We start from the raw sequence: 86,516 nt of genomic DNA, 5'->3' as shown, positions 1-86,516 counted from the left end.
GCCGCGCCCGCCGTCGCGTCGCCCGCCGCGCTGCGGGCCGCCGCGAGGTCGGCGGCAGGGGCGGCGGAGGTGACGGCCGCGGTGGAGGCGGCCGGGCTCCACTGCTCACCCCGACGCCCGGCGTCCATCGCCTCGTTCGCGAGCCGGTCCGCGTGCTTGTTGCGCTCGCGCGGGATCCACTCGTACCGCACCCGGCCGGCCGGGAAGACCCGGGCGGCCTCGGCGGCCAGCGGCTTCATGTCGGGGTGCTTGATCTTCCAGCGGCCGGACATCTGCTCGACGACCAGCTTGGAGTCCATGCGCACGTGGACCGTGGCGTCCGGGAACAGCTCGAAGGCCGCCCGCAGTCCGGCGATCAGCCCCTTGTACTCGGCGACGTTGTTCGTGGCCACGCCGATGTACTCGGCCCGCTCCGCGAGCGTCTCCCCCGTCGCCGGGTCGAGGACGACCGCGCCGTAACCGGCGGGTCCCGGATTGCCCCGGGAGCCGCCGTCCGCCTCGACCACGAGCTCGCGCATTACAGGCCGGACTCCGACGTGCGGACCAGGATCCGGCGGCAGTTCTCGCAGCGGAGCACCGCGTCGGCGGCGGCCGCGCGGACCTCGTTGAGCTCGGTGATGTTCAGCTCGATGTGGCAGCCCTCGCACTTGCGCTGGTACAGCCGCGCCGCGCCGACCCCGCCCTGCTGCTCGCGCAGCTTCTCGTACAGCTTCATCAGGTCCGCCGGCACGGAGCCCGCCACCAGCTCGCGCTCTTTGGCGACGGAGGCGGCGTCGGCGTCGAGCGCGGCCTCGGCGGCGTCACGGCGGGCGGTCGCGTCGTCGACCTTGGCCTGGACGGAGGAGACCCGCTCGGTCAGCTCGGCGACCCGCTCCTGCGCGGACTCGCGGCGCTCCATGACCTCGAGGACGATCTCCTCCAGGTCGCCCTGGCGCTTGGCGAGCGAGGCGATCTCGCGCTGGAGGTTCTCCAGGTCCTTCGGCGAGGAGACGGCGCCGGAGTCGAGGCGCTGCTGGTCGCGGGCGGAGCGCTGGCGCACCTGGTCCACGTCCTGCTCGGCCTTGGTCTGCTCGCGGGCGCAGTCGCTCTCCTCGGTCTGCGCGGCGACCAGCAGGTCGCGCAGCTGGGTGAGGTCCTTGGTCAGCGATTCGATCTCGTCGTGCTCGGGCAGCGACCGGCGCTTGTGCGCGATCTGCTGGAGGCGTACGTCCAGGGCCTGGACGTCGAGAAGTCGGATCTGGTCGGCGGGCGCGGCGTTCAGTTGGGGGCTCCAGAAGAGGTGTGGTGGGAGGACCAGGGGTCGGTGACCGTCTTCGAGACGTGGACGCGGAGGTCCCAGCCATGGCGGTCGGAGATCGTGTCGAGCTGGGCGGCGGCCTGCTCGCACCAGGGCCATTCGGTGGCCCAGTGCGCGGCGTCGACCAGGCCCAGCGGGCGGGACCGCGTGGCGTGCTGGGTGGCTTCGGAGACGGGGTGGTGGCGCAGGTCCGCGGTGAGGAAGGCGTCGACGCCCGCGGCGCGTACGGCGTCGAAGAGGCTGTCGCCGGAGCCGCCGCTGACGGCGACCCGGTGCAGCACCATGTCGGGGTCGCCGGCGACGCGGATGCCCTGCGCGGTGGCGGGCAGCCGCTTCGCGGCGCGCGCCGCGAACTCGGCGAGGGTCTCGGGCCGGTCCAGCTCGCAGATCCGGCCGAGGTTGTTCTCCTCGACGAGCGGTCCGGTCACGCGCAGGTCCAGGGCGCCGGCGAGGGCGTCGGAGACGCCGGGGTCGGCGGTGTCGGCGTTGGTGTGCGCCACGTGGAGGGCGATGTCGTGCTTGATCAGGGTGTGCACGACGCGGCCCTTGAAGTGGGAGGCGGCGACGGTCGTCGTCCCGCGCAGATAGAGCGGGTGGTGGGTGACGAGCAGGTCGGCGCCGAGGTCGATCGCCTCGTCGGCGATCTCCTGGACGGGGTCGACGGCGAAGAGCACGCGGCGGACCTCGGCGTCGGGGTCACCGCAGACGGTGCCGACGGCATCCCACTGCTCGGCCCGCTCGGGCGGCCAGAGGGCGTCGAGCTCGGCGATGACTTCAGACAGACGGGGCACGGAGGAAAGGCTACCTGTCCTCCGTGCCCCGCCGTCCTGACCTGTGGATAACCGGGTCCGCTGAGCTCCGGGTCCACTCAGCCCGGGTCCGGTGACCTGGGTCCGCTGAGCGCCGGTCCGCTGAGCCCAGGTCCGTCGAGCCCAGGTCCGTCGAGCTCGGACCGCTGAGCCCCGGCCCGGTGACCTCGGGCGGTCGGTCCTACTTCTTCACCAGGTCGGCGCGCAGGTCGTCGAGGACGCTGTTCGCCGCGGTGACGCCGAGGCCGAGGTACCAGGTCTCGTCCGGGACGTCCTTGGCCTGGCCGGCCTTGACCGCCTTGAGGTTCTTCCAGAGCGGGTTGGCCTGGGCGGTGTCCCGCTTGGTGGCCTTGGGGTCGCCGTAGACGCCGGTGAAGATCCAGTCGGCGTCCGCCTGGTCGATCTTCTCCGGGCTGATCTCGGCGGCCAGCTCGTTGATCTGCTGGTTCTTGGGTCGCGGCAGACCGGCGTCCTCGAGGATGGTGCCGATGAAGGAGGCCTTCGCGTAGAGGCGGATCTTGCCCGGCAGGTAGCGGACCATCGAGACGGTCGGCTTGTTGGGGCCGATGTCCGTGCCGAGCTGCTTGGCCTTGGTCTCGTACGCGGCGAGCTTCGACTTGGCGTCGGCGGTCTTGTCGAGGGCGGCGGCGTTGAGGAGGTAGTTCTCCTTCCAGGTGAAGCCCGGGCGGATGGAGAACACGGTGGGGGCGATCTTCGACAGCTCGTCGTACTTGTCGGCGGCGCGCAGCTGGCTGCCGAGGATGAGGTCGGGCTGGAGGTTGGCGATCGCCTCCAGGTTGAGGTTGTTGATGGTGCCGACGGACTTCGGGTTGCCGGCGTCCTTCTTCAGGTAGCCGGGGATGCCGTCGTCGCCCTCGGAGGGGGCGTAGCCGACGGGCTTGACGCCGAGGGAGACGACGTTGTCGAGCTCGCCGACGTCGAGGACGACGACCCGCTTGGGCGCGGCCGGGATCTCGGTCTTGCCGAGCGCGTGGGTGAGGGTGCGCGGGAACTGGCCGGGCTTGGCGTCCGTGCCCATGGCGGCGGTCTTGGCGGCGGCGTCCCCGAAGTCCTTGCCGCCGGTGGCGACGTCCTTCTTCTTTCCGCCGTCGTCCTTCTTCGGGGCGTCCGAGGAGCCGTCACCGCCTCCGCAGGCCGCGAGGGTGAGCGCGGCGGCGAGGCTGAGGGCGGCGGCAGCGGTGCCGCGGCGGCGGAGGGACATGCGGGTCTCCTGTACGCGTGCGTGGGGAGCGGGCGGATACGGCCGGACGGCACGGGCCGGCGGCACGGCGGGAGGCGCTGTGGGGCGCCACCGTTCGGGCCGGCGGATCGGCTGTTCGACGACCCGTCCGCGGACTCACAGCTTCCACTTAGGGTCGCCTTACCTTAGCCACCCCTGGTCACACGAGCACAACCCGCCCCCTCCGCTCAGCCGAATCGGCGCACCGCCACCCTTTGGGGTGAAGTGGGGTGGCTCGTGTTGTTCGGCTGGAAGTGCGAAAACTAGCTTCGTGGCCGGAGGTGACGAGTCGATGACAGCCTGTGCCATCGAGACCGCCGCTGAAGGTGGGGACGCGGTCTGGCCCACGGGGTTCACGATCACGGCGAACGGCGCCTACGCGGCGCGGCTCGCCGGATCGGGGGACGCGCTGTACGTGGAGCGGTGGACGCTGGACGGCCCCGAGCCGTACGCCGTACCGCTCCCCCTCGCGCAGCCCGAGGACCCCGGCGCGCTGCTGCTGCCGCTCGCGGACGGACGGGTGCTGATCGGCCGCCGGGTGGACGGACGCCGGTACACGTTCTCGCTGCTCTACCCGACCGGCCCGGAGACCGGCGAACTGGCCCTCGGCGCCGTCGAGGCGCCCCCCTCGGGCGAGCTGGTGCTCCTGCCCCCGTCGCCGGACGGCATCTGCGCGTACGCGATGGGTGTCGGCGAGGACACCACCACGCTGTGGCTGGTGGCCGGCGGGGCCTTCGGGCCCGAGCAGGTGGCCGAGGTGAAGGGCTGGTGCTCGGGCGGGGTCTGGCTGGACCGCACGGGGCGGATGCTGGCCCTGGACCGGCGCCTGGGCGACGGCCCGGTGAAGGCGGTGGCGATCGACCTGGAGCGCGGCGGGGAGGTCACGCCCCTGCTCCAGATCACGGAGCAGAGCCATGACCGGCTGCTGCTCGCGGACCCGGACAGCGGACTGCTGCTCATCCGCTCCGACGCGCCGTCCCCGGGCCATGACCGGCTCGGCTGGGGGGTGCTCGGGAGCCTGCTGCCGGTGCGGTTCCCGGAGTGTCTGCGGCTCGACGACGCGGCGGTGACGCCGTTCGCGGTGCAGCCGGGGCAGGTGCTCATGCCGGAGAGCTGCGGTGTGGCGCTGCGGATCGACGCGGCGGCGGGCAGCTGGGTGGGGATGTGGCGGCCGTCCTCGCGCCGCATGCACCAACTGGCCGCGCCGCTGGGCTGGCTGGCCGGATCCGGCCTGTGGACGGCCGACGGCGTGCTGAGGCTGCCGTACGCGACACCCGGGACGCCCTGCGGGCTCGCCACCCTGGAGGAGCCAGCCGAACTCCCCCTAACGGAGCCGGAACGGGACTCGGACCGGGCGCCGGGGCGGGTGCCGGACCGGGAGTCGGGGCCGGTAGCCGAGGGGCCCCGGGTGTGCCGCCCGGTGCCCTTGCAGCAGGCTCCTCTGACCGACCGCAAACCCGCTGGTTAGACTCCGGGCCGCACAGCAAGAGCGATTTCTACGGGGTGAGTTCCACCATGAGCAACACGGAGGCACAGGAGTCGAGCGGCTCCGGCAAGCACCGGGGCCCGGCCGCACGGGCGGAGGACTCCACGTCCTCGCCGCACGGCCGCCACCGTCGCGAGTCCGACTCCCAGTGAGCGGCGAACGGCCCCCGGGGAAACCCGGGGGCCGTTCGTTTCCCCGGGGCCGTTCGCTTCCCCACGGACCGTTCGTTCAGCCCTTCCTCAAGGCGAGGACTTCCGCCGCCGCGAAGGTCTCCCCCGCCGGGCGGGCCGCGTAGTACGGGGTGAGCAGACCGTCCAGTTCCCCGTACGTGAAGACGTCCTTGGCCGTGTCGAACGTGGCGGCCACCTTGGGGCGGTCCACGATCGCCACCATGCCGCCGTGGACGACGAGCAGCTGCCCGTTGACCCCGGCCGCCGCCGGGGAGGCGAGGTAGCCGACGAGCGGCGCCACGTGCTCGGGCGACAGCGGGTCGAGCTCGTCCGGTGACGTCGGCTCGGCGAAGCCGGCGAACACGTCCTCGGTCATCCGGGTCCGGGCGCGCGGACAGATGGCGTTGACGGTGACCCCGTACTTGGCGAGGGCGAGCGCCGTGGAGGTGGTGAGACCGACGATCCCGCCCTTGGCCGCCGCGTAGTTGGGCTGTCCCGCCGAACCCGCGAGGAAGGCCTCGGAGGAGGTGTTGACGATCCGGCCGTAGACACCGCTCTCCCCCGCCTTGGCCCGGCCGCGCCAGTGCGCGGCGGCGAAGCGGGTGGTGTTGAAGTGGCCCTTGAGGTGGACCCGGATCACCGAGTCCCACTCGTCCTCGCTCATGGAGAAGACCATCCGGTCGCGCAGGATGCCCGCGTTGTTGACCAGGACGTCCAGTTTGCCGAACTCGCTCACGGCCAGCTCGACGAGACCGCGCGCGGTCTCAAAGTCGGCGACGTCGCCGAGGTGGGCCACGGCCCGGCCGCCGGCCGCGCGGATCTCCGCCACGACCTCCTCGGCGGGGGCGGCGGAGGCCTCGCCGGAGCCGTCCCGGCCCGGCTGCCCGTAGTCGTTGACGACGACGGCGGCACCGAGCCGGGCCAGCTCGACCGCCTCGGCCCGGCCGAGTCCGCGCCCGGCACCGGTGACGATCGCGCTCAGCCCCTCAAGAGGGAGTGACATGGGTCGGTCCTCTCAGAGTTCGACGGGATATTGGATCCAGTCCGGGAGATCGGATCCTGGATATGGGATCCAGTCCGGGAGATCGGATCCTGGATATGGGATCCAGCCTCAGATCTCGATGCAGGTGCGCAGCGCCACACCCGTCCGCATCTGCTCCAGCGCCTCGTTGATGCCCGCGAGCGGGACCCGGTGGGTGATCAGGGACGCGAGGTCGATGCGGCCGGCCCGCCAGAGCGCGATGGCCCGTTCGTACGAGCGGAGCACGTCCCCGCCCCCGTACATCGACGGCAGGATCCGCTTCTCGTCGAAGAACAGCTCGAACATGTTGAGCTGGAGGAAGTCGTCGAGGGCGCCGGCGCCGACGACGCAGAGGGTGCCGCCGCGCCGGGTGGTCTCGTAGGCGGTCCGCGCGGTGGTGGACCTGCCGACGACCTCGAAGACGTAGTCGAAGCCCTCGCCGCCGGTGACGCGCTGCTTGGCGTCGGCGAGCGCGTCGGGGGCGACGGCCTCGGTGGCGCCGAAGCGGAGGGCGGCCTCGCGCCGGGACTCGACGGGGTCGACGGCGACGATCTGGGCGGCGCCCTGGAGCTTGGCTCCCTGGATCGCGGAGATGCCGACGCCGCCGCAGCCGATGACGGCGACGGACGAACCGGCCTCCACCTTCGCGGTGTTGATGGCCGCACCGAGACCGGTCGTCACGCCGCAGCCGATGAGCGCGGCGATGTCGAAGGATACGTCGTCGGGGATGGGGACCGCGCAGCCGGCGTCGACGACGACCTCCTCGGCGAAGGTGCCGGTGCCGGCGAAGCCGAAGACGTCGCCGCCGGGGCGCTTGAAGTTGGGGGTGCCGGCGTTCATGAAGCCGGCCAGGCAGAGCTGGGTCTGGCCGCGTTTGCAGGCGGGGCAGCCGCCGCACGCCGGCAGCCAGCACAGCAGCACCCGCTGTCCGGCGCTCAGTCCGGTGACGCCGTCGCCCACGTCGACGATCTCGCCGGCGCCCTCGTGCCCGGGGACGAAGGGCGCGGGCTGCGGGAGCACGCCGCTCATGGCGGAAAGGTCGGAGTGGCACAGGCCGGTGGCCCGGACCCGGATCCTGACCTTGCCGGGGCCGAAGCCCACCGCCTCGACGTCGTCGAGGACTTCGAGCTTGTCCTGGCCGATCTCGTGCAGTACGGCTGCGCGCATGCTGCGGCTCCCCTCGGGGGTTTTCCGGGGTTGTCAGAGGTTTTCCGGGGTTGTCAGAGGTTATCGGGGGCTTTCTGGGACTCTCAGGGGTGGTCAGGAGTGGTCAGGAGTGTTCGACGACGGTGTCGGCGAGGACGGGGGCGTCGTCCCGTTCGACGGCGGTGACCGTCACCTGCGTACGGCCCTCGGCAGCCCACATCCGCATCCGCAGGGTCTCGCCCGGGAAGACGATCCCGGCGAAGCGGGTGCGGTACGAGCGGACGCGGGTGACGTCGCCGTCGAGGAGGGTGTCGACGACCGCCTTGAGGGTCATGCCGTACGAGCAGAGGCCGTGCAGGATGGGCCGGTCGAAGCCCGCGAGCTTGGCGAACTCGGGGTCGGCGTGGAGCGGGTTCCAGTCGCCGGAGAGCCGGTAGAGCAGGGCCTGGTCCTCGCGGACGGGCCGCTCGACGGTGGCGTCGGGCTCGCGGGCGGGCGGTTCGAGGCGCTCCGAGGGCCCGCGGTCGCCGCCCCAGCCGCCCTCCCCGCGCACGAAGATCTGGGCGTCGCTGGTCCACAGCGGCCCGTCGGCGTCGGCGGCCTCGGAGCGGAGCACGAGGACGGCGGCCTTGCCCTTGTCGTAGACCGCGGCGACGCGGGAGGTCGAGACGGCCTTGCCGGCGACGGGCAGCGGGCGGTGCAGGGTGATCGACTGGCCACCGTGCAGGACGGCGGCGAGGTCGATGTCGATGCCGGGAGCGGAGAGTCCGCCGACGACGCCCATGCCCCCGCCCGCGACGGTGGCGAAGCTGGGCAGGACGCTGAGCCGGGATTCGAGGGTGTAGCGCAGCTCGTCGGGGTCGGTCGCGGGGATGCCGGCGCCGAGGCCGAGGTGGTAGAGCTGGACGTCCTTGTGGTCCCAGGCGATCTCGGCGCTGCGGGGTTCGGCGGCGACGGCCTTGGCGGCGTCAATGGGCATCGCGTTGCGGCTCCTTGTGGCAGGTGAAGACCTCGGCGCGGCCGTCCGCACCGTCGACCGCGCCGAGGCCGTGCGGGACCGAACGAACTTAGAACGCGTTCCAGTTCGGTGGTCCCATGTATAGCGGAGGGCCTGTGGGTTGGGAAGCATCCTGACGGCACGTCAGATCACTGATCGCGGGCCGTCCTTGACCTCAAGTCCGGTTGAGTTCCTACGGTCGTACGTATCGCAGCAACCGTTCCACGCACCGTTCCGCACACCGACGGAGGATCCGGCCATGCAGTACTCGCACGACGACGCCGAACTGATCAGGCAGCCGATCGGTTACTGGAGCTGGGCCGCCTACGACGCCGTCGTCTCGCGCACCCGCGCCGCCCTCGCCGGGATCGGCACGACGCAGCCCCAGTGGTGGGTCCTCGCCCAGGTCGCCCGCGCCGAGTCCCCCAGGACCCGCGAGGAGGTCACCCGCGTGCTGAGCGGCTACCTCCGCACGGGCGCGACCACCATGGAGGAGGAGATCGACACCACGGTCGCCCGGGGCTGGATCACCGAGGACGGCGCAGGCCGCCTGAGCCTCACGCCGGAGGGCCGGGCCTTCTTCGAGAAGGCGGCGGCCCTCCAGGACGAGCTGTGGGCCGAGCGGCACGCGGGCATCTCCGACGAGGAGTATCTGACCACGCTCAAGGTCCTGCAGCGCTTCATCCACAACACGGGCGGCCGGGCCTGGCACCACTAAGGCACGCGGACACCCGGCTCAGGCGGTCGGCGGGGCCGGGGACCAGACCCCGAACCACTGCTCGGCGCCGTACTCCTCGAATCGCTCCGCCTCGGTGAATCCCAGCTTCTCGGCGAGGCGCATCGCGCGGGCGTTGGCGGTCCGGGTGGAGAGGACCACCGGCTCGCCGGGGAAGGTGGCGGCGAACCAGTCGAGTGCCGCCGCGCACGCCTCGGCGGCGTAACCGCGTCCCCAGGCGTGCGGCAGGAGCAGGTAGCCGAGCTCGGCCTCCCCGCCCTCCGGGCGGACGTGGCCGGGGCGCTCCGGGGCGCGCGGGTCGAGCGTGATCATGCCGATCATCGCCCCCTCGGCCTCGATGACGAACAGGCCGGGCCGCCGGCCGGGCACCTCGGGCATCGCCCGGTCGAGCTCGTCGCGCGGCCGGGCGCCACCGATGTACGTGCCGACCTCCGGCGACGCGAACAGCTCGACGAAGGCGGCCCGGTCGCGGGCCTCCGACTCGCGCAGCACGAGCCGTTCGGTCGTGATCGGGGCGGGCGGCCAGGCGTCGGGTCCGAGTGCGGTCATGGCGGGCAACCTATCGCACGCCCGCGCGAGTGGCCGGACGCCCTGGACCGCCGTCCCGGCGCGCCCCAACGGCCCGCCGGATCTACGCTGTTCCTCGTGAACGAGATGCCGCGGGACCACCGTCCGCTCCGGCGCACCAGAGTCCTGCTCGCCGAGGATCCGGGCATGCGGCGCGGCGGGCTCGCGCTGCTGCTCCGGATGGAGCCGGACATGGAGGTCGTCGCGCAGGTGGGGCGCGGGGACGAGGTCGTGGACGCGGCGCTGACGGCGCGGCCGGAGGTGGCGCTCCTGGACGTCGAGCTGCCGGGGCGCTCGGGGTTCGAGGCGGCGGCGGACCTGCGGGACGAGGTCCCGGACTGCCGGGTCCTCGTCCTCGCGACCTTCGGCGGCCCGGACCGGCTGCGCCGGGCACTGGAGGCCGGGGCGGCGGGCTTCCTGGTCAAGGACGGGCCGGTCGAGGAGCTGGCCGAGGCGATCCGCCGGGCCCTGCGCGGCGAGACGGTCGTCGACCCGGCCCTCGCGACCGGCGCCGCCCGGAAGGCGGGCAACGGGACCGGAAGCAGCGCCCGTGACGGTATCGGCGGGAGCGGAGGTATCGGCGGCAACGCCGCACGTGCCCGCCCGCCGGTGCCCTAGGCGGCGGCGCTACGGCGCACGGCCGGCCACGGGCGGCATTGTCACCCCTTCGGCTTCGCCTCCGGCTTTGGCTTCGACTTCGGCTTCGGCAGCCACACCGCCATCACCACCGCCGTCCCCACGAGCACGCACGCCGCCAGCCGGAACGCCGCCGCGTAGCCCGAGGTCAGGGCCTCCGGGGTGGTGGCGCCCGCGGTCACCGAGGCGGCGACGGTGGAGAGGGTGGCGAGGCCGAGGGCGCCGCCCATGGTGCGGGAGGTGTTGATGAGGCCGGAGGCGAGGCCGGCCTCGGAGGTGGGGGCGCCGGTGGTGGCGAGGATGGCGAGGGGGGTGGAGGCGACGCCGATGCCGAACATCATGAGGATGCCGGGGCCCAGGATCGTGGTCAGGAAGCCGCCGTCGGCGGTCATCGTGGACTGCCAGGCGAAGCCGGTCGCCGCGACGAGGGCGCCGAGGACGGCGGAGGTGCGGGGGCCGATGAGCGGCATCAGGCGCGGGGCCAGTTTGGAGCCGGCGATGACGGCGGCCGAGCTCGGCACGAGCGCGAGGCCGGCCTGGAGCGGCGGGTAGCCGAGCACGTTCTGGGCGTAGAGCGTCATGAAGAACCACATGCCGAACGAGGACGAGCCGCACAGGAACATCGTCACGTTGGCGGCCGACACCGCCCGCGTACGGAAGATCCGCAGCGGCATCAGCGGTTCCGCCGCCCGCCGTTCGACGAGCACGAAGACGAGGAGCAGCAGCGCACCCGCCGCCAGGGGCAGCACGGTGGCGGCCGACGCCCAGCCCGACTGTTCCGTCTGCACGATGCCGTACGCGAGGGTCGCCAGGCCCGCCGTGACGAGGACGGCGCCCGGCAGGTCCAGGCGCCGCCCGCCGCCCGCGCGGCTCTCGCCGAGCCAGCAGAAGGCGCCGAGCAGGACGAGGGCGCCGACGGGCACGTTGATGAGCAGGACCCAGCGCCAGGAGAGCAGGTCGACGAGGACGCCGCCGACGAAACCGCCCGCCGCGCCGCCGGCCGCCCCGACGGCGGTCCAGGTGCCGACGGCCCGGGTGCGGGCCGGCCCGGCGGGGACGGCGGCGGTCACGAGGGTCAGCGTGGACGGCGAGAGGACGGCCGCGCCGAGGCCCTGCACGGCGCGGGCGGCGAGCAACTGCCAGCCCTCGGTGGCGAGCCCGCCCGCCACCGAAGCCAGCGTGAAGAGCGCGAGTCCCGCCATGAACATGCGCTTGCGGCCGAACAGGTCCGCCGCCCGCCCGCCGAGCAGCATGAAGCCGGCGAACGCGATCGAGTACACGCTCACCACCCACTGGAGGCCCGGCGCGGTGAGCCCGAGGGCCGTCCGCATCGACGGCAGCGCCACGTTGACGACGGACACGTCGAGGACGACGAGGAACTGGCCCGCGCAGGCGACGAGGACCACCAGCCAGAGGCGGGCGGGCGGGGATATGGAGGGGTCGGTGGCGGAGTCCTTCGCGGTGCGTGTCTGCGGCATGCGGGTCATGGTCGCAGAACGGGCCCGCCCCGTACATCGGCCGCACGCCCTACGACCGCGCCCGGGACAGGCCCGGGACCCGGACAGCCCCCGGGCCCGGGGGCCGGGCCCGGGGGGCCGGGCCCGGGGACCGACCGGCCCCCGCCCTCCGGCCCCAGCCCGGGACGCGATCCGCCCCTTGACCACCCCAGCCCGGGACGTCATCCGCCCCTTGACCACCCCAGGCCGGGACGCCGTCCGCCCCTTGACCACCCCCCGCCCGGCACCGCCGGCCCCTACACCCCGCCCCGCAGCATCGTCACCACCGCCGCGCCGCCGAGCCCGATGTTGTGCGCGAGGCCCACCCGCGCGCCCGCCACCTGGCGTCCGCCCGCCTCGCCCCGTAGCTGCCACACCAGTTCGGCGGCCTGCGCGAGACCCGTGGCGCCCAGCGGATGTCCCTTGGAGATGAGGCCGCCCGAGGGGTTCACGACCCACCGTCCGCCGTACGTCGTCGCGCCCGACTCGACGAGCTTGCCGGAGGCGCCCTCCTCGCACATGCCGAGGGCCTCGTAGGTCAGCAGCTCGTTGACGGAGAAGCAGTCGTGCAGCTCGACCACGTCCACGTCCTCGATGCCGAGCCCGGACGCCTCGTACACCTGCCGGGCCGCCGCCCGGGACATGGGGCGGCCGACGACGTCGATGCAGGAGCCGGACGCGAAGGACTCCTCGGTGTCCGTCGTCATCGCCTGCGCCACGATCTCCACCGCCCGGCCCGCGAGCCCGTGTTCGCTCACGAACCGCCCGGAGACGACGACCGCCGCCGCCGCGCCGTCCGAGGTCGGCGAGCACTGGAGTCTGGTCAGCGGCCGGTGGACGGTCCTGGCGGCGAGGATCTCCTCGGCCGTGTGGACGTCCTGGAACTGGGCGCGGGGGTTGCGGGACGAGTGCCGGTGGTTCTTGGCGGCGACGGCCGCGAGCTGCGCCTCGGTCGTCCCGTAGCGGTCCATGTGCTCGCGGGCCGCGTTGCCGAAGATCTGGGCGGTGGGCGGGGACGTCGCGAAGCCGTGCCCGGCGGCCATGATCCCGTAGTGCCGGGCGACCGGGGACGTGGCGAAGTCCCCGGCTCCGGCTCCACCGCCCAGCGCGCCCCGCGCCATCTTCTCGAAGCCGAGCGCGAGGACGCAGTCCGCGATCCCGCCCTCCACGAACTGACGCGCCATCATCAGCGCGGTCGACCCCGTCGCACAGTTGTTGTGGACGTTGTACACGGGTACGCCGGTCAGGCCGAGTTCGTACGCGGCGCGCTGCCCGGCCGTGGAGGGCTGGAAGCAGTAGCCGACGGGCACCTGCTCGACGCGCTCGTACGGGATGCCCGCGTCGGCCAGGGCGGCGGTGCCGGCCTCCTTCGCCATGTCCCAGTACTGCCAGTCGCGGGTCTCCGGCTTCTCGAACTTCGTCATGCCCACACCGACGATGTACGCCTTGCCCATCTCCTGGGCCCCCTCAGTCTCTCGGCAGGCCGAGCAGCCGCTCGGCGACGACATTGAGCTGTACCTGCGTGGTCCCGCCCGCGATGGTCAGGCAGCGCGACATCAGCAGCCCGTGCACGGCCCGCTCCCCCGCGCCCTCCGCCACCGCGCCCGCCGGGCCGAGGAGTTCGAGGGCGAGTTCGGCGACCTTCTGCTGGTGGACGGTCTGGACGAGCTTGCGGACGCTCGCGCCCGGGCCGGGTTCGAGGCCGGAGACCTGGCGCAGGGTGGTGCGCAGGCCGATGCAGGCCAGGGCGTGGGCCTCGGCGACGAGGGCGCCGACCCGGGCCCGTACGTGACCGTCGGCACCGCTCGCCGCCGTGATGAGCGCTTCGAGTCCGGTGTCGAAGGCGACCTGGTCGGCCATGTGGACGCGTTCGTTGCCGAGGGTGTGGCGGGCGACCCGCCAGCCGTCGTTCACCTCGCCGACGACGGCGTCGGCGGGGAGGACGGCGTCGTCGAACCACACCTCGTTGAAGAGCGACTCACCGGTGATCTCCTTCAGCGGGCGGATGTCGATGCCGGGGGTGCCGCGCATGTCGACGAGGAAGTAGGTGAGGCCGCGGTGCCGGGGCGCGTCCGGGTCGGTGCGGGCGAGGAGGATGCCGTGGTCGGCCTGCCGGGCGGCGCTCGTCCAGACCTTCTGCCCGTTGATCCGCCAGCCGGTGCCGTCCGCCGTCCGCTCGGCGCGCGTACGGAGGGAGGCGAGGTCGGATCCGGCCTCGGGCTCGGAGAAGAGCTGGCACCACCGCTGTTCCCCGCGCAGGGTGGGGCCGAGGTGGCGTTCCCGCTGCTCCGGCGTGCCGTAGGCGATGAGGGAGGGGATCACCCAGGTGGCGACGGACAGCGGGCTGAGGGTGATGCCGGCCGCCTCCATCTCCCTGTGCACGGCGAGCTGCTGTACGGGCCCGGCGCCGAGTCCGTACGGCTCCGGGAGGTGCGGGGCCGCGTAGCCGGTGTCGGCGAGGGCCCGGCGCGCGGCGCGCGGGTCGAGTCCGGCGGCGGGTGCGAGGGCGGCGCGGGCGGCCGTACGGAACTCCTCGGCCTCCTCGGGGAGTTCGACGCGCAGGGCGCGCCGGGTGCCGGCGGCGGCGTGGCGTAGGGCGGTGAGGCGGTGGGTGTCGCCGGGGCCGAGGAGCTGGCGGGCGACGAGGGCGCGGCGCAGGTGGAGGTGGGCGTCGTGCTCCCAGGTGAAGCCGATGCCGCCGAGGATCTGGACGCAGTCCTTGGCGACGGTGTACGCGGTGTCGAGCGCGGTGGCGGCGGCGAGGGCGGCGGTCAGGGACCGTACGGCGGGGTCGGTCTCGCGTGCGGCGCCGGCGGCGTCCCAGGTGAGCGCGCGGGCCTGTTCGAGGCGGACGAGCATGTCGGCGCAGAGGTGTTTGACGCCCTGGAACCGCCCGATGGGCCGGCCGAACTGGACGCGGGTGCGGGCGTGTTCGGTGGCGAGGTCGAGGGCGCGGGCGGCGGTGCCGCAGGCGTCGGCGGCGAAGAGGACGGCGGCGAGGTCACGGACGAGGGCGGAGTCGAGGGCGAGGACGCGGCTCGCGGGCACGTGGACGCGGTCGGCGGTCACCTCGGCGGTCGGCCGGATGGGGTCGGCGCCGGCGTGCGGGCGTACGGCGAGGGTGTCGGCGTCGACGGCAAGCCACACGATCCCGTCGGTGGTGGTGGCGGTGGCGCCGGTGGTGCCGTCGGTGCCGGTGGAGCCGGTGGAGCCGTCGGTGCTGGTGGCGCCGTCGGCGCCCGTGGCGCCGATAGTCCCGCCTGTGGTCCCGGTGGCGCCGGTGGCGCCGTCGGTGCCGGTGGTGCCGATAGTCCCGCCTGTGGTCCCGGTGGCGCCGTCGGCGACTGCGGTGCCGATAGTCCCGCCGGTGGTGCCGTCGGCGCCCGTGATCCCGTCAGTGCCGTCAGTACCATCGGTGGCGGCGAGGACGAGCAGGTCGGCGGCGGCCCCGCCGAGGATGGGCGGGGCGATGCCGTCGAGCACGTATCCGTCGCCCGTGCGCACGGCGGTCATCGCCCCCGCGCCCAGGGCCACGGCCCCGATCCGTGCCCCTCCCGCGAGCGCGGCGGCCTCCGGTCCGCGCCCGGCGCGGTGCAGCAGCTCGGCGGCGAGGACGGCGGGCAGATACGGCCCGGGCAGCAGGGCCCGTGCCGTCTCCTCCAGGACGACGGCGAGATCGACGAGGTCGCCGCCCCCGCCCCCGTACTCCTCGGGGAGGTGGATGCCGGTGAGCCCCTGCGCGACGGCGCCGTCCCAGTGGGCGGGCCGGACGGCGGCGAGGCCGGGGACGTCGAGGTGCTTGCGGACGTCCTCGCGCGGTACGGCGCGGGTGAGCCAGCCGCGGACGGATCGGGCGAGCTCCCGCTGTTCGTGCGTGATGGCGATGCCCATGACACGGCAGAGTAGAACACGTTTCAATCTGACGGAAGGTCAGATACGGTACGGTCCCGTTCGCCGATCCGCCCCACCCCGAGACGGGCGCGATCATGCTCGCGTCAGCACCGTCATAATCAGCGCCATGTTCCGTATCGCACGCACACTCGCCATGGCCTTCCTGGTGGCCGTCGCGGCCACCGCCGCGACCGTCCTGCCGGCCCAGGCCAACGCCCAGGAGCTGCCGGGCGGGAAGGCGAACTACGTCGTCTCCCTCGGTCACCTCAAGGACGCCGCCCGCAACAACTGGGTGCGCCTCGGCACGTACGAGTTCGACGCCGCGGCCGGCACGGTCGCGGCCCGCATGTACGTCTGGTCCCACACCGATCCCAAGGCCCGCGTCGGCACCGGCACCGTGCCCGACAGCAGTTGTTCGTCGAACGACCTGAAGAGCACCACCCACGTCCTCGCCTGCGAGATCAAGACCGCCGGCGGCTTCACCGGCGCCCCCACCGAGCTGCGCACCGGCGTCTACGAGCTGCGCACGGTGACGATCGACGGGGTGGCCACGCCCATCGTGTGGATCTCCTGGAACCACGCCACCGCGTGGACCGAGCAGTGGAAGATCGAGACCGGCACGAACCTGGCCCGCCTGTCCTTCCTCTACAACACCAAGGCCACCACCGGTTACGCCTACGGCTCCAACGCGGCCCTGACCACCCGCCGCGCGATGTCCTCCGTGCAGGCCCACCCGGCCGAGATCAAGCTCCAGGGCACGTCCTGGGCCAAGGACGTGACCCAGCCCATCGGCGGCACCTTCGGGCACACCCGGTTCCGCACCTGTGACACCACCACGTGGTGCCTGACGTACCTCCAGCCGAGCTCGTCGGCCGCCTGCCAGAAGGAGGGCGGCTGCCCCAACTACGGGGGTGGCACCACCGCGAACATCTCCTCCATCCAGTACTACATCCAGAAGCTCTCCAACACCGACCGCCGCGACACCATGTGGCACTGGTGCAGCTGCCTGGCCCTGGAGCGGGGCGAGACCTGCTACACCGGCAACTCGCACGTGAAGCCGATGTACCAGGTCATCGACGACACCGGCACCTTCCGCGGCTGGGTCGGCGTCGAGGCGTCCTACTGGCCCAACGGGGGCGAGGACCCGCGCAAGAACGACATGTTCGCGGTCTACCGCCTGACCGACGCGCTCTAGGGCAGCACGTGCCCCCCTCCACGGAGGGGGGCACTGTCAGTGGTGCCTGTCACGATGCGGGAGCAGGGCACCGCACGGAGCAGCAGAGAGAGCGAGCACGCCATGGGCACTTGGGACATCGGCCCCTTCGACAACGACACCGCCGCCGACTTCTCGTACACGGTCGACGAGGCCCCGGCGGCGGAGCGGGCGGACGTACTCCTGGCGGCGTTCCGCGAGGTGACCGACACCGGCGAGGACTACCTGGACGCGGACCTGGCGGTGGAGGCCGTCGCGGCGGCGGCCCTGGTGGCCGCGCAGTGCCCGGGCGGCGACCCGGTCACCACCGCGTACGGCCCGGAGGAGCCCATACCGCCGCTCCCGCCCGAGCTCCGCCCGGCGGCCGTCGCCGCCCTCGACCGCGTCCTCGGCAAGGACTCGGAGCTCCTTGAACTGTGGTCCGAGAGCGGCGAGGCGGGCCCGTGGCGGGCGGGCGTGGAGCGGCTGCGGACGGTGCTGGCGGGGGCGGCGGCCGGGGCCGGGGCGGCCCAGGCGGACTAGGCGTCAGCCGCCGTCCGCCGGGGAGGCCGAGGTGGTGGACCAGGCGTCAGCCGGGGAGGCCGAGGTGGTGGACCAGGCGTCAGCCGCCGTCCGCCGGACCGTCACCCTGCCCGTCGGGCTCCGGACCGTCGCCCTGCCCGTCGGGCTCCGCGCCGATGCCGTTCCACATGAAGCCGCCGCGCCAGTCGGCCTTGCCCGCGGCCCAGCCGAGCAGGGCGTCGCGCACCTTGTCCTGCGAGACGGTGAGCGTCCAATAGTGCTCCGCCGCGCTGCCGTCGCGGTGTTCCAGCTGGTAGACGTTGTCGTCGCGCAGGCGGACCTGGACGTACCAGTCGCCTTCGCGTTCGTCGTCCAGCCGCTGCAGGACCATGTGCTCGTTCCCCCGCCCCAGCGCGGCGAGCATGATGCCGATGCGGGGCCTGGAGGGTCGTTTGGTCATGTTCCCGCGTGAGTCGAACGCGACGAGCACGGACGGGTCCTCTCCTTGCCGCAGCCGCTGCTGCCTGATCCAGGTCCGCTCCTGAGCGGTCAGGAGCGGAGGGGGCGCGGGCGCTGCGTCGGGCCCGTAGAGGGCGATGGGGTCGTCCGGGTCGGACCACGAGCCCACGGCCGAGAGCCGGTACACGTGCTCACCGCCCCCGGGCACCTCGACCCGCAGGAGTTCGCGCGCGGGCGGGCCGGGGACGCAGCGTCCCACGTCGTCCGCGTACGGGCCGCCGTCGAACACGGCGTGCATCCAGCCGCTCGGCGGTCTCCCCGCCGTCTCGAACACGTCCTCCACCACGCTCCCTCGGGAGCATCGTAGGCCGGGCAAGGACCGCCCCCCTGACGCGGTACGGCGTTACGGCACCACGGGAAGCGCCACCGCCCGCTTCCACACGGACAGCTGCGCCGCGTCCACGGGCTTCATCGGCCCCTGGTACAGCTGCGCGTGACCGTCCTTCGCCGCGTCCGCCCAGGCATGGGTGGCGAACACGTACGTCGTACCGTCCGCCAGCCGGCCGGTGGCGCCCTCGTCACCGCCGTACGTGACCCGCACCGTGCCCCGCAGGTTCCCGCGCAGGACGGAGGTGACCTCGACCCGGTACACGTCCTGCGTCCAGCCCTCGATGTCGCGCTGCCCCTCGAACGCGGTGACGCGTCCGGTGAAGACGTTCTCGGTGTGGGGCGCCGTGCTCGCGGGGCTGCGCGCGTCGTAGCCGCGCAGGGCCTCTCCCGGTGCGACCTGCTGCTCCATGTGCCGGTAGCCGAGCCAACCGCCCACGGCCAGCGCTCCGGCGGCCACGGCACCCACTGCCAGGGCCAAGGACTTCCTGATCATGTTCATCCCCACAGTGCGTGATACGCCTTGACGTCGTTCGGGGTCGGCCCGTTGATCCTCTTCCCCTCGATGTGGCCGTACTCCGCCCACATCACCGAGGGGTACTGCCCCGTCCCGTAGTCCTTGTGGCAGAAGCCGAGCGCGTGCCCCAGCTCGTGAGCGGCGACCCGCCTGCGGTGCTCGTCCTTGCCCAGCGACTTCCCCGGGTTCAGGTAGGCCTTGTTCATCCAGAGGTAGTCGGTTCCGGTGTTCGGATCCCACCGCCCGTAGACGTTCTTCCACTGACCGGTGGAGCTGTCGGCGTCCCGCCACTCCAGATCGGCGTAGCTCGTCGCCCCGTCGGCCTTGATCGTCACCTGCTTGAGCGTGCCCGCCGTCCAGACCTTGACCGCGTGCTTGCGTGCGTCGTCGAACCGCGAACTGTCGTCCCACGCCAGCTCAGTGCCGTCCACGGAGGAGCGGCCTCGCGAGTCGGACTGGCCCTCTTCGCAATGGTGCGGCCTGGCGGCGGCCGGGATCGCCCGAGCCGGGGCGGGGGGCGGGGCCGTCAGCAGCACGACGGCCGCCGACGCGGCGGCCAGGGCCAGCGTGTTCGTCCTCATGGTCACCGGACGATAGCGTTCCGTCACCAGACGGGCAGGTCACGCCACCCGTGGCAGCCGCTCCACGCCCCTCTCGCCCCCTCCGCGCGCCCCCGCTCCCCCACCCCGGTCGCATGACCCCTGCACAGCTAGCCTGTTGGCTTGTCGCCGGTCGGACCAGGGGTGGGAATCGCATGACGGCAGAAACGAACGGCACGGACAGGACCGGCCAGGGAACCTGGTTCGTCAAAGGGTGCCTCGCGCCACTCGCGACCCTCGTCGGGATACTCCTCCTCCTCGGCGGCCTCATCGCCGCCGTCATCCTGCCCGACTCGGGCTATGCCCCCGGGTTCTCCATGGCCAAGGTCTGGGACGGCCCCCGTGACACCGGGCCGAGCGAGGACGGAGGGGAGGTCTCGCTCGCGGGCGACGCGGTGGTCCGTAGCCGCGCCGACGCCGTGACGGCCTTCGACGTCCGGTCGGGGAAGAAGCGCTGGGAATACCTCGTGCCCGACCGGGCGGAGATCTGCGCCACGAACCACCACGCCGCCGCCGGGGTCTCCCTGGTCGCCTACCGCCAGGCGAGGCCGGCGGAGAAGGACTGTGCCACCGTCGCCGCGGTCGACCTCGCCGACGGCCGGGAACTGTGGCGCACCGACGGTGTCGCGGCGGACTTCCTGGACAAGGTGGCCACCGCCGGCGGCGGCCTCGGCGTGCTCCGCGACGGGGACCGGCTGCGCGCCGTCGACCTGAAGACGGGTGCCCCGCGCTGGACGGCACCCCTGCCGAAGGGCTGCGACCCGCACGACCTCGCCCTCGCCCCGAAGCAGGTGGTCGCCGCCCTGATGTGCGGCACCGAGGCCACGCTCCTCGCGTACGACCCCGCGAACGGCAAGACGCGGTGGACCGTGCCCGTCGACGCCCGGCGCGGTGTGGACGAGGATGCCGAGCTGCGCGTGCTGTCCGCGGATCCGCCGGCGGTACGCGTCGACGAAGCCGACGGGAAGACCAGCGGCGTTCTCTCCTACGGGCCGGACGGCCGCACGCGGGCCAGGATCGCCGGGGCGGGCGACTACGGCAAGCTCATGAGCACGCGCGTGGAGGGCGGACGGCTCTTCGCGAGCGTCTGGGCCGGGGACGGGGAGAGCACGTACTTCAGCGGGATCGTCGCCTTCGACCTGGCGAGCGGTGACCAGCTGTGGCGGACGAAGGTCGCGGGGGACGACTTCGACGTGACGGACGGCCGGGTGACGGTGGCGCGCGCCCACCGGCACGGTGACCTGATGACCGTCCTCGACGCGGCCACGGGCGACGAGGAGGACGACCGGTCCTTCCGCGATTCCGAGGTGCGGTCCATCGCGGGCGTGTTCACCTACCAGGACCTGGTGATCCTGGTCCACGCGGACGACAGCATGCCGCCGTTCTCCGTGTACGAGCGCTGGTGACCGACGTCCCGGCGGACGCCCCCACCGGCGGCCGAGCCGTCAGGCTTCCGTCGGTGGGGTCTCCCGGCCGGTCCGGGCCTGCGTGAGGAGGCGGCGGAGCCAGCGCGTGCGGGCGGCACGGGCGTCCTGGGTGACGGCGGCGCGCGGTGCCAGGCCGTCGAAGTGGTGGCAGGCGCCGGACCAGACGTGCAGTTCGGCCTGGCCGCCCGCCTGCCAGATGCCGTTCGCGTAGGCCACGCCCTCGTCGCGGAACATCTCCGCCGACCCGACCTCCACATACGCCGGGGGCAGCCCGGACAGGTCCGTCGCGCGGGCCGGGGCCGCGTACGGCGGCAGGTCGGCCGAGCGCCGGAGCTCGCCGTGGTACGCCTGCCACGCGGTCTCGTGCGAGGTCAGGTCTCCCATGTCGACGCCCGACATCTGGCGTGCGGAGAAGGTCGTGAGGCTGTCGTCCAGCATCGGCGAGAGCAGGATCTGCCCGAGCGCGACCGGGCCCCCTCGGTCTCGGGCCAGCAGCGCGAGCGCCGCCGCGAGACCGCCGCCCGCGCTCTTGCCGCCGAGGACCAGCCGGTCGGCGTCCACGCCCAGTCGGGCCGCGTTTCCGGCCGCCCAGACCAGACCCGCGTAACAGTCCTCCAGCGGCTCCGGATAGCGCACCCCGGGCGCCAGCCGGTACTCCACCGACAGCACCGCGAGCCCCAGCGGCAGCGCCCACTCGCGCAGTACCGTCGGCAGCACGGACCAGGCGTTGCCCATCACCATCGCGCCGCCGTGCAGGTAGTAGAGCAGTGGCAGCGGTCCGTCGAGCCCGGCCGGCCGCGCGCTCACCAACGTCACATCCGGCGCGCCCGCCGGCCCCGGCACCCGCAGCTCCTCCACCGCGAACAGACCGCCCGCCCGCAGCTCCTCGACCGTCGGCCGTGGCCGGCTCGCCGCGTCCCGCGCCTGCCGCTCCGCCAGGTTCTCCGGCGTGACCGGCTCCCGCCACGCCGGATCCACGGCATCGACGGCGGCGGCCACTTCGGGATCGAGCGGCGTCGGCCCACTCATGAGGCCGCCGCCCGTCGTGCGCGGCGCGCAAGGCACCCGGTGACCACGAGCACGGTCGGGTTGCTCCACCCCGGGGCGGGCCCGTCGCCCCGCCGGTTCCGCAACCGCCCGGCGAGCGCGATCCCCACCCACGTCGGCAGCGCCACGGCGAGGATCAGCATCCCTAAGAGCGTCGCCACGACCGAGCCCCCGCCCTCAGCCGAGCCGCTCCTCGGCGGCGGCCGTCACGAACGCCGTGAAGGCCGCCGGGGAGGCGAGGAAGTGGGGGCCGGTGGGGTTCTTGGAGTCGCGTACGGCGACGTGGGCGGCGAGGTCGGCGACCTCGATGCACTGCCCGCCGGTGTCGCTGCTGTACGAGGACTTACGCCAGGCGGCGGCGCCGAGGGGCGCGCACTCGACGCACTGGCCGCCGGTGTCGCCACTGAACGAGGACTTACGCCAGCTCACTCCGGTCAGGTTCAGCTCGGTCCCCATACTGTTCCTCCATCACCCGGGCGATCAGTGCGGCCGAGTCCTCCACGGAAAGGGCAGCGGCCCGCAAGTGATCGTAACGGAGGAACCCTTCCCTGACGGCGGCTGCATCGGCAGTCATGTGCCCTTGGACGAAGTCCTCCGTATAGACGATGTCGGGGTCGTCCTCGAACCGCAGGAGGTTGAAGGACCCCAGCACCCCCACATGTGCTCCCGCCGAGAACGGCAGGATCTGGATCTTCACCCACTCCCGCTCCTGCATACGCAACAGGTGCGCGAGTTGGGCTCGCATCACCTCCCGGCCGCCGACCTCCTGGCGGAGTACCGCCTCACTCATGACCACCCAACACAACGGCGGGGTCTCGCGGTCCAGGATGCGCTGACGTTCCATGCGAGCGGCGACCTTGGCGTCGAGGTCGCCCTCCATCCGCACGCCAAGGATCTCGCGGGCGTACTCCGGGGTCTGGAGGAGGCCGTCCACCACTCCCATCTGGAAGGAGTAGATGTAGGTCGCCTTCGCCTCCATCTCCGCGTACGGCTGGAACCAGTTCGGCAACTGGCTCTTCAGCACAAGCCCGATCAGCCGCGAGAACAGCCCGCCCGTCATCAGCGCCGCGTCCAGCTGCTCCGAGAAGCGGCGCGTCGGGACCTTCTTCGCCGTCTCGATCTGGCCCACCAGGGAGCCGGTACAGAAGAGGATGCCACCCAGCTCGTCCTGTTTGAGCCCCGCCTCCTCCCTCAATCGGCGTAATTCGTAGCCGTAGTAGTCCAGCGGCGAGGCACTGGGATCGAGGTTCCTGATGTTGGCCACGGCGAGGTTCACCCCCAAGGTCACGCTTTCACGCGTTGGTTCCGCCTAGTAGCCGAGCGTAACGGGAGCGCTCCAATCTGGTGGCATGAATCACGCAACAGACCTCTACCCTGCGGAACTTGGCACGACCTACCGCATGGGCTTCACCGTGGGTGAGCACTCCGCCGGTCACATGCGCCGCATCCTGCGCATGTTCCTCACGCGTTGGCGGCTCGACCACCTGACCGATTCCTCCGCCCTGGCGCTGACCGAGCTCGTGGCGAACGTCGTCCGGCACGTCCCCGGCCGGCGGTGCACGGGCCTGATCCTGCGCGAGCCGTACGGGCTGCGGGTGGAGGTGGCGGACGGGGAGCGGGGGACGCTCGTCGCGAAGGCGCCGGAGCCGCTGGCCGAGGGCGGGCGCGGGCTGACGCTGGTGGAGGCCGTGACGGACCGGTGGGGGGTGGTGGAGGGGGCGGACGGGAAGACGGTGTGGTTCGAGTGCGACGCATAGGGCACGATGGGCGCCCAGAACCGCGTACCCGCCAGTAGGAGCCCCCATGGCCGCCGCCGACGTCCTCACCGAGCCCAGCCCCGAGATCCTCGCCGCCTTCGAGGCCGCGAAGGGCTTCATGCCGGTCAGGGAAGGGCTCGCGCTGTACGAGGCGGCCGCGGGGGCGGCGAAGCTGGGACTGCCGCTCCTGGAGGTCGGCACGTACTGCGGCCGTTCGACGATCCTCCTGGCGGACGTGGCCAGGCGGGCGGGGACGGTCGCGGTGACGGTGGACCACCACCGGGGCAGCGAGGAGCAGCAGCCGGGGTGGGAGTACCACGACCCGACCGTGGTCGACCCGGAGGTCGGGGTCATGGACACGCTGCCGACCTTCCGCCGTACGCTCCGCAAGGCGGGCCTCGAGGAGCACGTGATCGCGGTGGTCGGCCGCTCGCCGCAGGTGGCGCGCGTCTGGACCGGCCCGCTGGGCTTCGTGTTCATCGACGGCGGGCACACCGACGAGCACGCGACGGCCGACTACCAGGGCTGGGCGCCCAAGGTGGCGCCCGGGGGCCTGCTGGTCATCCACGACGTGTTCCCGAACCCGGAGGACGGAGGCCAGGCCCCGTACCGCATCTATCTGCGGGCGCTGGAGTCCGGTGACTTCGAGGAGGTCTCGGTCACGGACTCCCTCCGGGTCCTGCGGCGCGGCTGATGCTGCGGGTGACGCCCGCGAAGACGGTGGTGGCGAGGATCCAGCCGGCGACGACGAAGGCGTAGGACAGCGTCTGGTACCAGCCCTCGGGCGCGAAGGCGCCCTCCTGGCCGAAGGAGATCACCGGCAGCAGCAGGTCGAGGGTGAAGAACACCGGGTGGAAGTCGGGGGCCTCGTCCGCCTTCAGCGGGCGCGGGTGGTGCAGGCCGTAGACGACGGAGCCGACGGCGAGCAGGGACAGCAGCCAGACGCAGGCGAGCACGGGGCGGAAGCCGTAGCCGACGGTGACCTCCTGGAGGTGGCCCCAGAGGCGGCCGGGCCAGGGCAGGGTGCGGCGGTGGCGGCGGAGTTTGGCGAGCTGGACGACGCGGGCGGCCTGGTCGTCGCCGGTGCGGAGGTAGGCGGCGGTCAGCTGCTCGTAGCCGTGGGTGAGATAGCCCTCGCCGTCCCGGTCCAGCATGGGCAGGCGGCGCTCGGCGGGCTCGTGCGGGGTGAGGGTGGTGTAGACGAGGCCGTTGAGCAGCACCTCGTCCGGCAGCACGTCCGGTTCGAGGAAGAGGACGTCGATCTGGGCACGGCGCAGGTTGAGGGTGCCCTCCATGGGCGGGCTCCTGCGCAGCCACAGCTCGCCGATGACGGTGCTGGAGGCGCGCAGCGCCGTGTCGCCGGGGTTGGACAGCTCGGCGTAGGAGAGGTCGAGCCGCCCGGGGATCCGGGCGCCCCGCAGTCCGATCCAGCCCTCCACGCGCGCGTGACGCATGTGGAGGTCGGCGCCGACGGTGAGGGTCTGGGCGTCGAGGGCGACGTGGCCGGGGTGGGTGAGGCGGGCGCGGTCGAGGGTGACCGATCCGGCGATCGAGGCGCCGCTGAGCCGCACCTCGCCGTGGACGCGCATCTCCGGGGCCCACAGGTTGTCGCCGATGGTGGCGTGGCCGAGGCGGAGGGCGGGCCACTTCTCGATGTCCTCCGGGTCCGGGGTGATCTCGCACCCCTCCATGAACAGCGCGCCGTCGATCCGTGCGCCGCCGAGCCGCACCAGGCCGTGGAAGCGGCAGCCGCTCAGGTACACCATGCCCTCGACCTGGACGGTGGCGGCGGCCAGGCCCGGCAGGACGGAACCGTCGAGTTTGAGCGTGCGCAGCCGGGCCGCGAACAGCACCGGTGCCGCCTCGAAGTGGCAGTCGCTCAGCCGTACGGCGTGGTCGATGACTCCGTACGACAGGTCGAGCTCGCCGCTGATGCGCGCGCCGGAGAGTCGGAGGGCGGCTATCTCGCCGTCCTCCTGAGGGGCGTTGAGGAGCAGGGCCCGCAGCACCTCGGCGCGGACGGTGCGCTCCGGGCCCCAGTCCGCGCCGCCGGCGGCGTCCTCGTCGTCGGTCGTGCGGAAGTCGACGGCGGCACCCTTGGGGAAGGCGTGCCACACCGTCAGCTCGGCGGGTGAAAGATCGTTCGTGTCCACCTGCCGGGACTCTGGCGCCACCGCCGCGGACCTGTCAACTCCCCTTTCCGCTCCCCGCCTCAGTAGAACAGCGAGGTCACGTACAGGCAGTTGGTGTAGCTGTAGCCCGACTCGATCGTGTCCTTGCTGGCCTTGCGGACGTCCGACGACGTGGCCGTGCCGTCCCGCTTCTGGAGGAAGTGGTACGTGCCCGGGGGCAGCGTCAGGGTCCGCTTCGGGTACGTGGACGACGGGCCGGAGCACGGTTTGTTCTTGCCGCCCACCGGGAGGATGGCGGGGTAGGTCTTGCAGCCGGCGCAGGCGGGGAGGGTGATCCGGCCGGTGACGGGGCCGGTGTAGAGGAGTTCGACCTCGCCGGGGCCGTCGTTGCTGACGACCATGACCTGGCCGGAGCCGTCGGAGGTGGCGGCGGAGGGGACCTTGGCACCGGCGGCCGGGGACTCCTCGGCGATCTCGGCGGCGATGGCGACGTTCCGGGCCTGGGCGGTCTGCGGGCTGGAGGGGTACGCCTTGACGTAGTCGTTCATCGCCGAGACCGCCTCGGTGAACTCCTTCTTCTTGAAGTGATCGAGGCCGCAGGCGAAGTCGCCGCGCTGGATGGCCCGCTCGGTGTCCTTCCCGAGCTTCCCGAAGGCCGCGCTCGGCAGCAGGTCGACGGTGGTGTCGAAGCGGCGGAGCTCGGTGGCCGTGTCGCAGGGCGAGCTGCCGATCGACCTGTCGCGGGTGCGCAGGGACTCGCGGAGCGTCGGCTCGATCTTCTGCGCGTACGGCGACTGCGGGAAGGTGGTGAGCAGGGCGTTGAGGTGCTCGCCCGCCGTGGCCTCCTGGCCCGCCGAGCCGGCCGTCCGGGTGCCGCACTCGAACCACGACTCGGCCAGCGGCTCGTCGGCCTTGCCGACGAGGTCGCCGAGCAGGGCCCGGTCGACGGTGTCGGGCAGGGCGCGCAGATGCGTGAGCGCGGGGACGGCCTGGCAGTGGTCCTTCTTGTCGTACGGGGCGGAGACCGCCTTGTAGTAGGCCCGGAGGCGGTCGGGGACGAGCTTTCCGGCACGGGAGCCGGCGTGCTCGGTGCCGAGCTGCTGGTAGGCGGTGAGGGCGGTGCGGTAGGTCGACTCGACGCTGGTGAAGCTCTGGCCCTGCGAGTCCTTCACGAGCCGGTCGGCGGAGGCGAGGAGGTCCAGGAGCCGCTGCTCCTTCGCCTCGTCGCGGGCCGCGCCGTACGCGAACGCGCCGCCCACCGGCACCGCGAGCAGCACCAGGGCGACGGGGACGACGAGGGCCCGGCGCGCCGAGGCCCAGGAGGGCAGCGGGACGCGGCGGGCGCGCCGGGCGGCGTCCGCGCAGGCGAGGAGCAGGAAGACGCCGTAGGCGACGAGGGCGCCGGTGGGGACGCCGTCGGGGTCGGCGGGCAGGGCGGTCACGAGCAGGGCGACGGTGGCCGCCCAGCAGACGACGGCGCCGATCCACTGGCGGAGGAGTACGTGGCCGAGGCCGAGCCCGGAGAGGGTGAGGAGTCCGGCGGCCACGGCGTGGGACCAGGGCTGGGGCGGGAGCGGTGGCGCGGGCGGCGGGGCCGGGGACGCGGGCGGCGGGCCCGGGTCGTACACCGGCGGGAGCCCGGACGGCGGGCCGGGCTGGTGCACCGGCCCGGACGGCGGGCCGGACTGGTGCACCGGCCCGGGCGGCGGGCCCGTGTCGTACACCGGCGGATGCGGGGGCGGGGCCGGTGGTGCAGGCGGGGCCGGTGGTGCAGGCGGGGCCGGTGGTGGAGGCGCGGCCGGTGGCACGCCCTCAGGCCCTCCAGGTCCTCCGGATCGGCCGGATCCGCCGGGCCCCCCGGGGCCTCCCGGCCCCTCCTGCCCCGCCGCCCGTCCGGTCCATTCCCACGGCGCCGGTTCCGGGCGCGCGTCGTTCGGTTCTTCCCCCGCCACAGGTCCCCCTCTGTGGTCATCGTGATGGTGCTCCCCACTTACCCTTCACGGACTTCTCACACACGCTGCCCGCTGCGGGCATTCCGCGCCCCGACCGCCTAAAGTCGCGGGGTGCCGTACGACCACCGGAAGCTCCCGCACCGGAAACTCCTCGCCCTCGCCCTGCCGCTCGCGCTGCCGCTGGCCCTGACCGCCTGCACGGCGGAGGCCCCCCAGGGGTCCCGTAGCGGCGACGCGAAGCACACCGCCGCGACCGCCACCGCCTCGACCGCGGGTGCCGCGCGGCCCGCGCCCCCGCTCGCCGGGCGGACGGTCGTCGTCGACCCCGGCCACAACCCGGGCAACTTCCGCCATACGACGGAAATCAACAAAAAGGTCGACATCGGGACGAACCACAAGGAGTGCGACACCACCGGCACGTCCACGAACGCCGGTTACACCGAGGCCGCCTTCACCCTCGACGTCTCCCACCGCCTCCGCGACCTCCTCGTGAAGCAGGGCGCGAAGGTGGTCCTCGTCCATGACGCCGACCGCCCCTACGGGCCCTGCATCGACGAGCGCGCCCGGATCGGCAACACCGCCGGGGCCGACGCCGTCGTGTCCGTCCACGCGGACGGCTCGGCGGTCGGGAACCGCGGCTTCCACGTGATCCTGCCCGCGCGGGTGAGCGGCGGCGGCGCCGACACCGCGAAGATCGTCGGCCCGTCCCGTACCCTCGGCGAGAAACTGGCCGCCGCGTTCGCCCGCGCGACCGGTGCCCGGCCCGCCAACTACCTCGGCGCGGGTACGGGATTGGACGTCCGCGACGATCTCGGGGGACTCAATCTCTCAACCGTGCCCAAGGTCTTCCTCGAATGCGGCAATATGCGTGATCCGAAGGACGCCGCGCTCCTGACCGACCCCGCGTGGCGCCAGAGGGCGGCGCAGGGGATCGCGGACGGCATCGGGGCCTACCTGGAGGGGTAGGACCGAGGAGCGATCGGGCGAACGATAGATTCCCTCCGTACGATGGGGCCGCCCCCGTGCTTCGCGCCACCCCGACGAGACGACCCGACGAAGGACTTCTTACGTGAATATCCGCTCCCTCACCCGAGGCGATGGCGTGCTGATCGGTGCAGCGGTGGTGCTGTTCATCGCCTCGTTCCTCGGCATCGCCGGCTGTGACGCCCCGGGCAACCTCTGCGACTCGTACGAGTCCCCGTACGCGTGGGAGATGTCGCCGCTCGGCTGGGGCTCCTTCTTCCTGGGCATCGCCGGGGCCGCCCTGGTGGTCGTCTCGCGCGCGCTGCCGCAGCAGCGGAAGGTGGCGGGCCTGGAGCTCGGCCAGGTGGGCACGGCGTTCACCGTCGCCTCCGCCTGGACCCTGCTGATGTGGGTCTTCGAGTCCGGCAACGCCGGCGCGGGCCTCATCCTCGGCCTCATCGCCTCCCTGATCCTGGCCGCCGCCGCCATCGCCGGCCCGCTCGTCCCGGCCCTGCGCGGCCCGCTGCTCGGCGCGCCGCGCCCGCAGACCCCGCAGCCGTACGGCATGCAGGCCGGCCAGCCGGGTCAGCCGGGCGTCGGCGGCGGTTACGGCTACCCGGGGGCCCAGCAGCAGCCGCAGCCGTACGGTGCCCAGCCGGACCCGTCGCTCGGCGGCCAGCCCTACGGCGCGCAGCCGCAGGCCGCCCAGCCGCAGCCGCACGCCCCGCAGGACGCCCAGCCGCAGCCCCAGGCCGCGCAGGCGCCGGCCTCGGACTTCCAGCCGTTCTGGTTCGCGGTCCCGGTGGCTCGCCCGCTGTACGGCGAGGACGGCTCCACGGCGCCGATCGCCGAACTGGCCCCCGGCACCTGGTACCTGGCGGTCGATCAGCGCGGCCAGGCGCTGGTCGCCCAGACGCAGGACGGCCGCCGCGGCGTCCTCCAGGACACCACCGGCATCCAGCGCGGCTAGCCGCACACCGCTCGGCCCGACGGCCCCTCGCCCGGATCCCTTCCGGGCGGGGGGCCGTTGCCGTACAGTGCCCGCCCGACGACCGAAACTGACGGAGCATCAGGAAACCCGGGTCTTGAAGGGTGAAGACGGCATGCGACTCGGACTCGCCCTCGGCTACTGGGGCCGCGGCCCCTCCCCCGCCCACCTCGAACTCGCCCGCGAGGCCGAACGGCTCGGCTACCACTCCGTGTGGACCGCCGAGGCCTGGGGTTCCGACGCCTTCACCGCGCTCACCTGGATCGCCGCCCACACCTCCCGCGTCCGGCTCGGCACGGCCGTCGCGCAGATGGCCGCCCGCACCCCGACCGCCACCGCCATGCACGCGCTCACCCTCGACCACCTCTCCGGCGGACGGATGCTGCTCGGGCTCGGGCTGTCCGGGCCGCAGGTCGTCGAGGGCTGGTACGGGCGGCCGTTCCCGCGCTCGCCGCTGACCGCGACCCGCGAATACGTGGACGTGGTGCGGCAGGTGCTGCGCCGCGAGGGTCCGGTCACGCTCGACGGGCGCTACCACCCGCTCCCGTACGACGGCCCCGACGGCACCGGCCTCGGCAAGCCCCTCAAGCCGATCACCCACCCCCTCCGGGCCGGCCTGCCGGTCCTGCTCGGCGCCGAGGGCCCGAAGAACATCGCGCAGACGCTCCGCATCGCCGACGGCTGGCTGCCGCTCTACTGGTCACCGAGCCGCTGGGCCGAGGTGTACGACCTGCCGGACCGGCTCCCGGACGGCTTCACGGTGGCGCCGATGGTGCGGGCGCGGGTCTGCGACGACATCGCCGCCGGGCTGCTGCCGGTGAAGTACACGCTCGCCTTCTACATCGGCGGCATGGGCCACGCGACCCGCAACTTCCACGCCGACCTGATGGGCCGCATGGGCTACGAGACGGAAGCCCGGCACATCCAGGAGCTGTTCGCCGCCGGGCGGCGCGAGGAGGCGGTGCTCGCCGTGCCGGACGCCTTCGCCGACGAGATCTCCCTGGTCGGCCCGAGACGGCGCATCGCCGAACGGCTCGCGGAGTGGCGCAAGGGCCCGGTGACGGACCTGCTGGTCACGGCTCCGGACCTGGCGACGCTGCGGGTGCTGGCGGAGCTCGCCACCTGACCGCTCTCCCGGCCCGTGGGGGGCGGCTCGGGAACGGGCCGGGTCAGCCCCAGGTCGGCTCCAGCCGCCAGGAACCACGCGACTCCACGTACAGCAGGCACTCCTTCCTCGGTGCGGTGACGGTCGCCGCGAAGGGCCCGTCGCCCCTGCACAGCGTCTCCGTGGTCCTGAGGTCACGACCCAGGACGCTCAGCGTGAAGGCCGAGCCCTCGTCCTGGGTGATCCGCAGGGGCGAACGGCCTCCCGGGTGCCGCACCACGTACGTCCCCTCGCCGGTCAACGGCCCCTCCAGGGGCGGGACGTCCTCCAGCGGGTGCAGCCAGGCCCGCCAGCCCTTCCTGGTGTGCAGGTGGAGGCGTACGACCGCGCCGCCGTCCGCCGGGACCGGTACGACCGCCCGGGTCAGGGCCGAGGCATGAGTGAGGAGCTGCCACGGCCGGCCCGGCTCCCGCACCGGTTCCGTCACCTCGACCCACGAGTCCGCCGCCCGCTCCAGGTGTACGACGAGGAGGGCGGGCTGCCGGGCGTCGGGGCGGTGCAGCTGCACGCCCTTGGTCCCGCGGCTCTCCCAGCGGCTGCGGGTGGCGGTGTGGTCGGGCCAGGTGGCGTAGGGGTCGGAGGACGGGGTGGAAGGCGTGGCCGGGGGTCTGGCGGTGGGTCTCGCGGCGGGGGTGGGTCGGGGCGCGGGGAGCGTCGGGGCGGGCGCGGCGGGCGCGGCGGGTGCGGCGGGTGCGGCAGCGGCAGGGGGGCGGGGCGCGCGTGGGCCGGTGGCGATCGGTGGCAGGCCCTCGGCGAGGCGTACGGCGTCGGCCGCGCACACGGCGACGGTCCGGGGCGCGCCCTCCGGCGGCGCCCACAGGACCTCGTCGGTGGACGGCCCGTGCCGGGGGTCGAAGAAGCAGAGCGGCGTGCGCGGCGGCCGCGGCAGGCCGGCCAGCGCGGCGTCCACGCAGGCGAGGGCGTACCGGCCGGTGTCGAGGGTCCTCAGGACGTCGGCGGCGTCCCGCAGGTTCCGGTCGCCGACGAACTCCCGCTTGGCCTGCTCGTAGGCGTCCAGGGCCTGTTGCCAGTCGGCGAGGAGCACCAGGTCGTCCGCGTGCGCGCCGGGGCTGAAGGCGTGCCCGGCGAGCGCCTCGCCGAAGGCGGTGATCTCCGCGTCGACGCGGGCGAGTTCGGCCTCGTTCCGACGCCCTCGGAACATTCCGGTGAGCGTCCCCCATATTCCGTCCGTCACGCGTCGGATCGTAGACGGACGGCGGACGGCGGAGGCGGGCGGCGTCAGGCGGGGCGGGGGCCGCGGCCGGCGCGGGTGGCCCGGACGGTGGCGAGCGTCCAGGCGGTCGCCCATACGGCGCCGACGAGCAGGGCCGCGAGCGCGGTGGGCGGATGGGGCGGCACGGGGCCGAGGGCGGGCGCGAGGCCCGCCGCGCGGGCACCGAAGCCGAGGACGCCCGCTCCCACCATCGCGATGCCCGCCCAGGAGACGGCCAGGACGGGCAGGCGGACGAACGGGGTGCGCGGCAGACGGATGAGCAGAACGGCGACGAGCGCCATCAGGAGGCCGAGGGCCGCGTTGGCCAGCTGGGCGGTGGTGACGTCGGTGACACCGGCATAGGCGTCAACCGGCGCCGGGAAGCCCGGCATCCCGAGCTCGCCGTCCCTCGCCAGGTCCACCTTGCTGACGGTGTAGGCGAGGGCGCCGGCGCATGCGGTGAGCGCGGCGGCGGTGGTGCGTGTCAGGAGGCGGTTCCGGGAGGGCGGGCGCTGCTGGGTCCGGGGCATGCGCCCATCGTGCGCGGACGGCCGCCCTGGGCGCCTCCTCCGCGCGTCGGGACCGCCTCCCCCGTACGGCGGAGGCCCGCTCGGCCGCCGGACGGGTCGCCGGTCAGCCGCCGGTCAGTCCCCGCCCGGGCCCCGCTCGGCCGCCGGTCAGTCCCCGCTCGGGCCTCGCTCGGCCGCCGGTCAGCCGCCGCTGAGCTGGGACGTGCTCGGCACCTTGTCGACGACCTCGGCGCCCGCGCTCTTCCCCGCGTCCTTCACGCCCTTGATGATGTTCTCGAAGGCGCCGATGTCGCCGTCCGTGGCCTCGCCCTTGCGCAGCTTGGTGCCGAGGTCCTTCAAGGAGTCGATGCCGGCGCTCAGCGGCGCCACCGCCTTCGACAGCAGGGCGTCGCCCTTGGCGTTGTTCACGGCCGCCTTGAGCCGGTTGTAGGTGAAGGCGCCCGCGAGGCCCGCCTTCACCAGGGCGACGGTGCGGCCGTCGGCACCCTTCTTGAACTTGCCCGCGCGGTACGGCTTGACGATCCACTGGTACGTTGCGCCCGCCGCCAGGCCCGCGTTGGCCACGAACCGGGTCTTGGCCAGCTTCTGCTGCTGGAAGCTCGCCGAGGACGTCGGGGTCGCCTGGGCGTTCGCGGTCATGCTCTGCCTGCTCTCGTCGCCGCAGGCCGCGGTCGTGACGAGGAGCGCGCCGGACAGGAGGGCGGCGACGACGGCGCGGCGCGCACGGACGAAGGTGGGCACGGTGAGACCTCCCTGGCCCCCCGGGGACTGTGGCGTCAGCCTCTCCCCGGCTCCGGGCCCGCGCCACCCGGCCGCCTCCGAACGGGTCACGGAAGACCTGCCGTAGGACGGGTTTCGGGCGCCAACTCGCGGTAACCCGAGGGGTATGACTTCCGGACGGAGTAACACCACGCAAGCGGCGAGGGTGATCGTCGTCCTCGCCGATGTCATGGCCGCCATCATCGGCCTGTGGATCCTGATGTACCTGCTGGGCGCCAACCGGGGCAACGAGCTCGTGGAGTTCGTCCAGAGCGTCGCCCGCTGGCTGGCCGGCTGGTCGCACGACCTCTTCACGTTCGACGAGGCGTGGGCACGGGTCGTCGCGGGCTACGGCCTCGCCGCCGTCGTCTACCTGCTCGTCGGCCACCTGGTGGCCGGGCGGCTGCTGCGCCGCCACTGACCCGGACCCTTGCCGCCCGCCTCCCCGGGCGGGCGGCTCCCGAACGGTCAGGCGCAGCAGTCGGGTTCCAGGCCGCGCGGCAGGCGTTCGCCGCCGAAGACGGCGACCGTCGCCTCGTCGCCGCCGAGCGCGGCGACCGCGAGCAGCAGCGACCCGGCGGTCCAGGTGGTCTGCTCCTCGGGCCAGAAGGCCCGGTTGCCCTCGAAGACGTAACCGGTCCAGTAGGCGCCGTTCGCGGCCCGCAGGTGCCCGATGGAGGTCAGGATGTCCAGGGCCCGGTCGGACTCGCCCATCGCCCACAGGGTGAGGGCCAGTTCGCAGCTCTCGCCGCCGGTGACCCAGGGGTTGGGCAGCACGCAGCGCACCCCGAGTCCGGGCACGACGAAGTCGTCCCACCGGGCGTCGATGCGGGCCTTGGCCTCGGGGCCGGTGACCGCGCCGCCGAGGACCGGGTAGTACCAGTCCATCGAGTAGCGGGACTTGTCGAGGAAGCGCTCGGGGTGGCGGCGTATCGCGTGGCCGAGGGCGCCGGCCGCCAGCTCCCAGTCCGGCTGCGGCTCCTCGCGCTCCTCGGCGATGGCGAGGGCGCAGCGCAGGGCCTGGTGGATGGAGGAGCTGCCGGTGAGCAGGGCGTCGGTCACGGGCGTGCCGTCGGCCTCGCGCTTCCAGCCGATCTGCCCGCCGGGCTGCTGGAGGCCGAGGACGAACTCGACGGCGGCGTAGACGACGGGCCACATCCGGTCGAGGAAGGCGTCGTCGCCGGTGGACAGGTAGTGGTGCCACACGCCGACGGCTATGTACGCGACGAAGTTGGACTCGCGGCCGCGGTCGGTGACGTCGTCGGGGTCGCCGTCGTGGTAGGCCGCGTACCAGGAGCCGTCGGTGTTCTGGTGCCGGGCCAGCCACGCGTAGGCGCGGGCGGCGGCCTCGTGCTCCCCTGCGGTGTCGAGGGCCATGGCGGCCTCGGTGTGGTCCCAGGGGTCCAGGTGGTGGCCGCGGAACCAGGGTATGGCGCCGTCCTCGCGCTGGGCGGCGAGGATGCCGGCCACGGTCTCGGCGGCCTGCTCGGCGGTCAGGACCCCGGGCAGGACCAGGTGTTCCGCGATCCGCTCGGGAGAGGTCACGCGTCGGCCTTCCCGGTGTCGGTGGCCGCGTCCCCCGTGCCGGTGCCGGTCGCGGCGTCGGCCTTCGGGAGGTGGGGCTTGGTCGCGTACGCCACGAAGCTCTTGCCGACGACCGGGTTGAGCAGCTGCTCGGCGATCCGGGTCAGGGCGGGCTTCTTCATGATGTCCCAGACCAGCAGCTTGTGGTACGCGCGGACCGGCAGCGCCTTGTCGTTGTCCACGCCGAAGGCGCACTTGAGCCACCAGTAGGGCGCGTGCAGGGCGTGGGCGTGGTGGGTGCCGTACGGCCTGAGGCCGGCCTGGCGCATCTTGGCGAGGAGTTCGTCGGCCTTGTAGATGCGGATGTGGCCGCCCTCGACCTCGTGGTACTCGTCGGAGAGCGCCCAGCAGACCTTCTCGGGGCCGTAGCGGGGCACGGTGACGGCGATCCGGCCGCCGGGCCTGAGGACCCGGACCATCTCGGCGAGCACGCCCTTGTCGTCGGGGATGTGCTCCATGACCTCGGAGATGATGACGACGTCGAAGGACTCGTCGGGGAAGGGCAGGTTGAGCGCGTCGCCCTCCATGGCGGTGGCGGTCGCGCCGGCCGGGGCCTCGCCGGCCTCCTTCATGGCGGCGAACCACTTGGCGACCTCGCGGATCTCCTCGCCGTTCTGGTCGAGGGCGACGACCTGGGCGCCGCGCCGGTAGCACTCGAAGGCGTGCCGGCCCCCTCCGCAGCCCAGGTCGAGCACGCGGTCGCCGGGGGCGAGCGGGAAGCGGGTGAAGTCGACGGTCAGCACGGGGTCTGCCTTTCAGTGGCTGCGCGGAGGGGGTGGCCGCGGTGTCAGGGGCGGGGGGCCGCGACGCGGCCGTGGCGGGCGAGGGCCTCGCGGTACAGCTCGGCGGTGCCCTGGGCCGCCCTGGCCCAGGTGAAGCGGGCGAGCACCCGCTCCCGGCCCGCGGCGCCGAGCCGGGCGCGCAGTTCCGCGTCGCCGAGGACCCGGCCGAGCGCGGCGGCGAGGGCGCCGGCGTCGCCCGGGGGGACGGCGAGGCAGGTCTCGCCGTCGGGTCCGGCGACCTCGGGGATGGCGCCGCCGGTGGTGGCGACGAGCGGGGTGCCGGTGGCCATGCCCTCGGCGGCGGGCAGCGAGAAGCCCTCGTAGAGGGAGGGGACGCAGGCGACCTGGGCGGAGCGGTAGAGGTCGACGAGCTCGGCGTCGGTGACGCCCTTGACGAACCGGACGGCGCCGTCGAGCCCGTACCGCTCGATGGCCTGGGCGACCGGCCCGTCCTCGGCGCGCTTGCCGACGACGACGAGGTGGGCGTCGGGGTGTTCGGTGCGGAGCTTGGCGAGCGCCTCGACGAGGTGGACGAGGCCCTTGAGGGGGACGTCGGCGCTGGAGGTGGTGACGATCCGGCCGGGGACCTCGGCGACGGAGGGGTCCGGGGACCACAGGTCGGTGTCGGCGCCGATGTGGACGACCTTGATGCGGTCCTCGCGGACGCCGAGGTGTTCGACGATCTCCTGGCGGGAGGTGCCGGAGACGGTGAGGACGGACGGCAGGCGGCGGGCGACCCGCTTCTGCATGCGGGTGAAGGCGTACCAGCGGCGTACGGAGGCGCGGCGCTTCCAGTCGGCGGCGGCGTCGAGTTCGAGCTGCCGGTCGACGGTGATGGGGTGGTGGATCGTGGTGACGAGCGGGGCGCCCAGCGCCCGGGGGCCGCCGAGGAGTCCGTAGCCGAGGGTCTGGTTGTCGTGGACGACGTCGAAGTCGCCGCGGCGGGCGGCGAGCATGCGGCGGGCCCGCAGGGAGAAGGTCAGCGGCTCGGGGAAGCCGCCCGTCCACATGGTGGCGACCTCGAGGGCGTCGATCCAGTCGCGGTACTCGTCGCGGCCCGGGGTGCGGAAGGGGTCGGGCTGGCGGTAGAGGTCGAGGCTGGCGATCTCGGTGAGCGGCACGCCCTCGTCGAGCGTCGGATACGGCTGGGAGCCGATGACCTCGACGCTGTGGCCCAGGCGGGCGAGCTCGCGGGAGAGGTGGCGGACGTAGACGCCCTGGCCGCCACAGAACGGGTTCCCCTTGTACGTGAGGAGAGCGATCCGCAACGGACGGTCACCGCCCGGGCCGGCGCCCGGTCGGGGGCTTGCCTCTACGGCCTCCGCGGTCATCTGGGACCCCCTTCGAGCGTGCTTTTCGCGCGAGCGTAACCGCCCGCGCTAATCTAGAACAAGTTACAGACTTGATCGTTCTTGATCCTTCGAGGAGCACTGAATCTACCGGCAGGTAGCTCGGCCGCGAGAGGCGGATCAGGTGATTCGCGCCACGACGGCCGACCCGCCATACTGTCGCTCCTCCACCGCATGGAACGGGACTCATGCACCGCATGGAACGGGACTCATGACCGCGGAAGACAGACCGGCGACACCGCCCCTGACAGAGCGCCAGGAGGCGCGCCGCCGGCGCATCCTGCACGCCAGCGCGCAGCTCGCGGGGCGGGGCGGTTTCGACGCCGTACAGATGCGGGAGGTCGCCGAGGCGGCCGGGGTGGCGCTGGGGACGCTCTACCGTTACTTCCCGTCCAAGATCCATCTCCTGGTCGCCACCATGCAGGACCAGCTCCAGCACCTGCACACGACGCTGCGCAAGCGCCCGCCGGCGGGCGAGGACCCGGCGCAGCGGGTGGCCGAGACGCTGATGCGGGCCTTCCGGGCGCTGCAGCGGGAGCCGCAGCTCGCGGACGCGATGGTACGGGCGCTGACCTTCGCGGACCGCAGCGTGAGCCCGGAGGTGGACACGGTGTCGCGGCTGACCACCGCGATCATCCTGGACGCGATGGGGGCGGAGCACCCGACGCCGGAGCAGTTGTCGGCGGTGCGGGTGATCGAGCACACGTGGCACTCGGCGCTGATCACCTGGCTGTCGGGGCGGGCCTCGATCGCACAGGTGAAGATCGACATCGAGACGGTCTGCCGGCTGATCGACCTGACGGCGCCGGGGAGCGAGCAGGGGGCCCCGGCGGGGCGCTGAGCGGGCGTCGGCGGGGCGCGGAGCGGACCTCGCTGGGGCGCTGAGCTCGCCGGTCGCCGGTCCGGGTGGCGAGCGGTCGCCGGTCGCCGGTCCCGCCCGGGACGGCGCGGTCGCCGCCTCGCTCCTCCTGTGCCCGGTCAGCCGGTCAGCCCGTCGTCGGATCCTGATCGAGGATGCCGGACTTCTTGACGCAGGCGATGTCGTGGGCGCGCAGCGTGACCACTCCTTGGCCGTCCGCCGCTTCGTGGTACTCGGTGACCATGAACCAGCCCCGCTGCTCGAACAGCTGCTCGGCGACGCCGACGGCCCCGTCCCGGGCCTTGCGCTCCTTGCGCTCCCCGGCCGGCTGCCAGGCCCGGTCGCGCAGGGCGCCGACCACCGTGTCGTAGCGGGAGAGGTCCACCGGCGTGGACTCCTCGTCGAAGCTCTTGAAAGCGAGCGAACACGCCGCCGGAAGGCGGCCGGAGCCCTTGTCGGCCAACTGGCCGTAGTCCTCCGCGTTCCTCGGCAGGCCGGCGGCGGCCACCGCCCCGTCGACGTCCGCCCGTACCACGTCCTTCGTGAGCGGGCCGGTCCCCGCCGGGCGCGGCGGAGGCGGTGGCGTCTTCGCCGCCTCGTCCTCGGCCCCGCAGCCCGCCGCCCCGAGTGTCAGGGCCAGCCCGGCCAGGGCCGCCGAGACGGTCCGTCTCTTCTTTCCCACTGTGGTCCCCTCCCCGGATCACGGGGCCGTTCGCCCCCGGATCAGGGGAGGAGTGTGTCACGGGGCGCCGACACGGCCGCTCCACCGGTGGGGCCCCGGCTCCCCGCCCGTCCGCCGGGGTGGGGGCCGGGCGGGGCCGCCCCTGGGCGGCCGGGCGTAGCGGGCCCGAGGCGGCCGGGCCGTCGGCGGCCGGGGTCAGGACTGCTTGCTCTTCTCCAGGTCGGCCTTGAACAGCGCCTCGCAGACGGGCGAGGAGTCGCTGGCGATGAACATCACCATCTTGACCGGGCCCGTGCTGTGGTCGCTCGCCTTCAGCAGCCAGTTGGCCTTGGTGAGGGTCTGGACCGTCGAGCCGCTCTGCGTGAGGCTCTGGCCGGTCTTCCAGCCGCCCTTGGTGAGGGTCGCGACCGTGTCCGCGTAGGACTTCTTCGGGTCGGCGGCCTTCTCCGCGTCGGGGGTCCAGGAGACCATGCACTTCTCCAGGCCGGGCGGGATGTCCTCGCCGGACGTGTCCTGGGTGAAGCCGGCGGCCGTCGCCGCGGTCTCGATCTCCTTGGTGACGGCGTCCGCCGTCAGCTTCTCGCCGCCACCGGCCTCCGAGCCGCCGCCGGTCGAACCGGCCGACGCCGAACCGCCGCCCGTCGAGGCCGAACCGCCCTTGTCCGAACCGCCGCCGCTCCCGCAGCCCGCGACCAGCAGCACCACACCGGCGGCCGCGGCCACCCACTTCGCCTTGCGCACAGTACTCCCAATTCAGCGCGCACAAGGGCCTCTTGCCCCCGTGATCAAGGGAGTAGTTTTGCATACGGGAACGCCTGCCCGGGTTCGCCTCCGGCCCGCGCGACGCAGGCGTCCTCGGACGCCTGGAGCCCGATCTGACCCGTCGCCGGCAGGCCCCGGAACTCCGCCACCAGGCTCCAGCCGCGCTGCGTGAACACCCGCTGGACCTCACCGGCGGCCCCGCCCTCGCCCTTCGTCTCCTTGCGCAGGCCGGGCCGCTCCCGCCATCCGCGCTCGCCGAGTTCGCCCAGCACCGCCTCGTACCGGCGGAGGCCGAGCGGCGCGGTCCGTGTGCCGTGGGCCTTGTGGACGACCAGGCACCTCGCCCACGAGTCGGCCGGGAGGCGCTTCACCAGCGTCTCCCAGGACGGGTCGGTCGACGGGGCACCCGCGTCCGCCATCGCGGCCGCCAGCTCGCCGCGCACCCGCTCCCTGCTGAACGGGCCGGCGTCCACGGGCCGTTGCGGGGCCGTCGAAGCGGAAGGCGCGCCGCCGCCGGTCCCCGCGCCCGCACCCGAACCCGAACCCGCGCCCGTCCCCGCACCCGAACCCGAACCCGCGCCCGTCCCCGCACCCGTTCCCCCGGCCGCGCAGCCCGTGGCGCCGAGCGTCAGCGTCACGGCCAGGGCCAGAGCCGCCACGGCCGCGGCGGCCGGCGCGCCGCGGCCCGTCACCGTTCTCGTCATGCTCGGAGTGTTCCACGCGGTCGCCGCTACTCCTCCGGCGGGAAGACCGGCTCTCCTCCGTCCACCAGCGTGATCGCGATCGCCTCCACCGGGCAGCCCTCCGCCGCCGCCAGCACCCGCTCGTTCGCGTCCGCCTCCGGCTCGCGCGGACGGGACTGGCGGGCCGTGTCGAGGCGGAAGCCGTCCGGGGCGTGGACGACGCACATGCCGGAGCCGATGCAGACGCTCCGGTCGACCTCCACGTGCCAGCGGTCGCCCATCACGCCCCACCCGGCCCCTCGTAGCCGGCCGGCAGGTGGATCATCTTGTGCTCCAGGTAGGCGGCCAGGCCCTCGGGGCCGAACTCGCGGCCCAGACCGGAGTTCTTGTAGCCGCCGAAGGGGCCGAGCATGTCGAGGCTGAAGGTGTTGACGTTGAAGGTGCCGGTGCGGACCTTGCGGGCGAAGTCGACGCCGTGCTCGACGTCGGCGGTCCAGACGCTGCCGCTGAGGCCGTAGTCGGAGTCGTTGGCGATCCGCAGGGCCTCGTCCTCGTCCCCGTACGGCAGGAGGCAGATGACCGGGCCGAAGATCTCCTCGCGGGCGACGCGCATCGCGTTGTCGACGCCGCCGAGGAGGGTCGGCTCGACGTACCAGCCGCGCTCCAGGCCGGCCGGACGGCCGCCGCCGGTCAGGACCTTGGCGCCCTCGGCCTGGCCGATGCCGATGTAGTCGAGGGAGCGCTGCTGCTGGCGGCGGGCGACGAGCGGGCCGACCTGGGTGGCGGGGTCGAGCGGGTCGCCGACCACGAGCGCGCCCGCCGCCGCGGCGAGGGCCTCGGCGAACTCCTCGTAGCGGGAGCGGGGGGCGAGGATGCGGGTCTGGGCGACGCAGGCCTGGCCGTTGTTCATCCAGGCGGCCGGGACGATGCCCGCGACGGCGGCCTCCAGGTCGGCGTCGGGCAGCACGACGGCCGCGGACTTGCCGCCGAGTTCCAGGGTGACGCGGGTGAGGTTGCGGGAGGCGACCTCCATCACCCGCTTGCCGGCCGCGACCGACCCGGTGAAGGAGACCTTGTCGACGCCCGGGTGCCCGACCAGGTACTCGCTGACCTCCCGGTCCGCCGGCAGGATCGACAGGACGCCCTCCGGCAGCCCGGCCTCGGCCGCGATCTCGCCGAGGATGTACGCGTCGAGGGGCGTCTCCGGGGAGGGCTTGAGGATCGCGGTGCAGCCGGCCAGGAGCGCGGGCCCGAGCTTGGCGGCGGCGGTGAACTGCGGCACGTTCCACGGCACCACGGCCGCGACGACCCCGACCGGTTCCCGCCGCACGAGCAGCGGCCCGAGGACCCCGGAGCGGCGTTCCTCGTAGGCGTACTCCCGCGCCACCGTGATCGCCGAGTCCCACACCATCATCGCGCCCAGCGCCTGGGCGAGGACCGACCAGGAGTACGGCGAGCCGTTCTGGGAGCTGATGGAGCGGGCGATCTCCTCGTGCCGCACGGCGATCGCGTCCTTGATCCGGCCGACGACCTCGATCCGCTCCTCCAGCGTCCACCGCGGCCAGGGCCCCTCGTCGAAGGCCCGCCGGGCGGCGGCGACGGCCCGGTCGACGTCGGCCTTGGAGGCGTGCGGGACGCGGCCGAGGACCTCCTCGGTGTGCGGGGAGATCACCTCGATGACCTCACTGCCGAGCGGATCGGCGAACGCGCCGCCGATGAACAGTTCTCCGTGCTCCACAAGCTCGGTCATGGCCGACTGCCTCCCGGAACGCGCGTTGTCCGACCGGTCTCGTCCGACCGGCGTTGTCCGACCGGCACTGCCCGACCGGCGTTGTCCGACCGGCGTTGCCCGACCGGTCATCTGACGGTCTTTCAGAACTGATACCAGTTCTCGTTATAGTGGGCAATGGCCGAGCAGGAGCCGTACCGGTACTTACGCGGAGACGAGGACGCTCATGGCACAGGCGACCGACACGGTGACCGAGCACGGCGGTGGCGTCTGGTCGCTGCGGGTGCCCATCCCGGACAACCCCCTCGGGCACACCCTCGTCCACGTCCTCGACACCGGCCGCGGGCCCGTGCTCGTCGACACCGGCTGGGACGACCCGGACTCCTGGGCCGAACTCACCGCCGGGCTCGGCGCCCTCGGCCTCGCCGTCGCGGACGTCCACGGCGTCGTCGTCACCCACCACCACCCCGACCACCACGGCCTGTCCGGCCGGGTCCGGGAGGAGTCCGGCGCCTGGATCGCCATGCACGCCGCCGACATCGCCGTCGTCCGCCGCACCCGCGGCTCCGCCCCCGGCAGCTGGCTCGACTACCTGGCGCGCAAGCTCGCCGCCGTCGGCGCCCCCGAGGACCACACCGCCCCGCTGCTCGCCGCCCGCGCCGCCGGCGGCCGGATGCGCACCCTGCCCGGACTGCGCTCCGCCCTGCCCGACCGGGAGATCGTCCCCGGCGAGCTCCTCGACCTGGCCGGCCGCCGGCTGCGCGCCGTATGGACGCCCGGCCACACCCCCGGCCATGTCTGCCTCCACCTGGAGGAGGCCCACCCGGCCGGCCTCCCCGGGCACGGCCGGCTGTTCTCCGGCGACCACCTGCTGCCCGGCATCAGCCCGCACATCGGGCTGTACGAGGACCCCGACGACGCCACCGTCACCGACCCCCTCGGCGACTACCTCGACTCCCTGGAGCGCGTCGGCCGCCTCGGCGCCGCCGAAGTGCTCCCCGCCCACCAGCACGCCTTCCCCGACGCCGCCGGCCGGGTCCGCGAGCTCCTGGCCCACCACGAGGAACGCCTCACCGGCCTGCTCGCCCTGCTCGCCGTCCCGCTCACCCCCTGGCAGCTCGCCGAACGCATGGAGTGGAACCGCCCCTGGGACCGCATCCCGCACGGCTCCCGCACCATCGCCGTCAGCGAGGCCGAGGCCCACGTCCGCCACCTGGTGAAGCGGGGGCGGGCGGAACCGGTGGCGGGGACGGAGCCGGTGGCGTACGTGGCGGTGTGAGCGGAGTGAGCGGAGTGAGCGGAGTGGCCCGAGGGGGCGGTGCGCCCGGAGCGGTGTGACGTACGGCTCCGGGGGCGGCGGGTGACCGGCCGGTAGAGTGGGCGACCGTCGTCATGCCCGTACAGGGGGAAGCCGGTGGGAATCCGGCACTGACCCCGCAACCGTGACACGCCCCTGGGCGTGGAGTCGGACCGCCCGGTACGGGACGTGAGCGCCGGCACCGTCGAGGAATACGGCGCCGGAGGCTGGGCCCGTCGGGGCGCCGGTGTCCGGTGCCCCAGGAGAGGGACCCATGATCAGCGTTCGCCGCGCCGCCGCCGCACTCGCGGCCGGTGCCGTGCTCAGCACCACCGTCGCCACAGCGGCCACCGCCGCGCCCTCGCCGACGCCCTCCCCCGCCAAGGTCCCGGCCGGTCTCTACGGCACCTCCGACCCGACCTACGACGGCGTCTGGCGCCAGTCGCTCGCCTTCCTCGCCCAGCGCACCTCCGGCATCCAGCCCGCCGACCAGGCCGTGGACTGGCTGCTCGGCCAGCAGTGCGCGAACGGCGCCTTCGCCTCGTACCGCCCCGACCCGGCCAAGCCCTGCGACGCCAAGACGATGCTCGACAGCAACGCCACGGCCGTCGCCGTCCAGGCGCTGACCGCCGTCAAGCGCCAGTCCGCCGACCCGGCGAAGACGGAGAAGGCCGCCAAGGCCGGGGCCGCCTGGCTGAAGAGCGTCCAGAACAAGGACGGCGGCTGGAGCTACGTCCCCGGCGGCGCCAGCGACGCCAACTCCACCTCCATCGTCATCAGCGCCCTGGCGTCCTCCGGCGTCCGGCCGGCCGACGTGAAGTCCACCGGTGGCAAGAGCCCGTACGACGCCCTCCTCACCTTCGCGCTGCCCTGCGCCGACCCCGGGGCCAAGGACACGGACAAGGCCGCGGCCAGGGACACGGACAAGGACGGCGGTGCCTCCGGCGCCAAGGGCGACGGGGGAGCCTTCGCCTACCAGCCCGACAAGACCGGCAAGCTGTTCGCGAACGCCGACGCCACCGCCGCCGCCACCCTCGCCGGCCTCGGCAAGGGCATCACCGCCCGCGGCGCCCAGCCCCAGCAGCCCGTCACCTGCACCGACCTGCCGAAGCCGACCGCCGAGCGGGCCGCCCTCAACGGCGCCTCCTACCTCGCCGCCCGGCTCGCCGCGACCGGCCACCTCACCACCCCGCCGATGCCGGGCGCCACCGAGACCGCCGAGCAGCCGGATTACGGCAACACCGCCGACGCCGTCGTCGCGCTCGCCGCGGCCGGGGCGAAGAAGGAGGCCGCGGGCGCGCTCGCCTGGCTGGAGAAGAACGCCCCGGCCTGGGCGAAGACCGGTGGACCGGCCGCCTACGCCCAGCTGGTCTTCGCCGCGCACGCCATGGACACCGACCCGCGCAGCTTCGGCGCCGTCGACCTCCTGGAGCAGCTCAACGCCACGGGCCCCGCCCCCAAGGCGCCCGACAACTCCGAGGCGTCCGCCGGCGCCGACGAGGACGAGTCCGGCTTCGACGTGTGGTGGATCATCGGCATCGGCATGGTCGTCGGCGTCGGCATCGGCTTCCTCATGAGCGGCCGCAAGAAGTGAGGACCAGGCTGGCCGCGGGCGCCGCGGCGGGACTGATGCTGCTCGCCGCGGCCTCGCCCGCCGAGGCGGCCGGCTACCGCTACTGGTCCTTCTGGGAGGGCCGAGCGGGCGGGACGTGGGGCTACGCCACGCAGGGCCCGGCGACCGCCCGGCCCGCGGACGGCGACACCATCGGCTTCCGCTTCGCCGTCAGCCGCGACTCCAGCGACGCCACCCGGCCCTCCGCCGCCCCCGACTTCGCCCGCGTCTGCTCCGGCGTGGCCGAGAAGGACGGCAGCAAGCGGGTCGCGGTCGTCATCGACTTCGGCCGCCCCGAGGACGCCCCGCCCGGCGAGACGCCGCCGGCCCCGGCGCTGCGGACCGGCTGCCCGCAGGTGCGCGAGGACGCCACCGCCGCGGAGGTGCTGGCGGCGGTCGCCAAGCCGCTGCGGTACGACTCCAAGGCGCTGCTGTGCGGGATCGCCGGGTATCCGGCGCAGGGCTGCGGGGAGCAGGTCGCGGACGCGGGCACGGAGCCGCCGAAGGGCGGGGCGGGCACCTCGTCCCCGGTCACCGCCCCGGTGACGACCGCGCGGGGCACGTCCACCACCACCGGTTCCGACTCCGGCGGCGGTCCGTCCGTCGGGCTCGTCGCGGGCGGGGCCGCCGTGCTCCTCCTCGGCGCCGCCGGTGTCTGGCAGGCCCGCCGCCGCCGCGGATGACCCCGCCCCCGCTCGTACGGCTGCGCGCGCCCGAGGCGAACCGGTCCAACGCCCTGCACCCCGGCGCCTGGTGGCTCTGGGCGCTCGGCCTCGCCGTGGCCGCCTCCCGCACCACCAATCCGCTGCTGCTCGGCCTGCTCGTCGGCGTCGCCGGCTATGTCGTCGCCGCCCGCCGCACCGACGCGCCCTGGGCCCGTTCGTACGGCGCCTTCGTCAAGCTGGGCCTGTTCGTCGTGGCCCTCAGGGTGGGGTTCTCGCTGGTGCTCGGTTCGCCGATCCCGGGGTCGTACGAGCTGTTCACGCTGCCCGAGGTGCCGCTTCCCGACTGGGCGCGGGGCGTGCGGATCGGCGGCCGGGTCACCGCCGAGCAGGTGGTGTTCGCGGTCTACGACGGGCTGAAGCTCGCGACCCTGCTGATCTGTGTGGGCGCGGCCAACGCGCTCGCCAGCCCGGCGCGGCTGCTCAAGTCGCTGCCCGGCGCGCTGTATGAGGCGGGCGTCGCCGTCGTCGTGGCCATGACCTTCGCCCCGAACCTCGTCGTCGACGTCGTCCGGCTGCGTACCGCCCGCCGGCTGCGGGGCAGGCCCACCGGCGGGCTCAAGGCCCTGCTCCAGATCGGCCTGCCGGTCCTGGAGGGCGCCCTCGAGCGGTCGGTGGCGGTGGCCGCGTCCATGGACGCGCGCGGCTACGGCCGTACGGCGCGGGTGCCGGCCTCGGTACGGCGCACCACGAACGTGCTGACCCTGGGCGGGCTGCTCGGGGTGTGCGCCGGCTCGTACGGGCTGCTCGCCGCGCAGGGCGCCTCGTACGGGCTGCCGCTGCTCGTGGCCGGGCTCCTCGCGGCCGTCGCCGGGCTGCGGCTCGGCGGGCGGCGGGCGGTGCGCACCCGTTACCGGCCCGACCGGTGGGGCGCGCGGGCCTGGCTGGTGGCCGGGGCGGGCGTCGCCGTCGCGGTCGCGATGATCTGGGCGGGGGCGGTGGCGCCGGGGGCGCTGCGGCCCGGGGTCGTACCGCTGGAGGCGCCCCAGCTGCCGCTGTGGCCGGCGGCTTCGGTGCTGATCGGGCTGCTGCCCGCGTTCGTGGCCCCCGTGCCGGCGGGGCCTGGCAAGGAGAGTGCTCGTCCGTGATCCGCTTCGAGAACGTCTCGGTGACGTACGACGGCGAGTCCGCGCCCACGCTGGCGGGCGTGGACCTGACCGTGCCCGAGGGCGAACTGGTGCTGCTCGTCGGGCCGTCGGGCGTCGGGAAGTCGACCCTGCTGGGTGCCGTGTCCGGGCTGGTCCCGCACTTCACCGGCGGCACGCTGCGGGGGCGGGTGACCGTGGACGGCCGCGACACGCGTACCCATCCGCCGCGCGAACTGGCGGACCTGGTCGGCACGGTGGGGCAGGACCCGCTCGCCCACTTCGTCACCGACACGGTCGAGGACGAGCTGGCGTACGGCATGGAGTCGCTGGGGCTCGCGCCGGGGGTGATGCGGCGCCGGGTGGAGGAGACGCTCGACCTGCTCGGGCTGGCCGATCTGCGGGACCGGCCGATCGCGACGCTCTCCGGCGGGCAGCAGCAGCGGGTCGCGATCGGCTCGGTCCTCACCCCGCACCCCAAGGTCCTCGTCCTCGACGAGCCGACCTCCGCCCTCGACCCCTCGGCCGCCGAGGACGTCCTGGCCGTCCTCCAGCGCCTGGTCCACGACCTGGGCACGACGGTCCTGATGGCGGAGCACCGCCTGGAGCGGGTCGTGCAGTACGCGGACCAGGTCCTCCTCCTCCCGGACGCGGTCATGGGCCCGCCGGCCGAGATGATGACCGTCTCGCCCGTCCGGCCGCCCGTGGTCGCCCTGGGCCGTCTGGCGGGCTGGCACCCGCTGCCCCTGTCGGTGCGGGACGCGCGGCGCGCGGCGGGTCCGCTGAAGGAGCGGCTGGCGGGGCGGGATCCCCGGGACCAGGCGCTCCGCCCCCGGACCCCCGCGCCTCGAACGCCGGCGGGGCTCACTACGGCCACCACCCGCCAGGGCACGCCAGGCAGGGCGCTCTCCCGGTTCGGGCGGTGGCGGGGGCGGGCCGTGTCCCCGCCCGCGTCCGGCGGCGCACCCGCCCAGCCCCTCGTCGACGTCCGTGCCCTCGGCGTGCGACGCGGGCGGGTCGAGGCCCTGCGGCGGGTGGAGCTGACCGTGGGGGCCGGGGAGACGGTCGCGCTGATGGGGCGCAACGGGGCCGGGAAGTCGACGCTGCTGGGGACGCTGGTCGGGATGATCACGCCGACCTCCGGCAGCGTGCGGGTCGCCGGGCTCACCCCGCACGCGACGGACCCGCGCGCCCTGATCCGGCAGGTGGGGCTCGTACCGCAGGAGCCGCGGGACCTGCTGTACGCGGACACGGTGGCGGCGGAGTGCGCGGCCGCCGACGCGGACGCGGGGGCCGCGCCCGGGACCTGCCGGGCGCTGGTGTCGGAGCTGCTGCCGGGCGTGGCGGACGAGACGCATCCGCGGGACCTGTCCGAGGGGCAGCGGCTCGCCCTCGCGCTGGCCGTGGTGCTGACCGCCCGGCCGCCCCTGCTGCTCCTGGACGAGCCGACCCGTGGTCTGGACTACGCGGCGAAGGCCCGCCTGGTCGCGCGGCTGCGCGTGCTCGCCGCCGAGGGGCACGCGATCGTGCTGGCCACGCACGACGTGGAGCTGGCGGCGGAGCTCGCGCACCGTGTGGTGATCGTCGCGGGCGGTGAGGTGGTCGCGGACGGGCCGACCGCCGAGGTCGTCGTGTCCTCGCCGGCCTTCTCGCCGCAGGTGGCCAAGATCCTCGCGCCGGAGCCCTGGCTCACGGTGGAGCAGGTCGAGGAGGCGCTGCGCGCATGACCCCGACCACCCCCCGTGCCCGTACGAGCGCCCTGACGAGCGCCCGCGCCGCCCGAGCCTCGCGCGCCGCCCGAGCCTCGCGCGCCGCCCGGCCGATCCGGCTGGGCCCGCGCTCGGTCGCCGCCCTGGTCCTGGTGTCGGTCGTCGGTCTGTTCGCCGTCGGCTGGCCGCTCTTCGCCGACGCCGGTTCGGCCGTCACGGACCACGCGGCCGACGCGCCCTGGTTCTTCGCCCTGCTGCTCCCCCTTCTCATCGCCGTCGTCGTCGCGACGATCGCCGACCGCGGGATGGACGCGAAGGCGGTGGCGATGCTGGGGGTGCTCGCCGCCGTCGGGGCGGCGCTGCGGCCCCTCGGTGCCGGAACGGCCGGTCTGGAGCCGATGTTCTTCCTGATGGTGCTGAGCGGGCGGGTCCTGGGCCCGGGCTTCGGCTTCGTGCTCGGCGCGGTGACGATGTTCGCGTCGGCGCTGCTCACGGGCGGGGTCGGGCCGTGGATGCCGACGCAGATGCTGGCGATGGGCTGGTTCGCGATGGGCGCGGGGCTGCTGCCGGGTCCTGCCCGGCCGGGCGGCCGGCGGGAGCTGCTGATGCTGTCCGCGTACGGGTTCGTGGCGGCGTTCGCGTACGGCACGGTCACCAATCTGTACGGGTGGGTGACCGTCGGCGGCATGGACCTGGGGATCTCCTTCCAGCCCGGGGCTCCGGCGCACGAGAACCTGGTGCGCTTCCTGGCGTACGTGGTCGCCACCTCCCTCGGCTGGGACCTGGGCCGCGCCGTCCTCACGGTCGTCCTCACCCTGACCGTCGGCGGACCGCTGCTGCGGGCGCTGCGGCGGGCCACGCGCCGGGCGAACTTCGAGGCCCAGGTCACATTCGAGGCCCCCGGAAAGGCCCTTGGGGGTGAGGCCCCTCATAGGACCCAGGTCACGTACGAGCCGGAATAGTAGCTTCGGACGATTCGCCCAAATCGCCCCATAGAGGGTCCTGACCTGCACTGGTCCGGCCCTCACCGCACCCCCGTCCCGCTCCCGCGCACCCCCCGCGTGTCCGACCCTGCCTCGTACCGGGGGTGATTGCGCGGCCCCCGCCGGTTTGCTTCTCTGGTGGACGTCGCCAGGCAGCCGGTGCTCACCGCAGCACCACGGCCGGCCGGTTCCCCCCAGTTCCCGGGACTCCCGGGCCCTGGTTCCGGCATGCCGAAAACGCCCGGCGCACCCCATGTCCCCGACGTTAGGTATGACGTTTTGTTCCGCTCGATCGCCACTCGCGCCGTCTCCCGCAAGAAGACCTTCGCCGTCTCCGCCGCCGTCCTGATCGGCGCCTCGGGTGCGGTGCTCGGCAACACGGGGACGGCCTCGGCCGCCACCCCGCAGGAGATCGCCCGAAAGATCGTGCCGCCGTCGCAGTTCGCGTCCTTCAGCAAGATCGTCGAGCATGAGTCCGGCTGGAACCACACGGCCACCAACTCCTCCAGCGGCGCCTACGGCCTGGTCCAGGCCCTCCCGGCCTCGAAGATGGCCTCGGCCGGCTCCGACTGGAAGACGAACCCCGCCACGCAGATCAAGTGGGGTCTCGACTACATGAACGACCGCTACGGCTCCCCGAACGCCGCCTGGAACTTCTGGCAGACCCACGGCTGGTACTAAGGGTCACCCGCCGCCCGGCGCGCACACCTGCCTACGTCGCATGGCCCCGTCCTCCCTTCGGAGGGCGGGGCCTGCGGCGTTTCGGGCGGGGCCTGCGGCGTTTCCGGGGTCCGCCCGGCGCGGGCTACAGCCGCTGGATGATCGTGCCCGTCGCCAGCGCGCCGCCCGCGCACATCGTGATCAGGGCGAATTCCTTGTCCGCGCGCTCCAGCTCGTGCAGGGCCGTCACGATGAGCCGCGCCCCCGTCGCGCCCACCGGGTGGCCGAGGGCGATGGCGCCGCCGTTGACGTTGACCTTCTCCAGTCCGTCCAGGTCCCGTTCGAACTCCTGCGCCCAGCTGAGCACCACCGACGCGAAGGCCTCGTTGATCTCGACGAGGTCGATGTCCCTGAGGGACATCCCGGCCTTGCCGAGGACGGCCCGGGTCGCGTCGACGGGCCCGTCGAGGTGGTAGTGCGGGTCGGATCCGACGAGGGCCTGGGCGACGATCCGGGCGCGGGGGCGGAGCCCCAGGGCGCGGGCCATCCGCTTGGAGGCCCACATCAGGGCGGAGGCTCCGTCGGAGATCTGGGAGGAGTTCCCCGCCGTGTGGACGGCGGTCGGCATGACCGGCTTGAGCCGGGCCAGCGCCTCCATGCTGGTGTCGCGCAGCCCCTCGTCACGGTCCACCAGCCGCCACATACCCTGCCCGGCGGCCTGCTCCTCCTCCGTGGTGGGCACCTGGACGGCGAAGGTCTCGCGTTTGAAACGTTCCTCGGACCAGGCGACGGCGGCCCGCTCCTGGGAGAGCAGACCGAGCGCGTCGACGCGTTCGCGGGTGAGGCCGCGCCGGCGGGCGATGCGCTCGGCGGCCTCGAACTGGTTGGGCAGGTCGACGTTCCACTCGTCGGGGAAGGGCTTGCCGGGCCCGTGCTTGGAGCCGGAGCCGAGCGGGACCCGGCTCATCGCCTCGACGCCGCAGGAGATGCCGATGTCGATGACGCCGGCGGCGACCATGTTGGCCACCATGTGACCGGCCTGCTGCGAGGAGCCGCACTGCGCGTCGACGGTGGTGGCGGCGGTCTCGTACGGCAGGCCCATGGTGAGCCAGGCGGTGCGGGCGGGGTTCATGGACTGTTCGCCGGCGTGGGTGACGGTGCCGCCGACGATCTGCTCGACGCAGTCGGCGGGGATGCCGGTGCGCCCGAGGAGTTCGCGGTAGGTCTCGCCGAGGAGGTAGGCGGGGTGGAGGTTGGCGAGCGCGCCTCCGCGCTTGCCGATGGGGGTGCGTACGGCTTCGACGATGACGGGTTCCGCGGCCATGAGCTCGTCCTCTCCTCGCCCGGCGGGGTGTCCCGGCACCCGCGCCGGTCGACGTCACGTGGCACTCGTACGAGCACTCGTACGGGCACTGGCACAAGAACTAGTACGCGTTCTAGTTCTCCGTGCAGTCTTATGACTGCTACCGCCGGTACGCAAGGGTCGGGGACGCAACAGTTCCCGCCGTTCTCCTTGCCACTTGTAGAACTCGTTATTACCTTTCCCGGCAGCTTCTGATGACCCATCAGACAATGGAGTGTGTTGCCGATGTCCTGCCCCCACCTCTCCGCAGGGTTCGACGCCACCGACCCCGACCTGCTCCAAGGCCGCGTCCCCCACCCGGAGTTCGCCCGGCTCCGGCAGACCGCTCCCGTCTGGTGGTGCGCCCAGCCCCCCGGCGTCACCGGCTTCGCCGACGAGGGCTACTGGGCCGTGACCCGGCACGCCGACGTCAAGTACGTCTCCACGCACCCCGAGTTGTTCTCGTCGAACGAGAACACCGCCGTCATCCGCTTCAACGAGCACATCACCCGGGACCAGATCGAGGTCCAGAAGCTGATCATGCTCAACATGGACCCGCCCGAGCACACCCGGGTCCGCCAGATCGTCCAGCGCGGCTTCACCCCGCGCGCCATCCGCGGCCTGGAGCACGCGCTGCGCACCCGCGCCCGCGCCATCGTCGAGGAGGCGCGGTCCGCGGCGGGACCGGACGGCGCCTTCGACTTCGTCACCAGGGTCGCCGTCGAGCTGCCGCTCCAGGCCATCGCCGAACTCATCGGCGTACCCCAGGAGGACCGGGCCCGGATCTTCGACTGGTCGAACAAGATGGTCGCCTACGACGACCCCGAGTACGCCATCACCGAGGAGATCGGCGCCGAGGCCGCGATGGAGCTCATCGGCTACGCGATGAACCTCGCCGCCGCCCGCAAGCAGTGCCCGGCCCAGGACATCGTGAGCCGGCTGGTCGCCGCCGAGGGCGAGGGCAACCTGTCCTCCGACGAGTTCGGCTTCTTCGTGCTGCTGCTCGCCGTCGCCGGCAACGAGACCACCCGCAACGCCATCAGCCACGGCATGCACGCCTTCCTCACCCACCCCGACCAGTGGGAGCTCTACAAGCGCGAGCGGCCCGCGACCGCCGCCGAGGAGATCGTGCGCTGGGCCACCCCGGTGGTGTCCTTCCAGCGGACCGCCACCCAGGACACCGAGCTCGGCGGCCAGAAGATCCGCAAGGGCGACCGGATCGGCCTCTTCTACTCCTCCGCCAACTACGACCCCGAGGTCTTCGAGAACCCCGAGACCTTCGACATCACCCGCGACCCGAACCCGCACCTCGGATTCGGCGGCGGCGGGCCCCACTTCTGCCTCGGGAAGTCCCTCGCCATCAAGGAGATCGAGCTGATCTTCCAGGCGCTCGCCGACGAACTGCCCGACCTGACCCTCGCGGGCGACCCGCGCCGGCTCCGGGCGGCCTGGCTCAACGGCATCAAGGAACTCCAGGTGAGGGTGGCGTAGCGCGGCCTCGACGAGACCCTTCGGGGGGCCGCGCGAGGGGAACCGGAAGATCCGCTCGCGCGTCCGAGCAGGCATGCGGGGGACACACCTAACTCACCGGACGCGCCGAGCTCACGGGACTCACCCGACTCATCGAGCTCACCGGACTCGCCGGACGCGCCGAGCTCACCGGATGCTGGCCGTCGTCGTCGCGCTGCTCGCGCTCCAGCTCGGCTCGCTCGTCGCGCCGGCGTACGCCTGCGGTTGCGGCGCCATGGTCACCGACGGCATGGCACGCATCGGCGTCGACCGGGAGACCTCGGCGGTGCGCTGGGACGCGCGCACCGGCACCGAGCGGATCGTCATGCGCCTCACCGTGCACGGCGACGCCGAGAAGGCCGCCTGGATCATGCCGGTGCCGCACCGCGCCGACGTCACCCTCGGCGACCCGGAGCTCTTCCGGGAACTCGACCGGCTCACCGCGCCCGAACGCAGGACCCGGCACTACTTCTGGCCGCGCGGCCGTGACTGGCCCTTCTCGGCCGGCGACGGCGACGGCGCGGGCGCCATGCCCGGGACGGACGGCGGCCCCGGCGTCGGCGTCGTCGGCCGCGAGCGGCTCGGCCCCTTCGACGTGGCCCGGCTGACCGCCACCGACCCGAACGCCCTCGGCGACTGGCTGCGCCGCAACGGCTTCCGGCTCTCCGACAGTCTCGCCACCGAACTGCGCCCCTACGTCGACCGGAAGTGGGAGTACGTCGCCGTCCGCCTGGCCCCCGGGAAGGCCGGCGAGCGGCTGTACGGCGCCCTCGACCCGCTCGCGATCACCTTCCGCAACGACACCCTCGTCTACCCGATGCGGCTCTCCCGGCTGGCGAAGACCCCGCAGTCCCTCGGGCTCTTCGTGCTCGCCGACCACCGGATGGAACCGAAGGGCGACATCGGCGGCGACCGGCCCGCGGTGCGGTTCGCGGGAGCCGTCGACAAGCCTGAGGGCGCCCTCGCCCGGCTCACCGGCCCGGGCCCCGTCTACCTCACCGCCGTCGACCAGTCCTTCCCCGAGCCCGCCCGCATCGACGGCGACCACGAACTCGTCCGCGCGGCCGCCGACACCCCGTACCGCGAGGTGATCTGGAAGGACCGCCTGTGGACGGTCGGCGGCCTCCCGGTCTGGCTGCTCACCGTGGGCGGCGCGCTGCTGCTCGCCCTGGCGGGCGGCCTCGCCACGGCCCGGGCGCGGCGCACTCCGCCCCGACGCGTTCAGGCCGGGCTCGCCCGGGCCCGGCACGCGCGGGCCGAGGCCGGTGTACGTTCGGCCGCATGAGCAACGATCAGGACCGATGGACCACCGTCGACCACTACCTCACCGACCTGCTCGCCCCCGCCGACGAGGCGCTGACCGCGGCCCTCGCCGACTCCTCGGCCGCCGGGCTGCCCGAGATCGCCGTCGCCCCCAACCAGGGCAAGCTGCTCCACCTGCTCGTGGCGGCGCAGGGCGCGAAGAACGTCCTGGAGATCGGCACCCTCGGCGGCTACAGCACCATCTGGCTGGCCCGCGCACTGCCCGCCGACGGCCGGCTGGTCACCCTCGAGTACTCCCCCGCCCACGCGGACGTGGCCCGCGCCAACATCGCCCGCGCCGGCCTCGACAAGGTCGTCGAGGTGCGGACCGGCGCGGCCCTGGACACCCTCCCGCTCCTGGAGCAGGAGGGCGCGGGCCCCTTCGACTTCGTCTTCGTCGACGCCGACAAGGTCAACAACCCGCACTACGTCTCCTGGGCGCTCAAGCTGTCCCGGCCCGGCACCCTCATCGTCGTCGACAACGTCGTACGAGGAGGCCGGGTCGCCACCCCCAACCCGGACGACCCGGCGGTCACCGGCACCCGCGAGATGTTCGAACTGATCGCGCGCGAGCCCCGGTTGGACGCCACCGCCGTCCAGACGGTCGGCACGAAGGGTTACGACGGACTGCTGCTCGCCCGTGTCGTGAGCTGACCCGTCGACCGGGCTCGGGAGCGCCACCCGGCGAAGAGCGGCACCTCGCCCGTGCCGTCGAGCACCACGAAGCCGAACGGCCGGTCGAACGCGATCCGTTCGACCCGGCGGGGGCGGGGCGCGGCGGCGCCGCGGGTCATCGCGACGACGGTGACCGCGGCCGCCTCCACGCCCTCCTCCGCGATCTCCACCAGGGCCTCCTGGACCGCCGCGGAGACGTACAGCGGCACCGGCGAGAGGCCGGAGAAGTCGGCGTCCGGCCGGACGGACCGGCCGATGCCGAGCGCCGGCAGCCGCTCGTACACGTCGGTCCGGGTGCGGAGGGTGAAGCGGGGCAGCGCGAGGTCGACGGCCTCCGCCCGCAGGGGCGTACGGGCGGCGGGCCCCGCCCAGGCCAGGGGCAGCACCTCGGCGGGCCCGCGGCCCACCTCGCCGAGCACGAACCGCACCCGCGGCCCCACCCGGCCCCGGGCCGCGTCGGGCGCCGCCTCCGCCTCCGCCTCACAGGGCAGCTCGACCACCGTGGCCCCGCCGGTGCGCCAGGCCCAGCGCGCCGGAATGCGCTGGTGCATGGTCGGTACGGGCGCGGTGTCGCCGTGGCCGTCGGTGAACGGCTCGTCCCGGGTGAGGTGCCGCGGGAACCGGCTCAGCCAGGCGGCCTTCAGGGCCAGGGCGCCGGCCAGGACCAGGTCCTCGCCGCCGTCCAGGGTCATCGGCAGTCCCTCGACGCGGTCACCGGTGGCCTTGCGCACCCAGGCGTCGATCTCCCGCTGCGCCTGCCCGCCGAGCGTCCCGAAGCCGACGTCCGGCAGCCGGTCGCGGAACTCCGGGCGCGGCGGCACCCGGCTCCACACCCCGGTGGCGAGCGCGACCCCGTCGGTCCGGCCCAGCGCGGTCACCGCCTCGGCGGCCTCGGGTCCCGCGACCCCGAGCACCTCCCGCAGCTCCCGGGCGGTCTCGCCGCCCGCCCCGGAGGCGAGCGCGGCCAGGGCCAGCCAGAGGCCGGCCGGCGAGCAGACGAAGTCGCCGCCGCCGTCCCGGTGGTCGTCGCCGCCGTGGCCGTCGCCACCCCCGTGGCCGTCGCCGTCGCCGAGGAGCGGCAGCCACCGCCCGGCCAGTGCCCGGATCCGTTCACCCGCGGTCATATCCTGCCCTTCATGAGCATCGTGAAGATCAACGTACTGACCGTCCCCGCCGAGCAGCGCGAGGTCCTGGAGCAGCGCTTCGCGTCCCGCGCCGGCGCCGTCGAGGGCTCGGACGGCTTCGAGTGGTTCGAGCTGCTGCGGCCGCTGGAGGGCACCGACCAGTACCTGGTGTACACCCGCTGGCGCAGCGAGGAGGACTTCCAGAACTGGATGAACGGTTCCATGAAGACCGCCCACGAGGGCGGTGGCGACCGCCCGAAGCCGGCGGCGACCGGCTCCACCCTGTGGTCGTTCGAGGTGGTGCAGCAGGCGGCGCCCAAGAACTGAGCTGCGCGCCGGGTCGTGCGCGCCGCACAATGGCGCGCATGACCTGGATCTTCTCCCCCGAGCGCGTCGACACCCCGGACGCCACCGCCCTGCGCCGCGACTACTTCGGCGATGTCGCGGGCCGCTACTACGGCCGGGTCCTGGCCGAGGACGAGTACGACGAGGAGATGATCGACGAGGGTCTCGACCTGCTCGCCGCGCCCACCGGCGCCTTCCTCGTCGGCCGCCACGAGGGGAAGCCGGCCGCCTGCGGCGGTGTGGTCCTCCTGGACGCCGAACGGGCCGAGCTGACCCGGGTGTTCATCCGCCCGGCCTTCCGCGGCACCGGCGGCGCCGGCCTCCTCCTGGACGGCCTGGAGGACGCGGCCCGCGCGCTCGGCGCCCGCCGCATGGTCCTCAACACCCGTCTGGACCTCGTGGAGGCGCGGGCGCTGTACGTGCGGCACGGGTACGCGGAGATACCCGCGTACTGCACCGGCCCGTACATGGAGATCTGGTACGGCAAGGAGCTGTAGGACCCGGGCGTCGTCTGCGCTCCTACGCGTGGTGGTCGCGGGGCGGCTCGGCGGTGCGGGGCCGTTCCGCGTCCGAGCCGCCGAGTTCCGCGGTCAGCTCCTCCACCAGGCGGATGAGGTCGGTGGGCCGGTCCGGCCCCCACCAGTCGCCGAGCAGCTCGGCCAGGGACTCCTCGCGCGCCTTGGCGAGCCGTACCGCCGTCTGCGCCCCCTCCTCGGTGAGGACCAGCTGGATGCCCTCGCGGGCCACCAGCCGGCGTTCCTCCAGCTGCCGGGCGGCCTCGGTGATCGCCCGCAGCGGTACGGGGGTGGTGTCGGCGAGCCGTCCGGGCTCGACGGTGCCGTGGCGGCGCACCCGCAGCAGCAGCCAGCTCGCGGCGGGCAGCAGGTCGAGACCGGCCCTGGCGGTGATCTTCTCGTAGATCTGCTTGCGGCCCTCGCGGGAGCCGAGCACGGACAGGGCGCGGGCGCACTCGTCGTAGGAGGAGCGCTCGACGGGGTTGGAGGCGAGGGTCTGGCTGGTGTCGGGCGCGGTGACGGAGCCGCGCAGCCGGTCCTCCTTCAGGAACCAGGCGATGACGAAGGCCAGGAGGACCACGGGCGCCGCGTAGAGGAAGACGTCGGTGATGGAGGTCGCGTACGCGTGGATGACCGACGGCCGCAGCGGGGGTGGGAGCGCGGCGATGGCGCGCGGGTCGGCGGCCACGGTGCCCGCGTCGACGCCCGGCGAGAGCGGCTGTCCGGCGAGGGCGTCGCTCAGCTTGCCGGTGAGCCGGTTGGTGAAGACGGTGCCGAAGATCGCGACGCCGAACGAGGCGCCGATGGAGCGGAAGAAGGTGGCGCCCGAGGTGGCGACGCCGAGGTCCTCGTACGAGACGGCGTTCTGCACGACGAGGACGAGCACCTGCATGACCAGGCCGAGTCCGGCGCCGAAGACGAAGAAGAACACGCTCATCGTCCAGGTGGAGGTGGTCTCCGTCAGCTCGTTGAGCAGGAGCAGGCCGAGCGCGGTGATCGCCGTGCCGGCGATCGGGAAGACCTTCCAGCGGCCGGTGCGGGAGACGATCTGGCCGGAGCCGGTCGAGGTGATCAGCATGCCGAGCACCATGGGCAGCATGTGCACGCCGGACATGGTGGGGCTGACGCCCTGCACGACCTGGAGGAAGGTCGGCAGGTAGGTCATCGCGCCGAACATCGCGAAGCCGACGACGAAGCTGATGACCGAGACCAGGGTGAAGGTCCTGATCCGGAACAGCTTGAGCGGCAGCACGGGCTCGGCGGCCCGCCGCTCCACGTACACGAACCACACGAGGAGTACGGCTCCGAGGACGGCGAGGCCGATGATCTGCGCCGAGCCCCACGCCCAGGTGGTGCCGCCGAGGGAGGCGACCAGGACCAGGCAGGTGGCGACGGAGGCGATGAGGAAGGTGCCGAGGTAGTCGATGCGGTGGCGGGTGCCGCGGACCGGGATGTGCAGGACGGCGGCGATGACGAAGAGGGCGACGACGCCGATCGGCAGGTTGATGTAGAAGACCCAGCGCCAGGAGAGGTGCTCGGTGAACAGGCCGCCGAGGAGCGGGCCGAGGACGCTGGTGGCGCCGAAGACGGCGCCGAACAGGCCCTGGTAGCGGCCGCGTTCGCGGGGTGAGACGAGGTCGCCGACGATCGCCATGGACAGCACCATCAGCCCGCCGCCGCCGAGGCCCTGGAGGGCGCGGAAGGCGATGAGCTGGGGCATGTTCTGGGCGATGCCGCAGAGCGCGGAGCCGATGAGGAAGAGGACGATGGCGCCCTGGAAGAGTTTCTTGCGCCCGTACTGGTCGCCGAGCTTGCCCCACAGGGGTGTGGCGGCGGTGGAGGCCAGCATGTAGGCGGTGACGACCCAGGACAGGTGCTCCATGCCGCCGAGCTCGCTGACGATGGTCGGCAGGGCGGTGGACACGATGGTCTGGTCGAGTGCGGCGAGGAGCATGCCGAGCAGCAGCGCGCCGATCGCGACGATGACGGTGCGGTGGCTCGGTCCCGCTCCCGGTGCGGGGCCGCCGCCGGTGTGCGGCGCGCGTACTTCCTGGGCCATGGGCGTCTCCTCCGGTCCGGGCCGCTGGCTCCGATCCTCTCCATCCTGGAGGGTTTGCCCCGTTATGGCCTGCGGAGGGGTGCGCGAGGGGCGGCTGTTCACCCGGTGGCGGTGACCGGACTGCATAATCGCTCGGAACTGACCGGGAGGGGCCCAAGGATGTCCGGACACGTCTGTCCTGAATGCGGTGTACACAGACCTGGTGCGCGGTGCGCCTGCGGGCGCGGTGCCGAGGGGGCGACGGCCGGGGACGGGGCCGGGGGGACGGCGGAGGCTGGGGTGACCGCTGGCGCTGGGGGCACGGCCGGGGCTGGGGTGACGGCCGGGACTGGGGCCGGGGGTACGGCCGGGGCTGGGGCTGGGGCTGGGGCGGCGGAGGACTTCGACCCGTTGCGCGTCCGGCCGTACGTGACGCTCGGGACGACGGAGGGCGCGGCGGCGCAGCCCTTGCCGCCTGAGGTGCCGACGCGGGCACAGGCGGCGGTGCCGGTACCGCCACCGGCCCCCGGGGAAGCGCCGGTGGCGACACCGGCGACGGCGGTGCTGCCGTCGCCGTACGCGGGTGGGCCGGGACCGCAGGGCGGCGGCGGGTATGAGGGTGCCGGATACGACAGTGCCGGATTTCAGGGTGCCGGGCATGAGCATGCCGGATATCAGGGTGCCGGGCATGAGGGTGCCGGGCATGAGCGTGCCGGGCATGAGGGTGCCGGATATCAGGGTGGGTACGAGGGTGGCGCGTACGAGCCCGCGCTCACGCTGGCGTACGCCCCCGAGGAGCACGCCGGGCGCGGGCGGGGTCGGGGGCGGGCGGGCCTGATCGCCGCCGTGGTCGCGGCGGCGGTCGTCGGCACCGCCGTCCTGGCCACGGCGCTCATCGGCGGCGACGACAGCGACACCGACGACCGTGCCCTCGTCCCCGAGGTCACCACCAGCGCGTCCGAGAACGTGGCCGTCTCCGAGGCGCCGACCACCACCCGATCCCCCTCGGGGTCCACCTCGGCCACGGCGCCAGCGGAAGGGGCCTCCGGGTCCGCCTCGCCCGCCGCCATGGTCTCCTCCTCGCCGAGCTCGGCGGCCGGCCGTACGTCGGCAACGGCCGGCGCCCCGGCCGCGGCACCCTCGGCGACCGGCGCGCCGACGAGCGCGAGCCCGCCGCCCCTCACCCCGACCCCGACCCCCACCCGGGCCCCCGAGGGGCCGACCCTGCGCCCCGGTTCCACGGGCCCGGAGGTGGAGGAGCTCCAGTGGCGGCTTCGGCAGCTCGGGCTCTACGCCGGGCCGGTGAACGGCTCGTACTCGAGGAAGGTCGAGCAGGCCGTCGCGACCTACCAGCGGCGGGAGGGCATCGCGGAGGACCCGGTGGGCGTCTACGGCCCGTACACGCGCCGCGCCCTGGAGGCCGAGACGACGGAGTGGTGAGCCGCCGGCAGCCGGGACGGCGACCCGCCGCCGACCGCCGCCGACCGCCGCCGACCGGCGCCGACCGGCGGCGGTCCCGCGATGCGGACGGGATTGGCGGCGCGGACCCTCGTTTTGTATCGTGGAGAAACAAAGTGGCCCCGCTCGCACTCCCTGACCGGCGAGCGGGACCGCTCTGTCTTCGTCTCCGACCACCCCTCCTGGAGATCCCTGATGACCGCCACCACCCCGGCGTCGCTCACCGCACGTGCCCTGCTGCTCGACATGGACGGCACGCTCGTCAACTCCGACGCCGTCGTGGAGCGCTGCTGGCGGCGCTGGGCGGAGCGGGAGGGACTCGATCCCGCCGAGGTGCTGAAGGTGGTGCACGGCCGACAGGGGTACGCCACGATGGCCGTCCTGCTGCCGGACCGGCCGATGGAGCGGAACCTCGCGGACAACCGGGTCATGCTCGCCGAGGAGACCGCCGACCTCGACGGGGTCGTGCCGGTGCCGGGCGCGCCCGCCTTCATGGCCGCGCTCGCGGCCCTGCCGCACGCCCTCGTCACCTCGGCCGACGAGGCGCTGGCCCGGGCCCGGATGGGCGCGGCGGGCCTCGCGATGCCGGACACCCGGGTCACCGCCGAGTGCGTGGGCGCGAGCAAGCCGGACCCGGAGGGCTTCCTCAAGGGGGCGGCCGCGCTGGGCTTCGCGCCCGAGGACTGCGTCGTCTTCGAGGACTCCGAGGCGGGCATCCAGGCGGGCCGCGCGGCCGGCATGCGGGTGGTCGGCGTGGGCCCGCGGGCCGCCGCCTTCGCCCCCGACGTCCACGTAGCGGATCTCACCGGCGTACGGGTGGAGCCGGGCGCCGACGGGACGATCACGCTCGCTTTCTCCGCCGCGCGGGCGGCGTAGCCCGCGAGGACTCCCCCTCCTCTTCCCGTACGGGTACGGATTCCGCATCCGGGCCGGACGCGGGCGGGCCCTCACCCGCATCCCGCTCCGATGCGTTCCGCTCCGGCTCCGGCGCGTCCAGCTCCGACGCGTCCGGCTCCGGCTGGTGACGGACGAGCCGGCCCCGGGCGACGAGCTCCAGGGTGACGGCGACCGCCACCGCCTGGACGAGCAGCAGCGCGACGAGCACGAAGAGCTGCACCGCGCCCGCGCGCAGCGGTGACGCACCGCCGAGGAGCATGCCGACGAACGCGCCCGGAAGGGTGACGAGTCCGACCGTCCGGGTCTGGTCCATGCCCGGCAGCAGGGCGTCCGACGCGGCCTCGCGCGCCACCTCGAGGCGGGCGTCGCGTTCCATGAGGCCGATCGCGAGCCCCGCCTCCACCTCGCCCTTCCGCTGGGACAGCTCGTCGAGCGCGCGGCGCCCGGCGAGGACGGTGGCGGTGAGCGCGCCGCCGATGAGGATGCCGGTGACGGGGATCAGGGTGATCCCCTGAGGGGGGACGAGGCCGGTGAGCAGGAGCGCGGCGACGACCGGGGCGACACCGGCGGCGATGGGGACCGCGGCCCACCGCCAGGCACGGCCGGGCGCCGGGACGACGCGCCGGCCGGCGGTCCGTACCGCCACCGCGTACATGAGCAGCAGGAAGCAGAGCAGCAGGGGCAGCGAGCGGACGACCCAGCCGATCACGAGGGAGACGGCGACGAGCTGGACGGCCGCCCGCGCTCCGGCGACCAGGGTGTCGCGGGCGCGGCCGAGCCGGGCGAGGGCGACGACTCCGGCGGCCACGGCGAGCAGGACGGCCAGAACCGCACCGAAGGTGACATTCACGTCCAGGAGCACGGCTCAACCCTAGGGTGCGCGCCCCCTCCGTCCGTCCCCGCACGACCGCCGGAACGCGCCCATCCCTCCCCCGGTTCCCGACCGCACGTCGCGCCCGATCCCCCACTCCATTCCTCACCCCAACCCTCGCTCGCTTCCTCGCCCGACTCCCACCTCCGGTTCCTCACCTCCACTCCGCACCTCCACTCCCCACCTCCGATTCCTCACGCCCGCACCCTTGATGTGACGTGTGCATGTCGCCACGCTGTTACCTGGCGCACCCCCCACGGAAACCCGGTGCCGCCACGCTGACCGAGCCGTCCGGCAAGGTCCCCCCACATCAAGGGAGTTCGCATGTCCGCCGCCCGCGTCTACGCGCGTCGAATAGCCGTCCTCGCCGCCTCCGCCGCCGTCACCGCCACGGGCCTGCTCGCCACCGCCCCGGCCGCCCAGGCCGCCCCGCCGACCCCGGTCAGCGCGGCCACCGCCCGTACGTACCTGAGCTCGCTGACGGTGAAGGCGGAAGGTTCCTCCACCGGCTACAGCCGGGACCTCTTCCCGCACTGGATCACCCAGTCCGGCACCTGCAACACCCGCGAGGTGGTGCTCAAGCGGGACGGCGTCAACGTCGTGACCGACTCCAACTGCGCGGCGGTCAGCGGAAGCTGGTACTCGGAGTACGACGGGGCCACCTGGACCCTCGCCTCCGACGTCGACATCGACCACGTCATCCCGCTGGCCGAGGCCTGGCGCTCGGGCGCCAACTCCTGGACCACCAGCCAGCGGCAGTCCTTCGCCAACGACCTGACGCGCCCGCAGCTCATCGCGGTCACCGACAACGTCAACCAGGCGAAGGGCGACCAGGACCCGGCGGAGTGGCTGCCGCCGCGGATCTCGTACCGCTGCATGTACGCGCGGATGTGGGTGCACGTCAAGTACCACTGGAACCTCAGCGTCGACTCGGCGGAGAAGAGCGCGCTGCAGTCGGTCCTCAACGGCTGCTGATTCCGCGACGGCGCGCGAAGGGCTTGTTGTTGAACTTGCAAGTAATAGTGAGGGGTGCCTAACCTGAGGGCCTCATCGGTGCACCGTCCCCCACGGCCCGCGCGTCTCGCGCGGCCCGGACCGAAGGAGTCCTTCCCCTCATGAACTCGCTTGCGAGCCGCCTGAACCAGGCCCAGCCCTACGCGCTCGGCCTCTTCCGGATCGTCATCGGCCTGCTCTTCGCCTGCCACGGCGCCGCCTCGCTCTTCGGCGTGCTCGGGGGCGCCGGCGGCACCGGCGCGACCCTGCCGACCGGCAGCTGGCCGGGCTGGTACGCGGCCGTCATCCAGCTCGTCGCGGGCGCCCTGGTCATCCTGGGCCTCGGCACCCGCGGCGCGGCGTTCCTCGCCTCCGGCTCCATGGCCTACGCGTACTTCGACGTCCACCAGCCGCAGGCCCTCTTCCCCCTCCAGAACGCCGGCGAGCCCGCCGCCCTCTTCTGCTGGGCCTTCCTCCTCCTCGTCTTCACGGGCCCGGGCGCCCTCGCCCTCGACGGCCTCTTCCGCCCCCGTGGGGCGACCTCCGGCGAACGCCCGGAGGAGGACAAGCAGAAGCCGGCGTCGCCGGTCACCGCGTGAGCGCGGCCGCGTAGGCGGATCGGCGGTCGGCGGCCGGCCGCGGAGGGAGCGGGGCGTGGGGCGGCGGGGCCCAGGGTCCCACGGCCCTGAGCCGTGGGGCCCTGGGCCGCAGAGCCCGAGGCCGTGGGCCGGGCCGTGGGCCGCCGCGGGCCACGGGCAATGGGCCCTGTGTCCTGGGCCCTGGGCCCTGGCCTGGGGCCGATCCACCGCCCCGTCGGCGGCGGCCCGGTGCCCCCCGCGTAGGCTCTGGCGCTGTGAACGTGCTCGACGGCACGGGGTGGTCACTGCAGTCGCTGACCGCGGGCCCGTGGATCTACGCGGCGGTGACGACGTCGATCCTGCTCGACGTCTTTCTGCCGGTGCTGCCGAGCGGCATCCTCGTGGTCACCGCCGCCACGGCCGCCGCCGGAGCCGCCACGGCGACGACGGCCGGAGCCGCCGGGGCCGTCGCCGAGGTGCCGTACGCGCCCGCCCTGCTCCCCCTCCTCCTCTGTGCGGCCACGGCCTCGGTGCTGGGCGACCTCGCCGCGTACCGCCTGGCCCGGCGCGGCGGGACACGGCTCGGTCGCGCCGTCACCCGCTCGCGCCGCCTCGCCGTGGCGCAGGATCGTCTCGGCGAGACGCTGGCCCGCGGCGGCGGCCTGCTCGTCGTCCTGGCCCGCTTCGCCCCCGCCGGCCGCTCGGTCGTCTCCCTCGGCGCGGGCGCGACCGGGCGCCGGCTGCGCGACTTCCTGCCCTGGTCGGCCCTGGCGGCCGTGGTGTGGGCGACCTACGGCGTGGGCCTCGGCTGGCTCGGCGGCCGCTGGCTGGGCGCGACCTGGCTCGGCGCCTGCGTACCGGTCCTGGCGCTCTTCCTGGCGGGCACGCTGGCGGCCTGTGTCATACGGCGTCCGGCTGCGGCTCCCGCTCCGGCGGCCTGACCGGCCGCGCCGGATGCCCACCGCGGATCTCCAGGTCGTCGAGGAGCCGGGCCGTGGCCTCGGCGATCTCGTCCACGGCCCGGTCGAACACCTCCCGGTTGTGCGCGGCGGGCGCGCGGAAGCCGGAGACCTTGCGGACGAACTGCAGCGCGGCGGCGCGCACGTCGTCCTCGGTGGCCTCGTGGGGCAGGGCGGGCGGTCGGAGTGTCTTGATGCTGCGGCACATGCCTCCAGTGTGACGCGCCCCACTGACAACGCCGCTCCGACGCCGTCAGGCCCTCGCCCCCGGGCCGGACCGGGCCCCGGGCCGTACAGCATCCCGACGCTGTCGAGCCTCCGCCCCCACGCCAGGCCCCCAGGTCAGCCCCGGGCCAGACCTCGGACCACGCTCGCCCCAGTCACGCCACCCCGCCAGGTCGCCCGGCCACGCCCCACCGCCCACATCCCCATCGCATCGCCCGGCCACATCTCCGGCGCACGCCCCCAGCTCACGACCCCGGCTCACGACCCCGCGCCCAAACCCCCGCGCTCACGCCTCCGCCTCGCACCCCGGCCTCACATCCCCAGGCTCCGCCGGCTCCGGGCGTTGATCTCGGCGGCCCGGGCGCGCAGCTCCCGCAGGGGCGTGGCGAGCTGTACGTCGGCGGGTTCCGCCTCCCACGCGCGGCCGCCGCGCACCGGGCGGATCAGGAAGCGGCCGGCGACGCTGTCGACGTAGAAACCGACCCGACCGGTGGCGGTGTCACGTACGAGGTCTCCGACCTCGGGCACGGGCTGCACGCATCCCTCCGTTCCGGCTGCTGGGCCAGCGGCTGTGGAGATCGACAGACCCCAGGGAAGCCCGGAGACCTCCCGGTGTCAACGCGTCTCTAGAGAAGTCGCCCGAAGGATGGACCGGCCGCGCGGGCCCGCGCACACGTGTGCACCGGGCCCGAGAAACGCGCCGTAGGGTGTCCCGCAGACGGAAGGGAGTGGTCCACCCATGACTGACCAGGAGAGCGGCCGGCGACCCAAGTACCAGCGGATCGCCGACGAGTTGAGAACCGCGATCCAGTCGGGCACCTTCGCGCCGGGTGACCGGCTCCCCGGCGAGAACGATCTGATGTCCACCTACGACGTGGCCCGGATGACCGCCCGCCAGGCCCTGTCCGTCCTGCGCGACGAGGGTCTCGCCGAGGCCCGTAGGGGCGCCGGTGTCTTCGTCCGTTCCTTCCGTCCGGTACGCCGCCGGGGCATTCCCCGGCTGGGCCGCGACCAGTGGGGCAACGGACGTTCGGTCTGGTCGGCCGACATCGAGGACCGTGCGCTCGTCGTCGACCAGATCGAGGTGACCCCGGCCGCCCCCGCCGGGCCGCGGGTGGCCGGGATCCTCGGCCTGGGCTCGCCCGACGAGCCGGTGTGCGTGCGCAGCCGGCGGTTCGTGCTGGACGGGAAACCGGTGCTCGTCTCCGTCTCGTACCTTCCGGCGGCTCTCGCCGCGGGCACGGCCGTCACGGAGCCGGACACCGGCCCCGGCGGCACCTACGCCCGGCTCGCCGAACGGGGCCACGGGCCGGTCCGCTTCCGGGAGGAGATCCGCTGCCGGATGCCGACGGCGGAGGAGTCCGCCCGGCTGGCGCTCGGTCCCGGCACCCCGGTCATCCTCATCAGCCGGACGGCGGTGACGGAGGCCGGAGCCGCGGTCGAGTTCAACGAGATGACGCTGGACTCGGCCTCGTACGTCCTGGAGTACGACTTCGACGCGTGACCGGGGCGGTGACGGTGAAGGTCCGGCCGGGCGCGGCGTACTCGACCGGCCCGCCGAATGCCCCGGCCGCCTCCCGCACCGCCGCCTCCGGCGCGATCGCCGGCCCCACATGGGTCACGAGCAGCCGCCCGGCCCCGGCGTCGGCGGCGGTCCGCCCGGCCTCCTCGGGCGTGTGGTGCCCGGGCCCTGCTCCGTCCGCCTCGCAGAGGAGGAGGTCGCTGCCGCAGGCGAGTTCGGTGAGCGCGGGGCAGGGCTCGCTGTCCCCGGAGTACGCGAACACGACCGGCTCGGCGCCCTTCGCCCCTTCGCGCGCACCCTCGCTCGTCTCCACGTCCGCCCCCTCGCCCGCCTCCACGCGAAGGCCGAAGGCGGGCAGCCCTCCGTGTTCGACGGCGCGAGTGAGCAGCGTCAGCCCTCCGAGCCGGGTGCGCTGCCCGTCGTACGACTCGGTGAAGGCGAAGGCGCTTTCGACGGGGCTGCGGTGTGGCCCGTTGGTGAGGAAGCCGGCCAGCCGGTCGGCGGTGCCGGGCGGCCCGAACAGCGGCAAGGGAGCGTCCCGGCGTACGTCGGCGTAGAGCAGCCCGTAGAAGGCGGTGAGCAGATCGGCGCAGTGGTCGGCGTGCAGGTGCGAGATCCATACGGCGTCGAGGTCGCCGAGTGCCACGTACCGCCGCAGCTCTCCGAGCGTTCCGCTGCCGGCGTCGACCCAGACGCGGACGCCGCCGCCCTCCAGGAGGTAGCCGGAGCAGGGGTTGCCGGCGGCGGGATAGGGGGTGGCGGAGCCGAGGACGGTGACGCGCAGGCCCGTCACGCGCCCGCCGCCTCGCCCTGGCGCTGGGTGGGCAGCCCGTACTGCTGGAGCTCGGTGCTGACCTGCCCGCCGAGGGTCATGACGTTGAGCGTCGCCGAGTTCTCGCTGGCGATCGCCTTCTCCACGCGGGCGACGAGGGTGGTGAACGCGTTCCGGTCGGACAGTCCGTGGTACGGCCCGACCCGGGCGGAGAAGTACACGCGCTCGTGCCCGAGGAGCTGCTCGGTCGACCGGTAGTTCTTCCACTGCTCGCGGTAGCGGTAGACGCTCTCCAGCGACACCGACGCGACCACGATGAGGCTGAGGACGGTCGCGGTGATCCGCGCGAACCCGACGTCCAGGTTCACGAGCACGGGCACCAGCGCACCCCCGACCACGGAGACGGTCCGCATCCGCAGGTGCATCGCCTTCATCTTGGTGGCCTTGCGGTCGTACCACTCCTGGTACTGCGCGAGCCGCTCGTCCACATACCGCTGCGGCGTCATGACCCCGCTCCACGCCTGCCCTTCGGGCGCGTCCCCCACGTCTTCCATGCGCCGGAGTACACCGCCCCCGCTATGAACACGTCAAGGCGGCACGACGCCGCGGCCGGACCCCGCCCGTACGGTGGCGGCCGCGGGGCGACGACGGTCACCGAACTGTGTCACGAGAGGGTCGTACCCCCACGGGCCGTACGCGTCCGGCAGTCTGGCGAGATGCGCAAGCACCTCACCACCGCCCTCGTCGCCGCCGCGGCGCTCGCCCTGACCGCCACCGCCTGCGAGGACAGCGGCACGCCCCCCGGCGACAAGCCCCCCGCCACCCGGACCACCGCCGCGCCCGAGGCGGGGGCGAAGCCGGCGGCCCTGCCCGACATGACGGGCAAGGGCCTCCAGTCCGCCCAGGACCAGGCTCAGGCCGCCGGCTTCCACAACCTGCACTCCCATGACGCCCTGGGCCGGGGCCGCCTTCAGGCCCTCGACCGGAACTGGAAGGTGTGCGGTCAGACCCCGGCTCCCGGCGAGCACCCGACGGACACGAAGGTCGACTTCGCCACGGTCAAGCTGGAGGAGACCTGCCCGCCCGAGGACGCGGGCGGCACCGAACCGACGACCGCCTCGACCATGCCCGACTTCACGGGCAAGTCCGTGAAGGTCGCCCGCCAGTCCCTGGACACCTCGACGAGCCTCACCGTCACCGACGCCTCCGCCCAGGGCCGCATGGTCCTCATGGAGTCCAACTGGCAGGTCTGCACCCAGACCCCGGCCCCGGGCACGAGGCTCGACGGCCAACCGGTGACGCTGACGGCCGTGAAGTTCGGCGAGAGCTGCTGACACCCCGCCCCCGAGGCCCTGCCGCCTGGCGGGGCCTCGGCCCGCCGCACGGGGTCCGCCTGGAGCGGAACCCTTCACATGCCACGGCATGGCCGACATTGCCCGTGCTCAGCCTTCGACCGCGACACGCAGGGCGGAGACGTCTGGGCCACCGTCGAGGGTGCCCGCCCAAGGCGAGGGGCTCGTCGCCTCCCCTAGGCAGTCAACTGTCGCGGTCCTTCCATGGCGAATCGGTCCACCAGCAGGAAGGCTCGGCCCAGATCGTTCAGAGTCAGCTCCAGCCGGTAGAAATCGACCTCGCCGGAGGGGTTCATGTAGGGGTGCAGGGCCCCCCAGTCGTCCCGTTCGTACGGATAGTCATCGTATTCGGCGTCGTCGTAGGTTTCCTCATGCAGGCTTACATCCGCCCAGGAGAAAAGCTTCGGAACTACTTCGACGTAGCTCGACCGCCCCAGAAAAACGGTCCAACTGGCAATCGGCTCAGGACTTCCGCCGTCCTCGTTGTCCACGCCCAGAGCAATGGTGCCGCGTCCCGAAGTCTTGTTCACCCACTCCTCGATGTCGATCACGAGTCGCACGCCCTCCAGCAGCATCCTCATCCACGGACGCGCGAGCTGTAGTTCCCGAATGCGGAGTGTGTACGGGTCACCCTCGGCAGCCTGACTCAGTGCCGCTCTCGCAGTCCCGTCGAGCACGTGAGCCTCGGGTACCAGCAACTTCCAGCTCCCGCTGGACGTTTCGACGAGCGTCTCCCGGTTGACCAGCTGCCAGTAGCAGCGCTTGCTCTCTGGGTGGTAAAGCACGACCACGACGGGCAAGGAGTGATTCGTCCAGTACTCCACGTGTGCGGCATCTGGCCGGAACCACCAACCGCCTTCGCCCCGTTCTCTGAACCAGCTCAAGCCGCTCTTGATCTGCAAGGCGAGCAGTCGGCCTCTCACCCGCTCCCCGTCGACGACCTCGGCATGCGCGTCGATGCCGAAATCCTCTGCCGGTTGCTCCCGGAAGAGCCAACCCAGTTCGTCCTCGACTGCGAGCCGGGTCTGCGTCACGCCGATGCCGGCTACTTTGGCGGACGGCTTGCGTTGCATCATGTCTGCGTGGCCCCCCTCTGGACATGTGGGTGCGGAGACGCATCATGCTCCCTCCGGAGAGCGGAGGGCGGGCCTGTTGCCTGACCTGGGGCGTTGTTCGGCGCGCGGATCCGTGAGCCAGGGACCCTTTCCTCCCGCACGCGGCTTGTAGACGCCGGTGAGCTCGTCCACGACACCTGGATTGCGTGTCCACTCGGTCGGCCCCCGCGTCGTGACGGAGATCCTCGAGCACAGCCGGTGTCACATGGATCCTGCTCAGGAGACGGCACCGCCGGCTGAAGGGCAGCTCCCGTCGATGCCGGACGGAGACGTCGAAGGCCCCCTGCCATGATCGGCAGGGGGCCTTCGTCACGGTGGGCGCGGACGGTTTCGAACCGCCGACATCTGCTTTGTAAGTTCGCCCGGGCTCCCTTCACGACTGGTTGTGCCCCGGGCGTCGGCACGCCTCAAGGGCCGCCCAAAGCTGCGGGTGTCCGCCCGCGTTGATGTCAGCTGGGGATGTCAGCGGATGTGCGCGAACGCGGCCTGTGCATCAGTGCCCTCTTGCAAGCCGGAGCCGTCTCCCACACCGTGGTGAGCATGCAGCTCGGCGTTCTGACAACGCAGGGGGAGGGCGACGCCTGTGAGTGCAGTAACACCCTGGGCCAGAGCGACTTTCGGCACCGCGGCCGGCCAGCTGGCCAAGACGATCCCCGCGTGCCTCGTGGAAGCCCACGACAGGGCACGTAACGGCCACGAAGGGGTCCACACCCAGACCCTGGAAGCCTACGGCCATGGGCTCCATGCGGCACAATACGAGACGCTTGCCGCCGGCCTGGCGCCGCTCGAGGCAGCAGTAGCCCGGCGGCTACAGGGGCGCACGGTCATGGTCGTCGGCAGCAACGTCATCTATCCCATCCGGTATGCGAAGAAGGATGTGCCGGTCACAGCGGCCAGACTTCGGAAGGCTGTCGGCTTCCGAGCTGACCTAATCCGGCGCCACGGCCCAGAGCCGATGCAGCAGTCACTTGACCTCGGCCTGGAGGAGCTGGAGGAACAGCATCTGCACCCCGACATCGCGCTTCTTCCGTCCGAGCTACGGCTGATCATCGTGGCGTACGCCTGCTCAATGACGCAGGGGGTCATGCGGGTTGAGTGGGGGTCAGCAGAGCTTCGCCGCGAGGACCGCTACCTCATCTGGCACCGCCACGAACCGCTCCTTCCATCGGCCAACCCACGCGCTGCCTAGCAGCGGTCAGGTCAGCCACAACTGATCACGCGTGGCCGTGACCTGCGGCCGCCTTATCGATCAACGTTCTGACCTGCTGCTGAGCTATTGGCAGTTGTCGACGTTGAGGCATCGTTGAGCGCCCTTCCACTGCCCGAGGACGGCCTGGGAGGGCGCTTTTACGTTGGGGGCAACAAGGGTGCGGACGTTGTCGTGTAGCGCCGACCGTGCCTCTGGTGTACGACGGCAACTTGTTTCAACGAACAGACCATGCAGACTGACCTAGCGTCCTAAAATCATCCCATGCCTGCCAAGAAGAATCGGGTCAGAATTCCGTCCGAGCTTGCTGCTCAAGTACTTTTTGCAGCCGATAGGACCTGCTGCGTCTGTCGGGCAAAAGGGAAGCCGATTCAGATTCATCATATTGATGATGACCCCTCAAATAATAAGTTCACCAATCTCGCGGTCCTGTGTCTAGACTGCCATGACTTAACTCAGATCAGAGGCGGTTTCGGTAGGAAGCTGGATGCCGATCAGGTGCGACTCTACCGAGATCATTGGATCGGCACTGTGGCTGAGTCTAGGAGATCAAGTGCACCTGAAATCTCTGACTTGGAAGACAGGGAGCTTGAACTACGGCTAGCGACGTCGGTTGCGGAGATCAACCTGGAAAAGGAGGATTGGGCGGACCTCGCTCTGCATTATGCCGCGATCGGGAATACTGAGCTCCGCGACAAGTACACCGAGAAAGCGATCACATCAGGAGTTTCAGATGAAATGCACTGCCTCCTCCGTGAAGAGCAAGGGAAGTCTGAGAATATTCCTGAAGAGGTGATTCGGCGAGAGGTTCGACGTCTCTCGCAGGGCCCTCATGCAAGTCAGACGCAGCTTGCTCGACTATTCAGAACTCTAGGGAAAACGCAGGATGCGGTGCGCGCGTACGTCAATGGAATCATCGAGGACCTTGATGATCGGCGTCCCTTCGCTGCGGCCTTTTATTTGAAAGAGATCGTACAGAGCGGCCTGGTCGAGGGGCTTTTTATTGAGGCGTTGAAGGAAGCCAGGGCAGAGGGTGATCTTTGGTGGGAGATTCGGGCTCTTGAAGAGCTTGGCTGGCATGATGAATTGAAATCTGTTATTCAGTCCCGGCGGGAAGAGATTGAGGAGAAGGAGGACCCGTTCCAGCTTAGAGTCCTCTACCGTTACGATGGAGACAGGGAGGCTTATGCTGACGTGGTTGAGCTGATTGAACGGGCGCAACAGACGGTTACCGATGAAGATGGGACAAGCTATACGGTTTACCGCTTCGACTTGGACCACGGCAGTGAGACTTAAAGAAGGTCGGCGGAGCGGCTTTGGGCGGGAGCTGCTTTGGGGCGAGTGATCATGGCCCCGTAAGCTTCCGGCGCGTCGGGCAGTCTGTGGACCTGCCCGGTAAAGCACGACGTGGGGGCCATGATCTTAGAGGCTCGCCCAAAGTGGCTGCCTAAAGCCGTGGAGCCGACCGCCCCAGCCACAGCGGCGTTCCCCACCCATCAACCCGAGCTGTCAGGCGTGCGGCCGGCGGTCGGGCTGGAGCGGGGCGGAGACAGGAGCGCAGGCCCGGGCGACGGGCCGCGCGCGCCGCGCCATGCGCGGCGGGTGCCTTGATGAAGTAGAGAAAGTCTTACCGCACTGCCCTCAGAGGGCGATCGGCTTGTAGGCCGGTGCCCTGTCGACGACCTACTCGGCAGTCAGCCCCGGATCGAAGTCCCAGATGATGTAGTCGCTGATGTGAGGGCACACCAGGCCGCGCCTTAGGTCCTCCAGGATGTCCTCCCCTCCTGCGCGGAGACCTCCCCATCCATGAGGGGCTGCACGAGAGTCGTGAAGACCTCGGCCATGCGCTCCTCGACCTCCGCCGACGTCAGCCACTCGACCGCCGTCGACTCGTCCGACGTGCGCTCGGCGCCGCCCGCGGGCCCGCATCGGAAGACCAGGGCGACGATGCCCCGCGTCCTGTTCTGGTAGACCCCAGCCAGCTCGTGCACCTCGACGCGAATGCCGGTCTCTTCTCAGACCTCGCGGACGCCACGCGCACCGGGCCAGCCCATCGAGCCGCGCAACCTCTACCGCTCGTTCCCCGCGTCGCCAAGAACGCCGGTCTCCGCGTCGTCCGGCTACACGACGCCCGGCACGGCACGGCGACGCTCCTGACCGCCGCCGGCGTCCCGCCCCGCGTCGTGATGGAGATCCTCGGACACAGCCAGATCGCCGTGACGATGAACGTCTACACGCACGTCGTCCAGGACACCCAGCGCGAGGCCGTGAGTCACATGGACCGGCTGCTCGGGGGCCGTCCCCGGGCGTGACCAACCGTCCCCGTTGATGTCAGATGTGGATGTCAAAGGCCCCCAGCCATGATCGGCTGGGGGCCTTTGCACTGGTGGGCGCGGACGGTTTCGAACCGCCGACATCTGCTTTGTAAGAGCAGCGCTCTACCCCTGAGCTACGCACCCGTGGAATGAGGCAACAGCGTACATGGCCGACCGGTGGGTGCCGCAAACCGATACCCGGGTGAACTGATCGGGCCGTGTCGTCGTCCTCACCAGGTGGGACAATGAACCGGACCCGGCAGGGCGGCGGACACAGCACGGGGAGAGGGCGACGTGGCGACCGAGAGGACCCGGCGGTGGTTCGGGGGGCGGGACGAGAGCCGGCGGGCCGAGGCGCAGGCGGCGAAGGACGCCGCCGCGGCCGCGTTCTACGAGCTCGACACCGCTCAGCGCGGGCTCAGGATCTCCATCGAGACGATCACGGCCGTGGACGACTCGGCGGACGCCCGGCGCGCCGCGGAGGGGTTCGCGGCGCTCGGGCGGCGGATCGACGAGGTCAGCCACGGCTACATCACCGCCGTCGACGCGCATGACCTGGACCGGGACGAGCTGGACGCGGCGACCGCCGGGCGTGCCCGTACGGAGCTGGAGCGGGCCAGGGACGAGCTGGTGCGGGTCAAGGGCGAGCTGGACCGGTTCGAGCAGGGGCTCGCCCCGCTGCTCGACCGGGCGGAGACCCAGCTGGCCCGGCTCGCGCCCGCCGTCGAGCGGGCGCGAGCGGCGCTCCGCTCCGCGAGCACCGCTCTCGACAGGGTCCGGGAGCAGGGTCTGCGCGCCGACGACCTCGCCCTCCGGCTCGCCCGCCTCGGGCCCGAGCTGACCCGGCTCAACGAAGGCGCCGGGCGGCATGGTGTCACCGCCACGCTGCAGCGCGCCGACACGGTGCTGCGTGAGGCCGAGGCGGTACGGGCCGAGGCCGAACGCCTCCCGGAGCGGGCCGCGGAGATCGACAAGCGGCTCGTGTCGCTGCGTACCCGCGCCCAGGCCCTCACCACCCGGGCCGAAGGGGTCGAACCCGTCCTGTCCGAGCTGCGCCGCCGCTTCTCCGCCGCCTGCTGGCAGGACCTCCAGCACGTGCCGGAACAGGCCGTCACCGCCGCACGGCAGGCCGAGGACCGGCTCGCGGAGGCGGCGAAGGCCCGTGAGGAGCAGCGCTGGCCCGACGCCACCGCGCTGCTCGCCACCGCCCGCGCCCTGCTCAACACCGCCGACGAGGGAGTCTCCGCCGCCGGCGAACGGCTGCGCCGCCTCGACGCCGTCGCCAAGAACCCGCAGGCCGACATCGACCGGGCCCGCTTCGCCCTCCGCGACGCCCAGCGGCTCGCCATGGCCGGCCGCACCACCCCCGACCCCCGGCACGCCCAGCCCCTCGACGCCGCCGTCGCCCGGCTCGACCGGGCCGTCGCCTCCCTCGGCACCGGCCGTCACCCCGACTACTGGGCCTTCCTCACCGAGCTGGAGGCGATCCGCGCGACCGCCCACGCTGTCGTCGAGCGGATCCGCGAGGAGCGGGCGAAGCCCTGACCCGACGCCGTAACCTGGGGCCATGCCCCGTTACGAGTACCGCTGCCGCACCTGCGGCGACACCTTCGAGCTCAGCCGTCCGATGGCCGAGTCCTCCGCTCCCGCCGCCTGCCCCGCCGGGCACGACGACACCGTGAAGCTGCTCTCCGCCGTCGCCGTGGGCGGCACCGCCGCCCAGGCCGGTCCCTCCGCGGGCGGAGGCGGTGGCGGTGGCGGCTGCTGCGGCGGGGGCTGCTGCGGCTAGATCCCGCACACGGCAGGGAGCGCGCGGCCGGGGCCGGGTGCGGCGACGTCAGCTGTCCAGGTACCTGAGCACCGCCAGCACCCGCCTGCTGTAGCCGTCGCTCCGGCCCGTCAGTCCCAGCTTGTCGAAGATCGCGTTGATGTGTTTCTCCACCGCGCTGCGCGACACGTGCAGCCGCGCCGCCACCGACGCGTTCGTGTGGCCCTGCGCCATCGCCGCGAGCACCTCCGATTCCCTCGGCGTCAGGCGGGCCAGCGGGTCGGTGTGGGACGAGCGGACGAGCAGGCGGCGTACGACCTCCGGATCGAAGGCCGTGCGCCCCTGCCCCACCCGTTCCAGGGCGTCCAGGAACTCGTCGACCTGCGCCACCCGGTCCTTCAGCAGATACCCCACGCCGCCTCGGCCCCCGGCCCCGACCGCAGCCCCGCTCCCACCTCCGCCCCGGCCCCCGACCCCGGCCCCGCTCCCGCCGCCGGCCGCCCTCTCGCCGCCGGTCCCGGTCTCGCCCGCGGCCCCGCCGGTCAGCAGCTCCGTCGCGTACCGCTTCTCCACGTACTGCGACAGCACCAGGACTCCCACCTCCGGCAGCCGGGAGCGGATCTCCAGCGCGGCGCGCAGGCCCTCGTCGGTGTGGGTGGGCGGCATGCGGACGTCGGCGACGACCACGTCCGGCGGGTCCGCCTCGACGGCCGCGAGCAGTTCGACGGCGGTGCCGACGGCGGCCCGCACCTCGTGGCCCTCCTCCGCCAGCAGCCGTACGAGCCCTTCGCGCAGCAGGGTCGAGTCCTCGGCCAGCATCACGCGCACGGCAGCACCGCCCGGATCTCCGTCGGCCCGCCGGCCGGGCTGTCCACCACGAGCCGCCCGTCGAGCGCGGCGACCCGGCTCGCCAGGCCGGCCAGACCGCTGCCGCCGGGGTCCGCGCCACCGCCGCCGTCGTCCCGTACCCGTACGTCCAACTCCCCGTCCTCCCATGTCACTCGAACCTCCACCGCGCTCGCCCCGGCGTGCTTGACCACGTTCGTCACGGCCTCCGACACGACGAAGTACGCGGCCGTCTCCACCGCCTTCGGCAGGTCCCGGTCGCGGGCGACGGCGTAGTCGAGGCGCACCGGCAGCGGGCCGCGCTCGGCGACCGCCTCCAGGGCGGTCCGCAGGCCCGCCTGGTCCAGGATCGCGGGGTGCACCCGCCAGGCCACCTCGCGCAGTTCGGCGAGCGCGCGGCGGCTTTCCTCGTGGGCCTGGAACAGCAGTTCGGCGGCGCGCTCGGGGTCCTGGCTGCGGCGGGCGCGGCCGATGAGCATGCCGAGGGCGACGAGCCGCTGCTGCACGCCGTCGTGGAGGTCGCGCTCGATACGGCGGCGTTCCTCGTGGACGACGTCCATGATCTCGGCGCGGCTCGCGGCGAGTTCGGCGATCCGGGCCTCCAGCGCGTCGGCCTGGCTGGGCCCGAGCATCCGCAGCGCCAGTGCCCCGTCCATGCGCGCCACCTGGCCGATGCCCTGGCCCGCGAGGAAGAGGAGGAGCAGCCCGCCGAGGCCGCCGAGGACGACCATCAGCGGCTCCCGCAGGTCGACGAAGAGCCAGCCGGCGAGCGCGAAGCCGAGATACGCGAGTCCGATCGCCGCGCAGCCGAGGACGATCCCGCCGAGGAGCCCGATCGGCCAGCGCGCGAGGAGGTACGGGACCGTGCGCGCCCGCCCCGGCCCGTACGGCGGGACGCGGACGCCGAGGAACCGGTCGAGCCGCCACCGCTCCAGCCCCACGACCCGACCGGCCGCCGCCGTCACCGCCCGCCGGCCGCGCGGCCACGCCACGAGCGGGAGCACGGCGAGCGCGGCCACCGCTTCCAGGAGCACGGCGACGGCGCCGAGCGCGAGACCGGCCGCCGTGCGCAGGGCGGTGGCGGCGGCGAGGGACAGGGGCGCGGCGGTGAGAGGCAGAGGCGCGGCTGCGGCGGTCAAGGGCCTGGCGGCCGCGGTCAGGGGCGCGGCAGCCGTACGTCGCCAGGGGGCCGAGCCCGCACCCGACCCGGCAGCCCCGGCCGCCCCCGCGCCCCGCTCGGCATCCTCATCCGAGCCCTCACCCGGCCCCGCAGCCCCGGCCGACCCCACACCCCGCTCGGCATCCTCATCCGAGCCCGCACCCAGCCCGGCAGGCCCGGCCGAGCCCTCGCCCGGTCCCGCAGCCCCGGTCGGGGGGAGCATGGCCGCGGCCCTGGCCGCCGCCGTCTGCCGCCCCGAGGCCGTCACCGTCCCTCCCCCGCTCGCCGCAGCCGTCCGCGGCCCCTGCCGCCCGTCGTCCGCCCCCAGATCTCTCATGATCGTCCACGCTAGCGGGCCCCGCGCTCGCGCACCCTGCGGAAAACCACACCGATCCCTGCGGCCGGCAGCAGTCCGCCCCGGCGCCCGGATTCCTAGCGTCGACGGCATGGAAACCTGGATCAACAGCCTGATGGACACCCTCGGCGCGCCCGGTGCGGGCCTCGCCGTCGCCCTGGAGAACCTGTTCCCGCCCCTCCCCAGCGAGGTGATCCTGCCGCTCGCCGGCTTCGCCGCCTCCACCGGGCGGATGGGGCTGCTCGCCGCGCTGCTGTGGACCACGGCCGGGTCGGTGGTCGGCGCGCTCGCGCTGTACGGCGTGGGCGCGCTGTTCGGGCGGGAGCGGGTGATCGCGATCGCCGCGCGGCTGCCGCTGGTGAAGGTCGCGGACATCGAACGGACGGAGGCGTGGTTCGCCCGGCACGGCACGAAGGCGGTGCTGTTCGGCCGGATGGTGCCGATCTTCCGCAGTCTGATCTCGGTGCCGGCCGGGGTCGAACGGATGCCGCTGCCGGTCTTCCTCGCCCTCACCGCCCTCGGCAGCGCGCTGTGGAACACCGCCTTCGTCCTCGCCGGGTACGTCCTCGGCGAGAACTGGGAGCAGGTCACCGACTACGTCTCGGTCTACTCGAAGGCGGTGCTCGTCACGGCGGCGGTCGCGGCGGTGTGCTTCGTCGCGCTGCGGATCGTACGGGCGCTCAGGCCGGGTCGGGGAGCACGCCGGGCGCGGGCGCACCGGGCCTCGGAAGGCCCGACGACGGAAGGCCCGGTGACGTAAGCCCCGGTGAGGTGAGACCCGGTGACGTCAGGCCCGGTGAGGTGAGACCCGGTGACGGAAGCTCCGACGGCGGAAGGTCCGACGACAGACGATCCGGCGACGGCAGACCGGGGGACAGCAGGTCGGGCGCCCTGAACCAGCCGGTCCCCTGTTCCCTCGCCGTCGTCCGGAAGCGGCGCAGGATCTCCTCGCCCGCCGCCACGCCCCGCTCGGGCAGCGCCTCCACGTGCGGCGCGGTCCAGTCGGCGTCGGCGAGTTCGCCGTGGCCGGGGCGCCAGGCGCGGTCGGCGGCGAGCAGCAGGTCCGCGTCGAGGAGCGAGTCGCCTGCGGCCAGGGTGAGGGCGGCACCGGTGCGCCGGGCGACCTCGCGGACGGCGGCGCTCTTGGTGAGCGGCTTCGGCACCGCGTACACCTTGCGGCCCTGCAGCGAGACCGTCCAGCCGCGCTCGCCGGCCCACTCGGTGAACCGCGCGAGCCATTCCTCCGGCAGCCGTTCCCGCTCGACCACGAGATAGGCGAACAGGTCCTCGGCGACGCGGTGCTTGCGCACCCACGACAGGTCGGTGGTGGCGGTGAAGTAGGCGCGGATCTCGGAGAGCGGGGCGCACGCGTCGGCGATCCGGCGGAGCACGTCGGCGTGCCAGTCGTGGTCGGTGACGCCGTCGACCAGCAGGTGCCCGCCGTTGGCGCAGATCGCGTACGTGGGGGTGGCGCCGCGGCGGCCGCCGCCCTCCTCGCCCTCCCCGCCGGGGAGGCTGATGCGCTGGTACTGCTTGCGCGTGCGGGTGGTCGTCGGGACGAAGACGGTCTCCTCGGTGAGCGCCCGCAACTGGTCGGCGGCTTCCTCCGTCATGTAGGAGAGCGGCTTGGACTCGTGCACCTCGACGCAGAGCAGCCGGGGCGCCTGGGCGTCGGGCATGCCGAGGGCGAGCGCGGCGGTCGAGTAGATGAGGGTGCGGTCCAGGTCGCTGGCGACCAGGACGGGCGCGGAGCCGCCCGCGGGCGTACGAGAGGAACTCATCGGGTCACCACCGCCTTGCCGTCGGCCCCTGTCGCACCCCTGGTGTACTGGGGGTGGATCAGGCCGACGCAGCTGTACGGCAGTTCGTCGACCTCCTCGACCGGTACCCCGCGCTGCTCGGCGAGCAGTCGTACGTGCGCCAGGTCAGCGCCGGCGCCCCGCTTGGCGAGGATCTTCCAGGGCACGCGGCGGAGCAGGACCCGGGTGGTCTCGCCGACGCCCGGCTTGACCAGGTTGACGTCGTGGATGCCGTACTCCTCGCTGATCCGCTCGACGGCCGCCCAGCCCTCCCAGGTGGGCGTACGGTCGGTGCCGAGGAGCTCCTTGACGTCGGCGTCGACGGTGTCGGCGACCTCGTCGAAGCGGGCGGCGACGGCGTCGAGGAACGCGCCGGAGACGTCGGAGCCGGCGAGCTCCCGGTAGAACTTGGCGCCGTGGAAGTCGTGCGGGCCGACCAGGTCGGAGCGCAGGACGGTGCGCGAGATCAGGCCGGAGACGGTGGAGTTGAGGCAGGCGGAGGGGATGAGGAAGTCCTCGCGGGTGCCGTAGGTGCGCACGCAGGAGCCGGGGTCGGCGAGGACCACGACCTCCGGGTCGAAGCCCTGGAACTCGCCGGACTCCCGGAGGGCGGCGGCCAGTTCGCGGGTGATGGCGCCCTTGCCGGTCCAGCCGTCGACGAAGACGACGTCGGCCGGGTCGTGGTGTGCGGCGAGCCAGCGCAGCGCGTTGGCGTCGATGCCGCGGCCGCGCACGATGGAGACGGCGTAGTGCGGGAGTGCCAGGCCGTGCCGGTGCTCCGCCCAGCGGCGCATCAGCACGCCGACGGGCGTCCCGGCCCGGGCCAGGGACACGAGGACGGGGCTCCGGCCGGGCCGCCGGGCGCCCCGCTCCGCCAGGACCGTCTCGGTGACGGTGCCGACGGCACGGGCGATCCGGGCGGCGGATGCCTCCAGGGCGCTGTGGAACAGCTCCTGGTAGCGCTCGCTGGGCTGGTACTCGACGGGCAGCGACTCGGCGTAGTGCGCGCCGCCGCTCTGGATGGCCTCTTCCCGCTCCTCGGTCGGGGCCTCGAGCTCCACGTCCGAGAGGTCCTGGAGCAGCCAGCCGACCTCCTCGGGCGCGTACGAGGAGAAGGCGGGGCCGCGGAGGGGCTCGGGCAGCATGGAGCTCCTTTCGGGAGCTTCGGGAGTCTGGAGAGCGTCGGGAGTCCGGGGGGTGTCGGAAGTCCGGAGGGCGTCGGGACTCCGGAGGGCGTCAGGAGTCCGGAGGCCGGCGGAGGTCCGGAGGGAGCCTTGGGCCGGGAGGCCGGCGGAGCTCCGGAGGGAGCCTGGGGCTTCGGCGGCCCGGGGCACGTACGAGGGGACGACGGCCAGGACCACGTGCGGTATGTGCGCGGCGAGCCGGGCGAGGAGGCCGTCCGGGGCGTGGAGCTCCGGGGTGTCGGCGACGGAGTCGACGACGGCGACGACCGCGTCGAAGCCGCCGCCGGCGACGTTGTACGCGTACCGCTCGCCGGGGCCGTCGGCGGGCGCGTCGTGCGCGGGGAAGACGAGCCGGGTCCTTATGGCGTAGCCGGGGTCGTCGACGGCGAGGACGGGCGAGCGGGTGGTGGTGGAGTAGCGGACGTCCGTCCCCCGCCGCTCCAGCTCCTCGGCGAGCCGCAGCGGCGCGTACATCAGCTCCTCGAACCCGAGGACGAGCACACGGGGCGCGGCGGCGGCGCCGTCGGGCCCCCCGGCGGCAAGAGCCTCGGCGACCCGGGCCGCCATGGCAGGAAGGGCCGCTTCGAGGCGGTTCCGGTGCTCCGGGGTGAAGCCGTGGCGGCCGCCGTCGGGGACTCCGGCCGGCCAGGCGAGGTCGACGCGGACGGGGGCGCGGCGGGGCGCGAGCGGCGCGGGCGGCGTGCGCGGGGCGGGCGGCGCGGGCGGCGCGGGCGGCGCAGGGGACGGCCCGGCAGCCGGGGACCGTCGGGGAGCCGGGGACGGCCCCGGCACCGGGGAGGCGCCGGTCGCCACCGCGGCCTCCTGGCTGGCAGTCCCCACCCCGGCCTCCTGGCGGGCGGTCGCCGCCGCGGCCTCGTGGCGGGCCACCAGCTCCTGGCCCTTCTCCAGGACGCCGTCCGGGAGCCCCACCGTGCCCGCCGCCAGGGTGACCAGGTCGACGCGGGCGCCGAGCTCGGCGGCGAAGGCGGTGAGGCGGTCGCGGTCGACGGGGCCGCGCATGTCGACGAGGGCGACCACCACATAGCGCTCGCGCGGGTGGCGTTCGTGCAGGTCGCGGATGGTGTTGAGGACCGTGTTGCCGGTGGAGAACTCGTCGTCGACCAGCACCAGCGGGCCGTCGCCCGCGAGCAGTTTCGGGTCCTCGGGGAGCAGCAGGTGGGAGGTGGCGTGCGAGTGGGACTCCTCGAAGCCGCCGGCCGGGGCGACGCCGGGGACGGGCCGGCGGGTGGAGTGCAGGTACGGGGCGAGGGCCAGGCCGTCGGCGACGCTGTGGCCGAGGCCGGTCGCGGTCTCCGCGTAGCCGAGGACGACGGCCCGCGCCGCCTCCTCGTCGCCGAGCAGCTCCCGTACCCGTACGCCCAGGCCGTGGCCGGCCTCCCGCACCACCGAGGGGCGCTGCGGCACGTGCTTGCCGAGCACGTTGGAGACTAGCAGATGGGCGCGCTTGGGGTTGCGGCGCAGTGCGAGGCCCAGCAGGCCCGGTAGCTCCTCGTCGCCGATCAGTTCGACGCCCAGTCGCTCCGCGACCCAGGTTCCGGTCCACACCACGTCGTCGTTGTCCCTTCGTCAGCCGGTGAGCCCGGCGGTTCAACCGGTGAGCCCGGCAGTCCGGTGCGCCCGGCGGTTCGGCCGTCGGCCGGCGGTCAGCCGGCGAGTCCGGCGGTGAGCAGCTCCACGAAGCCGACGTCCTCGCGGGCGACGCCGAAGACCTCGGCGCGCCGCAGGGTCCGCTCGGCCCACGCGCGGTGCGGCTTCACCTCGTTCATCTTGTTCGTATAGGCGGATCGGAGCACGCCGCCACCGCCGCGTTCCGGCCGCAGGATGTCCTGGGCGTCGCTGAACTCCTCGTGGCTGACGACGGACAGCGCGTGGACCGGCACCACGTGGGTGGGGTGGATGCAGGTCTTGCCGAGCAGGCCGTTGGCCCGGTCGAGTTCGATCTCGCGCAGCAGTCCGTCGAGGTCGTGCTGGATGAGGGCGGTGCGCAGGTCCTCGGCGCGCCCCTCCAGGAAGGGGCTGCGGCGCAGCTGGGGCTTGAACATGCGCTCGCCGGGGCGGAAGTACTCCCAGACGGGGCCGGTGATGGTGAAGCCGGTGCCGTCGGAACGGCCGAGGACGTTGACGACGTCGCCGATGACATGGGCCACGATCTGGACGTCGTAGGCGGTCATGTCGGGCGAGCGGCGCAGCCCGTAGTGGGAGCAGAAGTCGGTGACGCCGAGGCGGAGGGCGAGGATCCGCTCGCGGTACTTGTCGGTGAGGGCGGCGATGCCGGCCAGGGTCTCGGCCCGGGTCTCCAGGTGGAGCAGCTCGGGGGACTCCAGGACGGGCATGGCGAAGAGCCGGTGGCCCGAGGCCTGCTCGGCGGCGGTGAGCGCTTCGAGGAAGGGGCGGCCGCGGGTCTCGGTGAACTTGGGCAGCACGAACCCGGACAGCAGCCGTACCGTCTCGCCGAGCCGGGCGACGAGGTCGGTGATCTGGCGGGGCTCGCGGACCCGGATGAACAGCAGGGGCAGGTCCCCGGGCGACGCCGCGAGGTCGGCGAGGGCGGCGAACTGGCGGACCAGGTTGTCCTCGCCCGCCTCGACGTCGGCGTCGCTGATGGAGTCCTCCAGGCACAGCACCATGGAGACCACGCCGCGCGCGGCCTGTTTGCGCACGTCGTCGGCGAGCCGGGGCCGGGTGGCCGGGCTGTAGAGCGTGGCTCCGAGAGCCACCGCGAGCGTGGGCGCGGGCGAGCCGGCCGAGAACTCGGCGGGCTCCTGGTGGAACAGCCCGCTCCGCGTGGCGGCCGGGATGTGCCCGAAATGACGCATGTATCTCCCCCGACTGGCCCCTGAGGCCCTGACGACATGTGGCCGGTAATAGTACGTAGGTATGGGTGTCCGTAGTTCCCCGCGTACGTGAAGTTCAGGTAACTCGTCCGCATCCGGCCCCCCACGTTGTCCGGGAGGCGACCGGGCAGGGAAGATGACGGGCATGACGCACGCGATGCTGAAGGGCTCCAACGTCCCTCTCGACACCGCGGCCGTACGGGCCGTGCTCCGCTGGACTCCGGGACCCGGGGTGCCCGACGTGGACGCCTCGGCTCTGCTGCTCGGCGCGGACGGGCGCGTGCGGTCCGACGAGGACTTCGTGTTCTACAACCAGCCGCGCCATCCCTCGGGGCTGGTGCGCCGGCTGGCGAAGAAGCGGGACGCCGAGGGGCTCACGGACACGGTGGAGGCCGATCTGGGCGCGCTCGACGCGTCGGTCGACCAGGTGGTGATCGCCGCCTCCTCCGATGGTGACACCTTCCGGTGCGTCTCCGACCTGCGGATCCTGATCTACGACGCGGCGGCGGGGCCGGCGGACCGGGAGCCGCTCGCGCTCTTCGACGTGTCGGCGGAGACCGGTGAGGAGACGGCGATCATCTGCGGCGAGCTGTACCGGCGCGGGGACGGCTGGAAGTTCCGTGCGGTGGGCCAGGGCTATCCGACCGGCCTGGTCGGGCTCGCCACCGACTTCGGGGTGTCGGTCGACGACGCGGCGGAGGGCACAGCCGGTACGGAGTCCGAGACCGACGCCCAGGCGCAGGCGCAGGGACAGGCCCAGGGGCAGGCACAGGCCGGGACCCAGGCCCACGACCCGGACGCGACCATGGTCCACACCCCGTCCGGGGCCGGGGCCGGGGCCGGGGCGCCGCCGCCCCCGCCCGTACCCCCGCAGCCCACCGCTCCCCCGGCACCGGCGTACGGCTACCCGCAGCCGGCGGGCGCACCGGCTCCGGCCCCCGCGCCCGCGTACGGCTATCCGCACGCGGCCCCGGACTTCCGCATGCCGCCGATGGGCCCGCAGTTCGTCGGACGCTGACCCCACGGCCCCACGGCCGACGGCCCAAGCCCACGGCGGACCCGGGCGACCGGCTCGCGGCCCCTGGGCTTGGGCCGGGCCCGCTCAGGTCTTGGACTTGTAGCCGCGGCCCCACTGCAGGCCCCACCCGTACAGCCGGTCCAGCTCGCCCTGGAAGCCGTACACGAACCGCACCTCGCGGCGGACGACGAGCTCGTTCTTGACGTTCTCGACGGTGAAGACGGCGCAGGAGCGGGCCTGCGGGGCGTCCTCGTCCAGCTCGATCTCGATCCGCGGGCCGTTGCTCGGGTAGAGCGTGACCTTGGCGTGGGTGCGGTCGAAGGCGGGCGTCTGGTCGTAGATGTAGACGAAGAACAGCAGGCGCTTGATGGCGTCCCGGTGATCGAGGTTGACGAAGATCGTCTCGCCGGACGGCGCCCCGAACCGGTCGTCGCCGCTGAGCTTCACGTACGGCGGCTCGTTGAGCTCGCCGAAGAAGCCGCCGAGCGGCTGCACCACGCCCTTGCTGCCGTCGGCCAGCTCGTAGAGGCAGCCGAGGTCGAGGTCGACGTTGACCACGCCCTGGGTGTGGGCCTGGACCTCCTCGGGCTTGAAGAGCTTCAGCGGGTGGCGCAGCAGGCTGCTCGACTGGCGGGGGCGGCGCTCGATGTCGGAGCTCCGCATCCGCCAGGACAGGTTGACCCGGAGGTTGCCGGTGGCGGCGCCCTGCTTGCTGAGGGAGACGCTGGGGCGCCGTCTGGTCAGGTCGATCGAGTTCGACGCGGGACTGCCCGAGTCGAACGGCTCTCCCCTGCCCGGAAAGAGATTGTCCAGGAAGCCCATGGCTCCGCACCCCCCACACTCGTACCCATGTCGTCTCCGCCCCCGTCCGACGCCTCACACGCCGCGGGGCGGCCGGGTGCTCCGGCCGCCCCGCAGAGAAGCGTTCCTCATCGCCGGGGGTGTCACACCCCCGACTTCACCTCGGTCTTGCCCGAGGAGTCAGATTTTCCCCCGGCCGCCGCGATGGCCCGGTTGCGCAGGACGGAGGACAGGAAGGACGCCGCGATGAGGACGACGCCGATGCCGCCGGTGATCAGCTCGCTGATCTCGTGCTGGATGGTGATGAGCAGGATGACCGCGAGGGCGCCGATGGCGTAGTGGGCGCCGTGCTCCAGGTAGACGTACTCGTCGAGGGTGCCCTGGCGGACCAGGTAGACCGTGAGCGAACGGACGTACATCGCGCCGATGCCGAGGCCGAGCGCCATCCAGAAGATGTGGTTGGTGATGGCGAAGGCGCCGATGACGCCGTCGAAGGAGAAGGAGGCGTCGAGGACTTCCAGGTACAGGAAGAGGAAGAACGCCGCCTTGCCGGCCAGGCCGACCGCGGAGACCGGCTTGCCCTCGGCCTTGGCCTTCTCCTCCTCCTCGTGCTCGCGCTCCTCCTCTTCCTCCAGCTTGTTCTCGAAGTAGCCGGAGAGACCGCCGACGATGAGGTACGTGATGAGGCCGGCGACGCCGGAGAGCAGCACGGTCACGGACTTGTCCATGTGGCCGGCGCTGGTGTGCGCGTGGGTGGCGAAGGTCATCGCCGTGACCAGCAGGACGATGAGCGCGACGCAGACCGACAGCATGTCGACCTTGCCGAGCTTGGCCAGCGGGCGCTCGAGCCAGCCGAGCCACTTGATGTCGCGCTCCTCGAAGATGAAGTCGAGGAAGATCATCAGCAGGAACATGCCGCCGAAGGCGGCGATCGCCGCGTGGGCGTCGGTCACCAGCGCCTTGTACTGCGCCGGCTGGTCGAGCGCGAGCTGGACGGCCTCGATCGGGCCGACCTTGGCGCTGATGGCGACGATCACGACGGGGAAGACCAGCCGCATGCCGAAGACCGCGATCAGAATGCCGATCGTGAGGAAGATCTTCTGCCAGAAGGCATTCATCTTCTTCAGGATTCCGGCGTTGACGACCGCATTGTCGAAGGACAGCGAGATCTCGAGGATCGACAGGATCAGAACGACCCCGAACGCCTCCCACCCCCACTGCCAAGCGGCGAAAGCGAGGCCGAGCGCCGTGACGGCGAACGACCACCCGAAGGTTTTCAGAACCACTGTCTACCCCATCGTTTTCAAGTACGCGGCTTTACGAAACGTTGACCCCGAAGTCTAGAGCGATGCCCCGGAGGCCGGACGCGTACCCCTGGCCGACCGCTCGGAACTTCCATTCGCCGTTGTAGCGGTAGAGCTCGCCGAAGATCATCGCGGTCTCGCCGGAGGCGTCCTCGGAGAGGTCGTAGCGGGCGAGCTCCTGGCCGTCCGCCTGGTTGACCACGCGGATGAAGGCGTTGCTGACCTGACCGAAGGTCTGGCCGCGGTTGTCGGCCTCGTGGATCGAGACCGGAAAGACGATCTTGTCGCAGTGCGGCGGCACCTTGGTGAGGTCCACGATGAGGGACTCGTCGTCCCCGTCCCCCTCGCCGGTGAGGTTGTCACCGGTGTGCTCGACGGAGCCCTCGGGGCTCTTGAGGTTGTTGTAGAAGACGAAGTAGTCGTCGCCGAGCACGCGTCCCGACTGGCACAGCAGGGCGCTGGCGTCGAGGTCGAAGGGGGCTCCGGTGGTGGACCGCGCGTCCCAGCCGAGGCCCACGAGCACCTGGGCGAGATCGGGTGCGGCCTTGGAGAGGGAGACGTTGCCTCCCTTGGCGAGCGTGACGCCCATGACGTGGTTCCTCCCCGGTGGTTGCTGCGTGTGCGGGCCCCTTGTGATGTACCCCACGTCACGCGGAGGTACACACGGGGGCGCGCCGAGTGAGCGGACGCGCCCCCTCGGCGGGCTCAGATCCG

At 73.2% G+C, this 86,516-nt stretch carries 84 protein-coding genes, 1 tRNA gene, 4 pseudogenes and 1 riboswitch; of the genes and pseudogenes, 40 read left to right on the top strand and 49 right to left on the bottom strand.

Annotated elements, in window-relative coordinates; all coding sequences use genetic code 11:
- The 4 genes from ABTZ91_RS31130 to ABTZ91_RS31115 all read right to left on the bottom strand — a co-directional run.
- Positions 1-518: reverse transcriptase-like protein (locus tag ABTZ91_RS31130; RefSeq protein WP_352080572.1), on the bottom strand; the 518-nt coding region annotated here is incomplete at its 3' end.
- Positions 518-1,261 carry a C4-type zinc ribbon domain-containing protein gene (locus ABTZ91_RS31125; RefSeq protein WP_352080575.1) on the bottom strand — a complete coding sequence of 248 codons (744 nt, stop codon included), beginning with the start codon at positions 1,259-1,261 and terminating at the stop codon, positions 518-520. The genes ABTZ91_RS31130 and ABTZ91_RS31125, both read right to left, overlap by 1 nt.
- On the bottom strand, positions 1,258-2,088 hold the full coding sequence (locus tag ABTZ91_RS31120) for a Nif3-like dinuclear metal center hexameric protein (RefSeq protein ID WP_352080571.1): 831 nt from the start codon (positions 2,086-2,088) through the stop codon (positions 1,258-1,260). The genes ABTZ91_RS31125 and ABTZ91_RS31120 overlap by 4 nt, the downstream gene beginning before the upstream one ends.
- Positions 2,089-2,287: 199 nt before the next feature.
- Entirely contained in the window at positions 2,288-3,328 is a 1,041-nt protein-coding gene (locus ABTZ91_RS31115; protein ID WP_352080570.1) for an iron-siderophore ABC transporter substrate-binding protein, read from the bottom strand.
- 310 nt (positions 3,329-3,638) lie between these two features.
- On the opposite strand from ABTZ91_RS31115, the gene ABTZ91_RS31110 reads away from it, so the two are divergent.
- Both ABTZ91_RS31110 and ABTZ91_RS31105 read left to right on the top strand, forming a co-directional pair.
- Complete coding sequence (locus ABTZ91_RS31110) at positions 3,639-4,814, top strand: hypothetical protein (RefSeq protein ID WP_352080569.1); 1,176 nt, start codon at positions 3,639-3,641, stop codon at positions 4,812-4,814.
- Positions 4,815-4,861: 47 nt separating this feature from the next.
- Positions 4,862-4,984: a hypothetical protein gene (locus ABTZ91_RS31105; protein ID WP_352080568.1), complete on the top strand. Its 123-nt coding sequence runs from the start codon at positions 4,862-4,864 to the stop codon at positions 4,982-4,984.
- Positions 4,985-5,060: 76 nt separating this feature from the next.
- Here the strand turns inward: ABTZ91_RS31105 and ABTZ91_RS31100 are convergent, their stop codons facing one another.
- From ABTZ91_RS31100 to ABTZ91_RS31090, 3 genes are all read right to left on the bottom strand, one after another.
- The gene (locus ABTZ91_RS31100) at positions 5,061-6,005 is read right to left on the bottom strand and encodes a 3-oxoacyl-ACP reductase (RefSeq protein WP_352080567.1); all 945 of its coding nucleotides are present in this window, start codon (positions 6,003-6,005) and stop codon (positions 5,061-5,063) included.
- A gap of 108 nt (positions 6,006-6,113) precedes the next feature.
- A complete protein-coding gene (locus tag ABTZ91_RS31095; protein WP_352080566.1) occupies positions 6,114-7,190 on the bottom strand; it encodes a Zn-dependent alcohol dehydrogenase in 1,077 nt (358 codons plus the stop codon).
- Positions 7,191-7,293: 103 nt separating this feature from the next.
- Positions 7,294-8,148 (bottom strand): MaoC/PaaZ C-terminal domain-containing protein, encoded by an 855-nt coding sequence (locus ABTZ91_RS31090; RefSeq protein WP_352080565.1) that lies wholly within the window; start codon positions 8,146-8,148, stop codon positions 7,294-7,296.
- A gap of 277 nt (positions 8,149-8,425) precedes the next feature.
- On the opposite strand from ABTZ91_RS31090, the gene ABTZ91_RS31085 reads away from it, so the two are divergent.
- Positions 8,426-8,884, top strand: a complete 459-nt coding sequence (locus tag ABTZ91_RS31085) for a MarR family winged helix-turn-helix transcriptional regulator (RefSeq protein WP_352080564.1) — start codon at positions 8,426-8,428, stop codon at positions 8,882-8,884.
- A gap of 18 nt (positions 8,885-8,902) precedes the next feature.
- Here the strand turns inward: ABTZ91_RS31085 and ABTZ91_RS31080 are convergent, their stop codons facing one another.
- The gene (locus ABTZ91_RS31080; protein WP_352080563.1) at positions 8,903-9,451 is read right to left on the bottom strand and encodes a GNAT family N-acetyltransferase; all 549 of its coding nucleotides are present in this window, start codon (positions 9,449-9,451) and stop codon (positions 8,903-8,905) included.
- A gap of 105 nt (positions 9,452-9,556) precedes the next feature.
- Here ABTZ91_RS31080 and ABTZ91_RS31075 point away from each other — a divergent pair.
- Positions 9,557-10,030, top strand: a pseudogene (locus ABTZ91_RS31075) (response regulator); the annotation flags it as partial.
- Between the two features lie 98 nt (positions 10,031-10,128).
- Here ABTZ91_RS31075 and ABTZ91_RS31070 read toward each other — a convergent pair.
- From ABTZ91_RS31070 to ABTZ91_RS31060, 3 genes are all read right to left on the bottom strand, one after another.
- Complete coding sequence (locus ABTZ91_RS31070; RefSeq protein ID WP_352080562.1) at positions 10,129-11,592, bottom strand: MFS transporter; 1,464 nt, start codon at positions 11,590-11,592, stop codon at positions 10,129-10,131.
- Positions 11,593-11,858: 266 nt separating this feature from the next.
- A complete protein-coding gene (locus ABTZ91_RS31065; protein WP_352080561.1) occupies positions 11,859-13,055 on the bottom strand; it encodes a lipid-transfer protein in 1,197 nt (398 codons plus the stop codon).
- Positions 13,056-13,068: 13 nt separating this feature from the next.
- Positions 13,069-15,492 (bottom strand): acyl-CoA dehydrogenase family protein, encoded by a 2,424-nt coding sequence (locus ABTZ91_RS31060; RefSeq protein WP_352080560.1) that lies wholly within the window; start codon positions 15,490-15,492, stop codon positions 13,069-13,071.
- A gap of 127 nt (positions 15,493-15,619) precedes the next feature.
- Here ABTZ91_RS31060 and ABTZ91_RS31055 point away from each other — a divergent pair, with 127 nt between their 5' ends.
- Positions 15,620-16,687: a hypothetical protein gene (locus tag ABTZ91_RS31055; RefSeq protein WP_352080559.1), complete on the top strand. Its 1,068-nt coding sequence runs from the start codon at positions 15,620-15,622 to the stop codon at positions 16,685-16,687.
- 102 nt (positions 16,688-16,789) lie between these two features.
- The gene (locus ABTZ91_RS31050) at positions 16,790-17,227 is read left to right on the top strand and encodes a DUF4259 domain-containing protein (RefSeq protein ID WP_352080558.1); all 438 of its coding nucleotides are present in this window, start codon (positions 16,790-16,792) and stop codon (positions 17,225-17,227) included.
- Positions 17,228-17,306: 79 nt separating this feature from the next.
- Here ABTZ91_RS31050 and ABTZ91_RS31045 read toward each other — a convergent pair whose 3' ends face one another.
- From ABTZ91_RS31045 to ABTZ91_RS31035, 3 genes are read right to left on the bottom strand one after another with little or no spacing between them, the layout of a single operon-like run.
- The gene (locus tag ABTZ91_RS31045; RefSeq protein ID WP_352080557.1) at positions 17,307-18,011 is read right to left on the bottom strand and encodes a hypothetical protein; all 705 of its coding nucleotides are present in this window, start codon (positions 18,009-18,011) and stop codon (positions 17,307-17,309) included.
- 57 nt (positions 18,012-18,068) lie between these two features.
- Positions 18,069-18,533: a hypothetical protein gene (locus ABTZ91_RS31040; protein ID WP_352080556.1), complete on the bottom strand. Its 465-nt coding sequence runs from the start codon at positions 18,531-18,533 to the stop codon at positions 18,069-18,071.
- A 17-nt stretch (positions 18,534-18,550) separates the two neighbouring features.
- The gene (locus tag ABTZ91_RS31035; protein WP_352080555.1) at positions 18,551-19,150 is read right to left on the bottom strand and encodes a hypothetical protein; all 600 of its coding nucleotides are present in this window, start codon (positions 19,148-19,150) and stop codon (positions 18,551-18,553) included.
- A gap of 173 nt (positions 19,151-19,323) precedes the next feature.
- Between ABTZ91_RS31035 and ABTZ91_RS31030 the strand changes: the two genes are divergently transcribed.
- Entirely contained in the window at positions 19,324-20,574 is a 1,251-nt protein-coding gene (locus ABTZ91_RS31030) for a PQQ-binding-like beta-propeller repeat protein (RefSeq protein ID WP_352080554.1), read from the top strand.
- Between the two features lie 39 nt (positions 20,575-20,613).
- On the opposite strand, the gene ABTZ91_RS31025 is transcribed toward ABTZ91_RS31030, so the two are convergent.
- The 3 genes from ABTZ91_RS31025 to ABTZ91_RS31015 all read right to left on the bottom strand — a co-directional run bounded on the left by ABTZ91_RS31025 (position 20,614) and on the right by ABTZ91_RS31015 (position 22,906).
- Complete coding sequence (locus ABTZ91_RS31025) at positions 20,614-21,624, bottom strand: alpha/beta hydrolase (protein WP_352080553.1); 1,011 nt, start codon at positions 21,622-21,624, stop codon at positions 20,614-20,616.
- 195 nt (positions 21,625-21,819) lie between these two features.
- Entirely contained in the window at positions 21,820-22,098 is a 279-nt protein-coding gene (locus ABTZ91_RS31020) for a DUF397 domain-containing protein (protein WP_352080552.1), read from the bottom strand.
- Positions 22,058-22,906, bottom strand: coding sequence for a helix-turn-helix transcriptional regulator (locus tag ABTZ91_RS31015; RefSeq protein ID WP_352080551.1), 849 nt, complete (start codon positions 22,904-22,906; stop codon positions 22,058-22,060). Before ABTZ91_RS31015 ends, ABTZ91_RS31020 begins: the two co-directional genes overlap by 41 nt.
- An 85-nt stretch (positions 22,907-22,991) precedes the next feature.
- On the opposite strand from ABTZ91_RS31015, the gene ABTZ91_RS31010 reads away from it, so the two are divergent.
- A complete protein-coding gene (locus tag ABTZ91_RS31010) occupies positions 22,992-23,399 on the top strand; it encodes an ATP-binding protein (RefSeq protein ID WP_352080550.1) in 408 nt (135 codons plus the stop codon).
- Positions 23,400-23,445: 46 nt separating this feature from the next.
- Positions 23,446-24,093, top strand: coding sequence for a class I SAM-dependent methyltransferase (locus tag ABTZ91_RS31005; protein ID WP_352080549.1), 648 nt, complete (start codon positions 23,446-23,448; stop codon positions 24,091-24,093).
- Here the strand turns inward: ABTZ91_RS31005 and ABTZ91_RS31000 are convergent.
- Together ABTZ91_RS31000 and ABTZ91_RS30995 are read right to left on the bottom strand one after the other, a co-directional pair.
- Entirely contained in the window at positions 24,059-25,552 is a 1,494-nt protein-coding gene (locus tag ABTZ91_RS31000; RefSeq protein WP_352080548.1) for a membrane-associated oxidoreductase, read from the bottom strand. The genes ABTZ91_RS31005 and ABTZ91_RS31000 overlap by 35 nt on opposite strands.
- A gap of 59 nt (positions 25,553-25,611) precedes the next feature.
- Positions 25,612-27,255, bottom strand: coding sequence for a hypothetical protein (locus ABTZ91_RS30995; protein WP_352080547.1), 1,644 nt, complete (start codon positions 27,253-27,255; stop codon positions 25,612-25,614).
- 339 nt (positions 27,256-27,594) lie between these two features.
- Between ABTZ91_RS30995 and ABTZ91_RS30990 the strand changes: the two genes are divergently transcribed.
- The 3 genes from ABTZ91_RS30990 to ABTZ91_RS30980 all read left to right on the top strand — a co-directional run bounded on the left by ABTZ91_RS30990 (position 27,595) and on the right by ABTZ91_RS30980 (position 30,560).
- The gene (locus tag ABTZ91_RS30990; RefSeq protein WP_352080546.1) at positions 27,595-28,449 is read left to right on the top strand and encodes an N-acetylmuramoyl-L-alanine amidase; all 855 of its coding nucleotides are present in this window, start codon (positions 27,595-27,597) and stop codon (positions 28,447-28,449) included.
- A gap of 103 nt (positions 28,450-28,552) precedes the next feature.
- Positions 28,553-29,416 (top strand): DUF5336 domain-containing protein, encoded by an 864-nt coding sequence (locus ABTZ91_RS30985; RefSeq protein WP_352080545.1) that lies wholly within the window; start codon positions 28,553-28,555, stop codon positions 29,414-29,416.
- A 133-nt stretch (positions 29,417-29,549) separates the two neighbouring features.
- Positions 29,550-30,560, top strand: a complete 1,011-nt coding sequence (locus tag ABTZ91_RS30980; protein WP_352080544.1) for an LLM class F420-dependent oxidoreductase — start codon at positions 29,550-29,552, stop codon at positions 30,558-30,560.
- Positions 30,561-30,603: 43 nt separating this feature from the next.
- On the opposite strand, the gene ABTZ91_RS30975 is transcribed toward ABTZ91_RS30980, so the two are convergent.
- The 3 genes from ABTZ91_RS30975 to ABTZ91_RS30965 form a co-directional block, all read right to left on the bottom strand.
- Positions 30,604-31,794 carry a hypothetical protein gene (locus ABTZ91_RS30975; RefSeq protein ID WP_352080543.1) on the bottom strand — a complete coding sequence of 397 codons (1,191 nt, stop codon included), beginning with the start codon at positions 31,792-31,794 and terminating at the stop codon, positions 30,604-30,606.
- Positions 31,795-31,838: 44 nt separating this feature from the next.
- A complete protein-coding gene (locus ABTZ91_RS30970) occupies positions 31,839-32,342 on the bottom strand; it encodes a hypothetical protein (RefSeq protein WP_352080542.1) in 504 nt (167 codons plus the stop codon).
- A 180-nt stretch (positions 32,343-32,522) separates the two neighbouring features.
- Positions 32,523-33,083 carry a hypothetical protein gene (locus tag ABTZ91_RS30965; RefSeq protein ID WP_352080541.1) on the bottom strand — a complete coding sequence of 187 codons (561 nt, stop codon included), beginning with the start codon at positions 33,081-33,083 and terminating at the stop codon, positions 32,523-32,525.
- Between the two features lie 145 nt (positions 33,084-33,228).
- Here ABTZ91_RS30965 and ABTZ91_RS30960 point away from each other — a divergent pair, with 145 nt between their 5' ends.
- A complete protein-coding gene (locus ABTZ91_RS30960; RefSeq protein ID WP_352080540.1) occupies positions 33,229-33,522 on the top strand; it encodes a hypothetical protein in 294 nt (97 codons plus the stop codon).
- A gap of 47 nt (positions 33,523-33,569) precedes the next feature.
- On the opposite strand, the gene ABTZ91_RS30955 is transcribed toward ABTZ91_RS30960, so the two are convergent.
- Genes ABTZ91_RS30955 through ABTZ91_RS30945 form a run of 3 tightly spaced genes read right to left on the bottom strand, consistent with a single transcriptional unit; the run spans position 33,570 to position 36,798 of the window.
- Positions 33,570-34,646, bottom strand: coding sequence for a prenyltransferase (locus ABTZ91_RS30955; protein WP_352080539.1), 1,077 nt, complete (start codon positions 34,644-34,646; stop codon positions 33,570-33,572).
- Positions 34,643-35,428 (bottom strand): class I SAM-dependent methyltransferase, encoded by a 786-nt coding sequence (locus ABTZ91_RS30950; protein WP_352080538.1) that lies wholly within the window; start codon positions 35,426-35,428, stop codon positions 34,643-34,645. The genes ABTZ91_RS30955 and ABTZ91_RS30950 overlap by 4 nt, the downstream gene beginning before the upstream one ends.
- Positions 35,429-35,472: 44 nt before the next feature.
- Positions 35,473-36,798, bottom strand: coding sequence for a glycosyltransferase family 4 protein (locus tag ABTZ91_RS30945; RefSeq protein ID WP_352080537.1), 1,326 nt, complete (start codon positions 36,796-36,798; stop codon positions 35,473-35,475).
- Positions 36,799-37,027: 229 nt separating this feature from the next.
- Between ABTZ91_RS30945 and ABTZ91_RS30940 the strand changes: the two genes are divergently transcribed.
- On the top strand, positions 37,028-37,657 hold the full coding sequence (locus tag ABTZ91_RS30940; protein ID WP_352080536.1) for a TetR family transcriptional regulator: 630 nt from the start codon (positions 37,028-37,030) through the stop codon (positions 37,655-37,657).
- Positions 37,658-37,802: 145 nt separating this feature from the next.
- On the opposite strand, the gene ABTZ91_RS30935 is transcribed toward ABTZ91_RS30940, so the two are convergent.
- From ABTZ91_RS30935 to ABTZ91_RS30915, 5 genes are all read right to left on the bottom strand, one after another.
- Entirely contained in the window at positions 37,803-38,357 is a 555-nt protein-coding gene (locus tag ABTZ91_RS30935; RefSeq protein ID WP_352080535.1) for a hypothetical protein, read from the bottom strand.
- 195 nt (positions 38,358-38,552) lie between these two features.
- Positions 38,553-39,098 carry a hypothetical protein gene (locus tag ABTZ91_RS30930; protein WP_352080534.1) on the bottom strand — a complete coding sequence of 182 codons (546 nt, stop codon included), beginning with the start codon at positions 39,096-39,098 and terminating at the stop codon, positions 38,553-38,555.
- Positions 39,099-39,142: 44 nt separating this feature from the next.
- Positions 39,143-39,823, bottom strand: a complete 681-nt coding sequence (locus ABTZ91_RS30925) for a hypothetical protein (protein ID WP_352080533.1) — start codon at positions 39,821-39,823, stop codon at positions 39,143-39,145.
- A gap of 26 nt (positions 39,824-39,849) precedes the next feature.
- On the bottom strand, positions 39,850-40,083 hold the full coding sequence (locus tag ABTZ91_RS30920) for a ferredoxin (protein WP_352080532.1): 234 nt from the start codon (positions 40,081-40,083) through the stop codon (positions 39,850-39,852).
- Positions 40,083-41,552 (bottom strand): aldehyde dehydrogenase, encoded by a 1,470-nt coding sequence (locus tag ABTZ91_RS30915; protein WP_352080531.1) that lies wholly within the window; start codon positions 41,550-41,552, stop codon positions 40,083-40,085. Before ABTZ91_RS30915 ends, ABTZ91_RS30920 begins: the two co-directional genes overlap by 1 nt.
- 205 nt (positions 41,553-41,757) lie before the next feature.
- Here ABTZ91_RS30915 and ABTZ91_RS30910 point away from each other — a divergent pair, with 205 nt between their 5' ends.
- The 7 genes from ABTZ91_RS30910 (at position 41,758) to ABTZ91_RS30880 (ending at position 49,620) form a co-directional block, all read left to right on the top strand.
- The gene (locus ABTZ91_RS30910) at positions 41,758-42,810 is read left to right on the top strand and encodes an MBL fold metallo-hydrolase (RefSeq protein ID WP_352080530.1); all 1,053 of its coding nucleotides are present in this window, start codon (positions 41,758-41,760) and stop codon (positions 42,808-42,810) included.
- An 81-nt stretch (positions 42,811-42,891) separates the two neighbouring features.
- A riboswitch (cobalamin riboswitch) is annotated at positions 42,892-43,025 on the top strand.
- A 77-nt stretch (positions 43,026-43,102) separates the two neighbouring features.
- Positions 43,103-44,422, top strand: a complete 1,320-nt coding sequence (locus tag ABTZ91_RS30905; RefSeq protein ID WP_352080529.1) for a prenyltransferase/squalene oxidase repeat-containing protein — start codon at positions 43,103-43,105, stop codon at positions 44,420-44,422.
- A gap of 35 nt (positions 44,423-44,457) precedes the next feature.
- Entirely contained in the window at positions 44,458-45,123 is a 666-nt protein-coding gene (locus ABTZ91_RS30900; RefSeq protein ID WP_352080574.1) for an SCO2322 family protein, read from the top strand.
- Positions 45,120-46,250 carry an energy-coupling factor transporter transmembrane component T gene (locus tag ABTZ91_RS30895; protein ID WP_352080528.1) on the top strand — a complete coding sequence of 377 codons (1,131 nt, stop codon included), beginning with the start codon at positions 45,120-45,122 and terminating at the stop codon, positions 46,248-46,250. Before ABTZ91_RS30900 ends, ABTZ91_RS30895 begins: the two co-directional genes overlap by 4 nt.
- Entirely contained in the window at positions 46,247-47,974 is a 1,728-nt protein-coding gene (locus ABTZ91_RS30890) for an ATP-binding cassette domain-containing protein (RefSeq protein WP_352080527.1), read from the top strand. Before ABTZ91_RS30895 ends, ABTZ91_RS30890 begins: the two co-directional genes overlap by 4 nt.
- Positions 47,971-48,918 carry an ECF transporter S component gene (locus tag ABTZ91_RS30885; RefSeq protein ID WP_352080526.1) on the top strand — a complete coding sequence of 316 codons (948 nt, stop codon included), beginning with the start codon at positions 47,971-47,973 and terminating at the stop codon, positions 48,916-48,918. The genes ABTZ91_RS30890 and ABTZ91_RS30885 overlap by 4 nt, the downstream gene beginning before the upstream one ends.
- Positions 48,919-49,218: 300 nt before the next feature.
- Complete coding sequence (locus ABTZ91_RS30880; protein ID WP_345488763.1) at positions 49,219-49,620, top strand: transglycosylase SLT domain-containing protein; 402 nt, start codon at positions 49,219-49,221, stop codon at positions 49,618-49,620.
- A gap of 124 nt (positions 49,621-49,744) precedes the next feature.
- Here ABTZ91_RS30880 and ABTZ91_RS30875 read toward each other — a convergent pair whose 3' ends face one another.
- The gene (locus ABTZ91_RS30875; RefSeq protein WP_352080525.1) at positions 49,745-50,923 is read right to left on the bottom strand and encodes a steroid 3-ketoacyl-CoA thiolase; all 1,179 of its coding nucleotides are present in this window, start codon (positions 50,921-50,923) and stop codon (positions 49,745-49,747) included.
- A 264-nt stretch (positions 50,924-51,187) separates the two neighbouring features.
- Between ABTZ91_RS30875 and ABTZ91_RS30870 the strand changes: the two genes are divergently transcribed.
- The 3 genes from ABTZ91_RS30870 to ABTZ91_RS30860 all read left to right on the top strand — a co-directional run bounded on the left by ABTZ91_RS30870 (position 51,188) and on the right by ABTZ91_RS30860 (position 54,406).
- The gene (locus ABTZ91_RS30870) at positions 51,188-52,432 is read left to right on the top strand and encodes a cytochrome P450 (protein WP_352080524.1); all 1,245 of its coding nucleotides are present in this window, start codon (positions 51,188-51,190) and stop codon (positions 52,430-52,432) included.
- 172 nt (positions 52,433-52,604) lie between these two features.
- Complete coding sequence (locus ABTZ91_RS30865; RefSeq protein ID WP_352080523.1) at positions 52,605-53,735, top strand: DUF2330 domain-containing protein; 1,131 nt, start codon at positions 52,605-52,607, stop codon at positions 53,733-53,735.
- On the top strand, positions 53,732-54,406 hold the full coding sequence (locus ABTZ91_RS30860; RefSeq protein ID WP_352080522.1) for an O-methyltransferase: 675 nt from the start codon (positions 53,732-53,734) through the stop codon (positions 54,404-54,406). The genes ABTZ91_RS30865 and ABTZ91_RS30860 overlap by 4 nt, the downstream gene beginning before the upstream one ends.
- On the opposite strand, the gene ABTZ91_RS30855 is transcribed toward ABTZ91_RS30860, so the two are convergent.
- Entirely contained in the window at positions 54,370-55,551 is a 1,182-nt protein-coding gene (locus tag ABTZ91_RS30855) for a serpin family protein (protein ID WP_352080521.1), read from the bottom strand. The two genes, ABTZ91_RS30860 and ABTZ91_RS30855, sit on opposite strands and share 37 nt — an antisense overlap.
- Positions 55,552-55,563: 12 nt before the next feature.
- Here ABTZ91_RS30855 and ABTZ91_RS30850 point away from each other — a divergent pair, with 12 nt between their 5' ends.
- Positions 55,564-55,878: an antibiotic biosynthesis monooxygenase gene (locus tag ABTZ91_RS30850; RefSeq protein WP_352080520.1), complete on the top strand. Its 315-nt coding sequence runs from the start codon at positions 55,564-55,566 to the stop codon at positions 55,876-55,878.
- A 29-nt stretch (positions 55,879-55,907) separates the two neighbouring features.
- Complete coding sequence (locus tag ABTZ91_RS30845; protein WP_352080519.1) at positions 55,908-56,393, top strand: GNAT family N-acetyltransferase; 486 nt, start codon at positions 55,908-55,910, stop codon at positions 56,391-56,393.
- 22 nt (positions 56,394-56,415) lie between these two features.
- On the opposite strand, the gene ABTZ91_RS30840 is transcribed toward ABTZ91_RS30845, so the two are convergent.
- Positions 56,416-58,470 (bottom strand): MFS transporter, encoded by a 2,055-nt coding sequence (locus ABTZ91_RS30840; RefSeq protein ID WP_352080518.1) that lies wholly within the window; start codon positions 58,468-58,470, stop codon positions 56,416-56,418.
- Positions 58,471-59,295: 825 nt separating this feature from the next.
- Between ABTZ91_RS30840 and ABTZ91_RS30835 the strand changes: the two genes are divergently transcribed.
- Positions 59,296-59,889 carry a peptidoglycan-binding domain-containing protein gene (locus ABTZ91_RS30835; protein ID WP_352080517.1) on the top strand — a complete coding sequence of 198 codons (594 nt, stop codon included), beginning with the start codon at positions 59,296-59,298 and terminating at the stop codon, positions 59,887-59,889.
- Positions 59,890-60,102: 213 nt separating this feature from the next.
- Positions 60,103-60,783, top strand: a complete 681-nt coding sequence (locus tag ABTZ91_RS30830) for an HAD-IA family hydrolase (RefSeq protein WP_352080516.1) — start codon at positions 60,103-60,105, stop codon at positions 60,781-60,783.
- Between the two features lie 148 nt (positions 60,784-60,931).
- Here the strand turns inward: ABTZ91_RS30830 and ABTZ91_RS30825 are convergent.
- A pseudogene (locus ABTZ91_RS30825) lies at positions 60,932-61,666 on the bottom strand (ABC transporter permease); the annotation flags it as partial.
- Positions 61,667-61,999: 333 nt separating this feature from the next.
- Between ABTZ91_RS30825 and ABTZ91_RS30820 the strand changes: the two are divergent.
- From ABTZ91_RS30820 to ABTZ91_RS30810, 3 genes are all read left to right on the top strand, one after another.
- Positions 62,000-62,650 (top strand): HNH endonuclease family protein, encoded by a 651-nt coding sequence (locus tag ABTZ91_RS30820; RefSeq protein WP_352080514.1) that lies wholly within the window; start codon positions 62,000-62,002, stop codon positions 62,648-62,650.
- A gap of 140 nt (positions 62,651-62,790) precedes the next feature.
- A complete protein-coding gene (locus ABTZ91_RS30815) occupies positions 62,791-63,267 on the top strand; it encodes a DoxX family protein (protein ID WP_352080513.1) in 477 nt (158 codons plus the stop codon).
- Between the two features lie 254 nt (positions 63,268-63,521).
- On the top strand, positions 63,522-64,187 hold the full coding sequence (locus ABTZ91_RS30810) for a VTT domain-containing protein (protein ID WP_352080512.1): 666 nt from the start codon (positions 63,522-63,524) through the stop codon (positions 64,185-64,187).
- Here ABTZ91_RS30810 and ABTZ91_RS30805 read toward each other — a convergent pair.
- Positions 64,147-64,413: a DUF2277 domain-containing protein gene (locus tag ABTZ91_RS30805; protein ID WP_352080511.1), complete on the bottom strand. Its 267-nt coding sequence runs from the start codon at positions 64,411-64,413 to the stop codon at positions 64,147-64,149. The genes ABTZ91_RS30810 and ABTZ91_RS30805 overlap by 41 nt on opposite strands.
- A 329-nt stretch (positions 64,414-64,742) precedes the next feature.
- The gene (locus ABTZ91_RS30800) at positions 64,743-64,967 is read right to left on the bottom strand and encodes a hypothetical protein (RefSeq protein WP_352080510.1); all 225 of its coding nucleotides are present in this window, start codon (positions 64,965-64,967) and stop codon (positions 64,743-64,745) included.
- Between the two features lie 202 nt (positions 64,968-65,169).
- Here ABTZ91_RS30800 and ABTZ91_RS30795 point away from each other — a divergent pair, with 202 nt between their 5' ends.
- The gene (locus ABTZ91_RS30795; protein WP_352080509.1) at positions 65,170-65,934 is read left to right on the top strand and encodes a GntR family transcriptional regulator; all 765 of its coding nucleotides are present in this window, start codon (positions 65,170-65,172) and stop codon (positions 65,932-65,934) included.
- On the opposite strand, the gene ABTZ91_RS30790 is transcribed toward ABTZ91_RS30795, so the two are convergent.
- A complete protein-coding gene (locus ABTZ91_RS30790; protein WP_352080508.1) occupies positions 65,876-66,745 on the bottom strand; it encodes an MBL fold metallo-hydrolase in 870 nt (289 codons plus the stop codon). The genes ABTZ91_RS30795 and ABTZ91_RS30790 overlap by 59 nt on opposite strands.
- Positions 66,742-67,278, bottom strand: coding sequence for a DUF4231 domain-containing protein (locus ABTZ91_RS30785; RefSeq protein ID WP_352080507.1), 537 nt, complete (start codon positions 67,276-67,278; stop codon positions 66,742-66,744). Before ABTZ91_RS30785 ends, ABTZ91_RS30790 begins: the two co-directional genes overlap by 4 nt.
- A 162-nt stretch (positions 67,279-67,440) precedes the next feature.
- On the opposite strand from ABTZ91_RS30785, the gene ABTZ91_RS30780 reads away from it, so the two are divergent.
- Complete coding sequence (locus ABTZ91_RS30780) at positions 67,441-68,058, top strand: PASTA domain-containing protein (RefSeq protein WP_352080506.1); 618 nt, start codon at positions 67,441-67,443, stop codon at positions 68,056-68,058.
- A gap of 194 nt (positions 68,059-68,252) precedes the next feature.
- Here the strand turns inward: ABTZ91_RS30780 and ABTZ91_RS30775 are convergent, their stop codons facing one another.
- Positions 68,253-69,152, bottom strand: coding sequence for a DUF4365 domain-containing protein (locus tag ABTZ91_RS30775; RefSeq protein WP_352080505.1), 900 nt, complete (start codon positions 69,150-69,152; stop codon positions 68,253-68,255).
- A 622-nt stretch (positions 69,153-69,774) separates the two neighbouring features.
- Between ABTZ91_RS30775 and ABTZ91_RS30770 the strand changes: the two genes are divergently transcribed.
- Together ABTZ91_RS30770 and ABTZ91_RS30765 are read left to right on the top strand one after the other, a co-directional pair.
- Complete coding sequence (locus tag ABTZ91_RS30770) at positions 69,775-70,380, top strand: hypothetical protein (RefSeq protein WP_352080504.1); 606 nt, start codon at positions 69,775-69,777, stop codon at positions 70,378-70,380.
- Positions 70,381-70,662: 282 nt separating this feature from the next.
- Positions 70,663-71,694: an HNH endonuclease signature motif containing protein gene (locus ABTZ91_RS30765; protein ID WP_352080503.1), complete on the top strand. Its 1,032-nt coding sequence runs from the start codon at positions 70,663-70,665 to the stop codon at positions 71,692-71,694.
- A gap of 461 nt (positions 71,695-72,155) precedes the next feature.
- Here the strand turns inward: ABTZ91_RS30765 and ABTZ91_RS30760 are convergent, their stop codons facing one another.
- Positions 72,156-72,389: a hypothetical protein gene (locus ABTZ91_RS30760; RefSeq protein WP_407078064.1), complete on the bottom strand. Its 234-nt coding sequence runs from the start codon at positions 72,387-72,389 to the stop codon at positions 72,156-72,158.
- Positions 72,390-72,441: 52 nt separating this feature from the next.
- Between ABTZ91_RS30760 and ABTZ91_RS30755 the strand changes: the two are divergent.
- Positions 72,442-72,710: pseudogene (locus tag ABTZ91_RS30755) on the top strand (tyrosine-type recombinase/integrase); the annotation flags it as partial.
- Between the two features lie 72 nt (positions 72,711-72,782).
- Here ABTZ91_RS30755 and ABTZ91_RS30750 read toward each other — a convergent pair.
- Positions 72,783-72,857, bottom strand: a tRNA-Val gene (locus ABTZ91_RS30750).
- 150 nt (positions 72,858-73,007) lie between these two features.
- On the opposite strand from ABTZ91_RS30750, the gene ABTZ91_RS30745 reads away from it, so the two are divergent.
- The gene (locus ABTZ91_RS30745) at positions 73,008-74,258 is read left to right on the top strand and encodes a hypothetical protein (RefSeq protein ID WP_352080502.1); all 1,251 of its coding nucleotides are present in this window, start codon (positions 73,008-73,010) and stop codon (positions 74,256-74,258) included.
- 22 nt (positions 74,259-74,280) lie between these two features.
- Positions 74,281-74,502 (top strand): zinc ribbon domain-containing protein, encoded by a 222-nt coding sequence (locus ABTZ91_RS30740; protein ID WP_352080501.1) that lies wholly within the window; start codon positions 74,281-74,283, stop codon positions 74,500-74,502.
- A gap of 48 nt (positions 74,503-74,550) precedes the next feature.
- On the opposite strand, the gene ABTZ91_RS30735 is transcribed toward ABTZ91_RS30740, so the two are convergent.
- Together ABTZ91_RS30735 and ABTZ91_RS30730 are read right to left on the bottom strand one after the other, a co-directional pair.
- A complete protein-coding gene (locus tag ABTZ91_RS30735) occupies positions 74,551-75,309 on the bottom strand; it encodes a response regulator transcription factor (RefSeq protein ID WP_352080500.1) in 759 nt (252 codons plus the stop codon).
- The gene (locus tag ABTZ91_RS30730) at positions 75,300-76,424 is read right to left on the bottom strand and encodes a sensor histidine kinase (RefSeq protein WP_407078065.1); all 1,125 of its coding nucleotides are present in this window, start codon (positions 76,422-76,424) and stop codon (positions 75,300-75,302) included. The genes ABTZ91_RS30735 and ABTZ91_RS30730 overlap by 10 nt, the downstream gene beginning before the upstream one ends.
- Before the next feature lie 508 nt (positions 76,425-76,932).
- Between ABTZ91_RS30730 and ABTZ91_RS30725 the strand changes: the two genes are divergently transcribed.
- Complete coding sequence (locus ABTZ91_RS30725; protein ID WP_352080499.1) at positions 76,933-77,601, top strand: DedA family protein; 669 nt, start codon at positions 76,933-76,935, stop codon at positions 77,599-77,601.
- A 154-nt stretch (positions 77,602-77,755) separates the two neighbouring features.
- Here the strand turns inward: ABTZ91_RS30725 and ABTZ91_RS30720 are convergent.
- The 3 genes and pseudogenes from ABTZ91_RS30720 to ABTZ91_RS30710 form a co-directional block, all read right to left on the bottom strand.
- Positions 77,756-78,622: pseudogene (locus tag ABTZ91_RS30720) on the bottom strand (HAD family hydrolase); the annotation flags it as partial.
- Entirely contained in the window at positions 78,619-81,393 is a 2,775-nt protein-coding gene (locus tag ABTZ91_RS30715) for a phosphoribosyltransferase (protein WP_352080498.1), read from the bottom strand. The gene ABTZ91_RS30715 and the pseudogene ABTZ91_RS30720, both read right to left, overlap by 4 nt.
- A gap of 95 nt (positions 81,394-81,488) precedes the next feature.
- Positions 81,489-82,661 carry an HpcH/HpaI aldolase/citrate lyase family protein gene (locus tag ABTZ91_RS30710; protein ID WP_352080497.1) on the bottom strand — a complete coding sequence of 391 codons (1,173 nt, stop codon included), beginning with the start codon at positions 82,659-82,661 and terminating at the stop codon, positions 81,489-81,491.
- Positions 82,662-82,815: 154 nt separating this feature from the next.
- Here ABTZ91_RS30710 and ABTZ91_RS30705 point away from each other — a divergent pair, with 154 nt between their 5' ends.
- Positions 82,816-83,697 (top strand): TerD family protein, encoded by an 882-nt coding sequence (locus tag ABTZ91_RS30705; protein ID WP_352080496.1) that lies wholly within the window; start codon positions 82,816-82,818, stop codon positions 83,695-83,697.
- 84 nt (positions 83,698-83,781) lie between these two features.
- Here the strand turns inward: ABTZ91_RS30705 and ABTZ91_RS30700 are convergent, their stop codons facing one another.
- From ABTZ91_RS30700 to ABTZ91_RS30690, 3 genes are all read right to left on the bottom strand, one after another.
- On the bottom strand, positions 83,782-84,519 hold the full coding sequence (locus tag ABTZ91_RS30700) for a Tellurium resistance (protein ID WP_352080495.1): 738 nt from the start codon (positions 84,517-84,519) through the stop codon (positions 83,782-83,784).
- Positions 84,520-84,641: 122 nt separating this feature from the next.
- Positions 84,642-85,784: a DUF475 domain-containing protein gene (locus ABTZ91_RS30695; RefSeq protein WP_352080494.1), complete on the bottom strand. Its 1,143-nt coding sequence runs from the start codon at positions 85,782-85,784 to the stop codon at positions 84,642-84,644.
- A gap of 31 nt (positions 85,785-85,815) precedes the next feature.
- On the bottom strand, positions 85,816-86,391 hold the full coding sequence (locus ABTZ91_RS30690) for a TerD family protein (RefSeq protein WP_352080493.1): 576 nt from the start codon (positions 86,389-86,391) through the stop codon (positions 85,816-85,818).
- Positions 86,392-86,516: the final 125 nt, after the last annotated feature.

It is taken from the genome of Streptomyces sp. NPDC126499 (genome assembly GCF_040302485.1).
GTDB lineage: Bacteria > Actinomycetota > Actinomycetes > Streptomycetales > Streptomycetaceae > Streptomyces.
The sequence above is the reverse complement of the archived record's forward strand: the minus strand, read 5'-3'. Positions and strand labels throughout refer to the sequence as shown.

Coding starts and splice junctions, on each gene's coding strand:
- ABTZ91_RS30895 (WP_352080528.1), top strand. CDS start 45,120: ATGACCCCGCCCCCGCTCGTACGGCTGCGCGCGCCCGAGGCGAACCGG.
- ABTZ91_RS31085 (WP_352080564.1), top strand. CDS start 8,426: ATGCAGTACTCGCACGACGACGCCGAACTGATCAGGCAGCCGATCGGT.
- ABTZ91_RS30980 (WP_352080544.1), top strand. CDS start 29,550: ATGCGACTCGGACTCGCCCTCGGCTACTGGGGCCGCGGCCCCTCCCCC.
- ABTZ91_RS30925 (WP_352080533.1), bottom strand. CDS start 39,823: ATGACGAGAACGGTGACGGGCCGCGGCGCGCCGGCCGCCGCGGCCGTG.
- ABTZ91_RS30940 (WP_352080536.1), top strand. CDS start 37,028: ATGACCGCGGAAGACAGACCGGCGACACCGCCCCTGACAGAGCGCCAG.
- ABTZ91_RS30970 (WP_352080542.1), bottom strand. CDS start 32,342: ATGCCCCGGACCCAGCAGCGCCCGCCCTCCCGGAACCGCCTCCTGACA.
- ABTZ91_RS31100 (WP_352080567.1), bottom strand. CDS start 6,005: ATGTCACTCCCTCTTGAGGGGCTGAGCGCGATCGTCACCGGTGCCGGG.
- ABTZ91_RS31080 (WP_352080563.1), bottom strand. CDS start 9,451: ATGACCGCACTCGGACCCGACGCCTGGCCGCCCGCCCCGATCACGACC.
- ABTZ91_RS30845 (WP_352080519.1), top strand. CDS start 55,908: ATGGCGCGCATGACCTGGATCTTCTCCCCCGAGCGCGTCGACACCCCG.
- ABTZ91_RS30705 (WP_352080496.1), top strand. CDS start 82,816: ATGACGGGCATGACGCACGCGATGCTGAAGGGCTCCAACGTCCCTCTC.
- ABTZ91_RS30875 (WP_352080525.1), bottom strand. CDS start 50,923: ATGGCCGCGGAACCCGTCATCGTCGAAGCCGTACGCACCCCCATCGGC.
- ABTZ91_RS31110 (WP_352080569.1), top strand. CDS start 3,639: ATGACAGCCTGTGCCATCGAGACCGCCGCTGAAGGTGGGGACGCGGTC.
- ABTZ91_RS30830 (WP_352080516.1), top strand. CDS start 60,103: ATGACCGCCACCACCCCGGCGTCGCTCACCGCACGTGCCCTGCTGCTC.
- ABTZ91_RS31060 (WP_352080560.1), bottom strand. CDS start 15,492: ATGGGCATCGCCATCACGCACGAACAGCGGGAGCTCGCCCGATCCGTC.
- ABTZ91_RS31090 (WP_352080565.1), bottom strand. CDS start 8,148: ATGCCCATTGACGCCGCCAAGGCCGTCGCCGCCGAACCCCGCAGCGCC.
- ABTZ91_RS30910 (WP_352080530.1), top strand. CDS start 41,758: ATGGCACAGGCGACCGACACGGTGACCGAGCACGGCGGTGGCGTCTGG.
- ABTZ91_RS30915 (WP_352080531.1), bottom strand. CDS start 41,552: ATGACCGAGCTTGTGGAGCACGGAGAACTGTTCATCGGCGGCGCGTTC.
- ABTZ91_RS30945 (WP_352080537.1), bottom strand. CDS start 36,798: ATGACCGCGGAGGCCGTAGAGGCAAGCCCCCGACCGGGCGCCGGCCCG.
- ABTZ91_RS31030 (WP_352080554.1), top strand. CDS start 19,324: ATGACGGCAGAAACGAACGGCACGGACAGGACCGGCCAGGGAACCTGG.
- ABTZ91_RS30865 (WP_352080523.1), top strand. CDS start 52,605: ATGCTGGCCGTCGTCGTCGCGCTGCTCGCGCTCCAGCTCGGCTCGCTC.
- ABTZ91_RS30785 (WP_352080507.1), bottom strand. CDS start 67,278: ATGGAAGACGTGGGGGACGCGCCCGAAGGGCAGGCGTGGAGCGGGGTC.
- ABTZ91_RS30850 (WP_352080520.1), top strand. CDS start 55,564: ATGAGCATCGTGAAGATCAACGTACTGACCGTCCCCGCCGAGCAGCGC.
- ABTZ91_RS30710 (WP_352080497.1), bottom strand. CDS start 82,661: ATGCGTCATTTCGGGCACATCCCGGCCGCCACGCGGAGCGGGCTGTTC.
- ABTZ91_RS30820 (WP_352080514.1), top strand. CDS start 62,000: ATGTCCGCCGCCCGCGTCTACGCGCGTCGAATAGCCGTCCTCGCCGCC.
- ABTZ91_RS30690 (WP_352080493.1), bottom strand. CDS start 86,391: ATGGGCGTCACGCTCGCCAAGGGAGGCAACGTCTCCCTCTCCAAGGCC.
- ABTZ91_RS30905 (WP_352080529.1), top strand. CDS start 43,103: ATGATCAGCGTTCGCCGCGCCGCCGCCGCACTCGCGGCCGGTGCCGTG.
- ABTZ91_RS30920 (WP_352080532.1), bottom strand. CDS start 40,083: ATGGGCGACCGCTGGCACGTGGAGGTCGACCGGAGCGTCTGCATCGGC.
- ABTZ91_RS31070 (WP_352080562.1), bottom strand. CDS start 11,592: ATGACCCGCATGCCGCAGACACGCACCGCGAAGGACTCCGCCACCGAC.
- ABTZ91_RS31055 (WP_352080559.1), top strand. CDS start 15,620: ATGTTCCGTATCGCACGCACACTCGCCATGGCCTTCCTGGTGGCCGTC.
- ABTZ91_RS30795 (WP_352080509.1), top strand. CDS start 65,170: ATGACTGACCAGGAGAGCGGCCGGCGACCCAAGTACCAGCGGATCGCC.
- ABTZ91_RS30725 (WP_352080499.1), top strand. CDS start 76,933: ATGGAAACCTGGATCAACAGCCTGATGGACACCCTCGGCGCGCCCGGT.
- ABTZ91_RS30815 (WP_352080513.1), top strand. CDS start 62,791: ATGAACTCGCTTGCGAGCCGCCTGAACCAGGCCCAGCCCTACGCGCTC.
- ABTZ91_RS30780 (WP_352080506.1), top strand. CDS start 67,441: ATGCGCAAGCACCTCACCACCGCCCTCGTCGCCGCCGCGGCGCTCGCC.
- ABTZ91_RS30740 (WP_352080501.1), top strand. CDS start 74,281: ATGCCCCGTTACGAGTACCGCTGCCGCACCTGCGGCGACACCTTCGAG.
- ABTZ91_RS31005 (WP_352080549.1), top strand. CDS start 23,446: ATGGCCGCCGCCGACGTCCTCACCGAGCCCAGCCCCGAGATCCTCGCC.
- ABTZ91_RS30765 (WP_352080503.1), top strand. CDS start 70,663: ATGCCTGCCAAGAAGAATCGGGTCAGAATTCCGTCCGAGCTTGCTGCT.
- ABTZ91_RS30855 (WP_352080521.1), bottom strand. CDS start 55,551: ATGACCGCGGGTGAACGGATCCGGGCACTGGCCGGGCGGTGGCTGCCG.
- ABTZ91_RS31020 (WP_352080552.1), bottom strand. CDS start 22,098: ATGGGGACCGAGCTGAACCTGACCGGAGTGAGCTGGCGTAAGTCCTCG.
- ABTZ91_RS30870 (WP_352080524.1), top strand. CDS start 51,188: ATGTCCTGCCCCCACCTCTCCGCAGGGTTCGACGCCACCGACCCCGAC.
- ABTZ91_RS31035 (WP_352080555.1), bottom strand. CDS start 19,150: ATGAGGACGAACACGCTGGCCCTGGCCGCCGCGTCGGCGGCCGTCGTG.
- ABTZ91_RS31010 (WP_352080550.1), top strand. CDS start 22,992: ATGAATCACGCAACAGACCTCTACCCTGCGGAACTTGGCACGACCTAC.
- ABTZ91_RS30805 (WP_352080511.1), bottom strand. CDS start 64,413: ATGTGCCGCAGCATCAAGACACTCCGACCGCCCGCCCTGCCCCACGAG.
- ABTZ91_RS30840 (WP_352080518.1), bottom strand. CDS start 58,470: ATGGCCCAGGAAGTACGCGCGCCGCACACCGGCGGCGGCCCCGCACCG.
- ABTZ91_RS30775 (WP_352080505.1), bottom strand. CDS start 69,152: ATGATGCAACGCAAGCCGTCCGCCAAAGTAGCCGGCATCGGCGTGACG.
- ABTZ91_RS31105 (WP_352080568.1), top strand. CDS start 4,862: ATGAGCAACACGGAGGCACAGGAGTCGAGCGGCTCCGGCAAGCACCGG.
- ABTZ91_RS30900 (WP_352080574.1), top strand. CDS start 44,458: ATGCTGCTCGCCGCGGCCTCGCCCGCCGAGGCGGCCGGCTACCGCTAC.
- ABTZ91_RS31065 (WP_352080561.1), bottom strand. CDS start 13,055: ATGGGCAAGGCGTACATCGTCGGTGTGGGCATGACGAAGTTCGAGAAG.
- ABTZ91_RS30700 (WP_352080495.1), bottom strand. CDS start 84,519: ATGGGCTTCCTGGACAATCTCTTTCCGGGCAGGGGAGAGCCGTTCGAC.
- ABTZ91_RS31095 (WP_352080566.1), bottom strand. CDS start 7,190: ATGCGCGCAGCCGTACTGCACGAGATCGGCCAGGACAAGCTCGAAGTC.
- ABTZ91_RS31115 (WP_352080570.1), bottom strand. CDS start 3,328: ATGTCCCTCCGCCGCCGCGGCACCGCTGCCGCCGCCCTCAGCCTCGCC.
- ABTZ91_RS30960 (WP_352080540.1), top strand. CDS start 33,229: ATGACTTCCGGACGGAGTAACACCACGCAAGCGGCGAGGGTGATCGTC.
- ABTZ91_RS31050 (WP_352080558.1), top strand. CDS start 16,790: ATGGGCACTTGGGACATCGGCCCCTTCGACAACGACACCGCCGCCGAC.
- ABTZ91_RS30885 (WP_352080526.1), top strand. CDS start 47,971: ATGACCCCGACCACCCCCCGTGCCCGTACGAGCGCCCTGACGAGCGCC.
- ABTZ91_RS30860 (WP_352080522.1), top strand. CDS start 53,732: ATGAGCAACGATCAGGACCGATGGACCACCGTCGACCACTACCTCACC.
- ABTZ91_RS31025 (WP_352080553.1), bottom strand. CDS start 21,624: ATGAGTGGGCCGACGCCGCTCGATCCCGAAGTGGCCGCCGCCGTCGAT.